We start from the raw sequence: 115,343 nt of genomic DNA, 5'->3' as shown, positions 1-115,343 counted from the left end.
GTCTCTGTTAGGGCGGCGTTGACCGTCACGAGGACCATGACCCATTTTGCCCCCTTTATCCCCACCCAAATGGGCGCCAATGGCTTCACCACCCACTTGGCTTGCTGCCAATTGCATGGCGCGCTCTAGGCTGACATTGGTGGCAGGCGGCGCAGGTGGTTGATTGTTGTTGGGGGTATTAGACGTATTAGGTTGTGGCGGACGCGCTGGGCGTGATGGCCGTGATGGCATAGTTGCTTGGGTCACTTGACCATTAGAGGCATTGACGATATACAGTTGTGGTTGACCATTCGCACTAAGGGTCATGACACGGTAGCCGACGATGTTGTTATTGGCGTTTTTGGCGATACGGGCAGGGTTTGGGTTGGGTCGGTTGCTATTGTCATGATATTTTACGCCAACAATGCGTGTGTTCGCGGTTTGTTTTTGTACCAAGGCGACTGCTTGAGAGGCACTGATGCTGGCATTGGCGGCTGCTTGGGCGTTGGCCTGCATGGCTTGTAAGTGTTGCTCAAAGTTCTTGGCATTGGCCGGATGGCGTTTTTGCATGTTTTGCGCTTGTGGTGCCGCTGAGGTGCTCGCACAGGCGGTGACTGTCGCACCTGTAACGATGCTAAGCAGAGCTACACTAAGTCCAGTGGCTAAAAATGAGGGGTTAAATTTTGCTAAGTTCATAGGTTTTCCTGCGGTTGTTAATATAGTTGTTGATAACCCTTGATTGGATAGTACTATCATACAGAAATTAAGACAGCAGAAACTTAGCGATAACGCAGAATCGGGCTAGGTAGGTTATAGCAATCGGATTAAAAAAATTTGTTTTGCATAAACGCCCACAGCAACGTTCAAAAATGTTTTTATCAATTTTTTTGTCTGTCAAATCAAACCTGACCCCTGACAGGTTAAATAAAAACACCAGGCTCAGGTAATTGCACGATATTAATTGGACACTCAGTTTGCCAAAGATGGTGGGTGACAATGATTAAAATGCCTTGCTGCTGATGCTGTACCAGCATTTGCCACAGTGCTTCACGGCTTTTTTTATCAAGTCCCGCAAACGGCTCATCTAGCAGCAAGATTTTTTTTGGGCTAAGTAATAGCCGTGCCAAGGCAATGCGTCTGGCTTGTCCACCGGAAATAGCTTGCCCGTATTCCCCTAGCGGGGTCTGTAATTGTAGCGGCTGACTGCGCGCCCAGTCTTTGAGTCCAACCTTACCCAGCACTTGCCAAAGCTGTTCATCACTGGCATCGGCGTTGCCCAATCTTAAATTGGTCGCCAAGGTCTGGTCAAAAATATCAATCTGTTGCCCCAAATAACCTGTGAGCGCGGGCGTATCGTGTAACGCTAACCAATCCATCCCATTGAGCTCGATGCTGCCTTGTTGTGGTGCTAGTTCATGAGCCAGCACTTGTAACAGTGTTGATTTTCCCGCGCCCGAGCGTCCCGTAATCAATACAGGGATGCCTTGGGTGGCAGTCAAGCTGATAGCTTTGAAACCGACAATCGCCTGCGGCATTTTGGCAGCTAGCTGATTAATGGTGAGTGTGAGTGGCGCATCTAGGCGCGTAACATCAATGGGTAAAGGGGCTAAATCAGGCGTTAAATGATGGCTAGGTTGTAGCGAAGGATTGAGTAATTCATTGAGTTGATGTTGTGCTGCCAAACTATTGCCAAGGGCTAGCGAATGGGTGACTAACGGCGCTAGCAAGTCAGTCATGCCCATGATACCGAGGAATAGCGCAAGCAGCATCGGCACACTGATGACAAGGGGCGTGTGATAAAAACCCACTAACAAGCCGACCAAAACCGCTGCCATCAGCCACTGCATGATGAGCATGACCAATGACTGGGCGCGCTGGATACGCTTTTGCTGATGCGTATGTTGAGTGTCGACGCTGTTAAAAGCAGTCAATTCGGATTGCCAGCGCTGCCAAATCAATAAATGGGTAAGTGCCGATAGCGGATTGAGCAAACTGACACGCCTAGACTCTGCCAATGCCTGATGAGCGCGGGCGTGCTTGATACTACGCCATGTCAGCATGGTAGGCAACATCAAACCGGCGATTAAAAATATGGCAATCAGCACGGGGCTAACCTCATACTGATAAAGTAAGGTGGCTACTAGCAAGCTCGCGGTTGTCGCGACTAGCCAAGGCGATACCACGCGCAGTGGCAACTCATTGAGCACATCAATATCATGGGTTAAACGGTGCATGGCATGGGTAGATTGTAAGGTAATTGATAAATTTGCCAGTGGCAGGCGTGAAAACTGGTTAAAAAAACGCACTCGCAGCCGCTGCAACAAACCAAACACCGCATGGTGGGACACCATCATTTCACCATAGCGTCCTGCGGTACGTACCATCGCCATCACACGGATAATCGCTGCCGGTACCAGATAATTAAAACTGTGTGAGCCCAGCGCCACCATCCCCGCCATTGCTGCCGCAGAAATAAACCATCCTGACGTCATCAATAGCCCAATCACCGATAACGCAGTCATTATGCCTAAACAGGCAGCAATGAGCCATTTATCTAGCTGCGTGCTAAACAGCTGGGTTAAACGAAAGGTTTGATGACTGTTTGATTCTTTTTGCCGGTGAGTGTTGACAAGGCTATTTTGACTAATAAGCCTATTTTTACTATTAGAGTCTGTCATACCGTTACGCCTTCGCCAAAGTAGATGCAATATCAAGGCTTATTTGCCGATCCAGCCAAGGTAGTTTTGTGGCATCGTGCGTCACCCATAACACGGTTTTACCGCTAGTCACTTGTTGTAATAGCGCATTAATCTCGGCTGCGGTATCACTATCTAAATGCTCAGTGGGTTCATCGAGCAGCCAAAGCTGCGCGTCTTGTAATAGTAACTGGGCTATTGCCAGTCGTCGCTGTTGTCCACCGGACAACCCGCTACCACGCTCACCTAACTGAGTATCTAGCTGATTTGGTAGGGCTTTTATCAAAGGTTTTAATCCTACTTGCGCAAGAATTTGCCATAGTTTGTCATCACTGGCGGTTGGGTTTGGCAGGCGCAAATTATCGGCGATACTCATCGGCAGTAGCATGGTTTGCTGTGACAAATAGGCGATTTGGTGGCGAAATTGCGTGGAATTGATGGTGTTAAAATTTTGGTTGTCAATAAAAATATCGCCTTGGTAGGCACAAAAACCCAAAAAAATTTGCAATAGGGTGGATTTGCCGCTGCCACTTTGACCGACAATCGCCAACCGTTCCCCTGCGGCAATAGCGAAACTTAACGGCGCGAGCCGTGTGCGCTGCTGATGATTGACCCAAATATTATCTGCGTCAATGGCAGGGGGCGCAGTTAATATAAAGGGGTTAGCTTTTGTTTTTTCCGCTGACTGAAAAGCTAACAACGGTGATAATTCAGCAATCGCACCTTCCGCTTGCGCTTTAACATGATAATCCGCGCCCAACTGACGTAGCGGGGCATAAAATTCGGGTGCCAACAGCAGCAAAAATAGCGCCGACTGGTAAGGCACAGGCACCGTGTTTTTTTGCCAGGGTAAAATACCGATTAAACCAAAACCCAAATACACGGCAAGTAGCGCAATCGACAGCGCGGCTAACAGTTCTAGCGCGGCGGTGTTTAAAAACGCAATTTTGAGCACCGACATGGTGCGCATACGGTAGGCTTCGGCTGAAGCATCGATATCTTGACTGGCGTGCCCAACAGCATCCAGCCGTTGCAGTGTCGCTGTACCACGTAACCAATCCAAAAATCGCCCGCTTAGCTGTGCCATCGCGGCAAATTGTTGCCGACTTTTACGGGCGGTGGCATGACCAATTAATACCATAAATACAGGGACTAGCGGTGCAGTTAGTAGTAAAATCAGCGTCGCTATCCAGCTTTGGGTCGCTGCCGCAACTAATAGCATGATAGGCGTGGTCACCACAATCAGTCGCTGCAGATAAAAACGGCTGACATAGCCCGTTAAGGCGTCACATTGCTCAATCACCATACTGGCAAGCCCACCATCACTGCCATACTGGTCGCGCGCTGCACCTACTTGTGCCAGTTTTTCAAGTAGCGTTTTTCGCAGGATGCTGGCTACTTGTAGCCCTGCGTCTAAGGCCAGCTGGTCTTTGCAAAAATGCAGTAAAGGACGTAGCAACAGACACCCTATGAGCCACGGCAGATAATCAAAAAATACGTCAGTGGCAGCGCGGTGATGGGTAATTTGTGTTAACCAATTTGCAAAGATAACCGCAATCAGCCAAGACTGCACGATCAATAACAGCGTGGAGACAACTGACAGTCCCCATGCCATATAAATCGGTCGTTTTGCCATAGCGGCATAGTGACGAAGGGTTTGGTTGACAGCAGAAGTTTCAGACATGGTTGGTTAATAGTAACGATAAAATCAATGGGCATATCATAGCGTATCAAACGCAGGTTAGGTATTACAAATCATGTTCATCAAGGCAATGAGACAAAAAAGTGTAAACACCGTGCCCACCAATGAGGGTTGATAAAACCTTGATAAAGGCATATAAAAAGCCATATAAAAGACAATTAAATAAGTAAAGCGATGAACGACTCCACTTTAAAATATTACCCTCAAGAGACCCATAAACTATCACTTATTCAATTATCACCATCTTTGACAGGGTATGAGAAGATGGTAGCAGCAACGTAATACTAATCATAGTATTTTGTAGTTAGGTGCGACATTATGCCGCATGACAAATAATTTATAGATTTATATAATGTTTGTAAATAAAAACATTACCCTTTTTTAACCACGCATAAGGGTAATTGACATCTGAATTGGTTGTCAAACCAAGGAGTCAACATGATAACAGAACATCTCGTCGATATCTCCCGTCTGCAATTTGCAGTCACGGCGTTATATCATTTTTTATTTGTACCACTCACACTGGGCATGGTGTGGCTGCTGGTCATCATGGAATCCATGTACGTGATGACAGGCAAAGAAGTGTGGAAAGACATGACGCGTTTTTGGGGCAAACTGTTTGGCATCAACTTTGCCTTGGGTGTCACCACCGGCATCACCATGGAATTCCAGTTTGGTACCAACTGGGCGTACTACTCACAATATGTCGGTGATGTTTTTGGTGCACCGCTTGCCATTGAAGGCTTGATGGCATTTTTTTTAGAATCGACCATGGTCGGACTGTTTTTCTTTGGTTGGGATAGACTGTCACGCGGACAGCATTTGCTGGTGACTATATTGATGGCACTGGGTACCAATCTATCCGCGTTGTGGATTTTGATTGCCAATGGGTGGATGCAAAATCCGGTTGGCGCAGAGTTTAGTTACCAAACCATGCGCATGGAAATGACCGATTTTGCGGCAGTATTATTTAACCCTGATGCGCAAAACAAATTTGTGCATACCGTCTCTGCCGGCTATACGGTGGGAGCGACCTTTGTGCTTGCCATCTCAGCGTGGTATCTGCTCAAAAAACGCGATGTCGAATTTGCCAAACGCAGCTTTCAAGTCGCGGCGGCATTTGGTTTTGCGTCGATTTGTAGCACCATCGTACTGGGTGATGAGTCGGGTTATTCCATTGGCTTGGCACAGCAAACCAAAATGGCAGCGATAGAGGCGATGTGGGAAACCGAGCCTGCGCCTGCCAGTTTTAATTTGATTGCAGATATCAACCAAGCCGAGCAAAAAAACAACTGGGCAGTGCAAATTCCGTATGTGATGGGCTTGATTGGGACGCGCTCACTAGATACCCCGATTTTGGGTATCCATGACATCAAAATCATCAATGAAAAACGCATCATCAATGGTCAAAAAGCGGTGTTGCTACTGGATCAATTACGCAGTGCGCCCCCAGGTTCAACCCCAAATCCTGTGACAGTGGCAGAATTTGAAAAGGTAAAAAAAGACTTGGGCTTTGGGTTATTGCTCAAACGCTATTCGCCAGATGTCAGCAAAGCCACGCCTGCCATGATTAAACAGGCCACCGATGCCACTATTCCACCTATTATTCCGATGTTTTGGTCATTTCGTGCCATGGTGGGCTTGGGTTTTTTATTGTTGGCATTGTTTACTATTAGTCTTTGGTCAAGTGTCAAAGATAACTTTATCCAAAAACCTTGGCTGTTACGTTGGGCATTATTGATGCTGCCTGCGCCTTGGCTTGCTGCTGAATTTGGTTGGTTTGTTGCTGAGTATGGGCGTCAACCTTGGACGATTTATGGCATGTTGCCGACCTATTTTTCAGTCTCCAACATTAGCGTGGCGAATGTGTATGCCTCGCTGGCGGGATTTGTTGGTTTTTATACGGTGCTGCTGATGATTGAAATGTACTTGATGGTGAAATATGCCCGTAAAGGACCCGCCAGTCTAGGAACGGGCAAATACTACGGCGAAGACACTCACAAGGTTCATGTGAGTCCTTCATTAAATTTGAGCCCTAAGACAGCCGAGGTGAATCATGTTGTTTGATTATGAAACACTCAAAATTATTTGGTGGTTATTGGTCGGTGCGCTGCTCATTGGGTTTGCTATCATGGATGGGCATGATATGGGCGTGTGTTCGTTACTGCCTTTTGTCGGCAAAGATGATGAAGAGCGCCGGGTGATTATCAATACCATAGGTCCGCACTGGGAAGGTAACCAAGTGTGGTTTATCACGGCAGGCGGCGCGATTTTTGCGGCATGGCCGATGGTGTACGCCACTGCCTTTAGCGGTTTTTATTGGGCGTTGATGGCAGTGTTGTGGGCGTTATTTTTCCGCCCGGTGGGGTTTAAATATCGCAGTATGATACACAATCCCACCTGGCGCAAAGCGTGGGACTGGGGGTTGTTTGTCGGCTCATTTATCCCGGCTGTAGTGTTTGGCGTGGCATTTGGTAATTTGTTTTTAGGCGTGCCATTTAGTTTTAATAACCATTTGGTATCGACTTACACAGGCTCATTTTGGGCATTGCTTAATCCATTTGCCCTACTGTGTGGCTTGATTAGTGCGTCTATGTTGATTATGCAAGGTGGGGCGTATTTGGCGCATCGCACCCTTGATGAGGTGCAACATCGTACCCTTAACTACGCTGCTATCAGTAGTCTGGTGATGGCGGTGCTGTTTGTGCTCGCGGGAGTATGGATACAATCGATTGACGGCTATCATATCACTAGCCACATTGACCCCCAAGCCTTGCCAAATGTGCTCAACAAAGAGGTGACGCGTCAAGCGGGCGCATGGATGGCAAATTATCATCAGTATCCGCTGGCATGGGCATTCCCTGCACTTGGTGTCATCATGCCGCTTGTCACGGCGATATTGCTAAAAGCGCGTAAAACCTTGAGCGCATTTATCGCCTCCAGTATTGCTGTGCTTAGTGTGATTATGACCGCAGGGGTGGCATTATTTCCGTTTGTCATGCCATCCTCTAGCGATCCACGTTCAAGCTTGACGATTTGGGACAGTGTATCGAGTCATCTTACCTTGATGATTATGTTGTTTGTCGTGGGGGTGTTATTACCGATGATTGTAGGCTACACCAGCTGGGCATATAGCGTGATGCGCGGTAAAGTGACCAAGGCTTATGTTCGAGAGCAAGAGCATTCACTTTACTGACCCAAATCAAGGCAACTTAATAGGAGAACACAATGTGGTATTTTGCGTGGATATTAGGATTGGGGTTTGCGGTATTATTGGCGATTTTAAACGCGCTGTGGCTTGAAAATGCCGATGCGCGTAATAAAGCCTTTAATCCAAAAGCTAAGGACGATAATCCCACCAATGATGGTACGGTGACAGAAGGCAATCCCACTGAAGATATCCATAAAACAGGTAAGACTTCAGATAACGAGTCCTTATAGCCATCAACCTCAACCATTAGCGCTTTAAGTCATCACGGCTTAAAGCGCTTTTTTATGCGTTTTCAAAACCCGCTATTTTTTAATTATTTTCTTATTTGGTACACAATTTGCATTCCCTGTCTTGGCAAAACTGATTAATACTTGAGCGATAATTTTTTATCGAGGGCATAAGGGCATAAGGGTAAAAGCTTCATGAGAAAGTTAAACAATACGGTTCAACGGCATACGGGTAAACGGCTTAATAAAGCCTATAAATGGCTATTATCCGTGATGGTTTTTTATCAACATTCCTCGGTGTACGCTGCGACGCCCACCAATGAGCAGCTATATGACTACCAAAATGTGATGTGGGTAGTTATTGGCGGTTTGCTGGTGTTCTTTATGCAGGCGGGCTTTGCGCTCATTGAATCAGGCTCAGTGCGCAGTAAAAATACCGTGAATGTGCTGATGAAAAACTATACCGATATGGCGATTGGCGGATTAATTTTTTATATCTTGGGCTATGGCTTGATGGCAGGCAACAACCCGACAGGTTACGTGGGTCAAAGCGAGTTTTTACCAGAGCAGCTTAGCAATATGCAATGGGCACATTTGTTTTTTCAGATGATGTTTGCTTCCACCGCCGCCACCATTGCCAGTGGTGCGATGGCGGAGCGTATTAAATTTTCAGGGTATCTGATTGGTACGTTGATGACTTGCGGACTGATTTATCCCGTCGTAGCAAGTTGGGCATGGGGTGGTTATTATGGCGGTCAAGGCTGGCTTACCCAGCTTGGATTTATTGATTTTGCCGGCTCTTCGGTGGTGCACTCTGTCGGTGGGTGGTTAGCGCTCGCGGGTATTATCGTCCTTGGACCGCGTATTGGTCGCTTTGCCCCTGATGGCACGCCGCGCTTGATTGCCGGTCATAATCTCACGCTGGTCACATTGGGCGGCTTTATCCTATGGTTGGCGTGGTTTGGATTTAACGCAGGTTCTACACTGACCAGCTCAGGCAACTTGGGCAAAATCATGCTAAATACCCATCTAGCAGGGGTGAGTGCGGTGACGGCTTATTTGCTGATTTCAGGGGTGATGCGTAAGGCAATTTTATTGAGTGATACGGTCAATATCAGCCTTGCAGGATTGGTCGCCATTACCGCAGGCTGTGCGACCATGTCGCCTGTGTATGCGATTGTTACCGGTGTTGGTGCATGTTTGGCGTATTTGGCGGTGAAGCGGTTATTGGATAATGTTCAAATGGATGATGCGGTGTATGCCGTTGCCGTGCATGTGGGCGGCGGTGTGTGGGGTACGCTGGCAGCAGGGCTGTTTTATGAAGGTGATTTATTCGACAGCCATCGTATTATCGTACAGCTGATGGGCATCGCGGCAATGTTTGTTTGGTCGTTTGGACTGGGTATGGTGGTGTATTTTGTGATAGAAAAAACAATCGGTCTTCGCGTACTTGCACAGCATGAGCAACGCGGGCTCGACTTTACCGAACATGCCGAAGGGGCTTACCCTGAATTCCAAGATAGCTTATTTAGTCAGCAAACGCTAACTGAGCGGCACTAGTTTTAAATTTTTGCGGTACCTGTCTGCTCTGTCGTCACAGGTACCCGACCCACCACAGTCATTTGCGTCCATTGTAATTTTATTAACTTTAAATATTTGGCACCGTCATGAACAAAGAAGCTACTATTAAATCTGCGTTAACACCGTTTTTAAAAGATGCTGATATCCGTAAAGCCATGGACATCTTTCATAAAAATTATGCCGATATTACGCCCTACCAAATCCAGCGTTTTGTCCATGAAATTACGCAAGACAACGAAACCAAAGAATATCGCTCAAATATCCGTCGAAGTTTGATGAAAGCGCTGAGTGATTACCAAATGGGTGCAGCCAACCCCCAACCGATAACCCATGATATCCCTAATTTGGGGCAAAATAGGCTAGTAATTCACCCATCACCCAGTCAAGTAGCTATCTCTAACCAAAAACCTGACGCAATATCTGACCCAATATCTAGCCAAACATCTAACCAAATAGCCGCCTTTGAGTTACTGATTGATAGTTTTACGGCGCAATTTTCACCATTATTGGGCAGCCAAATTTTAGACAGTGTCAGGCAGACGATTCATCAGCATCATAATTCATCAAAATCTCGTGGTTTTGGGCTATTAGCTCGCAAGGCAGAAACCAATCAGGCTTTAACCCTAACCATGATTCACTTTTTTGATCAGTTTTTTGGTGGCGATAAACAAAGCGCGTTGACAATGTCGTTGACCGATGCGGATACAGCAGGGTTTAGAACTATCTTATCGTTATTTTATCAGCAAGCGTGTCAATGGGCGGGACCTACTGATGCAGATATTGCCTTGGCGCAGGCAAACAAGATTACCAAAGCCAAGTTTGACGTATCTTTGGTTGAAAAATTTATGTAGAATGCCATTTATATAAAATACTACGGATTGACAGTAACATAGTACAATTTTTATGCAGACCTAAAGATGCTGAATGGCAAGTTCCCAGTTCATTTTATTTCCAGGTCCATTTTAGAGAGTTTAGCACTGCGCTTGATACTGTATTGTAGCTTAATTTTATGAGACCAATTCTAGGTGTCATAAGATTAAGTTTTTTTTAACCGATGAAAATTTATTGCAACTGGCTTCCCTCACAAATTTTCGGAAAATGTCATGAATCATCAAATTCAGTATTATGTTTACGCCAGTAAAATAAATTTGACCCAAATTTTTGACCACAATTTATTCACTGATATTCGCGAGCAAGCCCAGTCCAACAATCAACACCATCATATTACGGGGTTTTTATTGTTTAAGGATGGCAAATTTTTGCAGTATATTGAAGGTCAAAAAGCGGTATGTGAACAATTATTTAACACCATAAAGCAAGACCGACGACATAAAGAGATAGTGGTGTTAGACCAGGGACAGTTAGAAAAACGCTATTATCAGCAATGGCTGATGAATTGTTATAACATGGATGAAAAAACCCAAACCCTTGAACTGCTTAATCTTCCAGATATGGTGTACGACTTTGATATTTATCATTGGAGCCAAGCTCACGTACATGAGGTGATGTCACTAATGGCAAAAAACCATTTGCTTGGCATGACACCCCAAACAGGCAGTTTTTTCTCGGTGGTTTATCGCCGCTTTATGCGGCAGAATAAAAAATATTTAATCATTCAACTGCTGATATTAGGTATGTTTTTCATCAGTTTATTGTTCTTAAAAAGCAACCATTAAAATTAACCATTGATTAACGCGATAGGGTATAAGCCGAAAGTGACGATTACCAAACACTTAATAAAGACGTCGAAACAATTGAGCTTAAACCGCGTCGCTATCTTGCGCTTGCGTAAGCGTTTAATGGTTAGCCTTTTCGCCATCAGATTGGCAAAAATTTACAGGTCAATTAACAACATAAATATCACCAACCATGGAACCGTGATGATGGTGAACATGAAAAAAAGGTGTTTTTTGACATGGTGTTTGATGATGGCGCCGATGTAGCTTTCCGCTTTGACTTGGTAGGGCGCAATATCAGCCGCATCGCGCTCATAGAATGCGACCATCTCATTGAGTAATTGCTCGACTTGTTCGGTCTGCCATTGGTAGGTTTCAAACTGTGCTAACAGCTCGCTAATCACTGGGGTTGCATGGGATATGCTGGGTGTCACGCATAGCATATCGCATTGCTTAAAGCGTTTAGAATGGGTCGTACCTTGATGGATAAGATGAATTTTATGGTGGCGTTTATCATGGGTGATAGCGAGGTACAAATTCGCTATATACATTTCACTACCTTCCATAAAATGCAGAAAGCGACCATCTTTGAATAGGATAAAACCCATGATGCCGGTTTTTTGATTATTATCTCTCGCACTTTGATAAATTTGGGTAAATGTGCTGGGCTTTAAAGCGGCTGACCACGTAAGCGAACTGGTATAAGTCAGGTAATAAGTAGGGGGAGACATCATCGTAGAACTCCTCAGCCATACTCTTTATATGTTACTTTGAGTGTAGCATAATAATTTTTAATGTTATTATTAATTTAGCATCTTTTATTAAAACTAAAGTATAACCCTTAATTCATACAAAAATAAATTAAAGTTTATAAATCTTTTTAGGGTAAAAATTTAATTATTTTTATGATGCTGTGTTTGCATATCTGTGATTAGCTCATTCACCTCCGGTGACTGCCAATCGGTGGGGTTAAACGCTTGAAATAGTCGGCTAATGGATAAATTATTCACATCCTTATCAATGTCAATACAGTACATATCCCATTTTTTGAACCGCGGCTGTTCCCGATGACCCTCGGTAATTATTTTTAAATTTTTATGGCGATAATCTTTAAGTAAATCTTGGTACAGGTGAGTGACCAATGCCTTATCCCCTTCCAAATATTGAAAAAAATGCCCATGTTTGAATAGCAAAAATCCCGTGATATGTTGGGCATGATTGTTTTGCCTAGAAATCTGCTCGATAGTTTTGAAAGTAAAAGGATTAATCGCGCCCAGTAAGGTGATTTTACTGGTGTAAGTTAAATAATAAATAGCATCACACATAACGATATCCAACATAAGGTTACCGCTGTTACCAATTCACTACAGCAGGCATTTGATTAACGCTTATAAGCGATTATACTTAACAAAAAGCCATTTTCTTACATAAATATTTAATCATTTCAAATTTAACGTCCTGACTTAAAAACTTACTTATTTAAAAAAGCAAAAACCTTAAAAAAGAGAAACCTTTAAAAAAGAGAAACCTATGTCAAATTCATCGACCCACGCTACAAAACACCCGTCATCCGCCACCGTCCGCTTGAATAAATACAAACTTGGAACTGCTGCGGTTATAGCCCTTGTGGGGTTAAATTTGATAGGCTGTCAGGCCATGGCGACAAAAAACGCACCCATCGCAGCAAAAGCTGATAGCACTAGCACTGTGTCAAATGGTATTAAAACCATCAAAAATATTGCCTATGGCACAGATACCCGCCAACAACTCGATATTTATACCCCTGCAGATGGTCAGCGTCACCCTGTGTTGATATTTGTATATGGGGGCAGCTGGCAACATGGCAAACGCCAAACCTATGGCTTTGTCGGTAAGCAGTTTGCCAAGTCGGGCTACACCACAGTGGTGGTGGATTATCGCTTAGCCCCTGCAAACGTATTCCCAGATTATGTGCTTGATACAGCCAGCGCCATGGGTTGGGTGTATCGCAATATCGCTCAATATGGCGGCAATCCTAATCAGCTGTTTGTCATGGGGCATTCTGCAGGGGCGTTTAATGTGGTATCTGCGGTGGATGATAGCCGTTTTTGGAAAACCACCGGCATTCCCAACAAGGCAATATTAGGCGTGATTGGACTAGCAGGGCCGTATGATTACGATTTTCGTAGCGGTACTACCAAAGTTGCCTTTCCAGCTGATAGCACCCGCCAGCAAGTGATGCCTGTGTATCATATCCGCCAAGATGTACCCCCGCATTTGTTGGTCACAGGCAGTAAAGATATGCTTGTCTACCCACAAAATGCTGATAGCCTACAAAAAGCGCTCACCCAAGCAGGCGGCAACGTGGAGCGGGTGCAAGTCCCTGCCACTCATGCAGGTATCGTCATTGGACTGGCAACACCGTTACAGTCTTTTTATCCCACCTTTAACAAGGTCAATGATTTTATGCAGCGGCATTTGCTAACAGCGCGTTGAGAAGAATTTCCAACAAAAAGTATAAAGAGAAACTTTTAAGCAGCGGCAATTTTCACAGAATCATGCAGTCAAAGGCATACCACTGCTAAGACAGTAGCCTCAAATGCGATGAGAAAATCATAACCGAGTTGACGTAACCGACTCGGTTTGCATTTTTATGCAATTAATTATATTTATGCAACTTTCTATCCAATCTTTGCTGTAATTTTTACTTCATGAACAGCTGCTGCAACATAATGACGCTATTCCACACAGCTGCTATCCGCTTATAATAAGCGGCATTGACCTGCTTATCATAAAAAAATTTTCAATATCCTCATAACAACATAACGAACAGGAATTCCTGATGCTACCAATCAAAGACCCAACCTTACTTAAAACCCAATCACTCATTGACAACCAATGGACGGACGCCACGACAGGCGACACCATTGATGTCACCAATCCATTTGACAACCAAGTGATTGCCACCATACCGAGTCTAGAAAAATCCCAAGTCATCGACGCCGTTGCCATCGCCCACAAAGCGCAAATAGACTGGGCACAAAAAACCGCCAACGAGCGCGCAGCTATTTTAAACAACTGGGCGGATTTAATCGACCAAAATAAAGAAGATTTGGCAATAATCATGACAGCCGAGCAAGGCAAGCCAATGACCGAATCGCGCGGTGAAATCGGCTATGCCAATAGCTTTATTCGCTGGTTTGCCGAAGAAGGCAAGCGCATCTATGGCGACATCATCCCTAGCACCAACAAAGACCTACGCTACGTGGTGTTAAAACAACCGATTGGCGTATGCGCGGCGATTACCCCGTGGAATTTCCCCGCCGCCATGATTACACGTAAAGTGGCACCGGCATTAGCTGCTGGCTGTAGCATAATTGTCAAACCTGCCACTGAAACACCCTTGACCGCATTAGCACTGGGCGAACTTGCCATACGTGCAGGCTTACCTGCAGGCTTGCTACAAATCGTCACCGGTAAATCCTCAGTGATTGGTGAAGTGCTCACCCAAGATGAACGTATCCACAAATTGTCATTCACTGGCTCTACCGAAGTTGGTCGCGTGCTGATGTCACAATGCGCGTCCACGGTCAAAAAACTCTCGATGGAGCTTGGCGGCAATGCGCCCTTTATCGTCTTTGATGATGCCGACTTAGAGAAAGCAGCAACCGGTCTTATTGCTTCCAAATACCGTAACGCGGGGCAAACCTGTGTCTGTGCAAACCGCGTGTATGTGCAATCAAGTATTAAAGACAAATTTTTAGCCATCTTCAAACAAAAAGTAGAAGCCTTAAAAGTTGGTAACGGTATGACAGAGGGCGTGAATATCGGTCCGCTCATCAACCAAGATGCAATGGACAAAGTCGAGCAGTTACTTGAAGATGCGGTCAACAAAGGCGCGACCGTGGTCACCGGTGGAAAGAAACACAGCGCGTCAGATTTAAGTTTTGAGCCAACCATTATCACGGGTATCACCGATGACATGGACATCGCTAGCCAAGAGATTTTTGGTCCCGTCGCCCCGGTATTTATTTTTGATACCGATGACGAAGTGATTGCCCATGCCAACAATACGATTTATGGACTAGCGGCGTATTTTTATACCCAAAGCGTTGCGCGTTCGTGGAAAGTGTGTGAAGGACTCGAATATGGTATGGTTGCGCAAAACACAGGACTGTTATCAACTGAAGTTGCACCATTCGGCGGTGTGAAGCAATCCGGTTTCGGTCGTGAAGGCTCAAAATATGGGATTGAAGATTATGTGACTACCAAATATTGGTGTATTGATGTGCAATAATAGTTCAATCGTCCAAATTCATGGCATACATTGCCATGATTGGGCGTGAGATTGAACGCGCAGATTTAGTTTATTGGTTTTTTGCAATGAGCGCTTTAGAATTTTTACTCAGCGATATCAAATACTTGGCGCAGATATGCCAAAAAGGTATCGTTATCGGTCATGGTTTTGCCCGGGCTATCGGATATTTTGGCAACCGATTGCCCGTTACATTCAACCAGTTTTAGGACGATGTTGAGCGGTGTTTGACCCATATCATTGGTCAAGTGAGTCCCGATACCAAACCCTAGTTGAAAACGGTCGTTAAAATGCAAGTACAGTGCCCACGCCTTCTGCAGCGTCAACCCATCGCTAAAATTTAACATTTTGGTTTTTGGGTTGATTTTGAGTTGTTGGTAGTGCGCGTAGGCTTTTTCGCCCCATTCATACGGGTCACCACTGTCATGACGCAGTCCATCAAATAGCTTGGCAAAATACAAGTCAAAATCGCGCAAAAAGGCATCCATTCCGACCACGTCTGTCAATGCAATACCTAAGTCTCCTCGATATTCTTGAACCCAAGCTTCGAGTGCCGCTTTTTGGAAATTACGCAAGCGCACATCGAGCGCCTGAAAGGCTTGCAGAAATTCATGAGCCATTGTGCCAATTGGGGTGATATCGAACTGTTTGGCAAAATACACATTGCTCGTACCGCGAAATATTTCCGGCACTGCCATCAACCGCTCAATCACTTGTTCTTGCCAAGCGACACTATAACGTCGACGCGTACCAAAATCTGATACCAAAAACGGGACGTCATAAGCCGCCATTTGGCGACGATAATCTTGTAACAGTAGCAGTTTATCGTTTAGCCGTTGTTCACCGACTTGCCAAGCCGATTGCTGATCAAGGTGACTAAAATACAGTTCATTGACAATCGCCAACACAAAGATTTCAAACATCATCGCTTGAATCATCGGGCCTTCAATACGAATGTCTAACCGACCTTCGGCATCAAGGGTCGCTTTGATAAAACGCCGTTTGAGTTGAAATAATTCCAGATAATCAACAAAATCACTTTTGATAAAGCGCAGACCACGAAGGTATTGCAGCTCATCAGCTGTAAAGCGTAGTTCACAAAGCGCATCGAGCTCGGCATTGACTTCATCGAGTAGCGTTGATAGAGGATAGGCGGTGTCTTCAAGGTTGCGACAGCGAAACGCATATACGCTATGCGTCTGTGGAAACTTGTGTAGTACCACTTGTAGCATGGTAAATTTGTATAAATCCGTGTCCAACAAAGACTTAATAATCGCCATTACCCATCCTAAATTCTGTAACTATTGATAAGAGTGACTACTTTAGCATTAATTCGCTTGGATTGTACAAAATCTGACTCTGTGCTTGGCATTATGGTTGGTTGGGCGTTTCGACTTTAATTTTATTGACGGCATGGTATTCACGATTAAAATACACCAAGCCTGTCTGGTCTTTGCCTTGTTGTATGGCTTCGATACGACAAATAAAAATCCCGTGTGTGCCGACTTCCTGGATTTGCTCGATTTGGCAATCAAAGCTCGCCAAGGCATTGTCCAAAATCGGTGATTGGGTCATCAAGGTATGCCATGTGCCATGCTCAAAGCGCGCTTGCGCTTCGAGTTTGGAGGCAAAAACCGCAGATAATGGTGCATGATGATCGGCAAGCACATTCACCGCCAATACCTTGTTTTGCACGAAATATTCATACGAGCGTGAGGCGGTATTCATGCATACGAGCAAGGTCGGTGGGGTATCGGTTACACTGCACACCGCCGATGCAGTAAAGCCATGACGACCCGCAGGGCCATCAGTAGTGACCACATTGACCGCAGCCGATAACATCGACATGGCATTTCTAAAATCAGTAACGTCAACCATTATTTTTTCCAAAGTACTTTTTAAATTATGAGGTCGTCCAATTGATGCGTGGCTAAATAGTCATTTCGGACAAGCTTGGCGCCTTGTGCTAAGGCAGACAACTTGCCTTGTGCCACATGACGGGGGAGCGGCGCCATCCCGCAATTGGTACAAGGGTACAAATTTTTGGCATCCACAAACTGCAAGGCTTTATGTAGCGTTGCTGCCACTTGTTCAGGCGTTTCTATCTGATGCGTTGCCACATCAATCGCGCCCACCATCACTTTTTTGCCACGAATCAATTCGATAAGTTCCATTGGTACGCGCGAATTTTGACATTCTAGCGACACCATATCAATCGCCGATTGTTGTAGTTTGGGGAAGATGGCTTCATATTGTCGCCATTCACTGCCCAAGGTTTGTTTCCAATCGGTATTGGCTTTGATACCATAACCATAACAGATATGGACGGCAGTGTCACATTTCAACCCTTCGATAGCACGTTCGAGTGCCGCAATGCCCCAATCATTAACTTCATCAAAAAATACATTAAAGGCAGGCTCATCAAATTGAATAATATCAACCCCTGCCGCCTCGAGTTCTTTGGCTTCTTGGTTGAGTAGGGTGGCAAATTCCCAAGCCAGCTTTTCGCGGCTGCCGTAGTATTGGTCACTTAAGGTATCAATCATGGTCATGGGTCCAGGTAGCGCCCATTTGATAGGTTTGTCTGTGTGCTGACGTAAAAACTTGGCGTCCTCAGCAAATACCGATTGCGGGCGCGACACCGCACCCACCACAGTCGGCACACTAGCTTCATAGCGATTGCGAATTTTTACCGTAGCGCGATTGGCAAAATCAACCCCATCTAGATGCTCAATAAAGGTGGTGACAAAATGTTGGCGGGTCTGCTCGCCATCACTCACAATATCAATGCCTGCCGCTAGTTGCTGCTGCAATGATACCAATAACGCGTCTTGTTTGCCTTGGACAAGGGCGCTGTCTGTTAGCTTCCAAGGTGACCAAAGTTGTTCAGGTTCAGCAAGCCAGCTTGGTTTAGGCAGGCTACCTGCCGTTGATGTTGGAAAAAGTGTCGTCATTGTTTTCTCTTTAATTGTTTGGTGTCAGCAAAAACTGCTTAAGCGACTTACTAAGCTACTTGGGTTAAGTTACTTGGGTTAAGCGACTTGCGAATTTAACCAGTTTTGTAATAAGGTTTGGTAGGGTTTAATAAAGTGGGTTTCTGTGTATTGACCTTGTTGAATCGCTAGCTGGCTGCGCTCTTCACGGTCATACTCGATTTTGGTCAGTGAATAATCCTCATGATTTAAACTGGGCTGATAGCTTTGACCTGCCACGCTATTGGCATTATAAATCTCAGGACGATAGATTTTTTGGAACGTTTCCATCGTGCTAATCGTGCTAATAAGCTCAAGGTTGGTGTAGTCGTTGAGCAGATCACCTTTAAAATAAAACGCAAAAGGTGCCACTGATTTTGGCGGCATAAAATAACGCACCGATAATCCCATTTTGCTAAAGTACTCATCTGTTAGTGAATACGCGTCTTGTACATATTCAGTGCCCAAAATCGGATGACAATTGGCGGTTTGGGTATAAGTCTTGGTGGTTGACACACTGAGACAAATCACCGGTGGTTTGTTAAATTGCTCACGATAGGCAGGCGAGTTCAACACATACTCAAACAACTTGCCATGCAAATCCCCAAACCGCTCGGGCACGCTAAACGATGGCTGGTTTTTGTTATGCGCCAACAGCCATACACTAAAGTCATAATCGCGCACATAGGAAGAAAAACTGTTCCCCACAATGCCATCGATTCGCTGCTGGGTCTGGGTGTCAAAGATAACGGTTTTTAAAATCTCAATAGCCGGAAAGCTGTCTTTCGTACCAACAATCTCAAGATTGGCAGAGACAATCTCAAGCTCGACCTGATAGCGGTCGCCCGTCACATTGTCCCAATGTGCCAAGTCATTAAATCGACGGTTAATCATTTGCAGGGTATTGCGTAAGTTTTGCTCGCGGTGTTCCCCCCGTGCCAGATTGGCAAAGTTGGTAGTCAGCCTAGTATCTTTGGCAGGTTGGTAATTTTCATCAAATGCAATGGTTTTGATATGACAATCAATCGGTAAAGTCATGTCTATAATCTCCGTAACAGTAGCGCAAAAAAATTTTCTTTTAGCACCCTACGATTACTAAAAATCGTCACTGCTAAAAGTACAAAGACAGTTATACGCTAAAATTAAGATGAATAAAAACGAATTAAAATTTAAAAATGATGAATTTTATTCATTTAAGGTTTTTCCTTAAATAAAAAACGGCTAGAGAGTGTCTAAGCGTTTTTTGTTAAACATGACTATTCTTGCGGATGTTTTGGCAAAGCGCTGCTATTCACCAATGCTGTTTAACATAAGGTAAAGTATCACCAGTACCAATTTAGCATCAGTTAGCGAAACAGCATGCGTTGCTCGACTAATCGTTAATGTATCAATCCGTTAAACCACCCTTTGAACAATCAACGTGGTTTTTTTATAGTAATTATCACTATACAATAATCCAAAAAGCGCTGTTAAAAAGGAAAGTTATGCAACAACATATCAATGGCTTGTCTTATAAGGATATACTAATCAGCCCGATATACTATTACCAAGGCAAGCAGGTAAGACGCCAAACCATCGTATTACCAACGCCGCTGTCTGAGAGAAAAGGTGTGGTAGATTTCAACAAGATAGATAACTCCGCATCTGATTCATCTTTAACCCTGTTACTCGTAGGCGATAGTGCTGCGGCAGGCGTAGGGGTGGAAAGCCAAGAAGCAGCGCTCATGGGGCAGCTAATCAAAAATTTATCCTCTAATGAAATAATTGTAAAACGTTATTGCCACTTACAATGGCAAATGGCAGCTGTGTCTGGATTTACCAGTTTTGATGTGCTTCGACAACTTTATGTATTGGCAAGTGAAAAGATAGACATAGTCATCATCAATGTCGGGGTCAATGATGTCGTAACAAATACAAGGCCTAGAGACTGGCAAGCACATATAGAAGCTATTATTGAAATCGCAGGGCGTAAATTTACTGCTAAGTATGTTATTTTTGTTGGATTGCCACCCATGCAAAAAATGCCTGCCTTGCCAAGCCCGCTGAATCAATTGATAGGCAAAAAAGCGTCATTATTGGACAAGCGACTTTATCAGCTGATTTTAAACTATCAAAACACCAATAACCAATTAGATACCCAAATCCATTATTTAGCAGTGAGTTTTGCTGAGCAGGACGATAGTAAAAACTTATTTGCAAAAGATGGCTTTCACCCCAGTGCGAAAACTTACGCACTATGGGGTACACAATTAGCGGATTTTATCAGTCAGGCAATATCAACCAAGCCGTAATTTGTCAGCCATTCAATAAATAGTCAGCAATCAATAAGCTGTCTTGGTAGTCGATTTCATCATTGCGACACACTTGGCAATAGCAACTTTTTCAATCAACTGCTCGGCAACTGGGCATATCCGTTTTGCTCATTAACCGTATCAACTGACGCTCATACACACAAAGTTGATTATTGAGCTATCTTAGGGTATTGGTTTTTTAAACGCCTCAATCGCCATCGCCCGTGAGGCTTTTGTTGGGGTGTCAAGCTTTGGATAGGCGATGTGAGGATTTTGTGTTAGGTAGGTTTGCAGTTTTTGCTCATCGTTGATGATGTTAGCTGGCACTGTTGCAAGCTCGGGCACCCAGTGTTGGATATAGCTGGCGTCAGGGTCGTGTGTTGCCGCCTGGCTAAATGGATTCATCACCCGAAAATAAGGCTGAGCATCGGTACCGACGGAAGCTGACCATTGCCATCCGCCATTATTACTGGCAAAATCACCATCTGCCAAATGCTGCATAAAATATGCCTCACCCCAACGCCAATCGATTAATAGGTTTTTGCTCAGATACATCGCCACCACCATACGCAGCCGATTGTGCATAAAACCTGTGCTATTGAGACAGCGCATCGCTGCATCCACCAGCGGCACACCGGTCTTGCCTTGATACCAGCTTTTAAAGTCGGCTAGGTCATAACGCCAAGCCACAGATTCATCGAGTGGGGTCAAAAATGCCTTGCCTTTAACGATATCTGGACGGTTAACCATAACATCATAATAAAAATCGCGCCAAGCCAGTTCGCTAATCCAGCGCATGATGTCTTTCTCGCTTGCAAGTCCTTGCTGACCGTTCAGCCTTTGTCTGGCTTCAAGATAGCATAATCTGGGTGATAGCATACCGATTGCCAAATAGGGCGATAAACGACTGGTCGCACCCAAGTGATTATTCAAAGCGGGCATGTCTCTGGCGGTATTGTAATCAGCGATATGGTATTTTAAAAAATCATCCAGTCGTGATTGAGCAGCCGCTTCACCGGCAGGGTATAACAATTGAGCTAACTTACCCATGTGAGTGAGCTGTTTATCAAGCGCAGCGGTGGGGGTAAAATAAGCGCGATAAAATGCATCAATCGTTATATGGTCATTGGTATTGGGGCTGTCTTTGGCGAGTTGTATGGTATTTATAGCCATGGCAGCAGGGGTGGGCGATAGGGTTAAGCCGGCGGTTTCAACCATTGCAAGCCAACGCTTGTAAAAAGGGGTAAAGACTTTGTACGGCATACCTTTGTCGGTGACGATACGCTGAGGGGCAATCACCTGACTATCATCAAACCATTGGGTAACTATCCCCAACGACTGCGCCTGCTGGGCGATATACTGATCGCGGGCAACTTCATTCACCGGGTACTCCAGATTGGCAAATAAATGGCTTATAGAAAGCTGCTGGCAAAGCTCAAGTACATCCGTCGCCTGCAAGGCAAAATCATCCACCACTCTGATGATGATACCAATATTCAACTGAGATAAACTCTGCTCAAGTGCGCGGATTTGCCGCAGTATCAAGTCAATTTGCCACAGCGATTTGCGGTGTGATTGCCATTGCTTGGGTGTCAAATAAACCACGGCGATGACGCCAGCATGATTTTGCCGTGCATGCTCACAGCAAGCCGCAAAAGCGGTATTGTCAAAGGTGCGCAAATCTTGGCGAAACCACATCAAGTTCATTGTGCTGCTCATTATCTTTACCCCAATACAACAATTTATAGTTAGGGTATTATGTCAACAAAGGCTTGGTTTCCCAAGACATTTTTTCAGGTTTGTTGCGCCATCATAACGGTAAAAGCCAGTTATCCCGTTGCAAAAATGTGCAATGACCCACATAAAAAGTCAACTAAACTAGATAATAGATAATAGATTTACGTGCTTTAAATAGCCAGCGATTAAGTAAATCTATAGAAAGGTACGATGAAAAATTCTAATAAAACCGTTAAAAAATCTGATTTACCGAGCAAAATCTGCCCAATGTGTCAGCGTCCATTTACCTGGCGAAAAAAATGGGAAAAAGATTGGGTGAATGTCATTTATTGCTCAAAGCGCTGTCAAGGTAATAGCCGTAGCAGCAAATTAAAAAAATAACCCTAAAAACTCATTGACTTGTGATAGACCCAAAATCAAATAGCAAACTAACTATTTGATTTATGACATAATTATATTAAGATGGCAATGTCATCTCCCATCATTCAAGCGTGCATCAAGCGATTTCCCTGTTATGCTATCTACCCCATCATCCGATAACAAATCGTCAAAACTATATATTAGGGTAGTGGTGGTCGGAATCGTTACCGCGTTGCATGGGCTGCTGCTGTATCTATTTTTTCAGTACCAAACGCCATTAAAAATCAAACCGCAAACGACACAGCCGCTCGAAATTAGCTTTATCCAGCTGAAGCCTCAACACCCCTCGCAGACTTACCATTCACAACCGCCTGTGGTTATCCATCATGCAGACTCTGCTAAACAAGCTTATCTTAGCGATAACACACAAGCAGCTGATATTAAGGAAAAACCATTATTAACACCAAACCCTACACCCGCTAAACTGGTGAATCACCCAGCAAAAAATAATAGCCACCAGCCAATCGAAATCAGACCAACGATAGATAATTCGACTAACCAAAAAAAAGCCAGTCAACCTAAAACTTCGTTATCTAAAGCAAGTCAAAGTCAAAGCCAAAAAAAATCACAAGATATTTCTAGCGAGCCATTAATGAACGCGCGTGAAAATAACGCCCACTATGAACAACAGCAAGCGGCGCAAATAGAACGCAACATAAGTTCAAATAATAGCCAATCTCTTGCTCAACCCAAATCAGCTACTATCAAATCAGCTACTACCAAGCAAAGCCATACCAATACTGAATATGCTTTAAAACCTATAACTCACGATGAGCGTGCTGAATCATCTGCTAAATCATCTAAAGACTCGATGCGTCCTCAAATACAAAAAACGCCAAATCAGCCCGTTAGCCCAGTTATTTCAGCTATGCCCGCTGTCCCAGCTATTAATTCGTCACCAAAACCAGCAACACCCATCACCTTTGGCAATGCGGATGCAAGTTGGCAGAAAAAACCTAACACCCAGTTAGCACCCAATTTATCCCGTATTGTGACACTAAAGCAGCTATCAAGCCTGCAAGTAAAACTCAATGTCAATGCCCAAGGTGGCGTGGAAAAATGCAGAATTACGCAAACATCAGGTGATCAAGAGGTGGATAAATTTATTTGCCAACAAGTGCAAAAAGCCAAACTTTATCCAAAAAAAGTAAATGGCGTCACGGTACCAAGCATTGGTAATCTCACCATAGCCCTAACCAATCTTGCAAATTAAACCATACAATATGTCGTTGAAGCAGTATCTATGTGATAATCATTAAGGGCTTACTGTGTCAACAATTGATTAACTAGACACATAAAAAAAGCCAACCTGATGAACAGATTGGCTTTCATGTTATTGAAAGTTAGCTTATTTCTTTTGGTAGGATAAACGTACGCCGTATACCCAGCCATCATTGTCTTGGAAATCGCCAACAATGCTACCATCGGGTAGTTTTGCTTTGGCATCACCAAACATCAAGTATTTAACGCCGCCTGAGATAGCCCATTCAGGTGTCAAATTGTATTTTGCTCCCAAGCCCACATTCCAGTTGCCATCCACAGGTCCTAGAGAGGTGATGGGATTGCCTGCACCTGAGTCATAACCCACAGCGCCCGAAATAGCTAATTGTGGCGATAGTTTCTTACCTAAACCGACTTCAGCAGTCCAAGCGTCATCGTCATAAGAAACTAAATTTAAACCGCTTGCGCTACCATAGATTTTTGGTTTAATCGCAAAATCGCTCCAAGGTACCCAACGTGCTTTTGCGGTTAATAAGGTTGTTGGATTGAGACCTGTTTGGAAATCTAAGTTAACAGATTTTGGCGTGGTGATAGTAATTTCATTGGTACCGACACCCGCTGCACCAAGTGCAGGAAGATTTTCCGTCATATTGACGTCGTGGTCGATTTCAGAGCGATAAGTTAACGCGGCTTTGAGGGCAATTTCAGGTTTTAAATAAGCAATCCCAGCCATCCAGCCATAAGCCGTATCACGCGTAATATTTGCATCATACCCAGAGGCGGTTTTATAAGCGTTACCACGTAAGTGGACATCACCTTCTAAACGCTGAATCGTAGGACCGCCATAGATTTGAATGTTTTTCTTTTCACCCAGTTTTACCCCCAATAGCCCTGTAAAATTTTGGCTGCTGATAGAAACGTTGGTTGCACCTGTGACTTTAGATAAGTTTTGTGAAGCCGCTTGTGCAGTAGATAAAGTCTTAACTGCTTGTGTACCAGCCGCAACTTGGGTAGTACCTGCAGCAATCCCTTGTTGAAGTGCAGTAATTTGTGGCGTTAAAACAGGTGCTAATGCAGGGTTAGCAGCCAAAGCCGCTTGGGCTGTCGCTAATTGGGTATTTGCCGCATTTAATCGCGCTTGCCCTGCAGTAACTTGATTTTGGATGGTTGAGATAGCGGTTTGCAGTTCTGTCGCATTGGTAACAGGCAGTGCAATACCTGCATTTTGCAATCCTGCTGCTGCCTGAGCATAGATACCACCAATAACCGCAGTTGGCGTGCCAACAAAGTTGTTATCGCCAGAAAACTCAACATCTGCGCCCCAAGGTTGATCAAAAAATGCCCCTACGCTGATGGTGTCATTGACATCGGCTTTTGCGCCGAAGTTTAAAAACTGGTAGTCATCCGCCATATCAGGGACATTGCGACCAGCGGTAAAGTTTGCGTCAGTTGTCGCAACCTTTGCGTTATCTTTACCCTCGATTGTTGGATCGATGGTAATGTGCTCAACATAGGCAAAAGTACCTTGCTCGGTAAAAGCCCAGCTTGGTTGGGTAGAGCGGTCTAGACCGGCGGCATTTGCGATGGAAACAGTAGAAAGCGTAGCAACAGCTAGCGCAAGAGAAGAAATTTTAAATGACATGTGAAGCTCCCTGTTTGATTTTAATCATCACGTCTAACAGCTAATTTAATAAAAACTTATCAGTAAATTAGAATTGACGTAGTACCTTCCTTTGGTTAGGTAAAGAATAATCAAAATTTTAACAATTGACAACCGTAGAATCACATTTTTGTAAGAATTTATTGACCTGAGCAGTCACGAAAAAAAGAGGGTGTTAACTCAATGAGTTAACACCCTCTTTTTACTGACTATATCTAGCTAAACAACTATCGACCGCGATAAGTAATACGTCCTTTCGATAAGTCGTAAGGTGTCATTTCAACTTTAACTTTATCGCCCGTTAAGATACGAATATAGTTTTTACGCATTTTTCCAGAAATATGCGCAATAATTTCATGCCCATTTTCTAAACGCACTTTAAATAATGTGTTAGGTAAAGTATCGACCACTTCGCCTTCAAATTCAATTACATCGTCTTTTTTTGCCATAATACCTATATCTATGAGTCAAATGTATAAATGCAGATTATACGCTGATGCGTGTGTTATCGCAACTTTTAACCCCTAAATCAATCAATTGAAAAAAACAGCTAAAAGATTTGCGCGCATCGCGCCCTTATTCAGGCAAATTTAGCCAAATAGGGGATAGCCTTGTTGCCGGTAACAGTGATTGAAATTGGGGTGGATATAGCGCGTTGATAAAGTACAGCCCATCGGCAGAAGCCGTCGCTGCCGCAAGTGACCGATTTTTGCTAAGTAGCAATGTCTCAATCCATGCGACTGGCTTTTCACTGCGCCCAATTTCAAATAACGTACCCATAATATTTCGCACCATGTGATGCAAAAAACCATCGGCTTGGATATCCAGTACCAATAGCTCACCATGCTGAATTAATTTGGCAAAATGGACATGGCGCACAGGCTGGTTAGATTGACAGGAAGCGGCACGAAAACTGGTAAAATCATGGGTGCCTTCAAGGTAGGTCGCTGCCTGCTGCATCAGTTGGACATTAAGCGGGGCGTACTCATGAGTAATTTGCTGATTGAGTATCGCAGGTCGAAAGGGGTGGTTGAGGGTAATATAGCGGTAGCGTCGAGCAATGGCAGAAAAGCGCGCATGAAACTCAGCAGGCATCACTTGTATCCAGCGCACCGCGATATCATCAGGTAGTAGAGAGTTTGCGGCACGCAGCCAATTATAAGGCTGACGGGTGGCACTGGTTTGAAAATGGGCAATCATATTTGACGCATGGACGCCGGCATCAGTACGACCCGCAGCAATAACTTCTATGGGTTCATTGGCTATCTTTGATAACGCTGCTTCAACATGCTGCTGAATACTATCAACTTCTTGTTGTCGTTGCCAGCCGCGATAGCGAGTACCAATAAATTCGATGCTGATCGCATAAGTATTTACAGTCATAAAAAAGCCAAATTTGCCAAAACTTACGATAAAAAAGCCTAGTATAACAACTAATCAGTTATTAGGCGACGGTGTGGGTATCTTTTAGACAATGCGCCCAGCGCTGACGGCGGCGAGCAGGGGTATCATAACTGCCAATCAACCAAAGCAGACGAGCAAATATCGCAGGTAAGGTCAATCGTCCCGTCATCAAAACTTCACACTGAGCCAGCCATGCCCCCGCTTCATACGCTTGGCTGACGCCGCCATACGCGCATTGGGTGGTCACTGCAACCAGACAGCCTTGTTTTTTCGCCTGTAATAATTGGTTTTTGATGGATTCGGCATACGGCACATTGCCTGCACCAAATGCCAAAATAATGATGGCATCAGGTTTTTCAGACAATAAATTACCCAAGCGAGCAGCGAGCAAATGCGTATCCACGGGCGTCAAATAGAGTGTGGCAATGTTGGCATGGGACAAGCTGTCAAAGACTTGCGGCAATTCACTCAACCGATCTTCTAGCCAAAGTTGATGCTGAGCCTCGGTGATTTTTGAGGTATAGCTATTGGCGGGATAACCAGCACGGTGGTGCCCCACAAACGCCATTAAATCATGGCTATGAATTTTTTGCACAGTTTGGGCAGGCCAATCTTCACCAGAAAAACACACCCGCACCCCAGGCTCACCATGACGGGCTAGTTTACAGGCATCAAATAAATTCTGTGTGGCATCGCTCTGCGGGTCGATGCGGTAATCGGTTAACACATTGCTATCAAGCAAAGGTCTCATCGCCCCTGTCACCACAATACTGATATGACTACCCGCAAAACACTCTGCCAAAAAAGCCGCGAGGTAGCTGAGCGTATCGGTGCCTGTTAGCACCACAAATTGGCGAAGCCCTTGTCCAATGGCTTGTAGTATCAATTGATAAAAATGCGCAAAATCGGCAGGTGTTAACTGGCTACTGTCTTTAATGACATCATTATCCAATATCCGCCAATCCACAGGGTCGTGTGCATGGTTTGGGTAGGTGGCAAAATGGGTCTGTAGTATCTGTGATAACACAGGTAAAAAAATATCAGCATCTAAGCTAGCAAGCGGTTTGCCATAACTGCCAAAAGTGCCGCCCGCGTAGATGATGCCAATACCTGATTTGCTGATAGATTTACTCAATTGAAATTTTACTCATAAGGGTTGGCAATGGATAACTTATCAAGGACAGCGATTTCAATCGCTTCCATTTCATCTTGCTCAGCTTGCCCAAGTTCATGGTCAAAACCCAGCAAATGCAGCATACCATGCACCAGCAAATGGGTGAGATGCTGCTCTACTGTCTTGCCTTGCTCAGCGGCTTGACTGATCACCACCGCATGGCAAATCACTAGTTCACCTAACGGCAATGCGGGCAGTAATTCTAGCACAGCTTCAGGCAATTCACTGGCATAGGATAAAATATTGGTGGCGTAGTCTTTGCCACGCGCATCCAAATTGATGGCGCGAGCTTCCACAGGCTCCGTGACATAAATTTCTAATTCAACCGTTTTTTGAAAGATAAATTCACCCAGTTGACTAGGTATCTCAGTAGTGTCTTGATGGGTTTCAAAATACTGCAGAACTTGTTGCAAAATAGCGACAATCTTGTCTTGTTGGTACAAGGCTTCAAGTTCGCCAAAAGTTGGCAGTTCAAGTAAGTCTTCGGCAAAACTAATTATCACTTGACTCATCGGCACTTGACTAAGCGGCGCTTGCGGCAAAGCGCCTGCTAAATCACCTGTTAAATCAATTTGGGTTGGTAAAGCTGATGACATAAGCTACTCCGCGATACCTATATCAATGGGTGCATTATCAATCGGAGCTTTATCAATCGGGGCGTTGTTATCCGTTACCCCGATAGCCGAGCTTGCGGCTTGTGACTGTGCTTGGCTTTGTTCAAGTAGGCGCGATTGCTTTTTGGCTTCTTTAATGGCTTCTTGCGCTTCATCGTATTTATCGTAGGCTTGCACGATTTTTTGAACCAATTGATGGCGTACCACATCTTTGCTATCAAACCGCGTCACATGAATTTCTTCAATATCCGCCAAGATTTCTAGCGAATGCCGCAAGCCTGACTTGGTGCCGCGAGGTAAGTCCACCTGTGACATATCGCCCGTGATGACCGCCCGGGAGCCAAAACCCAAACGAGTCAAGAACATTTTCATCTGCTCAGGGGTGGTGTTTTGTGCTTCATCCAAAATCACAAACGAATTATTTAAGGTACGACCGCGCATGTAAGCGAGGGGTGCTACCTCAATGACTTGTTTTTCAATCAGTTTTGCCACTTTTTCAAAACCTAGCATTTCATATAAAGCATCATAAAGTGGGCGTAGGTAAGGGTCAATTTTTTGGGTCAAATCCCCCGGTAAAAAGCCCAGTTTTTCCCCTGCTTCTACCGCAGGGCGCACCAGCAAAATACGCTCAATCTCATTGCGCTCTAGCATATCTACCGCACAAGCCACCGCCAAGTAAGTCTTACCCGTCCCTGCAGGCCCTACGCCAAACGAGACATCAGAGAGTAAGATTTTTTTGACATATTGCTGTTGGTTGTAACCGCGTGGGATGATTTTTCCTTTACGGGTTCTCAAACTAATCGGGGTGAATTCAGTGCTATCTGCGCGCTCGCTGCCATTTTCGCTAACGGCTTCATTATCTAGCGCTAAATCTTGCTCACGGCTAAAACTCGTTTGCACGAGCAGGTGCAAATCTTCTGGCGAGATGACGTCGTTGCTTTGTGCTTCATCGGCAAGCTGTGCCAAAATACGCTCAGCACGCGCCACTGAATCAAGCTCACCTGAAATCACAAAATCGGTTTTGCGTTGGTGAATGTGGACTGACAGACGATGTTCAAGGTACTTAATATGGTTATTGTATTCGCCCAATAGGGTTTTGAGTTGGTGGGCTTTTAGAGATGATAAATCGACCGTTCTGCTGATGGTATCGCTCAAGAGTGCTTCCTTTTATGGGTTTTTATAGTTGTGATAAATCATAAGGTTGAGAGATTAGGGGAGTATCACAGTAACCAATATAATATTTTGGCACGTTGATACTATTATGGTAAATATATGCAAAAATTCAAGTGACGTTCACGGGTTTTTGTCATTTCAAGTGATTTTGAGGTCGACACGCAGCCAATACTCAGCCAATGCTCAGCCACGACAGGCAAAAAATTAAATTTTGAAAAAATGAAAAAAAATGTGACAAAATGCTTGACGACATAGGGTTAAATACGCATAATATGCACCCCATGACAGGCAAGAAATACTTTCAAAATTCTGCCTAAATCCTGCAAATTTGCCAAACATGGCGATGTAGCTCAGCTGGTTAGAGCGCACGACTCATAATCGTGAGGTCAAGAGTTCAAGTCTCTTCATCGCCACCATTTGCAAATAACTTAACGCCCAGTATTTTGATAAGTCCCGTATTTTGCTAAGCCAAGCATTTTGATGTTTGTGTAATTTGCGAATTTATTTTAGACTAATTTGTAATTTATTTTAGACTAGATTTTATAAGTTATTTTAGACTTAACCCGCCATTAAAAGCGGGTTTTTTAATTTATATTAGAGTAACTAAGCAATACGCTTCCAGACATTATAAACTTTAGAAGGCTGTACATTATTATGTGCTTTGTCGCCACCCACAGTATTGGTTCTTAAATTAGGTGGCGCATTACTTGAACTATCAGTGGCAGGGCTGCCAGTTCCTTCAATAGTTCCACTTACAAATTTGATTTCAAAATCATGTTTGGGTATCTCATCTATTTTTAGCTGGTGATCATATTCACCAAATATATTTCCGTTAGTTTTAGTCCACTCTGGGCTATCCGTTTTACTTGAGTAACCCACGATACTACGACCTTCTGCCTCACGTTCCCACGTGCCATAGCCTTTATGTATTGCAACTTGAGCAGACGTATCGAAATGAGTAGTGGTAACAAAGACATCACCAACTTTAGTATCTTCGTAAATTCGATTCTCCACAGCAAGGATTCGGCTACCTTGTTGTGCAAACTTATCAATATAGTCATCAACCGCATTTTGTAGAGCAGTGTTTTTGGCAAAGGTAGCCGTTAGAATATTTAATAATTGCTTATTATCTAGTTTATCTAACGCACCGCCAAAGCCTTCGATGACATTCGCAACTTCTTCCTGCACAGTATTACACCATGCAGGGGTAAGATAGGTTGCGTCTTGATTGGGTAAATCAGCATTATCATGAAAGCCATTTTTGCCAGCCCCGTTGAGGTTTTGGCGGGCGGTAGCAGAGTCAATACGGTGCATAGGTTATCCTTTAATCTTGTACAATGAGGTCAATGCGTAGTGCAGCTGGTAGATAGTGCCGCTCCAAGCAAGGCAATGAAACAGTGAGCGGCGCTTTAACAGTGACTGTGGCTTTTAACCTTAGTCTTTCAGTGTTAACTGGGTCAGTGCATTTGCCAGTCGATTGCATTGGTTTATATGTCTTAACTTTTAGAATTTGCTGATTATAACGAGCAAATAAGCTCTCTAATCCTTGGCGATTAAGCAGAACATGACCTTCATGCATGACGCGCTCAAGCTCTGTCAAACGTGTCTGTTCATTGAGTTGGGTGTTGTCAACACCACAACCCAAAGGCAGTCCATACTCACGTTCATACTCTGCTAATAGCTCAAGTGGTATGCGGTTGGTGCTACCTAAAATCACGTCTGCTTTTGCCAAAATGTCAGCAAAAGGCTTGGCATGAGCCATGATATCTTGGTGCAATAAAGTGTCTATTGCCATATCATAAGCACCGTGTGGTAGGTGGGCAATTAGAACATCGGCAATCTGTTCTTGGGTTGTTATCATTGCGTCACCTTAATCGTTCCTGCTCTTATCCACCCAACTTGCTCCATACTTACTGTAGGGTCAATGTTTTGGTTAGGATTGAGCACCACATCTGTCACCCCTGTTACGCCCAAAATCAATGCAGATAATACCGACTCACGGTAGCTTTCAGCTGGGGCAAGTGCGGTCAAATATCGCTCAATAATGTTATAGATTTCACCATTGTTAATGTTTACGCCTGTCACTTTGGCAGTCACATCTAAGCTAATAATAGTAGGCTTAAAGGCTTTAATATCTTCAAAAAATACCGCTGCCTGTTGCAAGGCATATTGGGCTTGGGTAAGCAACTCATCACTTGGCAACGTCGCGCCATTAGCCCCCACGGCTGTCACAGCGACATCGACAGAACCCACACCGCGTCTACGTGGATAGATATAGGCATTGGCAACACCTGCCACACCTAGCACCGCTTGGCGTAGGTCTTCGTAGCGTGATAGGCTCTTACCTAATTTCTTTGCTTCCCATAGGCGATTACGCCAGCGTTCTAAGTTTTCGCCGTCACTGCCACCCGATAATGTGGTAATTGATACAGTTGGCATAACACCAGTGATTGCACTCACCCACATCAGACTACCTTGGCGATTGTAGCTTGCGCCCACATTATCCGCCTGAATTTGTAGTGTGACCGCCTTACCTGCGGTTGTGATAGCGCTATTTGTGGTTTTCCAATAGTAGCCTTTACCATCGGTGAGACGGCTGCCCACAGGTATTTCAACTCCTGTAGTGGTAGCAATGGCTTGGATTTGACCTGTTGCCATACTACCACCAAGACGCGGTAGACCAATTTGGTCGGCATGGATATAAAGATATGGCTCATCTGCCGTTTGCACAAATAATTGACGTACAATGTAGTTTTGGTGTGCGTATAGCCCTTCGACTATTGCCGCTGTACCATCCGCTCGAATACTGGCATCGCTATCGTCAGGAATAACAAGTCCTGTTTGATTGAGATACTCATTGAGAATAGTTGCTCGTATTTGGTTGAAAGTGGGTATTGGGTACATTATCCTGCTACCTTGACTGTAAATGTGGTGGTATAAATTTGCCCACTTTGATGTTCAAGTTTTACTAGCAGCTGAATTTTGCCATTAGTAGTTGGTAAGGTTTGGCTCACATCAATATTGGCTAAAAAGTATCTTGGTTTGAGTGGTTTTAGGGCTTGTTTTGCCCATGCTACGGCTTGCAAACGGATTTGCGGTGTATCTTTACTGCGTCTAAGTCGATATAGCTCGCTACCAAAATCTTTATCCGTAAAATAACTACCTTTTTCAGTAGATAGCCTTAGATACGCCGCTTCAACCACGTCTTTGATAGGTGGTGCAGTCAGCCTACTTGCGATATAGTCATGGGTGACAGTGTTAATTTTCATGTTAACTCATCGTGTTAGTTGGTGTTGCACCATCACTTGGGTGTGCATGAGTATTGTAGATTTGGCGCATTTCAGCCAATGAGCCCTGTATATCACTGACTTGTCCTGTAGCAGTGACATTGCCATCAATATCAACATTGCCTATCATTTTGATACCATCTTTACCAAGGCGAATTTCATGTCCAAACTGGTCATAGATGACCGTTTCACCTTCACCTGCCTTGACTGCCACAGGGGCATCACCACTGGCGATAATGACCATATTGGTCGCACGTCCACCAATAGGCAACATCACCACTTGTGTATCAACAGGCAAATCACTGGCAAAGCCGACTTGCTGCATCAATCTAACGCCATCTAATATCTCATCGGATAAGCCACTAACTTGTAGTGGTTCGCCACGGCGTTTGACAAAGCCATACATGGCTTGGCGCACTTGTTTAAACGCATTCATCATTAAGACTTACTCCGCTTTGATTTGATGGTGGTCTGCTTCTTCGACTTCTTAGGTTTAGCATCTTTAATCAAATCAACATGTTGTACAGGTTGCATCCATTCTTGATATTTTTTAAGACGTAATTCGGTGGTTTTGCCCTCATTGCGAGTGAGCTTGAGCGTGCGACCATAGATAACCCAATCCCCGCTGGCTCTTGGCATGATAGTGCTGATTACTTTTACCCTCCAACCTGTTGCAAATACCTTAGACATCCATCCCCAATGGTTGGTCAAAATTGAGCATTCATAAGCATCAAGCCAACTATCTCTCAAGGCTTTTTGCGCATACTGCATGGCATCGCTTTGGTTTTCAGCACGAGAGTCACTCAAAATTTTGCGACGTTTGATAGTCATTCTGTCATCATTAGCCGCGCCCCTAAAGTTCTTGCCTTTATCATCCTGTCCAATGGCTTCGACAATACTATAAGCATTGGATAAATCCTCACTGTAGCTAAGATTTAAACAGTTATTATGAGCATTATCTTCATTTAAAATAAAAACAGGCGGCTCTTTCGGTTGTTCAACATCGAATGGATTACCAATACAGATAGCCCCATCCGATGACATCCAAACATATTGCCCAGATGCTTCAGCGGCTTTATTGATAGCATCCCAAACGCTTTCGCCATCTTCTACGCCTGTTTTGGCTTTTAATGAGTTTTCATTGGTTTTGACGTTCCAAGGCAATGACCCTAAGTCACCTCCTAGGATAAACTGCCCGATAATCTCTTCTAGCGTCATGTTTTGACCCTGTGCGATGGGTGCAGATGTATCCAGCAATTGCCCTGCTAAGTCTCGACCAGATATTACGACAGATATCTGCCCACGGCTTACAGTCTGCTGTATTTTATCGATAACACCCACTAATATGGTCTCACGTGCCTCTTTGTTTTCGATATCAATCTGGCACACCGCACCACTTTTGACGCTATCTGGCAAATTTGCGATAGTTTTATCTAACCATGCAAATGACCAGCCATCGGCAGGTATGCCAATATCACTATCAATAGTAATATCGTCCCATTGGCGGCATTCGACATCACCGACGGTCAAGATGATATTGCCAAGACGTTGCAATGTTTGGCTACTATCTGTGCTATCAGTCGTACTTGGCTGATTATCTGACATAAATATTTAACTCAGTACCTGCGGTAATGATGGCAGGGTTGACAATGTTTTTATTGAGTTTAAGTAGCTCATCAGTACGGGTGTGGTCAGCATAGAGACGATGAGCTAAAAGCCTTAAAGTCGTATTACGTTTTACTGTATATTGGATAAGTGGCGGCTTTTTATTGACAGCATCATTGGTAAGCTGCTGCAAGATTGCCGCTGCTTGTTTAAGGGCAGCAACCTGCTTACGTGTATCTAATATGATTTTTGGGACATTAATTGTCACGGATGGCTCTGGGTCAATTCGACGAATCAACGTGATAGCGTCATTGATACTTTGACGCACGACATTATTTGCCGTTATTAGCTCTAACGGTGTTAGCACGTTTTGTGCCATGTCTAGCTTGATAAGTTCAAGCACTGTTTGAGATTCTAGTGCCACAGGTAACACAGCACCGACAAAGCGTAGTGGCGCGATATCGGTATCACCAAACATATCACCAATGCTTTTGACTTTATTGATGACTCTGCGCCAGTTTGCCATTGGGTCGGCATCCAGCGGTATATCGTGCATGAGTCCAATCGTATCATTGACAATGCCATTTAGCCAATCAGGCGGGTTAAATAAATCATTGACCTGTTGACCATTGACTTGCAATATCTCTCTGGCACGTTTGATTTCTGCACGAATTCTCTCAGGTATTGTTCGCTTTATTTCAACGGCTTCAGACGTGCTCATTTGTTCAAGCTGCTCTTGATAAACTTCAAGCGTCTCCGCCGGTTTATCAAGTATGACAGCCGTTGGCTGTTCTTCTACCGCTGGGATAGGCGTAGGGATAAACAGCTCTTTGTTGTCACTTGCTGATACTGCAATCACAAAATTAATGTCAATCATGCAGCTATCAACAACATCAGGGTCATGCTTGACACTGTAGTCTAGCACTTGGACATCAAGCGACCCGTAAAGTGGGTGTACCAGTTCGCCTTTGCCTTGCATATCCAAGGCGATAATTAGATTATCTCGGTAAATCTCATAATCTACGCCTTCCAGAAACGCAGTTATCGAATAACGACGTGCGTCATTACCCATATCAGTGACAAAGGCACTGTCACTATAAGGTGACTGCATGATAGCTACAGACTTTGAGCGTGTTTCATTCATCGCCGTGCATTCAAACGGTATTTGTCTGAATGTTGCTTCAAAGAGTGTGTCTTTCCACGCCATGATTATCTCAATAAAAAACCTGCCAATGTTGCTAGATTGACAGGTTTTGAGTTTGATAGTTAGGTGGCGAGTTTCCGATATTAATTTACTTTTCTAATGAAAAACTTTTTAAATTATTTTAGACTTAAGCGTTAGAGCTTAATTTAAATGGATTGAAAATGAGTGTAGAAATTACCCTAGGTAAAGGCGGTCATCCACGTTACAAGGAAGTATCAGACTATGGCAAACTAGCTACGCAATATTCCAATACTAATATCAATTTAGCCATTACTTATCTTGAAAAAATATGGGAAATTAACAATACCACAGATTATGATACCGATTTAGCCCAACTGGTGCGATTGCCAAAATTCTTGCAACAAGCAGGGCGATTTGATGAAGCCTTAGTACGCTGTAACGAGTTGTTAAATTCATCAGTGGATAGAATGACTGCTAGATGGGGCTATCATGAGTTCGGACAAGTGAATATTGATTATAGCGTTGCACTTGATAAAGCAGGCATCTATAAATGCCTTGCTCTAATTTATAAACGTGAAAAAAATAAAGAAAAATCAGCTTATTATAAAGAATTAGAGAACCAACAATTTGCAATTGCCCAACCTTTAAGAGTAAAGATAGACCAACTGCATGAACAGCAAATGCGAGAATATCAAGAGTATATGGAAGCTAGGCGGAACGGCATTAAGGTTGATTATAAGAAATTAAAATAATCATACTACTTCAACCACAATGGTACAACCGCCCCGCGCTTCAAATCCGCAACAGGACGAGTAGGGGCAGGTAGGTTATAAAAAGGTACATTCGGTTGTGGATTGGTAATGTTTTGCACAATATTTTGGCTAAAATCAATCGACTTAATCGCATTTGTCTGTTGTTGAATTGCGGTGCGAGTTTGGCGTTGCTCTTGAATCATTTGGTCGTATTTCTGGCTATTTTGTTGAGTCTCATTAATCAAGCTATTAAAATGTTGGTCGAGTGCTTCTTTGCTACTTTGCACGCCCATATTAGCTAAAATTGTATGTATCGTGCCACCAATTCGGTCGGATAAAGTAGCATTATTCTCAACCAATGTTTTGTTGATGATAGTACCAATACCATAGCCAACTGCACCAGCACCTGCTACCATACCAGCAGAACCAGCCACGCCGCCAATTGCCGCTCGACCTGCCGTCATCAATCCACCTGCACGACTTGCCACCGTACCAGCGATACCGCCAGCTGCTGCGCCACCGCCCAATCTACTTAATACTGAACCTACCGTAGTCAATGCCCCGATACCAGCCAATACCACACCTGCTGAATAGGCAGCGGTGGCTAGCCCACTATGCTTTTCCATGAATCCAGCCATTTCAGTATTAAAGGTATTTAATGCCCCATTCACATTGAGATAGGCTTGATAGTTAATATTCATCTGCTCATTTTGACGAGTTTGATAATTTGCCCATTCATCCCCAGAGAATAATTTATGCAATCCGTCAACTGTACCATTAGCACCATTTAAGCCATTTAAAATGCGTTCCTTATCACTACTGCCGTTACGATAAGCCAATGCGGCTTGCAAAGCTTGGCGATCAACTAAGATATTACCGACTTTGGTACCCTGTAACATATCTGCCATTGCAGCAAATTTCATGGCAGCATCTTGAGGTGTTTTGGCAGATTGGGCATCGGATTTGAGTTTTTGGTACTTGCCATTATTTGCCATTTCACGATCAAGCAACTTCATAAAAGCATCAAGTTTGTTCACTCCTTTGGCGCGTTCACTAAGGGCATAAGTCTCCCAGTCAAACACTTCGGTTTTTTTCTTACCTTTGCCTTTTAGTCTAGTAGCATCCCCTTGTCGAATATCGATATTATCACCGATGGCATCAGCAAACTCTTTGGTACTAAGCTTTGCGAGTAAATTGACCACATTGTTCCCAGCCTCATCAGCCGTACCAGCCCCACGCCTTGCCAACTGATTCATGAGGACGATTTGTTTTAAGCCTTCTTCGCCAGCATAACCTGCATTTTTAGCAAGTGGCAACTGGCGACTCAGCCATTGCGCCATGTCACTATACTCAAAACCACCTAACTCACCGCCACGCACCGCCATATCTTGCCCACGTTTGATATCTTTAATACCAAACATCTGTAGTTGCATTGCTACGCTTGCTGCATCAGTAGCATTGGCTCCACTAGCAAAGGCGACCTTCGAAGTGTTAGGTAAAATCTGCCCTAATGTGCGAGTATCATACTGTCCACTGGCTAAAAGTGTATTTGCTGCCTCAAGTACTTGATCTCGTGTCGCACCACCATCTCTTGATGCCTGCATGACAATATGGTCAATCTGTGCTTTATTAGCAAGACGTTGTTGTATTGATAACCCCTGCCCAGCAGTTGCGGTAGCATTGGCACGAGAAATTTGCTCATCATAACTGCGAGCTGGCTTAATTGCCGTATTAGCCACAGCCGCACCAGCAGCAACACCCCCGACAATAGCGGTGCCAGTATTTAAACCATTTCTCGCCATTTGTCCCATTCTTTGGAGCAAGCCAATTGATTGATTTAAATTTTGATTGAGCCTTCCTGCATCGCCAACCGTTCTACGCAGATTGATATTATTAATCGCCTCTTGCATCCGTCTGGCATTAGCCGCATTTTGACGTAATAGATGTACCATTAACTCATTTTGTCGCCTTTGAGCCTGTAGGCTTTGAGTTGTTTGCTGTGTTAGACGGTTGATTTGCTCTTGACTGGTGCGTGCCGTATTGAGTCCACGGGCATACTGACCTTGCGTGGTACTCACTTGTCGCCAACCTTGATTGATTTGCTGTACACCACGGGTTTGTTGCTGTGTCAGCTGTTGTAGTTCACGCCCTGCATTGCCAGTGAGACGGATATTGAGATTGACAGTGTTATTATTGCTCATCTTTCACCTGCTTAGACTTGCGACGTGTAGCGATTAATTTGGTTGCCCCTGTTTCCGATGTTACTACATCGACTTGAGGCATGGTGGCATTATTTTGGTTGGATTTAGCGTTAGATTTCTGTCTTTCTGTTGCCACAGTCACAAATTCTAACGCCAATGGGATAGGCATATTCCATGCGTCAGTGTAGGGCACACCCAGACGCATGAGCGCTAAGACTAGACTGACTCGCTCGCTTGTGCCATCTCTTTTTTTTCGAGATCAAAACGTACATTAGCCAGATGGTCGCCATCGAGCTTGCTTGCTCCTGCCAACTCATCATAGGTAGGATTGCGACCTAAGTCATCGATGGTGGTCATTTGGGCAAGCTCTAAAAGCCCAATGTATTCGTCTTCTTTGGCGTTGGATAATGCCTTGTAGCTATCAGCCACTGTCAAGGTAGTGACAGTAACATTTTTATGACGTTTGCCATCAATCTCAATGCCGATAGGTAGGGTAGTTTGTTGTGATAATGCCATTATTATTCCTCAATTTTATTCAATGCAAACATTTCAAGGCTGCGGGTTGCCTCACCATCGATTTTATAGCTCTCTGACACATCAGTGACACTACAGTCGATATAGGTGGTGCGTTTGCCACCATCGATACTCTCTACCACAACACGCGCATCTTCGACGCTTTCCCAGTCAAAATCGTCCATTTCGTCCACAAAGACCTCCAGCGACAAGCCAATAGACTTGATAGTTTTGGTTTTTTTGCGGACACGTCCTTCTTTATTCATTGATGGCACAGGTTTGCGACCTGCCATGATTTTTGGGCTAACACTATTGCAGTCAAACTCACGCCCATTGACATACAGTACGATAGCGCCTACCAGTTGATTATCGCTCATGGTTTTTCCTTAGTTTATGGGTTAGTAAACATCAAGTGTCGCAGTGACAATATGCATACCACGTACCCAGTCAGCGGGTATACGAGCATTGGCACGCGTCTTGTCATTGGGGTCTTGCACCACAGTCAACTCTTTTTGTCGATTTGTGACATTTTGCAAAATTTCAGCAGTTTCAAGCTTGATACATCGTGACAACATCAGACTGCGTAAATCTTTACGAGTTGCCTCGGTGTTTTTACGCCGCGGGTTTGCCATGACGGCTGTGCGAATATCTTGACGGACATAACGTAGGACTAATGCCCCATTGATATCTAACAGTAAATCATCAGGCGAGCCGTTGGCATCCACTTGGTAGGTGCTAATCAGGCGTACAATCGCAGGGTCATCTTGTGCGTCCAAGCCAATTACTGCCACGCCCTTGTTGAGCGCTTGCTCAATGCGTGTACGCGTCAAACGCTTATCGGCTGTGACCACAGGCAGATTTGGCAATTTGATGCCATTAAATGGCACGGCAGGGTCTAGCTCTGCTGAGATAGCAGCGGCGATACCAGCGGCAATCTCCGGCTCAAAGCCTGTCGCACCGTGATAGCAGACAGTAACCACACGATATGAGGCTTTAACTTTGGCGAATTGTGCAAACGTCGTCGCTTGGTCGATGTCGCTAAATGGTACGATTAAAATAGCATCGTGCTGTTCAGTCGCCGAGCTGACAAAGTCAAGATGCTCAACCCATGCGTTAGCAGTCGCTTCATCGGTGATGGGGTAGGACAGAGCGATGATGCTGTGTCCAAGGGGTTGTAGTATGGTTTGGATAGTCACTAATTTCTCCTATTTTAGAATCATCGTGTCAAACAAAAAACGGTTAGCAGTACCCATGCCGATTTTGACAAGCTCGGTTTTGGGTGGTAATTGGTGTAATACATGCTCGATGCTGTAGCGTTCACGTTGATAACGACAACAAAGTTGGTCATTGTTGATATAGGCAAAAATCACATCAGAATTGGCGGTGTTAAAAGCACGCTTATCGTCTAACGACACACGTGGATTTTGGGCTTCTGGAAAGTCGGTGATAGTTTGAGATTGACTCACCGTATCGTACCAGTACAGTTTTGCGATACCACCTGACACATACGCCAAAACTGGTCGCATATTTTGGTCAAAGGTTAAGTCAATCTCGATGATGTTGGGCGCCGCTAACAGCGTTTTTGCGGTGTCTTTTGGCAAATCACTGCGCTGAATATAAATAGCCTTGCTATCTGTCCATGCGCGCCATGTATGTGAGCTTAAGCCTTGGCTGGTGTCGGATAAACCAACACCGCCTGATTCCCAAGACTCGGTGAGCGCATAGGTTTTATTACGGGGCGCTAGTAGGCTGCCGTTTTCGGTGGTCTCAACCGTTGCGAGGCCAGTGGCTTGGGGCAACATTATAATGCGCCCTCATAGCGACCCCATGAAAGTTCAATAGGGATGGTTAGCGTTTGGGTCTTGGTCTTGGTGATTGGGCTCCCATCAGCGACTGATGTGAAATTTATTTGATAACACCCGACTGATGTGGCAATGAGCATATCAATAACACCATTACCACTATTGACGTCATAAATAAAATTGATAATTTTTTTATAGCTTTTATCAATATAAGCGTTAGTGGTTTTCGTTGAGCCAGACGGTGAACTATCAGGGATTCCGTCATAAAATGAGGCGGATACATATTTTGGACTATAACCGATATATACACTCCACGCTGATTGATAAGCAACCCTAGTAGGAGTAACTTTATAATTGTATGCTGTATTATTTCCAACACCGTCAGAAACGTTAATAACGCCAGTCTTTGGTGTTAAGTCTGTAACCATCCACAACTTATAATAAATTTCAAGAATCTCACCTGATAAAACAGTGATAGTTGTCGGTTGCCCATTTCCACTCTTAATTAAAGCCCTTGAAAAAAGCACGTCTTCTGAACTTGTTAATCCAATTTCACTTATATTCACGTTATTCAAGTCATTGAATACAAATCTCACTACTTTATTCGTTTTATAAAAATTACCATCCTTAGTTTGGTCATAATCATTTTTTAGGGAATAGTAGGATTCCGCTCTATTTACTGTCTTAACAGGATAGTCTAATCTGGTCTGTGTAACTATCGGTGTGCTATTGCCACTACCGATTGCACATTTTGACGTTACATCTGTGTTTCCACCAAAGACATTTAGACCTTGGTCTAAAATCAGGTTTTTTTGATAACCCGTATCAATCTTTGTGCTACCATCGGCTCGTTTCACCACACAGCGAAATTCACCTGCCATACCCATATTTGCTTGCATAATAAATCCTTAAACTGTTTTCAATGTGATATCTAAAGGCTTAACTGTTGGTTGATAAGCATCGCCATCGACATTGCTACTAACCACTACCCGTTTTAACGTGATATCAAGCGGTTTAATCGCTGGTTGATAAGCGTCTTTATCATCAACATTCACCCTACTTACGATTGATTTAAGCGTGATATCTAAAGGTTTAATTGTCGGCTGATAAGCGTCTTTATCGTCAACCTGTTTACTTAGCACAATATCCCGCATGGTGATATCTAACGGTTTGATAGTCGGTTGATATGCATCATCACCATAGCCTTGCTTTAAGATATCTTGAAGTGTGATGTCTAGCGGCTTAACCGTTGGTTGATACGCATCCTCTTTTTCAATTAGTGTTGGATAAGGGCGGCTGGCATACAGAGTATGGACAGGCTCAGCTACTTTCCCAACCCTTCAACATTGACCCCCTGCGAGAGTTGCACCATTGCATCAATCATGCGACCAGCTTCACTATTTAATCCGAATTTACTGTTAGCGGTAGTCTTGTCATAAATGGCAACTGGTGTTGTGATTGGCGATGGCGGCACATCATTAGTGACAATCACAATTTTATGATTTTGACCTGCCAATCCAGTGCGCTGCGTGTTGGTATTAATCTCAGTATAAGTACCTGGGGTGCGGACTTTTCCAATGCTCATCACATTATCCTTCTAAGTTAAGTTGTTGATATCACGGGCTATTGCTTGATAGCCGTGTGCTTCATCCAAGATATAATCTATCGCCACCACATCTAGCCACGGCTCATCTGTTTCATCTGCCGCGCTCGATGTCGTTGCCGTCACAATCCAGTCATACGCTAGGACGCTGACGGTTTCGTTTTGGGTGCGAGTGTTAAATAAGGTAGTGATTGATCCATCTTCTAGCGGTTCAATTGGTAGCCCCAGTCGACTACGCTCTAACGCTTGCTCTACATCGCTAATAAGCTGATAACTCCCCACAGATAGCATTTTGCCAGTTTTATCAAATGCCCCTTGCCGCGCCGTCTCCTCCACCCGTTGTGAGCTTGCACCCACTAACACAGTAAATACATACTCACGAGCCTTGCGGCGGTTGGTGATTTTGACTGGGGGTTTGGCTTGCTTGAATGTCACCCAAATAGCAGGGAACTGACTGACGACTTGGGCAAACTCATCAGGATTTTGCATATCAAAGTCGCCACCATACGATTTAATCTGACGCACGTTATGACCGTGTACGTCATAATAAGCCTTAATCGTGTCTTTGATACCTTGCTCAATCGCCGTGAGAATAGGCGTAGCCATTACCAACCTCCTGAGAGGCGTTTAGAAAACGTCTGGGGGACGTTTTTAGCCTCGCAAGAGCCAAGCTGCGCTTGGCTGACCCAATACCGATTAGTCACCAACCACTACCTCCGAATACCGTATTGCGACCCGATGTCATCTGTGCCAAGTTAGTCGCTGCTACAGCATTGGTTGCAGTGGTGCTTGCCCCAATACCGATTTTGCCATCATTGACCTGTTTTAGGTTGCCAACCGCCAGTTGATAGCGTTTTTCGTCACGCTCACTGACACGACTCGCCCCTAGCACCACATGATAGCGAGCGATGTCGCACGCCATCATCTGCACAAAAGGTGATTGCAAAACCGTCGGTACGCTCATTTGCTTAGCAAGATACGCATCTACTTCCGCATTGGCGCTGTCAATTGCTGCTTGCAGTTTGATTTCATTGATTTGTCCCGTGTAGGGTGGTTCGTTGTCCGTGATTTCGGTCAAGTCTTGCACTCCAAAACGGGTAATCATGGCAGCGATGGTGGCGTAGGTAGTGGTCATGGGCTACTCGTTACGCTGTGCCTGTTGATTTATAAGCCAACTGCCAGAATGAGTAGCCAGCACCATAACGCGCTTCGATACCAAATTTATAGACACCACGGCTGAATACATCTGGGCTATTGATATCGGTCTGCTGCACAAACACTAGCTTTTTACGCTCTTGGATGATAAGTGGTTTGACAGGCATATGCTGGTCAAGTAAGTACCAAGCTTTGTCATCCTCAAGGTCATCTAACACGACCAGTTCAGCTGTACCTTTGTAGATGTTGATGCTGTTATCATCAAATTTGTCCGCAGTGAGCAGCGTTTTAGCCACGTCTTCTTGAGCAGGGGGCACGACAAGCACGGTTGGGCGTACTTTTAAGCCACGACCATCTTCATCTTTTAGGCTGCGCATGGCGGTACGGGCTTTACCATAGCTAGCTTCCGCTGCCGCACGACTGGCAACAGATAATTTAGCTGTACCGAGGTTACTAGCTTTGCCAACTTTACCGCTGACAGTCACAGGGTGATCAGAACTAAAGAAAGGCTTACCGTCATAGCACAGGTTGGTATCGCCATCATTGAGCAGGGCTGCGACCATTTCATCAGGTAGCTGTGCACCTGACCAAGTGGCTTGTTGCACCATGTTTGAGTATTGCCCGATATTGTCATCTTCGATGTCATCACGCAGGACTTCAACGGTGGATTCATACGATTTGTTGGGGATGGTATAGCCTTGGGCTTCGAGTTTATGGATGACTTTGTCACCAATCCACTCACGCATTTTGGGAAATTTACCCAGCCATGCATAAGTGTTTTGGGCAGAGCCAGATGATACCTTCATCGCCAGTTTTTGCCATTGGGTTTCGGTTTCTTTGAATGCCGTGTTGAAGGTCATGTTCAAACCAGCGGCAATGGCTTGTAGATTTTCACGAGTTAGTTGCATAAATTTATTCTCTTAGATTATGTCAATATTTACGAATTAAGCCATCACACCCGTCGGTGTACCCATCACTTCTACCCAAACGTGTGTGCCACCATCCAGCCCCATCATCGTACCTGCGATGAGTTTACCTTGCGTGGCTTTACCCACTGTACCATCGCCTGTGATAGCCACAGGCTTACCGATATCTGCTTGAGTCAGCGGAGCAGCGGCATCATTGGCGAGCATAAAGTGACGGTTACGCGTCACCGCGATATAAGCCGCACCGTCTGCGCCTTGCGTGTTGTCAACATCATGCTCAGCACGACCAAAAAACAGTTTGGCAGTCGCATCATGGGCAGGCACAGCAAAGCCTTTTGAGTTGGTGGCGACCATTTGGCTTTCAGTGATAGCGACAGCAGCAGCCACCAACATGGGGATACGAATACCGTCACGGTAAGGGGTCTGTTTCATGATTTTTCCTTAAAAAGTTATGAGAGGGAATGACGGTTTACGCCATTGAACTTGCTAGGTCTTTGGCATCAACACCCAATTGTGCCGCTACCAGTTTGACATCAGCAGTCAAGGCAACCGTTGTGGTGGCAGGTGAGACTGGTTTACCTGCGGTTTGACTTTGGGTCAGTGCAGCGATTTTTGGTTGGCGGCTCAAATAGTCTTTAAAACCTTGTAGGTCTTTTTGGGCATACAGCATTGCCCACGACTCTTGAGCAGGGAGTAATTGACCATTAGATAACGCTTCAGCCACTAGTTCTTCGGCAGGGTCTTTTTGATTACCTTGCAATTCTGCGATTTTTTCATTGAGAGCGGTGACGACTTCAATGGGTACATACTTGGCTGGGTCAGGCTCTTTTTGTTCCAACGTAGCAGGGATAGGCTCACCCACTTTGGCAATTTCAGCTGATAGACTTGCCAGTAGTTTGCCGTCATCAAGCATCAAGCCTTTTGCTGTTGCTTTGCTTTTGATGTCTGCAAAGTTTTGATTGAGCGCGGCAATCGCTTGCTCTTCGGTTGTGGTCTCAGCCAAGCCAAGACTGGCTAAAATTAAAGCTAACAATGGATTCATGCTGTTTTCCTGTTGTTGAGGTTTGGTTTGTGGAATGGTGATAGCTGCGGTCAGGAGTGCAGGCTTTAATTCATCAAGGATAGATAATGCAGGGTCATTGGTAATCGCCACACTATGTAGTCCTAGCACTACGCCAGCTTTGTTGTACAAAACCACAGGCGACTTAAAGCGGTATTCGCCATTGTCGATGTAGTCTTTGGCTTTAGCAGTGAACTCATAGTTATTGCTACACAAGCCCACACCATCGACATACAAAAAACTACCAGCCTTTAGCCAACCTGCCGCAGGCGCAGGCTGACCATTTTCTTTTGACAAGATAGTTTGGTGTTCATAATCAATCACCAAATCTTTGGCAGATTGATTAAGCGATGCCGCCAATGCCATGCCATTATCTTTTTTCATAATCCAAGCAGGCGCGTCAAATGGTCTACCGTCTTTGGCTTTGATCGCATCACCTTCAGGGAAAATCAAAAAATGATTGGCTGGTACACCTGTTTGAGTTAAGGCTAGGGATAATGCAGATAGTTTCATTTTCAATCTTAAAAACCTTCTGGTTGAGCAATTGCACGAACTAAGTGCATTATTCCAGTTTGCAATTCTGATTTAGCCAAAGCTGCAAACCGTTGTGGTTCGGCACGACATAAACGGTCATATTCATCTTGATTAGTGACTTCAATACACTGCTCAACGATGCAACATTCACTACATTGATTATCAATATGATTCTTGACTTCGCTAACCAATTCACTCAATTCATTACCTTTGGCTTTGACTTTGTTCATCAAGTCAATTTCATATTGACTTAACTCACGATAGCCTTTGATTTTCTTATGCTGATTTTCCATACGATTTTTCCATCATGGTTGATGTGGCAATCATGACAAAAACATAAAAGTGAAATCAGGTGGCAAGTTTCCGAGTTTTTGAATTAATTCGGCAAAATCCGATAAATGGTATTGATTTATATATTCATGTATATATAATTATATTCATGTATATAAACACTACCAACGAGGCACTTATGTGTGAATGTGACCTAATTAACTATCACGATAACCAATCAAAGTCATTAACACAGGGAGATACAATGAAGCCAAGATTTTTACAAGGCACTGGGCGCCCACGTGCTATGATTAACCCACCAAGCCAACCAATGACAGGAGGTAAGTATGCCGATAACCGAGGCGCAACATCGTGCGACAGGCAACTATCGCAAGAAGACAATAAAAAAGGAGGTGGTGATTAACCCAGATACCCACCCAAAGGAAGCAGACTTTGTCGAAAACAAAAAATTCGATGGGTCGTTTAATGCACTTATGATAAAATTAATCGGTCAGCATATCGACCAATTAGACAATGACAACTCACCCAAAAAATAACTAAAAATCGATTTCGCTTTATAACGCCTTTACAGGCGTTTTTTTATGTGTATAGTACAAAGACATAACCGCGCTATTAGAATAAAATCTAACGTCTGCCTAACGGGGTTTAAATGGATATTTGATAGCGTTAGCCAAAGCTACCTGCCAAATAACCATTGACCACCTCACGCACTGCCAAAAATCCGTCATAGCTGATATCACCATTTTTATCTATTGGGATAAAAGGACGCGCAGGGATATTCCCCCACGGTATGGGGGATTTAGCAGTATGCCCATATTGACCCATCTTAGCCCCAAATTGATGGGTTGGGGCATACACAAGGTTTGTTCCTATGGTTGCAGTATCATTGCTATGAGTAGCTTTGATACTGCGTTTGAGTTCGCCAGTATCTTGTAATATCGCACCTGCACCGCCACGACGTCTAGCAATGGTTAAAGGCGACAACCCAGCCCATGCAGGACGCCCCCCAAGCTGGAAATTCATCATGGTTTCAGATAGTAGCGCACGGCTAATATCTTCCATCAGTGGGGCAGTATGGGTCAGGTGATTGGCGGCATTGTGTAATACTCGCTCAAGTTCGCTGGTGTCAAGATTGATGGTCATATCATGCCTTGATTTTGTTAATAATAAGCCATACAATGCAAGTATGGCATTGTGTACTCAATAGGAAGGAGCTCGGTTAAGCTTGTCTTATCCGTGTAATGTGCGGTTCGAGTCCCACCCAATGCCACCTAATTTGTCGTCATTAACGCGTAATGACTGCCATTTTCGATATTCTCTATCGTATCTACCGTGATTGTCCGTATCACATTGCCTGTAAATTTCTGTTTTTCATTAAAGATATTGTGACCTTTGATGTTTTCATTCAAGCGCATGACTAACCGATATTTTGAGTTTGGCACATCAAAGATGAACACAGGATAATTTTTTTTGTTATCCCAATACAGGGCATATTTGCCTGTCAAATTCTCGACAATATTTTCTACCCAGTCTTGGCTATGGGTTTTATGCTCACGAGCCAGATGATGCAGACTAATACGGTCATGCAAGGTAATCACCGCTGTTTGTAGTTCAAAGTTTTTTTCACTTGCCAAAGCCTCAATGAATACACTGGGAATCACCCCTACATGGCGAAACTCACCTTTGGCATATTTGGCATCAATGCCTTGCACCCATGTTTTTACTTCTTGATTAACTTGAGTTTTTATACGTGGCTGTGCCAGCGCTTGGCTCACCACACGACTGGCAAATTTTGGCTCTGCCAATATTGCCTTATCAAATAGCGTCTGCATGGGCAGTATCTTTGGTGCGTGATTAAAGCCCACATCTGTTTTAAACACCGCCCCATTATCCAGCTCAAACAGCGTCCGCTGGGCTTCCTTGCCATTGGGCAGTTCTACCACTTGGGTAGATAGCTTGCCCTCACTTTTGCTCACTTTGTAGCCGTAGCGGTCAATCTGTCCCTGTGTCAGCTCCACGATAGTACAGCGACAGTTATAGCCGTTTGGTGGGCTGATAGATGACCATGCAGGGTCAGATTTTTCCATGACCTTGCCATGCAAGGCTTTATGCGTTGGACGAGTGCGGTTATCCATGATGGCGGAATACATCACATAGCCGAATGGATCATCGTCACGGTCATTAAAGATAACTTGTTGTCGCCCTGCCTCATACGCCGCTGCCACATTGGTGCGATAGAGGGTCTCAAGGCGGTGCTGTCCACCTGTGACGACTTTTTTGGCATTGCCTTGAGCATCCACATTGATTTGTCCATCGTACCAGCCAGATTTTGCCAGTACTTTATCAATATCCTTTGCCCACGCCTTATAGCCCTTACCCTCTTGCATGGCATCAATGATGCTACGCTGTACAGTGGTTGCCAAATCCACATCCACCATCTTAGCCACGACAAAGGCGCGGTCATGGGCATTGTCCAGCAAATCAGTATATGCCCAGCTGGCTTTTGGGAATTTTTGCTCAAGGTAGTGGATAGCATCTTGTGGCGGTGATTTAAAATCAAATCCAGTTTTAGCCATTGCTACCTCTAGCAGTCAATTGGTCATCTATGCCCATTGCGGTGCTGATAGCAATCATCTGGGTAAGCGATGCTAACAGCTCTGGATTATCTGGCATATTGTCAGATAGATACCCCAAGGCTTCTTCAAAACTATCAAAGCCTTGCAGTTTTTCGACCATACCAGCCGTTAGACGCTGCCCAATTTGCCCCAGCATATCGTTAGATAGCACAGCGTCAAGCCCATTTTCTAACGCCATACGTTGGCTTTCTGCGGTAGTTTCGGCAGGGATAGCCGTATCAGTCGCTTGATTTAGCATGGCAATCGCTGGCAGTTGAGCGGTGAGTGGTGCTTGGTTGGTTGGTTGGTTGGCTTGCGCCATTGACAATACAGGCTCATCACCGCTGACCATTGGAATGCCAAGGCGTTTATGCGCCCAAGGGGCAGGTATTTGCATACCAATACTGACCAGTTTTGGCAGGGCTTCAGAATACACCCCGATATCTTCCGTTTCTGCCAAGTCAAAAACAAACTTCGGATAGCGACGTGGCGATACATTCGGATAGTTAATCCGCATCAATGCCCCAATCACGTCACGACTGATACTACTAGCAAGCTGTTTGGCATCACTGTCACGGATTTCTAAGCGTGTTTCCTCATGTACTTTGCCAAGGGCATTAGTTGATGACTTGCCATCGGCTTGACTGGTCAGCGTACCGCCTAAGATGGCTTTAGACTGCGACATCTCACACCACTTAATCATATCCATAAATGGGTCACTGCTACCCTTAGCAGCCTCTTTAAAATCAATCATCATGCCTTGTGGAATTATCCCTGCTGCACGGTGTCCGATTTCCATCACTGCCCTGAGCAAGGTTAATTTCTCCCCATCCGTAGCCCCAGCAGGATAAGTACCCAAGCGTAGCGGCAGCCCATAAATCTCAAGAAATTCTGCCAAATCACGCACACTGTAGTTTTTAAACACATACGACCATACCAACGCTCGGTGTAGTCCACCACGCACCAAGTAGCCCGATTTGGCTTTGTGGGTATGCACCAGCCACGCATTTTCCCAGAGCGGCTCATCATCACCCAAGCCATTACCCGCCAAAAGCAGCTCACGTTGATTAAATGGGTCAATGATAAACCGCTGCGGCACGTGCCACTGCATGTCATTAATTAGCCATACGTTACCTTCACGCACCCAGTGTAGCTCATGACAGCTAAACCCTTTACCAATTGCATCTAGGCTATCTGTGATAATGTCTTCAAAGTTTTCGATAATACCGATTAACTCACTGATAACTTCGGTATATTTTTGCTCATTAGCATCGGCATTTTTGGGGGCTTTGATTGACCAATCCAGCTTGGCAACTGTGCGTTTACGCTTGCTCATCTCAGCGAGCAGGTGCAAGTCACGCTCTTCCATGTCTTCAAATAGGGCAAGCATGGCATTCATGTTTCCCGCTTCAGCTTGAGTGAGTAGGGCATGGACTTTAAGTGGGGTGAGTCCGATGGCAGGGTGTTCAAACTCTGCACCGTAGGCGGTCATGCTGCGGTTTTCGGTTTGGCTTTGGGTGAGTTGGTCTTTGTTAAAGAGTTTGGGGATGTTTTTTAGGGCAGCAATGGCGTTAAGGGGTTGGTTGTACCATGACATAGGGTAGTCCTCAAGATTTTAACTTTGAGTTTATTGGTTTGTCATGGATTCAGTAATGTGGCATTATTCCGATTTAAACCGTTAGAAGTTAGGGATTGATATGCTAATCATCTTGTTTTTGATTTGGATTATAGCTTTAGCTATTGGGATTATTTTGGCAAACGTGTTTAAGGCAAAACAATCTTTAGGCATAGGATTTATGCTGAGTATTTTATTTACCCTTGCTACACTGTTGGTTTTTCCTAAAATTTTAGTGTTTGGTAAAGATGAACCACTACCACCAGTTACGCAACAAATATCCCCAGTACATCCAGAACCCAACAAAAAATATTCACTCAATATGATTACTGCCATGCAAAGGGATGCTGAAAAAGTAAATCGCTACTCTAATAAATTTAGGGTAGAGGCAGAAAGAGCATTTGAAAATCATGATTTTGAAGGCATTGGTAATATCGAGAGACAAATCGTAAAATTTCAAAAAGATGTAGACACTCGCAGAGGTCAAACTGCTGATGTTTTCAAAGTCTGTGATGACAACATTTTTGTAGACTTGCCAAACTACACTTTTATGATGAGCGAGTTACTGACAGGCATGAAGGACTCTGCTAACGATTTTCAATTAACCAAAACAGACTATGAAAAAAGCTTTGAAGCTTGCAAAGATGTGGTATATCGCCAGACCACACAGCAAATTTTTGAAGCGCAATAATCAACAAAACCCCTGCATACCACCCATATGCCAATCATCAAACATATCTTGCATATTTTTTGGCACATCACTGGGGCTTGGTGCAGGCGTCCATGCCATCGTTGCCATTGGCATAGTACTGGCATAATCACATAGCAAATGCGCGATACCAGAGTCACCATGCCTTTTGTTACTACCATCTTCCGACTTGGTACGCTGCTCAGGGATTTTTGCCACCCCTTTGACCTTACGAAACAGCAAATGGTCATCACGGATGTCTTTGTTGGCTGGCATATTTTCAATCATGCCATCTTCAAGACTGGCTTTAAAGTGTGGCGTATGCTCACGGTACCACCCTTCAGACAACATCACTGCCTCGACACGCTCACCCCACTTGATTTGCATCTGCTCCGCCAGATAACCACCGTTACCTGTGGCATCATGTGCGCCTTTGGCAAAACGTGGCAGCTTATCAGTTACATGACTGAGTATCTGTTTTTGCTGATTATAAGGTACTTTAATCATCTCAAGCACAAACGGACAATAGCGTTTAAGATTCAGCCGTTGACCTTGTACCCACATCGATGACGCATCGCGCTTACGGGCAAAGTCTAGCCCATAAAAATGCGTATCCTGCGGTTGCAAGCCCACTAGCAGCGGCTCAACCGTTGCTTTTAGCCAAGTCTCTACTTCTGTAGTGCGTGCTTCTTCTGTCCACGTATCAAAGCCTTTGGGTGCAGTAAAGGTCACAACTTGCGACTGCTCATCCGCCAATTTTTCAAGTAGGGCGGTGGATAGCCAACGCCCAGAGCCTTGGGATGGGATAACATCAAGCTCCTCGTCGGCATCATCGCCATAGAAGTCATAGACTTCCTTGACCCACTTGGTTTCCTCATCCGCATCGTACTCGATACCACGCCGCAGACAAACGCGCTTGTACAGCCCATCTTTGACAGCTTCATGAAAGTCGCAGCGAAACACCGAGCCTTTGCGCTTGCCACTACGAATCTCATTGATAAGTTCGTTAAATAAATTCTCATCACCATTGTGCGTTGAGATAATACGGACTTTACCACCCCAAATCAGTAGTGCCAGTGCCGCCTTGATTAAGCCAGCAAGGTCTTCATGGAATGCCGCCTCATCGATGACCACCACGCCTTGCTTACCACGCAAGTTAGATGGGCGACTAGATAGGGCAGTGATACGGTGCTTTGAATTAGGAAAGCGGATGGTAAAGGTTTTAATTTGCTTGTCTTCATCTTCCCACAATCCTTCTTCGATTTCGCTTGCCACATAATCAAACGAGCGTGCCCACATCGCACAGGCTTCGATGAACTCCATTGTCATGTCTTGGTTATAGCCGACATAATAGACGTTTTGCCCACCACTTTTTTTATCACTGGCAGCGATTAGCACATCATCGGCAGCCTCTGCCCACGTCAGACCAATACGACGAGACTTCTCAGCGACTTTAAGCTGGCTTTTATCCGCCACCCATGCCTGCTGATACGGCAATAGCACCGCAGGCGCAACGATACTGGCGGTGCTATCTAGTAGTGGTGGATTTTTACTTGGCATTATTCCGCAATCCCCAAAATCTCTTTTCTAATCATCTGGACGGTATCACCCGATAATCCACCTTTTGACACGATATTTTCTACCGCATCTGCTGCCTTTTGCGCCTTGTCACGTACTTCAACTTGCCATTTTTTCTGATTGACAGATGCCGTGGTGACATTGGCAATGCCTTTACCTGCTTGACCAAACAGCTTGATACGGTCAGCAGGACTCATGGCGTTTTCATCATCTTCAACCACCGATTGAAAATCAACGAGCGCGTTAAACAGCTCGGTTTGTACCAACGACAACACCGCCTGACTACGCACATCCGCGTCATCAGGTGCTTGCTCGGCTATCATCATTGCCGCTTGTGTTGACGCTTGGACAGCCGCTAATTTGCGCTCTACCTTTTGTCCATAGCGATGAATTGACGACTTGCTAATCTCATAACCTTGCTCACGTAGCCATGTTTCAAGGTCAACATAGCCATTAAAGCCATTATCAAACAGCTTATCATCTAACAGTTTCTTGATATCTGGTGGCAATCTATCAATCGCGCTTTCACGTCCCATGTTTACCCCCTATCGCCACAAGGCTACAGCAGTCACATAACCAATCACAAAGCCAACAATTCCGCCAAGCAATACACCCACACCAAGCATTTCCATGATTTAGCCCACCCAATACTTAGCAGGACGAGCGATACCGCTTGGGCAATCACTGGTATATTCGACCACATCGACACCATCAGCCGTCAGGCAGCCATGCCAATGACCAGAGGGTTGACGTTGCACCTCAATCATGCCTTTTTGCTCCAAATAACCCATCTGAGTATGTAGCTCATTAGCGGTGGCGTCAGGATAAATTTCACGCATCACATCAAGCAGCAAAGTATCCAAAGCTCCGATAGGACGGGCTTTATCAAGGGCGTTAATTAAATGCCAACGCATACCTGCACGCCGAGTTTTCAGCAAATCTACACTCATGTTATTTCTCTTTAGCAAATTGGGTTAAGGTTGTCTGTACGGCATCAATCTTGGCTTCAACAACCGTAAATGAACGAATAAAATCTTCTTTGGCAACATATTCGCGGGGCAACTCAGCTTTTAGTTTTAAGATTTCACGGTCAAGCTGGCGGATGGCTTCCGATTCTTTGCTCACATTGTCATTAACCTTGGCGATTTCAGCCTTCAGACCATCATCACGATCTTTTAGTGAGGTTTCAATACGTCCAAAAAATGCTTTACCCGCCCCAAATATTGAGCCAACAATGGTGATAGCGAGCATTATCGCTTGGTATGCTTCAAGGCTAAATGTCATCGTTTTTCCTCTAGGGCAGTTTGGCATTTGATACAGCGTACTGCCCACGGTACTGCTTGTTTGCGCTTTTCGCCGATAGGTTCGTCACAGTCGATACACTCAGTTGCATTCGTTGGTGCCTGATGATTTTTTGCGATTTGCTCATCTAGCCAGCGCTGTGCCTCATCATTGGCGCGGTCGATGATGTCAGTCATCATCAACTGCCTTTTTTACAATGGCTTGTGATGTGCTAAGCCGCAATAGAGCGTTGATAACACCTACAATGGAGGTGAGTAGCCCATAGTTTTCTGGTGTCATATATTGCTCGAGAGCAGGGGTAGCATTGGTGATAAGGCTTGCACCAACCACAAATAAGTTGAACCAAATAACTTTTGACTGCCACCAAGGTTTGACTAGTTGGACAACCACAGCGTTTTCATCTTGTTTAGTAATATCTGCCATTGCCTATCCTATGCCAAAAACAATTGGCGTTCTTTTTGACGACGATTCAGCAAGCCTGATAAAAACTTACCACCCGAATATTTATAAGCCAAAAACGCATCAGCGGCGGCTTGTTTATCACCATTTTTGAGATGTTTAATCACACTTGATTTTGCCAGTGCGCCTGTACCGATGTTATAAGCAAGGCTTACCAGAGCATCAAACATATTTTGTGATATTTTCCCTTGAGCGATTTCGCCCCGTAGCATAAGATTAACCGCAGGGACAAAGTCACGATTAGTCACGTACTGCTTAAGCTCTGCTGCTTGTGGCTCACTAATCGGTGCATCACGAGAAGTAACCGAGCGACCATTAGGGTAATAAGTATTACCATACCCGATTGTCCATACGCCTTTACTATCACGGTAAGGACTTGCACGGTAGGCTTCAAATTGCTTAATAAGGCTTGTGCCACTGGCGGATAATGACATACTGTCTTGCCAGTTATTAATTTCCATCAGCCATTGTTTAAGGTGGTCAGCCGACATGGTTTTGAGCAGTTCATTTGCGACATCCACTTCATTTTGTGATAGTTTTTTGTCGTTTTGCATGGCACGTAGCCAGTCAAAAAATTCTTTTTCAGTCATCTCTTAAGCCCTCGTATGCGGTTGATAGCATCATAAGCACAATCAATACTTAGCAATACGTGGCACAGTTCCGATTTTCTGATTGCCAAATTTTAGGCATAAAAAAAACCGTTAGACGGATTCACTTCTAACGGTTTTGATGGCGATGATTAGTTAATCAAACAGCCTAAACTGACTTCTAGCATACACCGCATTGGCTCTATCTCTGATATCTTTTTCAATGATTTTGCGGATGGTTCGCACGTGCAGGGCAAACTTGGTTGCAAGGCGATTGGGACATTCACCAGATTTTGCCAAGGCAATGATTTGCTGATTGCGTTTGACTATTTCTGCTTTTTTGTTGAGGGGTACATTGAGTACTTGACCATGCCAATAGCGACATAGACGTTTTGCCGTATCGATGCCCAGTGACCCAATCAGTTTATGGTCATTTTTTAGGTTGTCGACATGGGGAATATAAAGTTCAGTACCACCAAACTCAGACACGATTATTTGAGCCGCCTCAATCCCGACTATCATAGCAATGTTTTCATAGGTGGTGGTGACTGACATAGATGCCTCTTGATTTTGTAAGATAAACCGTTAGAATTACTCAGTTTTTTAAGTTTTACGCTTTTTATTATACGCTAAAGCAGCAACAATACCACGCAATTCATCACCATTGCAGAAGCGCAAATCTTCTTTGTTATACATCTTTTTTGCCATACCTTTGGCATACGCCCAAGGGTAGCCACCATCAGCAAGTAATGCACCAATTTTATCCAGCATTGGCTGATTGTGGTTGACGACATCAGGCTGTGGCTCTTTGGGTGTAACGGTGAAACCTTTGGATTTTAGCGTGTCGAGTATTTTGCGTAGTTCTGGCATGGTGCAGTCTTTAGATGACGTTTTACTCACGGTGTTGTTGAGTACTTCACGGTAAGTACTGTCATCCAATGCCAACTCATTTTTGGCGACATGAATTAGAGTAATGAGCTTACCACGCTCAATCTGGGCTTTGGTTTTGGGTTTGGCTGCCATGATTAATTCTCCAATAGTCCAGTGTGATGTGATCCATTCATCGCATTGTGCAGTTGTGCATTTTTGCCTTCCATGCGACCGTTCAAGTAATCATTCACCGATGCAGTAGCTTTTGAGTTACTAACCCTATCCAAGGCTTTACCAGTGGCTAGGTTTTTAGATTTCATTTTTTGCTTAATCAAATCCTTGTTCACGCTAGGTGGTGCAAGATTTCTAATAATCTTTTCCACACTATCTACCCATCCAAGACAAAATTCATCCGCTCGAGCGTATTTATTTTTTGCCAGTCGAACACGATTGAGCTTGGTCTTGATATATTCACGTCGGGCGGTTTTAAGCTGACGATTGAGTACATCAAAAGCATAACTAGCAATTTCCGCATACATATCTAAACCAACAAATACCCAGCTATTTTCATACTTAACTTTATCCCAATAGAATCCATCCGACTTACTTTGAATATAAAAATCACAGCCAAAAATATGAGCAATCAAGTAAGCTAGATTTACTTGGTATTGGACAGGTTTTCGACTTGCTGAAGTATCAGCCTTTGACTCTTTTATATCGGCTAATTCAACATCATCCAAACTAATACTATGTTTTTGCATCATGGCATGAGCCTGACGCAATGCCGTTGCTGCTTCATTCTCATTGGATGATTTGCTCAGACCTAGGCAGTGTTTTATTTTTCGTAAAATACTATCTCTATCATTACCCATAACTTTTCCTTATTTTTGTTACAAAAAAGGCGTGTCACCAACGCAACACGCCTTTGGTTAGTAGTAGATTGTGATTAGTTCACAGCATCTTTTAACGCTTTACCTGCCTTAAAAGTAGGCGTCTTAGATGCAGCGATTTGGATAGGTTCGCCTGTTTGTGGATTGCGACCTGTACGTTCAGCGCGTTCTTTGATTGAGAAAGTACCAAAGCCTTTTAGTTCAACCTTGCCACCACTTGCTAATGTGTCGACAACACCTGTCTCTACGGCTTGTAAGGCAGCAGTAGCTTGTGTCTTATTGATACCAGCTTGTTCAGCGATACGGGCGATTAATTCAGATTTGTTCATGATATTTTCCTTGTGTAGGGTGCGTTCTACGCACCATTGATTGTTAAATTGCCAGTGACCGACTGGCGGCAGTTATTGAATTTTTGGCAATTGATTTCTCAATGGCTTGATAGATTTCACGAAAGAACTACAAACATTTTTAGCTTGTTCTTCTGTTAAGCCTTTTGATTCTATTACCAACATGGTTTTTTTGATAGACGCTTCTATTTCACTATCAGACAAACTTACTAAAATAGTAGCTAGTGCTATATCCAAATAAACGGCTGCACCATCATTTTTAAGCATTTTTACAAAGTCATTAGTTTTCATCACTTCACCTCAACTTCAAACGGTTTAATTTCAAAAAATTCTTGACCGCTTTTGATAGTCACACCTGCCACATCCTTTACTGCTAGTGGGTCAGCCAAGATGGCTTCTTTGTTGACTTCTTCTTTCACGCGGATAAACTGGGTAAGACCTTTTTCTTTCAGACTTGCAATCACATCTTCAATCTTACGCAGGCTCACACTCGGTGGGCTAAACCGCCAAGAGACTTCACCCGTGATTAGGTTTGCCGTTTTCAGTCCTTTTTCTAGGATTTTGGTACGATTGGCAGCGCACCAAATTTCCACTGCCCCTGTCATCTGCTCAATTTCTTGCTTTAGCCCATTGATAGATTCCGTGTAGCCGTTGGTAATGGCTGCCACTTCGTCATTCATCTTGGCTTGCAGTCGCAATACCTCACGATTTTTGTCGCCGATATGACGAATAAAGTCTTGTACTTGCTCAAGGCTCTGACAAGCGATGATAGTGGCGACTGCTTTGATTTTTGCTTTTTTAGCCATTTGGCTGCTCCTTGTTAGTAGTTGGATTTGATACGTTCATATGTTTCATCTAGGGACTCCCCAGGTTCTCGTGCTTGGTTTACGATATCCCAAGTTTCTTGCTGGGTACGCCCAGCAAATACAGGCTTTTTCACCCCGTTAAATGCCACTGTCTCGCCATGAGCTGCACTGGCATTGGTGGTTTTAGCAGGAGCATCTTTGCGTGGATCAAACTGCCGCATCACGGCATACAGCCAGTTATGGTTTTTCAGCGGTAAGCTCAAGCGACCTTCATCACGGGCTTTAATCGCTTGCTCAATCGCCCACACCCACGCAGGGATTGGGGTATCAAACGTGTGACGATCAAATGTTACTTTTCCAGCTTTTACTACTGGGTTTAGCTCAGCCAATAGCTTGGCAACACGGTCAAAACTCAAGTCACGACCCACCGAGCGGAACAGTCCAAGATACTGGATAATGGGTGTTTTTAGTTCTGGTGGTACATCAAACGCTTGCAAAAACGCATCCCCGCCTTTGTTAGCCATGACAAGGCTATCAAGCGAGTGGGTCGCACCACAGTTTGGGCATTTAGTTTTCATCTATCCCCCTTCGGACAACTAGCTTTTGGACAGTAATCACATTTCTGACACGCTTGCCAGTGCCGCAGCTTAGCAGGGTGATGCGTTGGCGCATCCCCGTTTGCATGGTCGATACAATATTGACGGCTCACTGTTTCCCCAACGTATGGGCATAACACTTGCTTGCGATACTCAATGTACGCATCACGGATTTTGTCAGTCTTGCCCACATAGTTGCCACTGATAGCCAGTGACAGACTAGGGCGGGCATAGCCGATTTTTTCAGCAATGAGCGTCAGGCTACAGCCATCTTGCTCTGCTTCTTCTTTGACCGCTTCCATCCAGTTATCGACAGTGACAGGGCTGATTCTTAAAGCACACATACCAACAGTCCCCCACAGCTAATCACCAAGCAAACCACCACAACTTCAAGCCAGCGCAAACGATTCATCACATGACGCATCTGAAATTCAAGCTTCATGATGTCGCTATCAAGCACTTCTTGATTGCGGTATAAGGACTCGTTAGTCATACGCTGTTTGCGTAGCCAGTCATCAATCAACTTACCATCCTTCGGCACACGTTTTTTGGGTGCTTGCAGGTGTGGAAATTCACTATCTTCATCGGTTGGCACTGGGTAGATGGCACAAGCTTGTATGGGCTTGTCATCAATTCTTTCCGTGTCGCCCACCCACTGAACCATTCTTGGGGTGGTATTTGGAGTTAAAGTATTAGTCACGGTCAGTTTCCTCTTGATTTTGATTTTGTGGTTTTGGGTCATACACGATGATGCCTAGATTTTGGTCAAATACTTTTTTACCACGCAGGATTTGTGGTGGCTTACAGCCCGTATCTTCGACTAGTCGGTAGGTTGTAAACTCATTAGCATTCACACTCACAGGTTGTAGATAACCAGCAATCATCAATAGACGCAGATAAGTAACAATTGCCCCAAGCTGATCGGCGCGTCCAATGACGGCGTTGATTTGACGAGAGTTAAATGTTTTTTGGATGCGCATGGCACGCCAAGCCGCTTCATTGAGCTGCTGTGGTACATATTCACCTTGTCGGTTTACACGCGGTGGCTCTTGACCGATATCTTTAATCAGAACAAAGGTCGGTATGGATTTTTTCCAAATCCCTTTATTTTTTTGCACATAACCCGTGGCTACCCAACCATTGATGAGATATTCGATTTGCTTGATGGTAAAAGGCAGCGTCAGCACCATATCTTGCACGCTTAGCTCTTTACCTGTGCGCAGCAAATCCCACACTTGTTCACGCATGTTGCGGACGGGTGCAGATGGCTTGAAGTCAAATGCAGGATTACGCTGCCATTTTTGTTTGATATCACGACGAGATGTACGTGATTTTTTGATGGTTTGATTTTGCTCCAACATAGCTACTCCAACGCTTGGAGTCAGCTCAGTATCGTTTTTAGTACAGCAACAACACATAACTACCTCCTAAAATGACCGTGGTTTTGGCGACTCGCCCGTGATAAAGCCATTGGGCAATAGACGACGCAAATCTTCCATCACCACGCTACGTTGCCCATTTTCTAAGGCACGCTGCGCTAGCATCTCAAGATTGGTACACACACGGCGAGTCGAGCCGCGCACTGCGCCAACAAGTTCAGCCAGCACATTTTCATCAATCGCCACTTTTGGGCTATACACTTGTGCCAGTAGCACCGCATCCGCCACGCTAGCAGGTTGCGCTTGCACCCAGTTCAGCACGCGCCCGTGGAATCGCTCCCATCGCTCAAGCTTACGTGGTAGCATTTCTTCACCAATGATGATGATTGTGCCTTGACTAGACTCATAAATATCCCGAATCATCTCAACTTTCCCAGAGGCAGTAGCTAGGTGGTCAAACTCATCTACGATGAGCGGCTTACCACTTTTTGCCAGTTCATCGGCGATTAGCTGTAGCATCCCAGTCGCGGTACCAACGGGTGCGATATTCATCTCACGCAGTACTTTTTCAAGAAATGACTTCTTGGTATCGATACTTGACGCTTGCACATAGTAGGCACGGGTATGTGTCGCAACGAAACTCGCTGCCACTGACTTGCCAAAGCCACTAGGCGCATAAAACACACAGATACCGGGCAAGTTATGATGACGGTCAGTGGTGCGAGCGATGGCATCATGCAGTACTGCTACATTGGTCACTTGAGCAATCCCACCCACCGCTTGCACATGCGTCTGGGGAGCAGAATTGACATTTTTTGCATTTTCTTTCATAATAAAAATTCCAAATTTACTGTATTTCGATAACAAAGGACGGCAATCCCCAGTTATCACCTAGTCATAGCGTCTATTCATTTATTTGGATAGACGTTTTGCTATTTCCTCCTCTCGTTCAAGTTGCTCTAAGTGCGCTTCATGTTGCGCCATCTTAATTCGCCAAGTTTTTGACAAAGCGAATAACTCATGAAAATCAAAATCGTTAGAATCCAGTGTTTCACCAGCTTTGTAGCGACTATCTAACGCCAACCACCGCTCAAACCGCTCATCATCCGTTTCATTCATGATTTTCATATCAGGTACATCATTGACGGCACTGGTCATCATTGGCTTTGGCATTGAGATTACTTCCACCGCTTCAGCTTCGATAGTTTTATTCAAGGTTGCAAACGCCTTATCAATCTGCTCTTGAGGTAGTCGCATGGTATCGATATGCTCAAGCACACGGCTTGGCGACATCGTTTCAAGAATTTCATTGCGCTTGACATCATTGCGTTTAAGCTGACCCAATGCCCGTTTCTCATGCGCCTGTTCGATGACAGGTTGAGCAAAATAAGCCCGCGTATTGGCTTCAAATTTCGCTACAGCGAGCAGTCGACCACTCACATCACGCACCCACACTTGGCTGGCGTCATGAATGTCATACCCCACGTGCACTGTTTCACCGTGGTACTGTTCAAGGTCACGGCTAAAGTACACATGGTTAAACATCTTGATTTCACCGCGCAGTACTTTTCTCTCAATGTATGGGCGGAACAAATCGACCATATCCGCCTCATGCACCTGTACCAGTGGCTTGCCTAGATTGACCATCATTGTCAATTTTTCATCCCATACTTGTTGCGGTGTCAAATGCTCCTTGCGACCTGTCAACTTGTTATGGCGTCTTGGATGCGCATGGTGTGGACGGTTGTTATATCGCTGCATCTCGTCATGGCATAGGGTCATAAAATCATCCCAAGCCAGTAGCAGCTTAGATTCGCCAAACGTAGCGATATCTTTACGCGTTTTCTTAAACACTTTTTGGCGGGCTTCCTTATCCATGTCCACGCCGATATAGGTTGGCAACCGTTTTGCTGCCTGTATCCAAATTGACTGGTGCGAGCGTTCCACCACGCCTTTAGCTTGACTGTTATAGGGTAGGGAATGGGTCAAGGTTGAGCCAAGTCTATCCATCAAGCCACTACCATCACGGCTCATCATGGCGTTTTTATAGCCACTACCATTGTCGACATAAAACAGTGCCATTACCCCATTGGTACACACAGCCGTCCGAATCGCATCCAGTACTGCCAAGCCACTTTCAGCTAAATCAATACTAAATCCGACCAATTTACGGCTTGCCACATCAATGATGGCGGTAATCTCTGGGCGAAATGGTCGCCCCGATATGGGATGAGCCACTTCTGCATCAAAGGTATGACCATCGGCGGTATACACGTCAGTGGGGAACAGCTCAGACGTATCACGGCGAATAAACGGCTGGATATTTTTAAGCTCACGCGCCCCCATGCGTCCACGTTCCAATTCGACATTGCCCACATGAGTACGCAAAAAATAACTGGCTTGAGCATAGCTAGGCACATTTTCACCGCCCATCACATTTACCAATTCACGCATGACCATCGATAGGCTAGGCTTAGTCGGCTGCCCCCATAGCTTGAGCAAGGTCGCACCCCACACTGGCATGGTTACATCACGGTGTTTTGGGGCAAGTACAGCTACTAGACTGTTATCACCTGCGTGTTCAGCGAGTTTTAGCCAGTTAAACAGCGTGGCACGGCTTACTTTGGCATTGCCATCTTTACCGGCTTTCGCATTGGCACGGCGCACGGTGTCAGCAAGGGTCGCGGTTAGCTGACCGTTTTTGCTATCCGTGGCGAATTTTTCCACAGCTTTGGTTTTGCCCAGTAGGTCAGCCATATCTAAGACATGGCGCACGATAGCAAGGCGAGCGGTACCGCAGTCACGTTGCCAGTCTGCCAATAGGGTAGGGTTGAGGGCTTCCACAGTGGCGACGGGTTTATTTTCAATGGTCGCAGGAAGCTCAACGCTGTCCGCCATTTGCTTAATTTGAATACTTTTAGCTACTTCTATATATTCAGTTGGCAATCGATAAGCCTTAGAAACACCACCTTTACCAACATTTCCTTTAACTTCAATATATTCCCAATCTTCTTTCTTAGCTTTATAATCTAAAGCTTGCCTTGAGTTTGGAAAGTCTGGAATATTCAAAGCCAGTATTTCTTGTAAAGTTAAATACTTTTTCATGACATCAACTCGGCGACTGTGGTATATTTAGCTGCATAACGTGGACGCACACGGTTGCCTTTAACATCCCAACGAGTAGGAAAAATATACTGTACGGGAATATTTAAAAAAGTAGCCAACGCAATTTCGCCTTTGGTATATGGTTTTTTAAAAGCTACGCTAACAGCAGAGCGACCAAGACCAGCATTCAGCGAAATTTGCTCAAGTGTAGAGCCTTGTTTCTCAATCAATGCCTTGATATCAGCAGGATGATAGCTACCATCTGGCTTTTTAGTTAAGCCTTTTAATAATGGATAATCATCAAATAAAGCCATTGTAAAAACCTTAAATCAGCTTCGGCTGATTTTTTAAAATAGGGTAATGTTAGAATTAATTAACCTTGTTTCTAACATTATAGTAAGCAAAAAAGTATGTGTAAATACTTTTTTGCTTACTAAACTGAAAAATAAATACTATTCTATTTATGTATATGATTTTAAAAGATAATTATTTTTGCTTAGATTAAAAATATTTTTGGTCGCTTTTGCTTAGTCTAAGCAAATCTAAGCAAAAAATAATAAAGGTATTTAAATTGGTATGAAAAAGAATAAAGAACAGTTGGGCTTAGAGTTTTGGGAAAGGATGAATACCCTTATTGGAGATGAACGCCCGTATAGTTGGGCAGTTAGACATGATATTCCAAAAGGCTCATTCCAAAGTGCCTATGAAAGAAAGGCAAAGCCCCTAGATAAAACGCTTGATAAATGGGCAGAATTGATAGGCGTCAATGCTCATTGGCTTAAGACAGGGCAGGGCAACCCACAAGTTCCTACTATTACCCTAGACCTGCCACCGGAATACAATGACCACCAGCAAGCTATACAGAACATTAGCATGGGCAGACTTATGGAAGCTCTCATCTTTGTCGATGAATTCCTAGAGGAAACCAATCGCACCATGACCGCAGAGCATAAAGCAGAACTCGTTATCAAAGTCTGCCACCTGCTTGCCATCATGCCAGAGCTAGACGATGACCAAAAACAAGCTCTCAAAGATACTTTAAAAATCGCTTAACGTTAGAAGTTAATAAAAAACATTCTAACGTTCATTAAAGCAAAACAATTTCGCAAAAATCATTTTTGCTTATTTTTGCAAATCATTGAAATATATACATATTATTTTTGTCCGTACTGCCTAATTCTTTGCAAAAATATGGAGTTAATTACAGCGTCATATATTGACGTTTACCGTGTTACTACCGTGTTTTCAATCCTTTTTTTAGCGTTAGAATCTGCTAACATGACACTCCAATACATAGCAAAGGAGCGTTAAAATGTCAGCACAATCTAATCCACTTCATGTAATAGCAGACAATGGCAGAACAACGCCAGACGGCTTAAAACGTGAGCTCGCTGGGTACTTAGCTGCCCATTCAACGCCTGCCTTTACCGCCACCATCGACCATGTCACAGGCTCACGCATCATCCTAACCGCGCCATCGACATCTGACTTGGTTCAACTCGTCCAAGCCACCCTAGTACCCATAAAAGTACACTAAATTAGTCTAAAATAACTTCTAAAAAAACCACCCCAAAAAAAGTTATCCACATTTAGTCTAAAATAAAATATAAAAAGCCCCATCACACGATGAGGCTCTTTTTTTCAAAAATTTTCTTATCAGTTATTCAATTACCCACTGCTCAATGCCTTACTACCACTACATTTAAAAAAACCAAATCCATCCCATCATATCCAACATCTTCCCATTTCTTCCCACTTTTTTCCAACCCTTCCAAGTCTAAAATAAAGTATCAAATCACAGTTTGGCTTTTTTGTTGCTTGTCATTTGGTTGTTTGTCATTTGACAATAAAAAAATGAAAAAGAAAAACAAAAAAAGGGCGATAGCTGTATCACCCTTTTTGTCATTTAAATGACTATTCACATTGTCATTCAATATTAACGAGCATCGTTATAGGCTTTATTGGCATCATCAAAACGTGCCATGACTTTATCAGATGCGGGCGTTAACAGCGACACCACATAGATGGCAATCATGCCTAAAACAAAGCCTGGTACGATTTCATAAAGACTGCTGCCGGTTAATGGTTTCCAAGCGATGACCGTCAATGCGCCTACGAGCATACCCGCCAACGCACCTGTCCCAGTCATACGTCGCCAAAATAATGACATCAACACCACAGGACCAAACGCCGCGCCAAAACCTGCCCATGCATAAGAGACCAATCCTAACACTTTGCTGTCTGGGTTTTGGGCGATGACAATGGCAATCGCTGAGACCAAAAGCACCATGAATCGACCAATCCAAACCAGCTCTTTTTGCGTGGCAGTAGGGCGAATAAACCCTTTATAAAAATCTTCTGTAATCGCGCTTGAGCATACCAATAATTGACAGCTAAGGGTACTCATGACCGCCGCCAAAATAGCCGACAACACCACACCGACAATCCAAGGGTTAAATAACAATTGTGCCAAACCAATAAAGATACGCTCGTTGTTATCTTTTAAGATGGCAGTTTGTTCAGGATGCACCGTCATATAGGCAAGCCCAAAATAACCGACCGCCACCGCACCTGCTAGGCATAAAATCATCCAAGTCATACCGATACGGCGGGCATTATTCAGTGATTTGACCGAATTTGCCGCCATAAAACGCGCCAAAATATGCGGCTGACCAAAATAACCCAAGCCCCACGCAGCCGCGCTGATGATACCGACCAATGACGTACCAAACAGCAAGTTAGCGTAGTTTTTGTTGTTTGCTTGTGCCGCCATACTGACCGCCGCATGAATTTCATCCATACCGCCTAAGTTTAAATAAACCATGATGGGCGCAAATACCAGCGCAAAAATCATCAAACTTGCTTGAATCGTATCCGTCCAGCTTACCGCCAAAAATCCCCCAATAAAGGTATAGATAATGGTGGCAAATGCCCCTAGCCACATAGCCGTGGTATAGTCAATTTCAAACAAGCTTTCAAATAGCCGCGCACCTGCGACAATGCCTGAGGCGCAATAAATGGTAAAGAAAAATAAAATAATCGCCGCTGAAACAATTTTAATCAATTGATTGTTGGCGCCAAAGCGGTGGTGAAAGTATTCAGGCAAAGTCAGTGCATTGTTATTAAACTCAGTATGCACCCGCAGTCGACCCGCCACCAAAAGCCAGTTAAAATACGCACCAATCACCAAGCCAATTGCAATCCAAGATTCACTCAGCCCCGATACATAAATCGCCCCAGGTAACCCCATCAGCAGCCATCCTGACATATCTGATGCACCCGCCGACATCGCGGTCACAAAACTGCCCAGACTACGGCCACCCAAAATATAGTCATCAAAGTTGCGCGTGGCAAAATATGCCGCAAACCCGATGCCCAATACCAAAATCAAATACAACGTAAATGTAATATAAACGGGTGTCATCCCATCACTCCTAAGGTCATCCCGATTCAAGGTAATAAAACCACTAAAAATTGATAGCAGTCATAGAGATTTTACGTGGCATCACACGCTAATCGACATCCTGATAGATACCATCTAATAACGAAAAGTCACATTGTAGAAAAATATCAGGCATAAAAAAAGGATAATCGCTTTGATTATCCTGTTTATGGCATAAAATTGTCAACGCGCTAAATTTTGCGATACATAATATCGTAAATAGCGCGACCTTCCTCCATACCGCGTTTTTCAAATTTAGTCAGGGGGCGAAAATCGGGACGTGGCAAAAAGTTACCTATACCTTCGCTGTTTTTGCCTTCGACATTTGCAAACGCGGTTAAACTATCCATGACTTCAATCATCCAGTGGGCATAATGTTCCCAATCGGTAGCAGCATGGAACATGCCGCCTTTTTTAAGCACCCGTTCCACCACCCTCATGCGATCAGCACTGACAAAACGGCGTTTGTAATGGCGCTTTTTTTGCCAAGGGTCGGGAAAATACAACTGCAGCGTGTCAATATGCGCCGCCGGTAATTGCTGCATCAGGGCAATGGCATCGCCACTGATGAGTTTGAGGTTATTGAGACCCAGTTCCCCTGCCAAAAATGCACAGTTACCCAGTCCTGCCTCATGCACTTCAATGCCGACAAAGTTTCGTGTTGGGTCATTTTTTGCCATTTCTACCAAGCTTGTGCCCATACCAAAGCCAATTTCCAGTGTCAAAGGCGCATCAGGGTTTGAAAATAGCTCACGCAAATTGGTTATGCCACCGATATCCATTGCTTGTATTGCATCCAAATTGGGCTGGACAAAAAAATGGGCAAAGTCTGACTGTAACCCAGCTTCTGCCTTTTTGCCCACATGGGTTTTACGCTTCATAAAAGTTTGAATGGCGCGATAGTGCGGGGATGAATCAGGGTTTTCATCATTCGGTTGTGGGCTAGTGGGGAGATTGGGAGAAAGCAATGGTGCATCGGGTTTAGCCGCATCGACTGTCTCAGAAGTTTGGGTATGTTGGGGTGTCATCATTTGCAAAAATCGTAGTTGGTGTGATAAAGGGTGGTTGTGATAAAATTCGGCTATTATAAGTGAAAACCCCAAAAAGTAAAAACCTCAACAAGTGAAAACAACCAATGGATAATCGCTAATCGCCATGTTATTTCTTGAAAAAACATCACCGCCGCCATTTTGGCAGCCACAGCTAACTGATAAACAGCGTCTGATGTATGACAAAGCCTTTATCGGCAATCGTTCTCAGGCCTATTATCTCAAGCGTTTTGCCCAGTTTGATCAGGCAGGGCGATTGACGGCAAAGTGGCATTGGGCAGGGTTTTTGATGACGTTTCCTTGGCTGTTATACCGTAAGCGATTCTTAGATAGCATTGTCTATTCGGTGGCGGGATGGTCATTTATTCAGCTCAATGTCACCATCATTTTGGTGGCGATAGAGTATTTATTGATACGCAATCTTGATGAAGCGATTCGTATGCCGCTACGTATTGGCATTGGGCTTGCGATTTGGCTGTTTTGGTCAGTGATGGTGGCACGTTGGAGCGATGCTTATTATTATCGGATGGCGCGCCGTGAAATTGCCGATGCGATTGAAATGTATCCGCGGGATGAGGAAAAACAGCTGGCTCATATCCGCAGGCACGGCGGGGTGAGTTTGGTGGGTTTGGCGCTGGCGTTTGGGTTTTATGCGTTTTCTTTGTTTGTAATACAAGTGCAGTTTTTGCCGATTTATGCCAAACAAAAAGCCAATGCCACGCTGTTTGAGGTGCTTGATATCGTAGAAAGCGCACAGGGGCGAGTCGATGCCATCTACAAAGCCACCGGTCAATGTCCTGTCAATACACCACTAAGCACAGATAACCAAAAAGTGGTGTTAAAAGTGCTGACCCAAGCAGAAAGCATTCCAACTGACAGTCATTGTATGATTCAAGCGACCGTACGAGGCGTGCCGTTTCCCAATCGCTGGCTCAATGGTCAGACGCTGACCATGTATCGTATTGGCGATAGTAAAGTCGATGGTAGTTGGGGCTGTATCACCTCACTCAATCGCAAGCAAATCCCCAAACAGTGTATGCTTGCCGAGCGCTGATAAAATAGTTGTCCTTACAACCACTAGCCGATGCGATGGCAGTGGTTTTCAAAAAAAAACCGAAGCCTAAGCAACAGCCTAGGCTTCGGTTTTTTTGTTTTTATTTATGGGTTTTATATTGAAGTCAGCAAAATAACTTACTTCATCAACAACGCATTGACGCGTTTTAGATAAGCGGCTGGGTCTTCAAGCTGACCGCCTTCGGCAAGTAGTGCTTGGTCAAAAATCACTTGCGCGAGGTCATCGAACTGCTCCGCGCTTTCCAATTTTCGAATGAGCGGATGGTTCGGGTTGACTTCTAAAATTGGCTTGCTCTCCGGCACAGGCTGACCCATTTGTTTGAGCATTTGCATCATCTGTGGTGATAGTTCACCATCAGCGGTAACGAGCAGAGCAGGGCTATCCACCAAACGATTTGACACGCGCACATCTTTAGCACGGCTACCTAACACGCCTTTGAGTTTTTCTACCACAGGCTTGAAGGTTTCTTCCGCCTTTTTGGCTTCTTCTTTTTCGGCTTCATCGGTCAAATCACCCAAGTCTACCGCGCCTTTGGCGATATTTTGTAGCGGTGTGCCATCGTACTCAAACATAAAGTTCATTGCCCATTCATCAACGGGGTTGGTCATCAAGATGACTTCAATGCCTTTTTTCTTGAACACTTCAAGTTGCGGACTGGCTTTGGCGGCGGCAAGGTTTTCAGCCGTCAGGTAATAAATCGCCTTTTGACCGTCTTTCATACGACCTTTATAGTCGTCAAAGCTGGTGACCACATTGTCATCAGTGGTAGTGGCATAGCGCAATAATTTGGCAATTTTATCCATATTGCTTTGGTCTTCACCCAAGCCTTCTTTTAAGACGTTGCCAAATTCAGCATAAAACTGTTTATATTTTTCTTGCTTTTCGGCTTCATCGCTATTGGCTAGGCTAGCTAGCACGGTCAATATACGGCGGGCGTTACCATCGCGGATGGATTTGACATCGCGAGACTCTTGCAGGATTTCACGGCTGACATTGAGCGGTAAATCCGCGGTATCAATAACCCCTTTGACAAAACGCAGATACATCGGCAACAACTGCTCGGCATCATCCATGATAAATACACGTTTGACGTACAGTTTTAGACCGTGTTTTTGCTCACGTTGGTACAGGTCAAACGGCGCTTTTTTAGGGATATATAGCAGCTGGGTATATTGTAAACGTCCTTCGACACGGTTGTGCGTCCAAGTTAGCGGCTCATCATAGTCATAGGTAAGATTTTTATAAAATTCTTGATACTCTTCGTCTGCAATTTCTGAAGGTGAGCGCGTCCATAGAGCATTGGCTTGGTTGATGGTTTCCCATTCATCGGTGGTTATCATTTGACCTTGGGGCATCTCGCCTTTGGTAGTTTCGCCCCCTGCTTCTGAATTAGCCGTTTTTTGCGCTTCGGTTAATTCTTCTTCTTGCCAAACTTCTTTGCGCATTTGAATTGGCAAGCTGATATGGTCAGAGTATTTATTGACTAAAGATTTGATTTTTTGGCGGTCAAGGTATTCGCTGTGTTCATCGGTGATATGTAAAATCACGGTCGTGCCACGGGTAGGCTTTTCGATGGTTTCGGTGGTAAATTCACCGGTACCGTCTGAAACCCAGCGCACGCCTTGGCTGGCAGGCTCACCGGCTTTACGCGATTCCACCGTGATGGTGTCCGCTACGATAAAACCTGAATAAAAACCCACCCCAAATTGACCAATCAAATTGCCGTCTTGTTTTTGTGCATCGGATAATTTTTCTAAGAAAGCTTTGGTGCCTGATTTGGCAATAGTACCCAAATGCTCGATGGCATCGGCTTCATTCATACCGATACCATTGTCGATAAAGCTGATGGTTTTGGCATCTTTATCAATATCGATGCGAATGCGTAGTTCACTGTCACCTTCATACAGCGCGTCGTTTTGATTGGCTTCAAAACGCAACTTGTCACAGGCATCAGACGCATTTGACACCAGCTCACGCACAAAGATATCCGCATTGGAGTAAAGCGAGTGGGTGACTAGATGTAATAGCTGCGCGACTTCCGCTTCAAAGCTATGTTTTTTTGGCTCAGGTTTGTTTTCATTTGACATAGTAAGTAACTCCTAAAAGTAAGAATAAAAATAATTAACCCAATTTATGATGGTTTGTTGTCATAGTTAGGGTGAATGCAAAACTATTTCAAGCACAAGCGGCACAATTTTTTAATTTTTAAATTGTTTTTATTGAAGTAGTGATAGCTTACTCAATAAGTATTATTATAGATACTTAGTTATATCCTTAAAACTCTCAATAGCGTTTTTTGGACTCTCACTATCCAAAATCCCATCCATACAATGGTCAATATGGTCAGTAATTAATACGCGTTTGGCACTATTAATGGATTTCTCAACCGCATGAAGTTGTTGAGCAATATCGTTACAAGAGCGATGTTGCTCAAGCATATCAATAACAGTTTCTAAATGCCCTTTAGCCCTTTTTAAACGATTAATAATCGCAGGATGGCTTTCATGTAAATGGTCATGTTCAGTGTGGTTGGTCGCTGTCATAATTTACTCCTTACATACATTATACTGTGTCTTATCATCAAATAGTGATTTAACATTAATATCCTATATGGGGGGATATAGGATATAATATAGTCAATGAAAATTTGATTAGGAAGTTATTATGTTTGAGATTTTAAAACATCGAACGTATCGGCATTTATTTTTAGCCCAAGTGATTGCTTTGATTGGTACAGGCTTAATTACCATTGGCTTATCTTTACTAGCGTATGACTTAGCCAAAGATAAAGCAGCACAAGTTCTAGGCATTGCTTTAGCCATTAAAATGATTGCTTACATTATGGTTGCCCCTGTCGCTTCGGCTTATGCGGAACGGTTGCCTAGAAAAAAGGTGTTAGTGACACTCGATATTATCCGAGCAGGTACAGCCCTTTTCTTACCCTTCGTAACAGAAATTTGGCAAATTTATTTACTCATTTTTATTTTACAATCGGCATCGGCTGCCTTTACCCCGACCTTTCAAGCGGTGATACCAGACGTATTACCCGATGAAAAAGAATATACCAATGCCTTATCACTATCTCGGTTGGCATCAGATTTAGAAAATATTATCAGCCCGATGTTAGCAGGTTTGTTACTCACAGTAATTAGCTATCACAACTTGTTTTTAGGTACGGTCTTAGGCTTTATTGGTTCAGCCTTGTTTGTGATAACGACCCAATTACCAACTACTAAACCATCTAAAGTGACTGGCGTATTGGCTCGCATTAAGCAAGGGGCAACTATATATTTTCATACGCCACGCTTAAAAGGCTTATTAGCATTAAATTTAGCGATTGCATCTGCTAGTGCAATGGTGATTGTCAATACCGTTGTGTTGGTACAATCTACCTTCAAATTGACCGAACACGCTACCACTTGGGCATTTGGGTTATTTGGTCTAGGGTCAATGTTGGCAGCCTTTACTTTGCCCAAAGTGCTTGATAAATTTAATGACCGTTTAGTGATGATAGGCGGTACAACCGTATTGGTAGTAGGTTTATTTGCAGGGGTGTTTTTAACAAGCTATAACTGGTTATTGGCATTATGGTTTATGTTAGGTATTGGCTACTCAGTTTCGCAAACGCCCACAGGTCGATTGATTCGTAAGTCAGCAAGTTCAGAGAACCGCACAGCGTTATTTGCTGCCCAATTTGCCTTTTCTCATGCGTGTTGGTTGATTACTTATCCTTTGGTAGGGTGGCTAAGTAGTCATTTAGGCACAATCAATGCGTTTTTACCGATGGCAATGTTAGCCTTAATAGCCTTAGTAACTGCCATAGTGGTTTGGAAAAAAGAAACCGATATCCCACATACCCATAGCCATGATGACTTACCTGCTGACCATGAACACTTTACCAATTTTGGTAAAGGTAACAACCATCGTCATGCGTTTATTTATGATGGATTGCATTAAGTTTTTAGGAAAGTTTTTCGTTAAAAACACTTGTTATTGTTGAAAAAAGAAAAGCCACTGCATGAGTGGCTTTTTTATTGGTTTTAGCTCACGATAAATATATAAAAAATCTAATTTTCATTATTGTTGGGTTTTTGGTTTTTTCGTGACTTAGGCGCAGGGGTGTCTTGTGGTTGGTCTAATAGTGATTGCTGTTTCTCGTCAACTTTTCTATAAAAATAATGAAAAAAATGATACAAGCAGGGTTTAAATAACCAATAATTAACTGACCAATAAAAAGCCGAGCAGACTTATACCCGGCTTTACTTGCTATCTATCCGATGCTATATCTCTTTTAAATCTTGGATTCACTAGGATTATGCAGTTGGGGTGAACGCAATGCTTTGGGCAAGCTAAAGGTCACGTTTTCCAAAATACCTGATAATTCTTCAGGTTTTTCGCCGCCCCAAGACTGTAAGGTATCTAATACTTCTTGAATCAATACTTCAGGCGCCGATGCACCTGCAGTCACACCCACCGTATCCACACCTGCAAACCAGTCTTTTTGCATTTCGCCGGCATTGTCAATTAAATGCGCTTTGGCGCCCAAACGCTCCGCGAGTTCACGCAAGCGATTGGAGTTCGATGAGTTGGGTGAGCCCACCACTAACACCACTTGACAACGCGCCGCAAGCTCCTTGACCGCATCTTGACGGTTTTGGGTGGCATAACAAATATCATCTTTACGCGGCGCATGGATTTTTGGGAATTTATTTTTTAGCGCATCAATCACTTCTGCGGTGTCATCCATCGATAGGGTGGTTTGGGTGACAAATGCCAAATCAGTATCGGTCGGTAAATCAAGATTGGCAACATCTACCACATCTTCAATTAAGTGAATACGCCCACCGTATTGTGGATCGAAGCGCCCCATCGTGCCTTCTACCTCTGGATGACCGGCATGACCAATCAACACCGCGTCTACGCCTGTTTTAGCAAATTTATTGACTTCGATATGGACTTTGGTAACCAGTGGGCAAGTGGCATCAAACACCGTCAAATCACGGCGTTCGGCTTCATCTTCCACGGCTTTGGAGACGCCATGTGCTGAAAAAATCACAATCGCCCCATCCGGCACTTCATCCAACTCTTCGACAAATACCGCACCGCGATTGGCAAGGTCTTCTACCACAAACTTGTTGTGTACCACTTCATGGCGCACATAAATAGGTGGTTCAAAGCGCTCAAGGCAGACATTGACGATTTCGATGGCTCTATCGACCCCAGCACAAAAACCACGGGGATTGGCGAGTAAAATTTTCATAACGCAGTTCTTCAGTCATTGATGATTCATGTGGCTAGTTTACCATGAGTTCATACACGCAAAATATGTTAAACGTAAAAAATCAGCGAATCGCTATTGAAAGGCTAAATTACGCAGAAATTGTTAGCAAAAATTGCTAAAATAGCCGATTCAAAAATGGCTACTACTCACTTCATCAAACCCCTAAGGATATGTCATGACCAAAGGCTCATTATTTATCATCACCGCAGCAAGCGGTACTGGCAAAACATCGCTGGTCAAACAGCTGGTTGCAACGACCAATGACTTGGCGGTTAGTATCTCGCATTCGACTCGCAAGCCACGTCCTGGTGAGATTGATGGGCAGCATTATCACTTTGTCAGCCGCGAGATATTTGCTGATATGATTAAGCAAGGTGAGTTTTTGGAGCATGCCGAAGTGTTTGAAAACTACTATGGCACCGCCCAGTCCACAGTAGAATTTATGCTGAGCAATGGCTTAGATGTCATCTTAGAAATCGACTGGCAGGGTGCGCTACAAGTGCAAAGATTGCGTCCCGATGCCACGACCATTTTTATCCTACCGCCGGACCGCCAATCACTGCGCCAGCGGCTTTCCAATCGCGGACAAGACAGTCAAGAAGTGATTGAAAAACGTCTGGCCGGTTCGGTCAATGAAATGTCGCAATACGTGAATTTTGATTATGTGGTGATTAATGACAATTTCGACGTGGCATTAGCGGAGTTAAAATCAATCATCATCGCCAATCGTTTGACTCTCGCTAAACAGCAAGAGCGTCACGCTGGCCGTATTGAGCAGCTATTGTCTGAATAGATCATCAATAGCCTATAAATAATTGAATAAGCGCAACGTGCTAATGAAACCAGCTAATAAAACGCACTAAAAATCTGCTGTCTTAGCCACCCATATAGCGGGTCAACCTGTTGCTGTTGGTGCCAATAGCCGTGTAACTCGATATGGGTCAATTCAATTGGCAAATCCAAAATCTGCCAGCCTTGGGCGGGTGGCAAAAATGTGGTGGCTAACTGGCGCGGCAAGGTAAGCAATAGCTTGTCTTGTTTTAGCAATTGAAAAGCAGTGGCATAATGTTGGCAACGGATTTTACTCTGCCGCTGCCAACCTGCTTTGGACAATAAACTATCTTCAATCGACAGACCTAGCCGCCTTGATGACACAGTTATATGTTGACTGGCAAAATACTGGGCTTGGGTGATAGTTGGTTCATTCGCCAATTCAGCCGCAAAATTTGGCGCATACAACACCAGCACAAACTCATCTCGCAACAAGGGTCGGTGCACAATCTCACTATCCACCACCCGCGCCACATCAATGGCAAAATCCAGCTGTCCAACTTTTAGTTCATGCGCGAGTTCTGAGCGATTGAGCCGGCTACTGGTGATTTGACAATTGGGCAGGACTTGATGAATTTGGCTGACCAATTTGTTAAACACAATCAATTCAATTTCATCATGCATGGCAATCGTCAACGTAGCAAAGCTCTGCTGCGCCATCTCGCCAAGTTTGTCCTCGCTCAATAAATGGTTAGTTTGAAATATTTGTTCGAGATTTTCAAAGCTTTGTTTGACGGTGGGATAAAGCCGTTTGGCATACAGGGTGGGGTGCAGTTCACCTTTTTCCCGATAAAAAAGTTCGTCCCCCAGCGCTTGGCGTAACCGACCTAACGCATGGCTAATGGCAGATTGGCTCAAATGCAAAGCTTCTGCGGTATGGGTAAGATTTTTAAGCTCAAAAATATAAATAAATAGCCTAAGTAGATTTAAATCAAGCTGCTTTAATGGGTTTTTACGCAACATATGGATAATACCTTACAAGTATAGGACAATTATTTGCTCAATAATTTGGCTAAGACCTTTCAATGGTATGAATTTTATTCATGGTATTATACTAATTAAAATCATTTTATTCATGATAATAAATCCGTTAAGCTCATTCAATAATTGTTTGAACCAAATAAGGACAACGCCCAATGGAATTCCAACTTAGCGATAAAGCAAAAGATTACATCGCCCGTACTAAAGCATTTATTCAAACCGAAATCGAACCGATTGAAGCAGAATTTTGGCAAGCCGCGCATAAGCTTAATCCCACAGGCGATTGGACGACTTGGCAATGGCCTGCCAAACTTGAAGAATTAAAAACCAAAGCCCGTGCACAAAATCTATGGAATATGTTTTTGCCAGATGAGCAACTCGGTCAAGGATTAAGCGTTCAAGAATATGCCCATATTGCTGAGTTGTCTGGCAGAAGCCTCATTGCCCCACATGTGTTTAACTGTAATGCGCCAGATAGTGGCAATATGGAATTGATTTGGCGCTACGGTAACGACGCCCAAAAAGCGCAATGGTTAACGCCGTTATTGGCAGGCGAGATTCGCTCCGTGTTTGGCATGACAGAGCCTGCAGTAGCCAGTAGTGATGCCACCAATATGCAAGCCACAGCGATTGTCGAAGGCGATGAAATTGTGCTCAACGGTCGCAAATGGTGGTCATCAGGTTTGGGCGATCCAAACGCTAAACTTATTATTTTTATGGCACACACCCCAGACGAGAGCAAAGATCGCCACCATCAGCACACCATGGTGTTGGTGCCAATTGATACCCAAGGCGTCAAGATTGAACGCATGCTCAAAGTGTTTAATGATTATGATGCACCGCATGGACATGGCGAAATGTGTTTTGACAACGTGCGTGTACCGCTTAGCAATGTCATCGGCGGGGCAGGCGAGGGATTTGCGATTGCCCAAGGGCGCTTAGGACCGGGTCGGATTCACCACTGTATGCGCTGTATTGGTGCTGCAGAAAAATCGCTAGAGCTTGCCATCGATCGCGGGCTAAGCCGTAGCGCATTTGGTAAACCGCTGCTTGATTTAGGGGGCAACCGTGAACGTATCGCTGACGCCCGTGTCAAAATTGACCAAGCGCGTCTGCTAACCCTGTATGCTGCCTATAAAATGGATAAACTCGGCACCAAAGCGGCGTTAACCGAAATCTCAGCGATTAAAGTGGTCGCCCCAACGGTACTACAAGAAGTCGTCGATATGGCGATTCAGCTGCATGGGGGTATGGGTGTGAGCCAAGATACGCTGTTGCCGATGTTCTTTAACCAAGCCCGTAGCCTACGCCTTGCCGATGGACCTGACGAAGTGCATAAAGGCATGATTGCCAAACTGGAAGTGAAAAAACGCCAACAAGCGACGACCAAATAACTACCAGATAACTAGCAAATAACTAATAGCTAGCTAACAAAAAAGACGTAATGTCAGGTTACGTCGTTTTGCTATTTGACCTAGTTAAAAATACAAGTTAAAAAACAAGATAAAAAACAAGGATGAAATTATGCTTGATACTGCGAACCCAGTACGCAAAGGCGAAGAGATTGACAGCAATGCGGTCACCGAGTATTTAATCAGCCAAGGCATCGCTTTGCAAGGTCAGCCAGAAGTCACCCAATTTTCAGGGGGTGCATCCAACTGGACATACCGCCTAAAATATGCCAACCGTGATTTGATTTTACGCCGGCCGCCCAAAGGTACCAAAGCCAAATCCGCCCATGATATGGTGCGTGAGTACAAAGTGCAAAAAGCACTGCAATCACAATACCCACGCGTCCCCAATATGGTCGCCCTGTGTACCGATGACCACGTGATTGGTTGTGATTTTTATGTCATGGATCGCATCGAAGGTATTATTCCCCGCGCCAATTTGCCCAATGCGTTGACGTTAAGCGAACAGCAAGTCAGCGAGCTGTGCCGGCAGGTGGTCGATGCGTTGATAGATTTACACAAGGTCGATTACACCCAAAATCCTGATTTGGTCGCACTTGGCAAAGGTGAAGGCTACTGCGAGCGCCAAGTCATGGGCTGGGATAAGCGCTATGAGCAAGCCCGCACGCCTGATGTGCCTGATTTTGCCGATGTGCGTCAGTGGTTAACAGCCAACACCCCAACCGATGTCAAAACTAGCGTGATTCATAATGACTGGCGTTTTGACAATGTGATTTTAGACCCAAGCAATCCAACCAACATCATTGGCGTGCTCGACTGGGAAATGGCAACGATAGGCGATCCCTTGATGGATTTGGGCTGTGCGTTAGCTTACTGGATTCAAGCCGATGACAATGCGGTGATGAAAGCTACGCGCCGTCAGCCGACCAATCTGCCAGGCATGATGACCCGTGCCGAAGTGGTCGAATATTACCTGCAAAAAACAGGGCTGAAAGTGGACAACTGGCGCTTTTACGAAGTGTTTGGGGTATTTCGTTTGGCAGCGATTGCGCAGCAGATTTATTACCGCTATTATCATGGGCAGACGGATAATCCGGCGTTCAAAGATTTTGGCGTGATTGTCAACGCCTTGCACGACCGCTGTATCGAACTTATCGAAAAAAATAACAATAAATCATAGGGATTTTCATGAAACTCATCAGCCTTGTCCGTCATGGGCAAGCGTCATTTGGCGCAGACAATTACGACCAACTGTCCCCAAAAGGTGTCGCTCAGACCCAATGGCTTGGTGATAGTTTTCGCCAGTCAGGTCGGCAAGTACACGCGCTGATGTCAGGCAGTATGGCGCGGCAAAAGGATAGTCTCAAGCATTTTTTGAGCCATTATTATGTCACCCGTGAAGGCATTGAACTGACCGAAATCACCCACCATGTGCAAAACGCTTTAAAAAATCAGGCAAATCCCAGTTTGACCATGCCGCTATTGTTGGGTGAAGATAGCAGTTTTAATGAGTTTAATCATGAGCAAATTCTTTATAAAGCGGGGTTGCCATTTGCGGATAAGGCCAGTTTTATGGCGTATTTGTCCAGTCAAACACACCCTGAAATTAGCTTTACTGAGATTTTTACCCAAGCCATGAGCCGTTGGCAAAGCGGTCAGTACGACAGTGATTATGATGAAAGTTGGCAACACTTTTTACAGCGCACTTGGAACGGTTTTGAGCGTTTGATGGCGCAAACTGGGGAGCATGAACATGCGATGGTATTTACCTCAGGTGGCGTGATTGCCAGTATCATGCAGCAAGTGATGAAACTATCAGATGTCCAAGCTTTTGATTTAAACTGGCATATCGCCAACGCCAGTGTTCACCAATTTCGCGTGAGTGACCAGGGTGTTTTTTTACAGACCTTTAATGAGTTTAGCTATTTGTATCAACAAGGCGAGCAGATGGTGACTTGGCGCTAAAATTTAGCTTATCATTTTAACGTTTAAAAAAATTTAATAAATAATTAAGGAAGAAATAATGCAAACACTACCGGAATTACTGCAGCAAGTTCAGGCCACAATGACAGCCCCAAACACGGACTTATCTGGTTTTATAAATAACCAAGTGGGCAAGGGTAAAACCATTTTGATTACTGGCGCAAGCTCAGGACTGGGGGCAGGCATGGCGACCCATTTTGCTCGCATGGGCTATAATCTGGCAATTTGTGCACGCCGCACCGAACGCCTGGAACAACTCAAAGCCAACCTGTTAGCGGACAATCCGACGATTAAAGTCAGTGTCAAGGCACTCGATGTGACTGATTATACGCAGGTTTTTAAAGTGTTTCATGAATTTGCCCAAGAGTTTGGCAAGCTTGATCGTATCATCATCAATGCAGGGGTCGGTGAGGGTCGCCGTATTGGCAAGGGTAATTTTGAGATTAATCGCAAAACTGCCGAAATTAACTTTATTTCAGGTCTTGCCCAGTGTGAAGCGGCAATGGAAATTTTCCGTGCCCAAAATAGTGGTCATTTGGTGGTTATCTCAAGTATGTCGGCTTTCCGTGGTCTGCCAAAACACATGTCAGTTTACGCGGCAAGTAAATCAGCGATTGCCCAGCTTGCTGAAGGGATTCGCGCCGATATGCTGCTCTCTGAGTTACCGATTAAAGTGTCAACGATATATCCAGGGTATATACGCACTGAGATCAACGAAGGTGCTAAACCGTTACCCTTTGAAGTGAGTGAAGAAATCGGCACCAAAGCATTGGCAATCGCGATTGAAGGCGAGCCTGATGAAGCGTGTGTCCCTGAACAACCGTGGACACTGATGAGTGACTGGATGAAAAACGCCCCACTGACATGGGTCAATGGTTTGGCATAACCCAAAAATTTCTAAAACAACCCAAATGAGACTTTGCGCTGATTTGGGTTTTTTATTGTCTTCACATTGGGTGTCTTGATATAGGGCGTCCTAATATAGAGTATCTTAATATAGCATTGCCAACCTGTATATTTGCCTTTGGCGACAGATTTGACATCACCGAGTAGAAGTCTGTTATAAAAAATAGCGAGTATGAAGGGTTAACCAGTATAGAGGGCTAAAGGGTGTCAGTCATCGTTAATCCTATCGCCATCCTTGTTTATATTATGTATTTAAAGCCTATAGTGATATTTGCAGTAGGCTAAACAAGGGTCGTAATGATAAAATCAGCGCCTCTTTGATGATTTTTTATTTATTGTTACGATAACTGAGTGGTACAGGCAACCAAACGATGAAAAAACTTGAAAACGCGCTACAAAAAATTGATAAATACGGTCAATTTGTGATGAAAAAACTGGTCAATCGACGCTCATTAGCTGAGCTACAAGGTATCGGTCAAGGCAAAACCGTATTGATTACCGGTGCCAGCTCAGGGATTGGCGCGATGATGGCACGCCGATTTGCTTATCTAGGCTATGATTTGGCAATTTGTGCCAGACGAGAAGAGCGATTAAATGCGTTAAAGCAAGACATTGAAAGCAAGTATCCTGTCAAAGTCTCTGTTAAAACTTTGGATGTCACCGATTATAAGCAGATTTTTACGGTATTTGATAGCTTTGTGAGTGACTGCAAAACCCGAGGGAAAACGATTGATAAAATTATCGTCAATGCAGGGGTGGGCGATAGCCGCGTCATTGGTCATGGACGCTTTGAGACCAATCGCCATACCGCTGAAGTCAATTTTATCGCAGCGATTGCCCAGTGTGAGGCGGCGATGAAGATTTTTCGCCAGCAAAACAGCGGTCAGTTGGTGGTCATCTCAAGTATGTCAGCGGTGCGCGGTTTGCCCCGTCATCTTACCACCTATGCCGCTGCCAAAGCGGGACTGGCAAATTTAGCCGAAGGCATTCGCGCTGATATGATGCAGGAAAAACGTCCGATTACCGTCACCACGATTTATCCCGGTTATATCCGTACTGAACTTAATATCGGTGCCAAATATTTGCCGTTTGAGAGTACAGAAGAAGAGGGCGTCGAGGCGATTGTCGAAGCGATTGAAGCCAAAGTGGATGAAGCCTTTGTCCCGGCATGGCCTTGGCTGCCGATTGGGATTGGTATGAAAATATTGCCGCTCAGGGTGATGACCAAATTTTTATAAGCGCATGTTTAAAAAATTTTAAAGTCTCGGCATAATCAAAAACGCCTTATTAAAAACGCATTGGCAGCTGATGGCTTGTCAAAGCGTTTTTGATATCGCTACTAGTCAACGTGCTGCCTAGTTGACTGGCTATTTTACCAAGGGCATAAGTGCACCATAGCCCGCCGCTTGCATATCTGCCAAAGCGATAAACTGTAGCGCATCGCCATTGATACAGTAGCGTAATCCGCCTTTATCCTTGGGACCATCATCAAACACATGCCCCAAATGTGAGTTGGCGACCCGCGAGCGCACTTCCGTTCGTGTCATGTTAAAACTGCTATCGGTTGAGGTGGTAATGACGTTTGCGCTAATGGGTTTGGTAAAACTCGGCCAGCCGCAACCCGAATCATATTTATCGGTGGATAAAAACAACGGCTCACCACTGACGATATCCACATATAAACCTTTAGCAAATAAATGGTCGTATTGATGGCTAAAGGCGCGCTCTGTAGCTGCGTTTTGGGTGACGTCATACTGTGCTTGGGTTAACCGACTTTTTACATTTTTATCGTAGTTTTGATAGCGGCTAGGATTGAGCGCCTCGGTGACTGTCGTGGCAGGCGCTAAGGATTTGATAACGGGGATTTTTTGATTGGCAAGGTTAATATCAATATGGCAGTAGCCATTGGGATTTTTGCTTAGATAATCTTGGTGATAATTTTCTGCGTCATAAAAATTCGCCAAGGGTTTATTTTCTACCACAATTTTTTGCGGATATTTTTTTGCCAAATCGGCAAGGGTTTTATCAATGATTGGCTTATCATTGGCATCGGTATAATAAATGCCGGTACGATATTGCGCCCCGCGATCATTGCCTTGTTTGTTGAGACTGGTCGGGTCAATCACTCGCACGTAGTATGCCAAGAGGGTCGCAAGATTGGTTTTATCGATATCATAGATAACTTTGACGGTTTCTGCGTGCCCTGAGCCTGCTATCACCTGCTCATAGCTCGGGTTCGCGCTATTGCCATTGGCATAACCTGATATCGCATCGACCACGCCATCCACGCGCTCCATATAGGCCTCTAGCCCCCAAAAACAGCCACCCGCCAGATAGATAGTATGCGTGCGAATCGGGGTTTTACCATCTGCTTGATAATACACACCGTTATGGTTAATCGGAGCTAAGGCTTTGATGCTAGCGGCTTGTTTGCTAGCTTGGTTATTAGCCTGCTCATGAGCTTGGGCAGTCTGGCTATACGGAGTTTTTGCTTGATTCAGGGCTTTGAGTTCTGCAAAGTCGTTGCTAGCATTGTCTGACAAGGCTTGTATTTGTGTTGGGGTAAGATTGCCTTTGACCAGTTTTAATAAATTGCCTTGTTTATCCAAAATCGCAAAACTGGGATAGACTTGCACGCCAAATTGTTTAATCAGCTTGCCATTGTTATCCATAAGCACCGCTAGGTTAGCATAGTCTTTGGCAAGCACTGTGTACCAAGTTTGAAAATCTTGGGAGGATTTTTCACTCAAATGACCTGGACTGACCACGCTGATGACATTCATATCGGGATACTGCTTTGCCCATGCGTCGCTTTCTTGGAGCGTTGCCAAACACAGCGGGCACCAGCTTGCCCAAAATTTCACCACAGTTGGCTTGTTGGGGTCAATCACATGACGACCCATTTTGCCTAATTTTGGGTTGATTTGGCTCAAACCTTGTAAGGTCGCTAACGTATCAGTCGGCAATACATCCGCTTTGCTAGCAGCACCCGCATAGGTAGCGTTTTCTTTGGCATTCATTTTTTGACAGCCAAGCAACAGCAGGCTGCTGATTAATAGGGTAGCGGTTAAATTCTTAGCACTTTGAGGAAAATTGACCATGGTACATTTCTCATCTATTTGTAAAGCGTCAAAGATAGCTGTAAGTTGGCACTCAAATAAATTTCTAATTACAAACATAAAGTGAGCCTTTATCTGATTGTAACTGAATCAGCAAATAAGCACACTTTAAAGTTTTAAAAATTAACATTAAAAAAATTATGTCATCATCCATAGGGTTTAAGGAGAAAACTTTTGGTGCATTTGTGGTTATCCTAGTATCGACTAGCCATTGATTTACTTTTGCCACGTTAATTCGCTCAAAGTTCGCTCAAAGTGCGGCTGCTTCATGCTAAAATCTTGTTTTATGGTTCGTCAAAAGTTTGCCCATGCATCAAGCCATCAACAACGTCGCAAAAGCCCCCATGATTGCTCGCTATACGTGGTTAGCTATTATGGTCGCGGCGATGATTTGTGCCGACCAATGGGGCGTTGCCAAACAGCAAATCACTCATCTGCTCACGATTACCATTATGTATGGGGTCAGCGTTGAGCTGACTAAACGCTTAATGGTTATTCGACAATTTAATCCCCAACACTCTTGGGTCACAATGGCGGGGTTTATCGGGGATTTACTGGCGTGGTCAGCCTTTATTTATTATTCAGGTGGGGCCGCCAATCCGTTGATTACCTTGTTTTTAACGGTGATTGCCGTGGCGTCTATGGTGATGAGCACCGTGCACATCATCGGCTTGTCAATGCTGTCAGTTGGGCTATATACGCTGTTATGGTATTGTTATGTGCCGCTGACCCTTAACCACCATGATCATGCGGTGGGTCAAAAACTCCATTTACTGGGTATGTTTGGGGTTTTTATTTTTGCGGCAATCATGTTAACCGCCTTAACGGTTTATTTTAAACAGGCGATGAGCCGCAGTTATCAGGCGCTTGAGCAAGCGCAGCAAGCCATTCACCAACAACGTCGGTTGCTTGCCATCAGTAGTCTTGCGGCCAATATCGCCCATGAGATGAGCACGCCGATTGCGTCGATGCAATTACTAAGCGATGATATTGCCCAGCAATTAGAGGAAGACGACGAACTGTTGGATGACATAAAACTGTTACAGTCACAAATCGACGTCTGCCGCCAATCGCTGCACAAGCTCAAATCCCATATCCAATCCAATGCGCTCCCGCCAGCGCAATCAGAGCCATTGGCATGGGTAACGTCATCAAATTTACAAACGCTATTGCCCAAAGTCGTCAATGATTGGCAATTTATCAACCCCCATGTTGAAGTAGCACTCAATGTACCACCACAACCGATCGATGTGCCCTTGAGTGAAGAACAGCTGTATTCTATTGTGATGAATATGCTCAATAATGCCATGCAGGCACAAGCCACAATGCTTAGTATTAGCGTACAGCTTGCTCAAAACGTGATGATTATAATTGAAGACAACGGACAGGGTATCGACAGTAGCATGGTACAGCGTATCCAACACCAAATCGCCATCGAATCTGATCATGGCTTAGGGCTTGGCTTGACGATTGCCAAAACAGTTATAGAATATGTTGGCGGACAACTTGAGCTGACCAATAAGCAAAATTCACCCCTGCAAAAAAGGTTAAATGATTCAGGTACGTGCGTGAAGATAACGTTACCAGTAATTCATGCGCCCGCCAGTTTGTTGTAGGAGACTAGGTTGCAACACCCACCCCTGTTAGCAGAGACATGGCTTATCATTGATGATGATGATGTGTTTTGCCGTATCTTAAAAAAGTCGTTGGAAAAACAGGGCAATCAGGTATTGACGGCCAGCAATGCCGATAGCGCGCTACAACTGGCAAAGAAGCAATTACCCAGGTTTATTATATTGGATCTCAACATCGGTGATGACAACGGCATTCATCTGATTGAGCCTTTGCTCGCTATTACCCCCAACGCCAAAATTCTAATGCTTACTGGCTATGCCAGCATTGCTACCGCCGTCAGTGCGGTCAAAATGGGCGCGTATCATTATTTGCCTAAGCCTTGTAGCCTGGATGACATCTATAAAGTATTGGACATCGTAGTAGCCCCTACAAAGTCAATCGGTAGTGCCACAGATGAACGTTTATCACTTGAACATCACGAATGGGAATACATCCACCAAGTATTAGATGAATGCCAAGGCAATATCAGTGAAGCGGCGAGGGTACTAAAAATGCACCGGCGCACACTACAGCGCAAACTACAAAAAAAACGTAAAGTGGATGCACAATAACCTTTTTTAACCGTACATAGCAGCCCATAAATGGTCAGTAGAGTCAGGCGAATAATTGGGTGAGCACAAAACACAAAAAAAGCGCTTATAATAAATAAGCGCTTTTTTGATATCTATTTTTTGCTATCTATGCAAATGGCTAATCAATCAATGACGCGTTATTCACGCAGTCGCGATATTGGACCATTTACGATAGTAGGCTTAGCTAACCTTAGATAGCAACGATATTGCTAGCTTGGTCGCCTTTTTGACCTTGGGTCACAACGAAAGATACGCGTTGACCTTCGCTCAATGTTTTGAAACCTGAGCTTGCGATTTGGCTATAATGTGCGAAAACGTCTTTGCCGCCATTGTCTTGTTCGATAAAGCCAAAGCCTTTTGATTCGTTAAACCATTTTACGGTACCGTTTACAGTATTTGACATAGGATTGTCCTTGATTAGATAGATTTTAAAAGTGGTCATCTGACCCTAAAGCTGGAACTAAGCCACAACACGATTCTATTCGGTATGAAAGAATTGCGGCAGTTTTGATACACGATTGACTTAAAATCTAGGACACAAGCGTAATGGAAACGAACTTAGAATAGACTTAATGTAATGCGATTGAAACTTCTGACTGCTTTCTAGCTGTTGTCCAGTATATAGTAATACCGGCAGATAGCAAGGAATATCACAATAGTTTTGTAAGTGAACTGTGTTAAACCCAACTTTTTACCTTTATTTAAGCCAAAGGCTGATTTTGATTTGAGCCAAAGGTTGGTTTTCATTTATGCTGAAGGTTGATTCTCTAAACCCCTTAAAAAATGGGCAAATCCTTCTTTAGCGCGGGCGTCAAGGCGACTGCTAGTCACCACGCGTACCAAATTACTCCAAATAATGGGTAAATTGGCTTGCTCAAATTTTTTCACCAAACCCACGTCTTCATGGCAAGTTAATTCATCAAAACCACCCACCGCCAAATAATCTTGACTGGCAAAGCTCAAATTTGCCCCATGAATATGGCGATGATTCATACAATCTTGATAATGGCCGAGGTATTGCTGTTTGGTACGCTCTGACAACGCATCCCAACAATCGATACTCACTACGCCACATATCATAGCTGTGGGTTCGGCTCTTAGGTGTTTGATTTGTGCCATTAACCAATCAGCTTCCACCATACTATCGGCATCGGTGCAAGCAATCCAATCAGCCCCTTGTTCAATCAAGTAGCGCACGCCCAAATCCCTGACTTTACCCACACAGCGAAACTCACAGCGCAGCCAATCTACGTGGGCGTTTTGTACTTTTGATAAGGTATCATCATCACAGCTATCTAGCACGACCACCGTTTGTACCGCTATATCTGTTGATAGCTGAGCAATCGCCTGTTTTATCGCATCCAAACACGCACTGATACTATCGGCTTCATTATGGGCAGGGATGACTATGCCGATTTTTTTGGGTAGCCGCTGTGAGATTGGAGTATTTGCCATGATGTTTTTCTCAGTTATTCCACTAGATTTTCTTGCTTGGCAAGGCTTTGGTGATTGGCTTGCCAAATGGTCAACAAAAAATCTTGGTCAATCACATGACTTTGCTGACGGTAGTGCAGCTGTTGTTGCAAACTGTCGTGGACTGTTTCGCCTGTCAGTTGAAACCCGTCAATCGGATAGCGCCAATGACAGGCTAAAATCACGCCATTGTCTGTCAATGCAGTGTTGAGCCAAGCGATGACTTCGGTCAATGCGTCAGGCGCCAAGTAATATAAAATCTCACTGACCACAATCAAATCAAATCGCTCACTGGGCAAATCCTGCGGTATCAAACCTTGCATAACTTGCACATGTGCCTGGTTGTGCAGACGCTCACTGGCAAGTTTGACTGCCTCAAGTTGCCCATCCACACACCGCAAATCATCGCAGCGCTGGGCTAACTGCTCACTAAATACACCATTGCTACAGCCCAGTTCAATCGCCTTGGCAAAATGCGGGTAGGGTAACAATGACAGGCAAATTGCGCGTTTTCGCACTTCATACCAGCGTTTTTCATATTGCCAAGGGTCGCTACTATCGGCATAAATTTGGGCAAAATACGCTGACACATCAGTCATGAAGATATACCTCAAATGGTTGGCTAAGCCTAGTTAACGTGGTATCTGACAAAATAGGCGCTGTTCCCGTTGTTGGGTCAACATAGATTTGACTGCTAAAACAGCGCATGGCATAACTTTTTCGCTGCGCCTGCAATTCGCTTAAATCAAATCGCCATGCCTTGTGCCAGGGAATACGGCTATCGCCAGGTTTTGCCCAATGCCATGCCCAGATCAGCACTTGATAGCAGGTCAAATTTAAGCGACTTTTAAATGCATGGGCAAAACGATGCACCACTTGCCCAGTGCCTTCATGGTCGGGATGACCATCGTACGCAAATGGGGTGATTAAAATATCAGCGGGCTGAATCAGCGATGTTAACTTGTCAAAAAAATCCACTTGCCGCCCAAAAACTTCGCCATCAGGAAAATTCAAGCTCGTCATCGACACATTGGGCAAATCCAAACTGCTATCGAGCGTTTCAAGTGCAAGCTGGCTTTCAAGTGCTCGGATTTTTGCCAGTTTATCGGTCGGATACAGCGGTGAGTTAGGGTGGCTTTTCTCGCCTTGGGTGACACTAACAATCAATACTTGATTACCTTGAGCCACCAACGCTTGCAGCAGCCCACCACAGCCTAAAATCTCATCATCTGGGTGCGGCGCAAAAATACACACGCGCCGATGTTTGGGAAAATGGGTCGATATATCCAGTCTGGTGAGACTGTCCAACCCTTGCCACGCTTGCCAATCTTGTGCAGATGTGCCGTCGCCTGCAATTAAACGGTCACCCACAATCGGATGCAGTGGGGCGGGCTTAGAATCTACAGTTGCCATAATCCCCCTTGTGAATCGCCTAGCTGTTCGGCAGTCAATTTGCCAATCGCTTCACTGTCAAATGCGCCATGGGTTTGACGGATAAATACCGATAAGTCTGCCGCTAGCCGTGCAAAATGGGCATTTTTGCAATAAGGCGTTGCGCCCAAAGCTTTACCAACTTTTTCAAGCACTAGCATGGCGGTAGTCTCCACTTGCGCTCTTAAGATACGGATGGGGAGTGCATGACTTTGGCTAGGCTCACTATCGATTAATTGCGCAACTTGATAAAAGTACGCTTGGGTGACACTGAGTGCTTGCGACACTTCGCCAAGATAAAATGCTTTAAAGGCTTGGGGTTTTTGCTGATAACTGTCCAATAAAAACTGTGCCAACTGGGCTGCCGCGCCATACCAACAAGCCGCTACCCCTGCCGCACCCTGCCAAAATCCTGGGCGGTCGAGATAAGGGCTGCTACCTTTGGCAATCGCATTTGATATGACTTGGGTGGCGTTAGCGCCTTTTAGATGGAGGGTGGCTGTCGCCGTGTAGGGCATACCTACCGCATACCAGCCGCTGTCATCAATGGTCACTTGCGGTTGGTTCATGGCTAACATCAGCAATTGGGCGTTATTATGGGTATCTCGGAAACTGACCAAGCCATGATCGACAAAGGTCGCACCCGAACACCACAGTTTTTGTCCCGTGCATGTTTCGCCATCAAAACGCAGTGGCTCATCACCGCCTTCTGCTGCCCATACGGCCCATAGGCCTTCAGCGATATCGTCCACGCCCAATTCTGCCAAAATCGCCAATGCATCAAGATGCGACTCAAAAAATTTGACCAAGTTCAAATCACAAGCGGCAACCTGTGCCAATACTTGCCAGCGCTGTAAAGTATGACCGTCAGCAGGCAAGGCAATTTGAGTGGACAAAAGCACCAACTGCGACAAAGTTTGCTTTAATTGTGTGACATAAGCGGCATCGCTTAGTTTAGGTGATGTATCAACCGTTCTACGAAAGTCTTGCAAAATAGCGGTGATTAATTTACTCAAGTCCGATTGGTGATAGTCGGTAGGTAAAGCATGATCCAACACTGGTGTCATTGTGAATTTCTCATTGGCTGTTTTGTTGTCTATTTTATTATCTGTTTTATTGACTTATTTGGTTTTGTCCATGTGGGTCAAATCTGCCAAAAAATGCGCTCGCCACGTGTCAATATTGGTCTCATAGATGCTCTTTAGTAGCGATTGGTGACGTTGTTCCCGTTGTTGTTTGGTGATGGTCAATGCTTGGTATAAGCCTTCTATCATGCTGTCGTTGTCAGTAGGGTCGACCAAGATAGCTTGCTGAAGTTGGTGCGCTGCCCCCGCATTTTTAGACAAAATCAAAACCCCTGCGTTTTGTTCATCCTGTGCGGCAATATATTCTTTTGCCACCAAATTCATGCCGTCTTTTAGCGAATTAACCCAACAAATTTGGCATTGCCTAAATAACGGCATTAAATTGTCATGACTGACTGGGTCTTCTTGATAGATAATCGGTTGCCAACTGGCAGTAGCAAATTGGCTATTAATTTGCTCAACGAGGGTGTGCACTTGTTGTCGTAACTGTTGATAAGTCTGAATATCAAGACGGGACGGGCAAGCAATTTGATACAGCTGAATCCGTTCAAGGTATTGGGGATAACGCTGCAAAAAGGCGGCAAAAGCTTGTAAGCGTTCGGGAATGCCTTTGGTGTAATCCAGTCGTTCCACCGCTAAAATCGTGGTGATGGTTGAAGTGAGATTTTTTAACACAGCTTGATCTGACAGCGGTTGTCTGGCAAGTTTATGAATATAGAGAGGATTGATACCAATTGGATAGGCTTGTATTAAGGTGGTATGATTGCCATGGGTAATCAGTGTACGTGCATTTGTTTGCGTAATCTGGATGGCGTGGGGGAGTAGCTGCTCAAGCACCGCGACACAATTTTGAGCGTCTTGTTGGGTTTGTAATCCAACCACATCATAATCAAGTAATTGATTAATTAAAGTTTGACCATAAGTCAAAAAATCCCATACCCATAACTGGGGAAATGGAATATGCAAAAAAAAGCCAATGCGCTGTTTCATGCCTAAGTCACGGCAATGCCTTGCTACTGCAAAAAAATGATAATCTTGTATCCAAATCATATCGTCAGGCTGCGCAATTTGCTGCAGCTGTTTGGCAAACATACGATTGACAGCTTGATAAACGCTAAAATCTTCACTACTTGATACAATCAAATCGGTGCGGTCATGCATCCCCGCCCAAAGTCGATTATTGGCGTAACCACAATAATATTTTTCATATTGCATGGGTGAAAAAGCCGTCGTGACATAGGTGACTTTGTCATGCTGCTCAGTCGCAAATTGGTTGACGGTATCGGGCATATCGCTGATATTTGTTACTACTTGACCGTTCCAACCGACCCAAATACCGCCATCTTTGGCAAGGGCTTCTTGAAGCGCTACTGCCAACCCTCCTGCCACGGCTTTAGGTGACTGTTTATTAGGTAAATTAACCCGATTCGATAACACAATCAACTTTGACATAGGGTCAATAATCCTTGAAGTAACGCGGTAACCGCTGAGATGTCGCTCACATAATAATGGGCATGGGTAGGTTCATAACCGACTTTGACACCAATTCCTTTGATATCACTACCTTTCTTATTGGGTGTATCACTATAACTTTGTACAGCAATAAATCCTGCTTCATCGGTCACATCATCGCCAATAAATATCGGACGGCAATGAGGGTGATAGTGGGTTAAAACATGGTTAATGGCACTGCCTTTATCGACCCCTTGCGGCAATAGCTCATACACACATTTGCCCGCTTTAAGCTGCCAATCATTAAAATCATGCCCAATACCTTGCATGATAGTTAAAGCGCTATCGGCAAGTTCGGGATGCTCACGAAAATGGAGTGCCACACCAAAAGGTTTTTGCTCAATGCGCCAGTGTGGACGATCACCAGTGGCGTTAATGACGCTTTGATTAATTTTTTGTAGCTGTGCTAAATTGATGTCCACCAAAGAATAGCTATCGATTAGCGTATCACATTGCAAACCGTGACTACCAATCACCGGCAGTTTCAGCGGCGCTGTCAAGCGTCTAGCATCAGCAACTGACCGCCCTGTCACCAGCCAAATGGGTAGATGATTTTGTAACTGCGCTAAAATTGTTAAATTATCATTGCTGATAAAACTTTGCTGGGGATCGGGGTGAAATTCACTAAGCGTCCCATCAATATCTAACAGTAGCAACAAATCAGAAACCCCTTGCACAACTTTGGCTAAATTATTAGCTAAAAGTTGTGAGGGGCTAGTGACTGAATGATTAATCATGGTATAAAGGTGACTAACACTCATCTTATATTTTTATCATTTTATCATTCTAAATTAACTATGCTAAATCTATCCATAATGAAATTAAATTATGGTGTCAAAATCACTTTTCGACACTCTTCTTCACGTTTTTCAAAGATTTCATAACCTTTCGCCGCATCCGATAGATTCATACGATGGGTAATAATCGCTTCAGGCGATAAATCCCCATTTTCAATATGTTCAAGCAGTTGTGGCAAGTATTTATGTACATGGGTTTGACCCATTTTAAAGGTTAATCCTTTATCAAAGGCATCACCCATCAAGAAACCATGAATCGGACCTGCATATACCCCAGGAATACTCACTGTACCACCACGGCGCACCGCTGCCATACACTGACGTAATGCCGCGCCACTTGAGCCTTCAAGCTTGAGAGTAGTTAAGACCGTTTCAACCACGCTGCCTTTTGATTCAAAACCAACGGCATCAATCACCGCATCGACACCACGGTGCCCCGCAGTTTGCTCAATAATGGCTTCTGCGGCATCAACTTTGTCAAAATTGACAGGAATTGCGCCATACGTATCTTGTGCGTATTGCAGACGATAGTCATTGTGGTCAACGATAAATATTTGTGCCGCGCCTAACATTTTGGCGCAGGCAGCTGATAGCAAGCCCACAGGTCCTGCACCATAGATAGCCAAAGTCGAACCTTTGGTAACATTGGCATTCGTCACCGCTTGCCAAGCAGTCGGCAAAATATCCGATAAGAACAACACTTTCTCATCAGGCAATGAACCTGGGACTTTAAAAGGACCAAAATTGGCTTTTGGAACGCGCACATATTCTGCTTGTCCACCAGGCACACCGCCGTATAAATGACTAAAACCGAACAACGCCGAAGGTGGTGGAATAAGCTTTTTGTTCATTGCCGCGCCTGGACCCTCATTGGTGGTCTCACAGGCTGCCATCAAATCATTTTGACAAAAAAAGCAGCTACCACAGGCAATTACAAAGGGTATCACCACGCGATCGCCTTTTTTTACCGCTGTGACGTCAGCGCCCACTTCTTCGACAACTCCCATAAATTCATGACCAAAAATATCGCCTTCTTCGGTCGCAGGGATTTTGCCACGGTATAAATGTAAGTCCGAGCCACAAATGGCGGTAGCGGTAACTTTTAAGATAATATCATCTTTGGCTTGTAATTGTGGGTCGGGAACATTGTCGACTCGAACATCTTTGGCACCGTGATAGGTTAATGCACGCATGGGTATTACTCCTGGTTGTTGTTTTGCTGTTATTGTTATTCGACCAAATAAAGCAGCGCCACTGAACTGATATGTTATGTGGCGTTATCATTTGATGTTGTGCAGAGTAACATGCGCCATGCACGGTTGTTGTCTATTCATGTAGTAGATAGGTTAATGTAATGTAAGCTGCCTTACAATAACCCATTGAAAATATTATATAATTTTAATTATCGTCCATAAAATTATAGTATCAATTTTTAGCTATGGCTTAAACTTTAGTTCGCGTAATTTTTTTAAAGATAATGCTCAAGGCGGCTGATAAAAAACCAAGGTGCTACTACGCTACTAATTTGCTACTAAAGTAAACGCATATCAGCCAACAAAAAAAACTCAGTCAGTAAAACTGATTAGGTGTATCCCCTTGGAAGTTATACGATAAGCCAAAATTTATTGGTTTATGACTTTATCTACATTTTTATTGTCAATTTTTGACAGGTAACACGATAAATTTTGCAAGCTATTGATCCAAGTGAGGATTGAAAACAAACCTACGTCCCATCATCAAGAAAATAACCATTGACAATTAAAAAATTTTAAAGGTGGATATTGAAACGATTTATCAAAACACCATATCAATTTTAGTTCGAAGCTAATTAGTTAAAAGCTAAAAGGAAAAATAATAATGCAATTTGATAAATTTACCAATGCCTTACAAAACGCGGTTCAGCAGGCACAAACGCTCGCTGTCACTCGTGATCATACCGCGATTGAGCCGATTCATTTATTGTCAGTGCTACTCAATGAACCGAGTAATGCCAATGTGTATGAACAGGCAGGCGCAAACTTGAATCAGTTAAAAACAGACGTGCAACAATCGCTCAACAACCAAGCGGTGATTGGTACACCCACAGGTGATGTCAATCTCAGCCCAAATACGGCTAAGATTTTAAATCTAGCCGAGCGCCACGCGCAAAAAGCGGGCGATCAGTTTTTATCTACCGACTGGGTGCTAGTTGCCCTAGCAGAGACGGGCGACACCGCAAAACTGCTCACAAAAGCAGGGGTCAATGAGCCAAAACTAAGACAAGTCATTAATTTTATTCGTGGGGGTGATAAAGTGGATACACAAAATAGCGAAGACCAACGTGATGCCTTAAATAAATATACCATCGATTTAACCGCACGTGCCGAATCGGGCAAACTTGACCCCGTGATTGGGCGTGATGACGAAATCCGCCGTACCATTCAAGTGTTGTCACGCCGTACCAAAAACAATCCGGTGCTCATCGGTGAGCCGGGTGTAGGTAAAACTGCGATTGTTGAAGGATTGGCACAAAAAATCGTAAACGGTGATGTGCCAGAAGGCTTGCGCAACAAACGTGTATTATCGCTTGATTTGGGGGCACTGATTGCGGGGGCAAAATTCCGTGGTGAGTTTGAAGAACGCCTAAAAGCGGTACTTAATGACCTAGCAAAAAGCGAAGGACAAGTTATTTTATTCATTGATGAAATTCATACCATGGTCGGTGCGGGTAAAGCCGATGGCGCGATGGATGCGGGTAATATGCTTAAACCTGCGTTAGCGCGTGGTGAGCTGCACTGCGTGGGCGCGACTACCCTTGATGAATACCGCCAATATATCGAAAAAGATGCCGCCCTTGAGCGTCGTTTTCAAAAAGTATTGGTTGATGAGCCTACGGTGGAAGATACCATTGCCATTTTGCGTGGCCTAAAAGAGCGTTATGAACTGCATCACGGGGTCGATATCCAAGACAGTGCGATTATTGCCGCCGCGCGTATGAGTAACCGTTATATCACCGACCGTATGCTACCTGACAAAGCCATTGACTTGGTGGATGAAGCGGCTAGCCGTCTAAAAATGGAACTTGATAGTAAACCAGAAGCCTTGGGCAAATTAGACAGCCGTTTGATTCAGCTCAAAATGCAACGTGAAACCTTAAAGCATGAAGATGACGAAGGCGCGAAATCACAGCTAAAACTGCTCGACACCCAAATCAGCGAGCTTGAAAAAGAATACGCAGATTTAAATGAAATTTGGCAAGCAGAAAAAGCCCTCGTTAAAGGTAGCCAACAGCTCAAAGATGAGCTTGATAAAGCACGTATCGCCTATGAAAAAGCCCAGCGTGAAGGTGACTACGAGACCATGTCAAAACTGCAATACGAAACCATTCCACAACTGGAAAAACGTATTAAAGATTCTGACTTGGCTGAGCAAAAAGAGCAAGCAGGGGAAGCGCCAAGCGTCAAACTGCTACGTAACAAAGTCACCGAAAACGAAATCGCTGAAGTCGTTGCTGCTGCAACAGGTATCCCTGTTACCAAAATGATGCAAGGCGAACGTGAAAAAATGCTGCACATGGAAGAAAAATTGCATGAGCGCGTAGTCGGTCAAGATGAAGCGGTACAAGCAGTCGCCAATGCGGTGCGCCGTAGTCGTGCAGGGCTATCTGACCCCAATCGTCCTAGCGGTTCGTTCTTGTTCCTAGGTCCGACAGGGGTGGGTAAAACTGAATTGACCAAATCATTGGCAAGTTTCTTGTTTGATGATGAAAATGCCATGATTCGTATTGATATGTCTGAATTTATGGAAAAACACAGTGTCAGCCGTCTTGTCGGTGCACCCCCAGGTTACGTGGGTTATGAAGAAGGTGGGGTATTGACCGAAGCGGTACGCCGCCGACCCTACAGTGTGGTATTGTTTGATGAAGTAGAAAAAGCGCATCCTGATGTGTTTAATATCTTACTGCAAGTGCTAGACGATGGTCGCTTGACCGACAGTCAAGGTCGCGTTGTGGACTTTAAAAACACCGTCATTATCATGACTTCAAACCTTGGTTCGCATAAAATCCAAGAGATGGCAGGCGATAGCTACGAAGAAATCAAAGCGGCAGTAATGAATTCAGTCAATCAGCATTTCCGCCCAGAGTTTGTCAACCGTATTGATGAAATCGTGGTATTCCATCCACTTGGGCAAGAGCAAATGGCAGGTATTGCAGATATTCAACTGTCACGCTTACGCAAACGTCTTCAAGAGCGTGACATGAATATTGTATTGTCAGATGAAGCCATGACCCAATTGGTCGCTGTGGGTTATGACCCTGTGTATGGTGCAAGACCGCTAAAACGCGCCATCCAGCAAGAAATCGAAAATCCGCTATCCGTCAAATTGTTATCGGGTGAGTTTGTGGCGGGTGACACCATCAAAGTGGATGTCGATGCCCAAGATAAATTGACCTTTGATAAATTACGTATGAGTTAATTTTCTCACCGAAAAAACGGCTTTCGAGTGAGAGCCGTTTTTTTTCGCCTATATGTAGTAAATTACAGTATAATTCTGCCTAAATTTAAAATTTGAGGAAACAAAATGTCGATCAAATCCGACCGCTGGATACGCCAAATGGCACAAGAGCATGGCATGATTGAGCCATTTGAAGCAGGTCAAGTACGTGTGGGCGAGCAGGGACAAAAATTGGTCAGCTACGGCACCTCAAGCTATGGTTATGATGTGCGCTGCGCGCGCGAATTTAAAGTGTTTACCAATGTACATTCTGCCATCGTTGACCCAAAAAACTTTGATGAGCGTAGCTTTATTGATATCGTGGGCGATGAGTGTATCATCCCGCCCAACTCATTTGCCTTGGCTCGTACTGTCGAGTATTTTCGTATTCCCCGCGATGTATTGACCATTTGTTTGGGAAAATCTACCTATGCGCGCTGCGGTATTATTGTCAATGTCACACCGCTTGAGCCAGAATGGGAAGGGCATGTGACGCTTGAATTTAGTAATACCACCAACTTGCCCGCGCGTATCTATGCCGGCGAGGGCGTGGCGCAAATGCTATTTTTCCAAAGTGATGCCGATGATGTGTGCGAAACTTCCTACAAAGACCGTGGCGGTAAGTACCAAGGTCAAATGGGCGTGACCTTACCCAAAGCCTAAAAGATAAGCAGTAAGCAGTCATATAGACCCACTTCGGTGGGTTTTATATTTTATGGCGTCAAATTGTTAAAAGTTCGAATTTTACACGAGCTTACAACTGCTTTAAGCTTTCTATTTTTGAATATGTCATACTAACGATGCGCTACTGCTATCGTCTTAAAATAATAATATCGAACATAAAAAGGATAACACCATGATTGAACTAAGTAATAACTATGTCGCGCTAAATTTGGCAAAATTCATCTATGAAGAAGAAGCCAAACTCACGCCAAATAAACACCAGCAAGAAAGTGATATCAAAGAATATATTTTTGAATTATATGAAGAGTGCGTTGCTGTCGTTGAAGAAAACGACTCAGCGGATTATGAATATGAAGACTTTGATTTTGATGAAGATGAATCGTTAGCAGATGAGGATGACGATATACTTCGCTAACCTATTAATCCATAAAAAAATCGGCTCAAGTGGCCGATTTTTTTTTATGTTTAAGTAGGGATTAAGCGATGGTTGCCGCAAAATAATCGCGGTCAAACGCTGTGATGGGTTGGCTCGTTGCTTTTACCATCGCAATATGCGCATCTAAGCGTGGCAACATACGACCGACATAGTAGTCTGCTAATTTTGCTTTATTGGCATAGAAATCGCCTTCTTTGCCATTCGCCGCTTCAACCATCAAGCCAAACATATAAGCAAAGCTGACATAACCAAAGGCTTGTAAATAATCAACCGCACAGCCATTGATTTCGTCTTTGTTGACCGCTGCCGCTGCCACAACCGCTTTGGTTACGTCTTCAAGTTTATCCGCTGATGTTAAAATTGCTTGTTTGATGGCATGGTCTGCGTTCATGTTATTGGCAAAATCACGCATTTCTTGCACATACGTTGTCACAAACGCACCGCCGTTTTTCACCACTTTACGACCTAATAAGTCAAGTGATTGGATACCATTGGTCCCTTCATAAATTTGCGAGATACGGGTGTCACGTACGATTTGTTCCATGCCCCATTCACGGATATAGCCATGACCACCAAAGCATTGCTGTGCATCAATTGACGCTTCAAGACCACGGTCGGTTAAGAATGCTTTAGCAACTGGCGTCAAAAGAGCAACACGGTCATCAGCGGCTTTTCTTGCTGCAGCATCATCGGTATATTTGTTGGTATCAAGCTCTTTGGCGACATACATCGCAAAACAGCGTGAGGCTTCACTGATGGTTTTCGCATTTAACAGCATACGGCGAACGTCGGCATGAAATACGATTGGGTCAGCGGCTTTATTTGGCTCTTGGATACCGCTATCGGCGCGACCTTGGATACGGTCAAGGGTATAAGCTGTGGCGTTTTGATAAGCTAACTCAGCGCCACCGATACCTTGTAACCCCATTGTCAAACGCTCATAGTTCATCATGATAAACATGGACGCAAGACCGGTATTTTCCGCGCCTACCATAAAGCCTTTGGCACCATCAAAGTTCATAACGCAAGTCGCTGACGCTTTGATACCCATTTTGTGCTCGATAGAGCCGCAGCTTACCGCGTTACGTTCGCCCAATGAGCCATCCGCATTCACATGGAATTTGGGTACGATAAACAATGAAATCCCTTTTGAGCCTGCTGGGGCATCTGGGGTTTTTGCCAATACCAAATGGATGATGTTGTCCGCTAAGTCATGTTCACCTGCGGTGATAAAGATTTTGGTACCTGTAATATTGTAGCTACCGTCTTCGTTTGGCACGGCTTTGGTTTTGATGATACCCAAATCCGTACCTGCGTGCGGCTCAGTCAAACACATCGTACCTGTCCATTCACCTGAGTAGATTTTTTCTAGGTAGGTTTGTTTTTGTTCTTCAGAGCCTGCGTTATAGATACACATGCACGCGCCACCCGATAGGTTGGGGTATAGTGCGAATGATTGGTTGGCGGTAAATACCATCTCTTCAGCGAGCATAGTAACCATTTTTGGCATGCCTTGACCGCCATGATTTGGATCGCCGCCCAAACCAATCCAGCCGCCTTGTGCGTATTCGTCAAACGCTGCTTTAAAACCCGTTGGGGTTTTTACTTTGCCTTCACCCAGATATTGCGCCCCTTCTTCATCACCCGAGCGGTTGATAGGCAGTAACGTGTTTTTAGCAAATTTTGACATTTCTTCTAAAATCATATTGACCGTATCACTGTCAACATGGGCTAACTGTTCATTTTTTTGCCAAAAATCGGCTGCATTGAATACATCATTTAAGATGAATTTCATGTCTTGAATTGGCGCATTATAAATAGGCATATTATTTCCTTTTCTTTTATGGGTTAGCTCGTCATTCGAAATGAGACAAATCCTTAGACAGCTTTTGCTACCTAAGGATTGAATAAAGAATTAAACTATCAATGATTCTATCATAATTTTATTACTAGGATAGCTTAGTAAAAAATTAGAATTGGAATTCGTCAACTTCCATAGTCATGTATGGCTCAAGCCCTGTATCAATACGTTTGACGTAAGTTAAGGTGCGAGGCAATAGTTTTGCAAAATAGAACTGAGCGGTTTTGATTTTCGCTTGATAGAATTTGGTCTCAGTGGTGTCGCCTTGGAGCGCTTGCTGAGCGACTAACGCCATACGAGCCCATAGGTAAGCTAGGGTGATGTAGCCACTATAGTACATGTAGTCAACAGCCGCTGCACCCACTGCATCAGGGTTTTCAGTGGCTTGCATGCCAATGCGAGCGGTCAAATCGCCCCATTCTTTATTCAGACGTGCCAGTGGACGAATGAATTCACCCATCGCATCGTTGTCTTTGTTTTCTTCACAGAATTGATAAATGACTTTGCTAAAGTTAGCTAGCATTTTACCTTGTGAACCCAATACTTTACGACCTAACAAGTCGAGTGACTGGATTTCAGTGGTACCTTCGTATATACAAGCAATACGCGTATCACGTACGTTTTGTTCCATGCCCCATTCACGGATAAAGCCGTGACCACCATACACTTGCACACCGTGATTGGCTGCTTCATAACCTGTTTCAGTTAAGAAGGCTTTAGCAATTGGGGTTAAAAAAGACAACATTTGGTCAGCGTAAGCTTGTGTTTCGCCTTCACCTTTAGTTACCACATCAGAGAATTGTGATAGATAGTAGACGAGGGCACGGCCACCTTCTGCAAACGCTTTACAAGTTAATACCATGTTACGCACTGCTGGATGGACGATGATTGGGTCAGCCACTTGTTCTGGGGCTTTTGCACCGCTTAATGCGCGCATCGCAAGACGATCTTTGGCGTAGCTTAAGCCACCTTGGAAAGCCAATTCCGCCGCAGTTAGACCTTGAATCGCAGTACCAATACGGGCGGTATTCATAAAGGTAAACATACAGTTTAGACCTTTGTTTTCAGGTCCAATCAAGTAACCTTTGGCTTTATCAAAGTTTAGTACCGCAGTTGCAGAGGCTTTAATACCCATTTTGTGTTCAATCGAACCACAGGTAACGGTGTTACGCTCACCGATAGAGCCATCTTCGTTGACATTGAATTTTGGTACGATGAACAATGAGATACCTTTGGTACCTGCTGGCGCACCCGGTAAACGCGCTAGTACGATATGGACAATGTTGTCTGCCATGTCGTGTTCGCCCGCTGAGATAAAGATTTTTTGACCGGTGATAGCGTATGAACCGTCTTCATTGGGTTCAGCTTTGGTGCGGATAATACCTAGGTCAGAACCTGCATGCGCTTCGGTCAGACACATGGTACCTGTCCACTCACCGCTGACGAGTTTTAATAAATATTTTTGTTTTTGTTCATCGGTACCGTGGTGTTCTAGCGTACGGATAGCACCTTCAGAGAGACCTGGATACATTGAAAAAGACCAGTTAGCGGTACCTACCATTTCATTGACCGCTGAACCCAATGACAATGGCATGCCTTGACCGCCAAATTCTTCATCGGCACATAAAGAAGGAAAGCCTAATTCACAGTATTGTTTATAGGCTTCTTTAAAGCCTTTTGGCGTATATACATTACCATTTTCAAAACGACAGCCTTCTTCATCGCCTGAACGGTTAAGGGGTGACAATTCTGCTTCAGAGAAGCTTGCACCTGCTTCTATGAAACTATCAATCGTTTCTTTATCCGTATGGGCATAGCTAGGAATGGTTTTGTAGTGATCTTCAAATTTTAATAATTCATGCATAACAAATTTCATATCACGAAGCGGTGCTTTATATTGCATACGATATCCTTGATTAGTGTTTTAAAAAGAAAAAAACCTACCCCAATACTAAGGTTTTATATCTCTAAGATAGGAAAATTTGACAAAGGTGACAAGGTACTAACATGACTATAGGGTCATAAAAAATCTAATTAGTCTAATTTAAACTTATAGCAAATAGTTTGGTTTATAGTTGGCTTTAAGCCACTCAGTAGTATCTTGACTAGACATGGGTACACCAAAACCAAAGCCTTGAATTAAATCACAACCCAGGCTACGCAGATATTCAATTTCTTCACGGTTAGAGACGCCCTCAGCCAATGCTTGCATGGATAACGAGTGCGCCATCTCAATCACTGATTTGACAATCACTTGTTTTTTTCGGTCCTGTAAAATATCCGTGATAAATAAGCGGTCAATTTTGAGCATATCAATCGGATATTTAATCAAATATTGCATCGCGGCAAAGCCTGTACCAAAGTCATCAATCGATATACTAAAACCATACTGGCGCAGTTTTGATAACATCGCTTGCGCTTTTACTTCATCTTGAATGTTGCAGACTTCTGTGATTTCAAAGCTAATCAATTGTGCAAGCCAACTATACTGATGTATTGTCCCTTCAATAAACTCAATAAATTTGTCACTAATCAATTGGCGAGTATCAATATTGATACAGATGAGGCAGTTATAGCCCATCTCACGCCATGTCAAAATCTGCTCAATACAAGCTAAAACAATTTTTTCAAATAGCGGCTGCGATGACTTATCGAGCACCTCCGCCAAAAAATCGTTGGGATAGAGAAGTCCAAGGGTGGGATGCTCCCAACGCACCAGCGCTTCAAACATCGGCAAGTCGGGCTGTGCAAACTCTAATTTAGGCTGAAAGTAGGGCAAAATTTGCTGTTTTAATAACGCATTTTTAAAGGCACTGAGCAAATGAATGTCCTTAAAATTGCCTTTTTGCTGGTTGGCATCATACCAAACACAATCTTCATCACTGATAAGCCGCGCATGTTTTAACGCCGTGTCTGCTTGCAATAGCAATGTCTGAGCATCTTGGGTATGGGTTGGGAAAACCGAAGCACCAATCGACAACCTTAGATAAATTGATTGGTCATCAATGCTAAAAGGTAAGTCAAATAACTGTTTGAGCGCTGCCACGTAGTGATGCGCGGCATCAAGGTGTTGTACCGAAATCATCGCCGCAAAACTATCACCCCCAAACCGCGAAAAAGTGACTAAACTGGCACCCGAAATTTTTAAGGATTTTACCCGTTTGACAAAACCTTGAATCAGCGTATTGGTATTTTCAATGCCAAGGCTGATGTTAAAAGGCTGCAATTTATCAATATTGATGCGTAGCAATACCCCCATACACTCGCGCTGATTATCGGCTGCCTGATAGTAGTCAATACAGCTTTTTAATTTGTCATAAAAAGTATCGTAATTGGGCAGACCCGTTAATTCATCATAATTGTAGAGATGTAAGGTGTGGCTAAGCTGCGCATCTTTTTTGGTTAAATTGGTAATTAGCCCTACATACACCACCCGATTATCATCGACTTCACACACGGAGATATCTAGCCAAACCGCCACTTCAGGTGAATTGTGATAAGAAAGCACTAAATTGGTCGAAATTGATTGTCGATTATCCAGTTTGGTAATGATGGTGGCAATCGCTTGCTGTAAGTGTGGGGCGTAGGTCTTATACGGATAAAAATAAAACGGGCTACCTATCACCTGATCGCGTGGCAAGGCGGTAATGTTTAAAAATTGCTGATTGACACAGATAAAACGTAGCTGTTCATCAAGCATAAAAATGCCATCATGGATTTTTGAAAAAACCGAGGCAAACACCGCATTTTGATGTTCAGGCGAAATTTGTTTGTCAAAAAAATGGCTATCGACAATAAACCCATACTCACTTAACTCATCATGACAAAACTTGTTAGCACCCGCAAAGCAATCACGATGGTCTATTGGCATGACTGGATCATTATTCGATGACATGATTATTCCTGTGCAAGGGTCAAAGTTTGATGTAGCGTCAACAATGAAGACAATGCGACAACAGGGGCTGTTTCAGTTCGTAGCACACGCTCGCCAATTTGCCAAGGCATAAAATCTTGCTCGATAGCTTGCGTTATTTCTTGCGCTGAAAACCCACCTTCGGCACCAATGAGTAACCAAAATTGGGCTAAAGTACATTGTCTAAACTGGTTTGTTATATGAGGTAGCGGGTTGGTATAGGGCGTGATGGGTTCAATATCGTGATGCTCAATGTCGTTACCTTCAATTTGATTACAAGGTGGCACTAAGCCCCTGTCATGAGGAGGAACGGCTAAAATTAATTTGGTCACGTTGCTAGAAGTGGGCACGCCTGCTGGCTCATCAATCCAGTCGCTAAAAGCTTTTGGCGCCAGTAAGTTTGGCACGATATTAAGCCCACATTGTTCACAAGCCGATACCGCAACCTGCTGCCAATGGGCGAGCTTTTTAGCGGCTTGGTCTGCTTTTAGGCGTACTTCGCCATGTTGGCTTGTGAGCAGTTGAATCGATGACACCCCAAGCTCTGTGGCTTTTTGAATGGCATAATCCATGCGCTCGCCACGGCTCATAACCAAGGCAATGTTGACAGTAAATGGCAAATCTCGATTGATCGGATTAAAGTCGTTGATGGTAACGAGCGCTTGTTTTTTAGTGATATCCGTTAAAGTAACGGTATATTCACCACCTTGACCATCAAAAAACAACGATTGCTCGCCCATACTTGCTCTTAACACTTTACACCAATGATGAAAAATCTCTTCGGTCAAAGGCACAGTGCTGCCAACTTGTAGCGAATTTGGTTGGTTGTAAAAAAATCTACGCATAAATCATCTAAGTAAGTTTCACGATTGAGTTAAGTTAAGTAGGTTAAAATGCCTACAAAAGTTAAATATTTTTTTTGACGATAATCTCATTGATTATACGTTAAATATTAGCAATGTAGACATAAGCTGTGAATTTTAATACAATTTTTTATAATACGGTAAGAATTGAACCTTTGTAACAAATCCTAACTTTTGAAGATAAATTATAATAACAAACATCTATTTATAATTAATTGGCTAATTAGTCAGTAAATCTCATAAGGCGTTAGTAAAGGCGTTAAGGCAGATCGATGGCTTGAGACGAGCCTTTCGGTATTTTTGGGAGATTGTCACAAAGCTTTTGCAAACAATGATTTAATATGCCAAAAATGTGCCCAATCTCTGCTGGGGTGGTGCAATAAGGCGGAATAAGATAAACATGGTTGCCAATCGGACGAATCATCACGCCTTGATCAAGGCATAACTGGGCAAAGGCTTTGCCCAAATTTTGAGAAAAATCCAAGGTAAAAGCTGCAATCATGCCGGTTTGACGTACAAACTTTATGGGTAAATTGGCATCAGCTAATTGCTGTAAGCCATGCGCCATCGCTTGGATAAGGGATTGGTTGTGTAGCAAGACATTATCGCGTTCAAACAGTTCAAGCGATGCCAAAGCTGCGCTACAAGCCAATGGGTTGCCAGTAAAACTATGCGAATGTAAAAAGCCTTTTTCCACTTTGTCATCATAAAACGCTTGATAAACATCATCGGTTGTCATGACGCAAGACATTGGCAGATAGCCTGCCGTTAGACCTTTTGACAGACAGATAAAGTCAGGGCAATAATCGTCTTGTTTATCCGCATCTGCCAAGGCTAGCATTTGTTCTACCGCAAACATAGTACCTGTACGACCAAAACCCACGGCAATCTCATCATATATCACATGGATGTGATAATGGTGCGCAAGTTTGGCAACGCCAAGCAAATAATTAGCAGAATACATCGCCATGCCCGCCGCCCCTTGTACCAAAGGTTCAAGGATAATCGCACAGATATCGCGGGATTTTTCTGCCAAGATGCGCTCTAGTGAATCCAAGCTTTTTTGCTCATGCAGCTGCGCTGCGATAGCGTCAGTATTGAAAATATGCGCGGGGGAAGGAATACGAATTTGACTGACAATCAAATCTTTGTATTGCTCACTAAACAGCGGGATATCTGTCACCGCAAGACTGCCAACGGTTTCACCGTGATAACCGTGTTCCAATGAGATAAATTTGGTTTTTTGCGTTTGCCCTGATTGCTGCCAGTACTGCAAACTCATTTTAAGTGCGACTTCCACCGCCCCTGAGCCACTGTCGGCAAAAAAAGCTTTGGTGAATGATTTGGGCGTGATGGCAACCAATTTTTCTGCAAGCGTCAAAATCGGCGGGTGAGTGACACTAGCGATTAAAGTATGCTCAAGCGTATCGAGCTGCTGTTTTATTTTTTCGTTGATAAAGGGATGGCAATGTCCATGTAAATTGACCCACCATGAGCTAATCATATCGTAATAGGCGTTACCGTCGTGGTCGTATAATTGATTGCCTTGAGCTTTGACGAGGTGGAGTGGGGGATTGTTTTCAAGGGCTTGCATCTGGGTGCAAGGAAGCCATAACGCGTTATTCATAAGGGTCTCAAAATTTTTTGTCACATTGTAGCACTTTTGACCCAAGAAAAAAGGCTTGAAAATGCCAGCCTTCTAATGCTATGAGTTATATGGTAATAATAGGAACGGTAATTATCACAGAATTTACGTACTATAAATTTTCGATAAAAAAGCGTCTAAAAAATGTCGTTTTTAGACGCCTGTATAAACAGTAAATTTATAATGGTTACTAAAATCGTATAATTAAAATACCCGATGATAGCCTGTCAAAGTGGCACACCACCCACCGTGAATATCGCTAAGGAAAATGCGACAAAAATACCAATCGCCCATTTGGCTGATTGAATCTGCCATTTACCCATCTCAACACCTGTAATATGCAGCAATAGATAGATAAATCCAACCAATGGACTTAATAAATGAAATGCTTGACCAGCGGTTGAAGCAATCGCAATATCCATTGAGCTAAAACCATATTTTATCCCAACTTGGTTTAATACTGGCAACACACCCAAATAAAAAGCATCATTACTTAGCAAAAACGTACCAGGTACAGAGATCAAGGCAACAATCAACGGCCAGTGATTACCAAATCGCTCAGGAATCCAAGTCGCTAGGGCTTCGCCCATGGCATGACTCATACCTGTGCCAGATAAAATCCCCATAAACACACCCGCTGCCAGCACCATGAAAATTACTTGTACAGCTGATGAGCCATATTTTTCAATAATTTCACGTTGATCGGCCTGTTTCGGGTAATTGGCCATTAAAGCAACGGCTAATGCAATCGCAAAAATTAATGCTGAATTTACCTTTGGTAGAAACCACATACCACCAAAAATAAGTTCAATCATGACAAGCAGCGTCAAGCCAAAATTAAACCAAATGAGGTGGGGTCTAGTAAATTTAGCATCGTCCTCATGTGGTGTATCGATTAGATGTACCATACCGTCTGTGTTTAGATTGGTGATACCCAGTCGTTTTCTCTCTGCTAAACCCCGTATGACAGCCACAGCAATGACCCATATGGCGGCGATAATCATCCCCGGCATGATTGCACGTAATAACTCCCCCTCATCAACATGCAGCGCTGTGATGATACGTGCGGTGGGTCCTCCCCAGGGTAATAAATTCATGATAGAGTTTGCTAAGACAATTAATACTGCTAAATCCATCATTTTCATATTCAATTTGCGATATACAGGTAGCATGGCTGAACAGACCACAAGAGTGGTCGTCGATCCATCGCCATCAACTGAGATGCCTAGTGCAAGAATCGCTGTGCCAACCAAGACTTTTAAAGGGTCGCCCTTGACTGCTCGGACAATAAAATTGACCAATGGCTGAAACAATCCAGCACTCAGCATTAAACCAAAGTATAAAATCGCAAATAACAGCATAAGTGCTGTACCTGCAACACCTTTAATTTTTAAATCGGCATCGCTGATCATCCCTGCAATAGCATATTTAGGAATATCAAGTGCAGAAAACCCCCACTGGTTTATGGCTCCGGCGATAACACCAATAATTAAAGGCACTAAAATAAGAGAGGTAAAAGGGGACGCTTTGCGGGTCATGATAAGTATCATAAACCCGATCACAATTAATAATCCAAACAGCGCTAACATAGTTGTAATCCTTTACATGGTCATTTACAAAGGTGGCAATATTAGCATAATAATTTGTGTTTTTTTGATAATTTCTATTTCAACGAAAAATTTATGATTAGGGGAAAATTGACGGTTAAGCAAAAATTGATGGTTACCGATTTGACAGTACCTCTAAATGTTGGTGAATTGAGAGGTTATCTGGCATTAATTCAATCAACCTTTCTATAGCATCGCTAGCATCAGGACAATTTGCCAAATGCATGAGTAATAAATCAACCTGATCTGAATGATATATGGCTTGGCTCAAGCGAGCTTCTAAACAAGTGCGCCAAGTGCATAAAAAAGGGCTCTCAGTTTTGCTAAAAAATATACCGGTATATAACTTGATGGCTGCTTCTAAATAACCAGCATTTAATGATTGTTCAACCCGTAAAAAATCACCATCAATAGGCATTAATAATCGGTAAGGACGAGAACCCAATAAACCAGTAAGTGTATCACGTAACTGCGACATTTCAGTCTTTAGCGTACCTTGTGACACTTTACGCTCACCATAAATCGCTTGGTGTAAGGCATCTAAGCTCATGCCTTGGGGACAAAGTGCTAACACTGTCAATATCTCGACTTGCCGAGGGGTCAGCCGCAAGGTTTTGCCATTGAATATGACGCTGGGTTCGTTAAATCCTTGAATATACAGATAGTGTCTTTGGCACTCATTCAAAGCGGATTGTAAAATACTGGCACAGCGTTCAGCAGCAAATATGCCAAAATTATTGTGATTCTGCCAAGTGGTCGATAAATCCAGTACGCCAATGACTTGCTTGGTGTGCGGTTCAATGATAGGCGTGGCGTAACAGACCCATTCATGAACCGAAGGCATATAGTGTTCATTGGAAAAAACGCAAGTTGATTGCTGCGTTTTTAGTGATAATGCAAGCGCATTTGTGCCAACTTGGCTTTCTCCCCAACATCCGCCTTCGATGAAGTTAACCGCTTCGGCCGCTTTTTGCATAGACTTGCTGGCAGTCGTCCAGATAATCGTACTACCGATATCAGCCACAGCCATCACCATGGAGGATTTCAACGTGATATGTTGTAATTGATTTTGACAATAGTCTAAGGCTTTTTTTAGATAATACGATTGATCGCTTTTGGTGGCGTTAATGGGTGCTTGTTGGCGCTCAGTTGGAATGTTGGCACTGTCTGAGCGATGCCATGACTGAACGATACTTTGTTGGATAAGATCTGCATTATTATCGGTAAAGGTAATGTTAAAACGCCTCTTATCAATCCGATGCCTTTGCTCTAACAGTCTATTTTTATTCATATTTTAAAATATCCTAATTCACTAACCAATCCTTGGTTTTTAAAATAAGCTATCCTCAATAGTATAATGTACATCCCTTATTGTAAAGGATAATTAAACACCTACCTTTTACCTACCGTTTCTGTAATAATATGAATGTGTAACCCCCAACTGCACGAAGCAGTTTATCTACCAACTGACAAAAGGAAATGTCATTATGCGTTATGCTGACCCTAATACTGACGGTGCTAAAATCAATTTTAAAGAAAAGTATGACAACTTTATTGGCGGCCAATGGGTTGCGCCTGTTAAAGGTGAGTACTTCGATAACATCTCACCCGTCAACGGCAAGCCCTTCGCCAAAGTCGCCAAATCAAGTCCAGAAGACATTGAACTTGCACTTGATGCTGCCCATACTGCTAAAACTAAGTGGAATGCGGCTTCACCCACAGAGCGCTCTAATCTATTATTAAAAATCGCAGATCGCCTTGAGCAAAATATTGAGTTATTGGCAGTAGCTGAAACATGGGAAAACGGTAAGCCCATCCGTGAAACTTTAGCTGCGGATATACCACTTGCCATTGACCATTTTCGCTACTTTGCCGGTGCAATCCGCGCGCAAGAAGGCGGTGTTTCACCCATTGATGATGACACCGTCGCTTATCACTTTCATGAACCTCTAGGTGTGGTTGGACAAATCATTCCTTGGAACTTCCCAATTTTAATGGCTACCTGGAAAATAGCGCCTGCACTAGCCGCGGGTAACTGCATCGTCTTAAAACCCGCCGAGCAGACGCCTGTGAGCTTATTGGTGCTTGTTGAATTGATTCAAGATTTGCTACCAGCAGGTATTTTAAATATCGTGAATGGGTATGGCGAAGAGGTGGGTAGTCATTTAGCTAGAAGCCCACGCATCTCAAAAATTGCCTTTACTGGCTCAACCCCTGTCGGTCAGCTTATTATGAAGTATGCGACAGAGAATATTATTCCAGTTACTTTAGAATTAGGCGGTAAATCACCCAATATTTTCTTTGCCGATGTCATGGATAAAGAAGATGATTACCTAGAAAAAGCGCTTGAAGGTTTTACTATGTTTGCGCTCAATCAAGGTGAAATATGTACCTGTCCTTCGAGAGCCTTAGTGCATGAAAGTATCGCCGATGCCTTTTTGGCGAAAGCCGTGGAACGGGTAAAACGTATTAAAACGGGTCATCCATTGGATACGGAAACGATGATTGGTGCGCAAGCCTCTCAGGAACAACAAGACAAAATCTTAGGCTGTATTGCTACAGGCAAACAAGAAGGCGCCGAGCTTTTAACCGGTGGAAATGCCAGACATGAGGTAGGTGAAGGCTATTATATCGAGCCGACGATTTTTAAAGGCAATAACCAAATGAAAATCTTCCAAGAAGAGATTTTTGGCCCAGTATTGTCTGTGACGACTTTCAAGGACTTTGATGATGCCATGCGTATTGCCAATGATACTATGTTTGGGCTGGGTGCTGGCGTGTGGGCACGTAGTGGTAATACTGCTTACCGTGCGGGGCGTGGCATTGAAGCTGGGCGAGTATGGACAAACTGTTACCACATTTATCCAGCCCATGCCGCATTTGGTGGTTACAAGAAATCAGGCATCGGGCGTGAAAACCACAAAATGATGTTAGAGCATTACCAAAATACCAAAAATTTACTGGTCAGCTATTCTGAAAAACCGATGGGCTTCTTCTAGAATTTGATAGGTCATAAACAACAAAAACCGCTCTCATAGAGCGGTTTTTTTATCGAAAATAAAAAATATCAATATTAAATTCATTTACCATCGCTCAATCAACCATTCATCATAAGCGGTTATTGCGCCATGAAGTTGATAAATTTAATGCACTTAGTGGCGCGGTGAACTTAGCTAAATCATAAAATCTTAGGATTTACCAGAATAAAAAAATCCCATAAAGATGCTAAGGTTGGCTATTTACTGTCAGTCTATCAAGTCAAAGTACTAAAATCTACTAAACAGTCTCGATTGATATCTTGAATTCGGTTTGCACTGGTCAATGTCATTGCCACGCGCATTTCTTTGTCTATCAAGTTGAGTAAATTGGTCACCCCAGCTTCACCATCGGCGGCTAACGCATAGATAAATGCACGTCCTAACATACATAAATCTGCCCCCAATGCCAACATTCTCACCACGTCTAAGCCATTACGGATACCCGAATCCACTAAGATTTTGATATCACCTTTAACAGCATCAGCAATTTTGGGTAGGGCAGTGGCGGTTGACATCACGCCATCAAGCTGACGTCCACCATGATTGGAAACCACGATACCATCAGCGCCAAAACGTACCGCATCTTTGGCGTCTTGTGGGTCAAGAATACCTTTGATGACCATAGCGCCATCCCAAAAATCACGAATCCATTCTAAGTCTTTCCAAGAAATCGAGGGATCAAAGTTATTACCGAGCCAGCCGATATAATCTTCTAAGCCAATCGCTTTACCAAGATATTTAGAGACATTACCCAAGTCATGGGGTCTTCCTAGCAATCCCACGTTCATTGCCCAGTGCGGATGGGTGCACGCTTGTAGATAGCGACGCATGGCGGCATTGGGTCCACTCATGCCCGAGTGCGCATCACGGTATCTCGCCCCAGGTACAGGCATATCGACGGTAAACACCAGCGTTGAACAGCCTGCTGCTTTGGCGCGCTCCAGCACATTTTGCATAAATTTACGGTCACGTAACACATACAGCTGAAACCACATAGGGCGATTGATTTTTGGAGTAACTTCTTCGATAGGGCAGACGGATACCGTTGACATGGTAAATGGAATGCCTTTTTTGTCAGCAGCCATGGCTGCTTGGACTTCACCACGGCGAGCATACATACCTGTCAAACCCACTGGCGAGAGTGCCACAGGCAAAGACAGCTGCTCACCAAAAATCTCAGTGGATAAATCAAGCTGCGTCATGTCTTTTAATACCCGCTGACGTAAGGCAATACTCGATAAGTCTTCAACATTACGTTTTAGGGTGTATTCTGCATACGCGCCACCATCAATGTAGTGGAATAAAAAAGGGGGTAAACGGCGGCGAGCCGCTTCTCGGTAATCATTGGCAGAAGAAATAATCATAATATCCCTATCTTAACTATATTATTAATGGTAGAAATAGCCACGTGCATTCAAAAATGTTTACACTAAAATACGTTTATCAAATGCGCCTGAATTAACAGGCATCAGTATTAAAAAGCATCAGTATTAAAAAGCATTAGTATTAAAAAACATCAGTGGCCAATCGGGAAACTCGCTGTCGGCGAGCCGTTGCCTCATCAATCTTGGCAACCTGTTTTATCACAAACTCAATATGCTCACCCACGGCTTTGCGAGCTAATTCACTATCACGCGCGATAATCGCATTCATCATTGCCATGTGCTGCGTATGTAGGGTTTCAAAGCCATAATGCTCGGTGTAAATTTTTCGCCGAGCTAATACCACGTTATGTCGCAGTAGGTGAAAAACATTTTTCATCATCTGCAACAATACCGCATTTTGGGAAGCTTCAGCAATCGCTAAATGAAAATTGGCATCGGCAATAGCGGCTTGTTCGGTATCGCCATGCGCCTGACTGTTTGCTAACTGCTCATAGTGAAAGCGGATTTTTTCAATGTCTTGTTTGCTGGCTCTTTGGGCAGCGTACCAAGCTGTGCCGCCTTCTAGTACAATTCTTGCTTCTTGCACATCAAGTCGATACAGGGGATCGGCATCTAATAACGGGGTTAAGGTTCGTAGTATCAAACTATCAGACAGCGCCACAAGGGGTTGGTTCTGTTTAATTTTTTGCACATCTTTGACAAACGTTCCCGACCCAATGCGACTTTCGGTAATACCGACACTATTCATCTGCTGTATCGCTTCACGCAGTGCGGTACGAGATACCCCTAGTCGCTCACACAAATGGCGCTCGGCAGGTAATCTATCGCCATTTTTTAACCCTTCACGGTCTATTAGCGAAATTAATTGTTCAATAACCTGCGTTGCAACCTTCATACCTTACCCATCATTACCCGTGTGGAATCATCCAAGGCACGACATACGCTTGTAGCGTGATGAGCACGCCCATCATAATGGTAAAAATAATACTATGTTTGACGGTAAATCTGAACAAATCTGACTCTTTACCGACCAAACCTGTGGCGGCACAGGCAATGGCAATGGATTGCGGAGAAATCATTTTACCAGTCACACCACCCGAGGTATTGGCTGCCACTAACAACACCTCAGGCACACCAATTTGCTGAGCAGTGGTGGCTTGAAGGGCGGCAAACAACGCATTGGCTGAAGTGTCTGAGCCTGTCAAAAACACCCCTAACCAACCCAAAAATGGTGAAAAGAAGGTAAAAGCTTTGCCCGTGTGTGCCAATGCTAATGCTAATGTAGCAGACAACCCCGAATAATTGGCGATAAACGCAAACGCCAACACCATACCAATAGAGTAAATCGGGGTGCGTAGTTCTTTGACGGTCTCGCCAAACGTCGATAACGCTTCTTTAGGACGCATTTTTAGCATCACGATAGAGATAATCGCCGCGAGCACGATGGCAGTACCTGTTGCCGAGAACCAATCAAATTTATAAATGGCCGCATAGTCGGTAATCTTGGTGACGACTGGGGGCAATTTTTGTACTGCATTGTGCAAATACGGCACATTGATACTCATCACCATATCGACTAATGCGCCATCAGGGTGACCATCTTTGCCTTTGACAAACAAATCTTTAAACGGCTTAATGCTCCACAACGACACCATCGCGGTCAAAATCGCAAACGGCATCCAAGCTTTGATGATTTGAGCGGGCGAGTAATGGGTGGTTGGCAACGGTGCTGATACGCTTGTGGTATCACCCATCTGATTTTTGCCATCGACTTGATTTTCAAAACGGAACACATGCTTGGGCTGCCACACTTTAAATAGCAACGTCAAACTGATTAACGAGGCAATAGCAGCGGTAATATCAGGCAACTCAGGTCCAATGTAGTTTGAGGTCAAAAACTGCGCAATAGCAAACGACCCACCACCGACCACAATCGCTGGGAAGGTTTCACGAACCCCGCGCCACCCATCCATAATCGCCATAATCCACACTAACACAATCGGCACAATAAAAGGCAACTGACGTCCGACCATTTGGCTGATGGCATGGGTTTCTACCCCAGATACTTGTCCTGCTACGATGATTGGAATCCCCATCGCGCCAAAAGCAACAGGGGCGGTATTGACAATGAGGCAAAGTCCAGCGGCATACAAAGGCTTAAACCCTAATCCGACCAATAACGCTGCTGTGATAGCCACAGGGGCACCAAAGCCTGCTGCGCCTTCTAAAAAAGTACCAAAGGCAAACCCGACCAGTAACATCTGTAAGCGTTGGTCTTGGGTGAGCGATAAAATACTGGAGCGGATAATATCAAATTGCCCTGTTTTTACCGTGACTTTATATAAAAATACCGCCCCGATAATAATCCAGGCGATAGGCCAAAGCCCGTAGAAGAATCCATAAATCGCGGATGATAACGCTAACGTCACCGGCATTTGATATAAAAATAGGGCAACAAGCAGCGCTAAAATAACGGTAATAGTGCCTGCGACACTACCTTTTAAGCGAAACACCGCTAAGGCTAGAAAAAAGAAGATAATTGGGATAAGGGCAATGGCACTTGAAAGCCAAATATTGCCCATGGGATCGTAAATCTGTTGCCAATGTTGCATCATTTCCTCCATGAAATAATTGGTATTACCAAAATAGTCTGAGTGTCAATAATTGGTCAAATAATAAAGAAAATTATGCTTTAATTCAATTGAATTTTAAAAAAACAGCGATATTTTTTAGGTTTTTTGTAAATTGGTAATACCAGTTTGTGGTAGTAATGTGATTTATTGTGTAGATAGATACAAAAAAGCTTGTTATTGAAGTCAGCAGAGTTTCAAGTTTTTACTGTCAGGGTGCGTGATGAAAGCTACCCAGTATTTTGCTGTATGGTTGACAGCACAAGCCATGAGGGACGCAAGTAGCGTGCTTTATTTTTTCAAAAGACATCAACTAGAATAACTTTTTGACTAAGGTAGGTTAATAGTAGGTAGAGCGCATTGGATGACTGAACTAAAATCAAGTCATAGTGATTTTATAAGAATATATTTTACCCCACTCTCAACTTGAAATAAGCAACTCAAACTGAAGTGGGGGGTTA

Annotated in this window: 116 protein-coding genes and 1 tRNA gene (1 of these 117 running past the window's edge); 31 read left to right on the top strand and 86 right to left on the bottom strand. The window is 44.0% G+C overall.

Annotation, left to right across the window (positions count from 1 at the left end):
• From RT084_RS00585 to cydD, 3 genes are all read right to left on the bottom strand, one after another.
• On the bottom strand, positions 1-675 hold the 5' portion of the coding sequence (locus RT084_RS00585; RefSeq protein ID WP_313097123.1) for a PepSY domain-containing protein. Its footprint begins 195 nt before the window's first position; 675 of the gene's 870 nt are visible here — the first part of the coding sequence; it begins with the start codon at positions 673-675; its stop codon lies beyond the left edge, outside the window.
• Positions 676-899: 224 nt separating this feature from the next.
• On the bottom strand, positions 900-2,657 hold the full coding sequence (locus RT084_RS00580; protein WP_313097120.1) for an amino acid ABC transporter ATP-binding/permease protein: 1,758 nt from the start codon (positions 2,655-2,657) through the stop codon (positions 900-902).
• A 4-nt stretch (positions 2,658-2,661) separates the two neighbouring features.
• Entirely contained in the window at positions 2,662-4,359 is a 1,698-nt protein-coding gene (cydD, locus tag RT084_RS00575) for a thiol reductant ABC exporter subunit CydD (RefSeq protein WP_313097116.1), read from the bottom strand.
• Positions 4,360-4,815: 456 nt separating this feature from the next.
• Here cydD and RT084_RS00570 point away from each other — a divergent pair, with 456 nt between their 5' ends.
• From RT084_RS00570 to RT084_RS00545, 6 genes are all read left to right on the top strand, one after another.
• Positions 4,816-6,444: a cytochrome ubiquinol oxidase subunit I gene (locus RT084_RS00570; protein WP_313097113.1), complete on the top strand. Its 1,629-nt coding sequence runs from the start codon at positions 4,816-4,818 to the stop codon at positions 6,442-6,444.
• The gene (gene cydB, locus RT084_RS00565; protein WP_313097363.1) at positions 6,437-7,573 is read left to right on the top strand and encodes a cytochrome d ubiquinol oxidase subunit II; all 1,137 of its coding nucleotides are present in this window, start codon (positions 6,437-6,439) and stop codon (positions 7,571-7,573) included. The genes RT084_RS00570 and cydB overlap by 8 nt, the downstream gene beginning before the upstream one ends.
• Before the next feature lie 32 nt (positions 7,574-7,605).
• Entirely contained in the window at positions 7,606-7,818 is a 213-nt protein-coding gene (cydX, locus tag RT084_RS12400; protein WP_007116301.1) for a cytochrome bd-I oxidase subunit CydX, read from the top strand.
• A 270-nt stretch (positions 7,819-8,088) separates the two neighbouring features.
• On the top strand, positions 8,089-9,375 hold the full coding sequence (locus RT084_RS00555) for an ammonium transporter (protein ID WP_409519587.1): 1,287 nt from the start codon (positions 8,089-8,091) through the stop codon (positions 9,373-9,375).
• 107 nt (positions 9,376-9,482) lie between these two features.
• Positions 9,483-10,247 carry a hypothetical protein gene (locus RT084_RS00550; RefSeq protein ID WP_312522604.1) on the top strand — a complete coding sequence of 255 codons (765 nt, stop codon included), beginning with the start codon at positions 9,483-9,485 and terminating at the stop codon, positions 10,245-10,247.
• A 252-nt stretch (positions 10,248-10,499) separates the two neighbouring features.
• Positions 10,500-11,072 (top strand): BLUF domain-containing protein, encoded by a 573-nt coding sequence (locus tag RT084_RS00545; RefSeq protein ID WP_076774297.1) that lies wholly within the window; start codon positions 10,500-10,502, stop codon positions 11,070-11,072.
• Positions 11,073-11,230: 158 nt separating this feature from the next.
• Here the strand turns inward: RT084_RS00545 and RT084_RS00540 are convergent, their stop codons facing one another.
• A complete protein-coding gene (locus tag RT084_RS00540; protein ID WP_313097105.1) occupies positions 11,231-11,806 on the bottom strand; it encodes a BLUF domain-containing protein in 576 nt (191 codons plus the stop codon).
• Positions 11,807-11,965: 159 nt separating this feature from the next.
• Positions 11,966-12,397 carry a BLUF domain-containing protein gene (locus RT084_RS00535; protein ID WP_062334532.1) on the bottom strand — a complete coding sequence of 144 codons (432 nt, stop codon included), beginning with the start codon at positions 12,395-12,397 and terminating at the stop codon, positions 11,966-11,968.
• 205 nt (positions 12,398-12,602) lie between these two features.
• On the opposite strand from RT084_RS00535, the gene RT084_RS00530 reads away from it, so the two are divergent.
• Both RT084_RS00530 and RT084_RS00525 read left to right on the top strand, forming a co-directional pair.
• Positions 12,603-13,547, top strand: a complete 945-nt coding sequence (locus RT084_RS00530) for an alpha/beta hydrolase (RefSeq protein WP_312384505.1) — start codon at positions 12,603-12,605, stop codon at positions 13,545-13,547.
• 346 nt (positions 13,548-13,893) lie between these two features.
• Positions 13,894-15,348, top strand: a complete 1,455-nt coding sequence (locus RT084_RS00525; protein ID WP_313097098.1) for an NAD-dependent succinate-semialdehyde dehydrogenase — start codon at positions 13,894-13,896, stop codon at positions 15,346-15,348.
• Between the two features lie 104 nt (positions 15,349-15,452).
• Here the strand turns inward: RT084_RS00525 and pncB are convergent, their stop codons facing one another.
• From pncB to RT084_RS00505, 4 genes are all read right to left on the bottom strand, one after another.
• Positions 15,453-16,646 (bottom strand): nicotinate phosphoribosyltransferase, encoded by a 1,194-nt coding sequence (pncB, locus tag RT084_RS00520; RefSeq protein WP_007116292.1) that lies wholly within the window; start codon positions 16,644-16,646, stop codon positions 15,453-15,455.
• Between the two features lie 91 nt (positions 16,647-16,737).
• Entirely contained in the window at positions 16,738-17,244 is a 507-nt protein-coding gene (locus tag RT084_RS00515; RefSeq protein ID WP_007116291.1) for a flavin reductase, read from the bottom strand.
• 20 nt (positions 17,245-17,264) lie between these two features.
• Entirely contained in the window at positions 17,265-18,320 is a 1,056-nt protein-coding gene (locus RT084_RS00510; protein WP_313097089.1) for a methionine synthase, read from the bottom strand.
• Positions 18,321-18,398: 78 nt separating this feature from the next.
• Positions 18,399-19,376: a DUF1852 domain-containing protein gene (locus tag RT084_RS00505; protein WP_313097084.1), complete on the bottom strand. Its 978-nt coding sequence runs from the start codon at positions 19,374-19,376 to the stop codon at positions 18,399-18,401.
• A gap of 446 nt (positions 19,377-19,822) precedes the next feature.
• Between RT084_RS00505 and RT084_RS00500 the strand changes: the two genes are divergently transcribed.
• Entirely contained in the window at positions 19,823-20,629 is an 807-nt protein-coding gene (locus tag RT084_RS00500) for an SGNH/GDSL hydrolase family protein (RefSeq protein ID WP_007116288.1), read from the top strand.
• Positions 20,630-20,812: 183 nt separating this feature from the next.
• On the opposite strand, the gene RT084_RS00495 is transcribed toward RT084_RS00500, so the two are convergent.
• On the bottom strand, positions 20,813-22,348 hold the full coding sequence (locus RT084_RS00495) for a cryptochrome/photolyase family protein (protein WP_313097079.1): 1,536 nt from the start codon (positions 22,346-22,348) through the stop codon (positions 20,813-20,815).
• A gap of 228 nt (positions 22,349-22,576) precedes the next feature.
• On the opposite strand from RT084_RS00495, the gene RT084_RS00490 reads away from it, so the two are divergent.
• Together RT084_RS00490 and RT084_RS00485 are read left to right on the top strand one after the other, a co-directional pair.
• Positions 22,577-22,747, top strand: a complete 171-nt coding sequence (locus RT084_RS00490; protein ID WP_312522617.1) for a DUF2256 domain-containing protein — start codon at positions 22,577-22,579, stop codon at positions 22,745-22,747.
• A gap of 133 nt (positions 22,748-22,880) precedes the next feature.
• Entirely contained in the window at positions 22,881-23,999 is a 1,119-nt protein-coding gene (locus tag RT084_RS00485; RefSeq protein ID WP_313097074.1) for an energy transducer TonB, read from the top strand.
• Between the two features lie 135 nt (positions 24,000-24,134).
• On the opposite strand, the gene RT084_RS00480 is transcribed toward RT084_RS00485, so the two are convergent.
• The 6 genes from RT084_RS00480 to RT084_RS00455 form a co-directional block, all read right to left on the bottom strand.
• Positions 24,135-25,649 (bottom strand): outer membrane protein transport protein, encoded by a 1,515-nt coding sequence (locus tag RT084_RS00480; protein WP_313097071.1) that lies wholly within the window; start codon positions 25,647-25,649, stop codon positions 24,135-24,137.
• A gap of 245 nt (positions 25,650-25,894) precedes the next feature.
• The gene (infA, locus tag RT084_RS00475; protein WP_007116282.1) at positions 25,895-26,116 is read right to left on the bottom strand and encodes a translation initiation factor IF-1; all 222 of its coding nucleotides are present in this window, start codon (positions 26,114-26,116) and stop codon (positions 25,895-25,897) included.
• 127 nt (positions 26,117-26,243) lie between these two features.
• Positions 26,244-27,050, bottom strand: a complete 807-nt coding sequence (gene truA / locus RT084_RS00470) for a tRNA pseudouridine(38-40) synthase TruA (RefSeq protein ID WP_219331033.1) — start codon at positions 27,048-27,050, stop codon at positions 26,244-26,246.
• A gap of 61 nt (positions 27,051-27,111) precedes the next feature.
• On the bottom strand, positions 27,112-28,206 hold the full coding sequence (locus tag RT084_RS00465; protein ID WP_312522622.1) for an asparaginase: 1,095 nt from the start codon (positions 28,204-28,206) through the stop codon (positions 27,112-27,114).
• Positions 28,207-28,214: 8 nt separating this feature from the next.
• Positions 28,215-28,841, bottom strand: a complete 627-nt coding sequence (gene ybeY, locus RT084_RS00460; protein ID WP_313097065.1) for an rRNA maturation RNase YbeY — start codon at positions 28,839-28,841, stop codon at positions 28,215-28,217.
• 3 nt (positions 28,842-28,844) lie between these two features.
• Complete coding sequence (locus RT084_RS00455; protein ID WP_313078714.1) at positions 28,845-30,014, bottom strand: PhoH family protein; 1,170 nt, start codon at positions 30,012-30,014, stop codon at positions 28,845-28,847.
• A gap of 357 nt (positions 30,015-30,371) precedes the next feature.
• Between RT084_RS00455 and RT084_RS00450 the strand changes: the two genes are divergently transcribed.
• A tRNA-Met gene (locus RT084_RS00450) sits at positions 30,372-30,448 on the top strand.
• 187 nt (positions 30,449-30,635) lie between these two features.
• On the opposite strand, the gene RT084_RS00445 is transcribed toward RT084_RS00450, so the two are convergent.
• The 7 genes from RT084_RS00445 to RT084_RS00415 are packed head-to-tail and all read right to left on the bottom strand — an operon-like array spanning position 30,636 to position 36,131.
• Positions 30,636-31,346 (bottom strand): phage baseplate protein, encoded by a 711-nt coding sequence (locus RT084_RS00445; protein ID WP_313097063.1) that lies wholly within the window; start codon positions 31,344-31,346, stop codon positions 30,636-30,638.
• 10 nt (positions 31,347-31,356) lie between these two features.
• Positions 31,357-31,893 carry a hypothetical protein gene (locus tag RT084_RS00440; RefSeq protein ID WP_313097060.1) on the bottom strand — a complete coding sequence of 179 codons (537 nt, stop codon included), beginning with the start codon at positions 31,891-31,893 and terminating at the stop codon, positions 31,357-31,359.
• Entirely contained in the window at positions 31,890-32,936 is a 1,047-nt protein-coding gene (locus RT084_RS00435; protein WP_313097057.1) for a baseplate J/gp47 family protein, read from the bottom strand. The genes RT084_RS00440 and RT084_RS00435 overlap by 4 nt, the downstream gene beginning before the upstream one ends.
• Positions 32,936-33,301, bottom strand: a complete 366-nt coding sequence (locus tag RT084_RS00430; RefSeq protein WP_313097054.1) for a phage GP46 family protein — start codon at positions 33,299-33,301, stop codon at positions 32,936-32,938. Before RT084_RS00430 ends, RT084_RS00435 begins: the two co-directional genes overlap by 1 nt.
• A 1-nt stretch (position 33,302) precedes the next feature.
• Positions 33,303-33,758, bottom strand: coding sequence for a phage baseplate assembly protein domain-containing protein (locus tag RT084_RS00425; protein ID WP_313097051.1), 456 nt, complete (start codon positions 33,756-33,758; stop codon positions 33,303-33,305).
• Entirely contained in the window at positions 33,758-34,924 is a 1,167-nt protein-coding gene (locus RT084_RS00420; protein ID WP_313097049.1) for a phage baseplate assembly protein, read from the bottom strand. Before RT084_RS00420 ends, RT084_RS00425 begins: the two co-directional genes overlap by 1 nt.
• Entirely contained in the window at positions 34,914-36,131 is a 1,218-nt protein-coding gene (locus RT084_RS00415; protein ID WP_313097047.1) for a DNA circularization N-terminal domain-containing protein, read from the bottom strand. Before RT084_RS00415 ends, RT084_RS00420 begins: the two co-directional genes overlap by 11 nt.
• Positions 36,132-36,289: 158 nt before the next feature.
• Here RT084_RS00415 and RT084_RS00410 point away from each other — a divergent pair, with 158 nt between their 5' ends.
• Positions 36,290-36,841 (top strand): hypothetical protein, encoded by a 552-nt coding sequence (locus RT084_RS00410; protein ID WP_313097044.1) that lies wholly within the window; start codon positions 36,290-36,292, stop codon positions 36,839-36,841.
• A gap of 5 nt (positions 36,842-36,846) precedes the next feature.
• Here the strand turns inward: RT084_RS00410 and RT084_RS00405 are convergent, their stop codons facing one another.
• The 15 genes from RT084_RS00405 to RT084_RS00335 form a co-directional block, all read right to left on the bottom strand.
• On the bottom strand, positions 36,847-39,042 hold the full coding sequence (locus tag RT084_RS00405) for a phage tail tape measure protein (protein ID WP_313097041.1): 2,196 nt from the start codon (positions 39,040-39,042) through the stop codon (positions 36,847-36,849).
• Complete coding sequence (locus RT084_RS00400) at positions 39,032-39,235, bottom strand: hypothetical protein (RefSeq protein WP_313097038.1); 204 nt, start codon at positions 39,233-39,235, stop codon at positions 39,032-39,034. Before RT084_RS00400 ends, RT084_RS00405 begins: the two co-directional genes overlap by 11 nt.
• Positions 39,236-39,258: 23 nt before the next feature.
• Entirely contained in the window at positions 39,259-39,558 is a 300-nt protein-coding gene (locus RT084_RS00395; RefSeq protein WP_313097034.1) for a hypothetical protein, read from the bottom strand.
• 2 nt (positions 39,559-39,560) lie between these two features.
• A complete protein-coding gene (locus RT084_RS00390; protein ID WP_313097031.1) occupies positions 39,561-39,932 on the bottom strand; it encodes a hypothetical protein in 372 nt (123 codons plus the stop codon).
• A 21-nt stretch (positions 39,933-39,953) separates the two neighbouring features.
• Positions 39,954-40,751 carry a phage tail sheath C-terminal domain-containing protein gene (locus RT084_RS00385; RefSeq protein WP_313097029.1) on the bottom strand — a complete coding sequence of 266 codons (798 nt, stop codon included), beginning with the start codon at positions 40,749-40,751 and terminating at the stop codon, positions 39,954-39,956.
• A gap of 9 nt (positions 40,752-40,760) precedes the next feature.
• Entirely contained in the window at positions 40,761-41,357 is a 597-nt protein-coding gene (locus RT084_RS00380) for a hypothetical protein (protein WP_313097027.1), read from the bottom strand.
• Positions 41,357-42,256, bottom strand: coding sequence for a hypothetical protein (locus RT084_RS00375; RefSeq protein ID WP_313097025.1), 900 nt, complete (start codon positions 42,254-42,256; stop codon positions 41,357-41,359). Before RT084_RS00375 ends, RT084_RS00380 begins: the two co-directional genes overlap by 1 nt.
• Positions 42,257-42,265: 9 nt before the next feature.
• Positions 42,266-42,511, bottom strand: coding sequence for a hypothetical protein (locus RT084_RS00370; protein ID WP_313097022.1), 246 nt, complete (start codon positions 42,509-42,511; stop codon positions 42,266-42,268).
• A 170-nt stretch (positions 42,512-42,681) separates the two neighbouring features.
• On the bottom strand, positions 42,682-42,942 hold the full coding sequence (locus RT084_RS00365) for a hypothetical protein (RefSeq protein ID WP_313078557.1): 261 nt from the start codon (positions 42,940-42,942) through the stop codon (positions 42,682-42,684).
• Positions 42,943-42,954: 12 nt separating this feature from the next.
• A complete protein-coding gene (locus RT084_RS00360; protein ID WP_313097017.1) occupies positions 42,955-43,566 on the bottom strand; it encodes a phage protein Gp37 in 612 nt (203 codons plus the stop codon).
• Positions 43,567-43,660: 94 nt separating this feature from the next.
• Entirely contained in the window at positions 43,661-44,095 is a 435-nt protein-coding gene (locus tag RT084_RS00355) for a DUF1320 domain-containing protein (protein WP_313097015.1), read from the bottom strand.
• 10 nt (positions 44,096-44,105) lie between these two features.
• A complete protein-coding gene (locus RT084_RS00350; protein ID WP_313097011.1) occupies positions 44,106-45,023 on the bottom strand; it encodes a Mu-like prophage major head subunit gpT family protein in 918 nt (305 codons plus the stop codon).
• A gap of 36 nt (positions 45,024-45,059) precedes the next feature.
• Positions 45,060-45,473 carry a hypothetical protein gene (locus RT084_RS00345; protein WP_313059948.1) on the bottom strand — a complete coding sequence of 138 codons (414 nt, stop codon included), beginning with the start codon at positions 45,471-45,473 and terminating at the stop codon, positions 45,060-45,062.
• Between the two features lie 37 nt (positions 45,474-45,510).
• A complete protein-coding gene (locus RT084_RS00340) occupies positions 45,511-46,614 on the bottom strand; it encodes a phage protease (protein WP_313097009.1) in 1,104 nt (367 codons plus the stop codon).
• A gap of 8 nt (positions 46,615-46,622) precedes the next feature.
• Positions 46,623-46,928 (bottom strand): Acb2/Tad1 domain-containing protein, encoded by a 306-nt coding sequence (locus RT084_RS00335; RefSeq protein ID WP_313097005.1) that lies wholly within the window; start codon positions 46,926-46,928, stop codon positions 46,623-46,625.
• A gap of 324 nt (positions 46,929-47,252) precedes the next feature.
• On the opposite strand from RT084_RS00335, the gene RT084_RS00330 reads away from it, so the two are divergent.
• A complete protein-coding gene (locus RT084_RS00330) occupies positions 47,253-47,462 on the top strand; it encodes a hypothetical protein (protein ID WP_309595065.1) in 210 nt (69 codons plus the stop codon).
• 130 nt (positions 47,463-47,592) lie between these two features.
• Here the strand turns inward: RT084_RS00330 and RT084_RS00325 are convergent, their stop codons facing one another.
• From RT084_RS00325 to RT084_RS00315, 3 genes are all read right to left on the bottom strand, one after another.
• The gene (locus tag RT084_RS00325; RefSeq protein ID WP_313097003.1) at positions 47,593-48,069 is read right to left on the bottom strand and encodes a phage virion morphogenesis protein; all 477 of its coding nucleotides are present in this window, start codon (positions 48,067-48,069) and stop codon (positions 47,593-47,595) included.
• A 128-nt stretch (positions 48,070-48,197) separates the two neighbouring features.
• Positions 48,198-49,502, bottom strand: coding sequence for a phage head morphogenesis protein (locus RT084_RS00320; RefSeq protein ID WP_313097000.1), 1,305 nt, complete (start codon positions 49,500-49,502; stop codon positions 48,198-48,200).
• Positions 49,495-51,138: a DUF935 domain-containing protein gene (locus RT084_RS00315; RefSeq protein ID WP_313096998.1), complete on the bottom strand. Its 1,644-nt coding sequence runs from the start codon at positions 51,136-51,138 to the stop codon at positions 49,495-49,497. Before RT084_RS00315 ends, RT084_RS00320 begins: the two co-directional genes overlap by 8 nt.
• A 100-nt stretch (positions 51,139-51,238) precedes the next feature.
• Between RT084_RS00315 and RT084_RS00310 the strand changes: the two genes are divergently transcribed.
• Positions 51,239-51,847 carry a hypothetical protein gene (locus RT084_RS00310; protein ID WP_313096994.1) on the top strand — a complete coding sequence of 203 codons (609 nt, stop codon included), beginning with the start codon at positions 51,239-51,241 and terminating at the stop codon, positions 51,845-51,847.
• On the opposite strand, the gene RT084_RS00305 is transcribed toward RT084_RS00310, so the two are convergent.
• The 20 genes from RT084_RS00305 to RT084_RS00210 form a co-directional block, all read right to left on the bottom strand.
• A complete protein-coding gene (locus tag RT084_RS00305; RefSeq protein ID WP_313096992.1) occupies positions 51,848-53,404 on the bottom strand; it encodes a hypothetical protein in 1,557 nt (518 codons plus the stop codon).
• Positions 53,404-53,958: a DUF3486 family protein gene (locus RT084_RS00300; protein ID WP_313059973.1), complete on the bottom strand. Its 555-nt coding sequence runs from the start codon at positions 53,956-53,958 to the stop codon at positions 53,404-53,406. The genes RT084_RS00305 and RT084_RS00300 overlap by 1 nt, the downstream gene beginning before the upstream one ends.
• Before the next feature lie 99 nt (positions 53,959-54,057).
• On the bottom strand, positions 54,058-54,372 hold the full coding sequence (locus tag RT084_RS00295) for a hypothetical protein (protein WP_313059976.1): 315 nt from the start codon (positions 54,370-54,372) through the stop codon (positions 54,058-54,060).
• Position 54,373: 1 nt separating this feature from the next.
• Positions 54,374-54,706, bottom strand: a complete 333-nt coding sequence (locus RT084_RS00290; protein ID WP_313096990.1) for a hypothetical protein — start codon at positions 54,704-54,706, stop codon at positions 54,374-54,376.
• Positions 54,703-54,903 (bottom strand): TraR/DksA C4-type zinc finger protein, encoded by a 201-nt coding sequence (locus tag RT084_RS00285; protein ID WP_313096988.1) that lies wholly within the window; start codon positions 54,901-54,903, stop codon positions 54,703-54,705. Before RT084_RS00285 ends, RT084_RS00290 begins: the two co-directional genes overlap by 4 nt.
• Positions 54,893-55,147 carry a hypothetical protein gene (locus RT084_RS00280; protein WP_313096986.1) on the bottom strand — a complete coding sequence of 85 codons (255 nt, stop codon included), beginning with the start codon at positions 55,145-55,147 and terminating at the stop codon, positions 54,893-54,895. The genes RT084_RS00285 and RT084_RS00280 overlap by 11 nt, the downstream gene beginning before the upstream one ends.
• 8 nt (positions 55,148-55,155) lie before the next feature.
• The gene (locus tag RT084_RS00275) at positions 55,156-55,773 is read right to left on the bottom strand and encodes a lysozyme (protein WP_309595054.1); all 618 of its coding nucleotides are present in this window, start codon (positions 55,771-55,773) and stop codon (positions 55,156-55,158) included.
• 153 nt (positions 55,774-55,926) lie between these two features.
• On the bottom strand, positions 55,927-56,325 hold the full coding sequence (locus RT084_RS00270) for a Mor transcription activator family protein (RefSeq protein WP_313059987.1): 399 nt from the start codon (positions 56,323-56,325) through the stop codon (positions 55,927-55,929).
• Positions 56,326-56,373: 48 nt separating this feature from the next.
• Positions 56,374-56,793: a gp16 family protein gene (locus tag RT084_RS00265; RefSeq protein ID WP_313096983.1), complete on the bottom strand. Its 420-nt coding sequence runs from the start codon at positions 56,791-56,793 to the stop codon at positions 56,374-56,376.
• 2 nt (positions 56,794-56,795) lie between these two features.
• On the bottom strand, positions 56,796-57,512 hold the full coding sequence (locus RT084_RS00260; RefSeq protein WP_313096980.1) for a DUF2786 domain-containing protein: 717 nt from the start codon (positions 57,510-57,512) through the stop codon (positions 56,796-56,798).
• Between the two features lie 74 nt (positions 57,513-57,586).
• The gene (locus RT084_RS00255; protein ID WP_409519586.1) at positions 57,587-57,862 is read right to left on the bottom strand and encodes an HU family DNA-binding protein; all 276 of its coding nucleotides are present in this window, start codon (positions 57,860-57,862) and stop codon (positions 57,587-57,589) included.
• Between the two features lie 69 nt (positions 57,863-57,931).
• Positions 57,932-58,168: a hypothetical protein gene (locus RT084_RS00250; RefSeq protein WP_313078538.1), complete on the bottom strand. Its 237-nt coding sequence runs from the start codon at positions 58,166-58,168 to the stop codon at positions 57,932-57,934.
• Positions 58,168-58,683, bottom strand: coding sequence for a host-nuclease inhibitor Gam family protein (locus tag RT084_RS00245; protein WP_313096971.1), 516 nt, complete (start codon positions 58,681-58,683; stop codon positions 58,168-58,170). Before RT084_RS00245 ends, RT084_RS00250 begins: the two co-directional genes overlap by 1 nt.
• 14 nt (positions 58,684-58,697) lie before the next feature.
• A complete protein-coding gene (locus RT084_RS00240; protein WP_313096968.1) occupies positions 58,698-59,261 on the bottom strand; it encodes a hypothetical protein in 564 nt (187 codons plus the stop codon).
• Positions 59,258-59,623 (bottom strand): LysR family transcriptional regulator, encoded by a 366-nt coding sequence (locus RT084_RS00235; RefSeq protein ID WP_313078535.1) that lies wholly within the window; start codon positions 59,621-59,623, stop codon positions 59,258-59,260. Before RT084_RS00235 ends, RT084_RS00240 begins: the two co-directional genes overlap by 4 nt.
• The gene (locus RT084_RS00230) at positions 59,611-59,979 is read right to left on the bottom strand and encodes a hypothetical protein (RefSeq protein WP_313096965.1); all 369 of its coding nucleotides are present in this window, start codon (positions 59,977-59,979) and stop codon (positions 59,611-59,613) included. The genes RT084_RS00235 and RT084_RS00230 overlap by 13 nt, the downstream gene beginning before the upstream one ends.
• A complete protein-coding gene (locus tag RT084_RS00225; protein ID WP_313096961.1) occupies positions 59,972-60,640 on the bottom strand; it encodes a hypothetical protein in 669 nt (222 codons plus the stop codon). Before RT084_RS00225 ends, RT084_RS00230 begins: the two co-directional genes overlap by 8 nt.
• A gap of 66 nt (positions 60,641-60,706) precedes the next feature.
• A complete protein-coding gene (locus tag RT084_RS00220; protein WP_313060006.1) occupies positions 60,707-61,489 on the bottom strand; it encodes an AAA family ATPase in 783 nt (260 codons plus the stop codon).
• Between the two features lie 81 nt (positions 61,490-61,570).
• Positions 61,571-63,763: a Mu transposase C-terminal domain-containing protein gene (locus RT084_RS00215; protein ID WP_313096958.1), complete on the bottom strand. Its 2,193-nt coding sequence runs from the start codon at positions 63,761-63,763 to the stop codon at positions 61,571-61,573.
• On the bottom strand, positions 63,760-64,077 hold the full coding sequence (locus tag RT084_RS00210; protein WP_313060009.1) for a helix-turn-helix domain-containing protein: 318 nt from the start codon (positions 64,075-64,077) through the stop codon (positions 63,760-63,762). Before RT084_RS00210 ends, RT084_RS00215 begins: the two co-directional genes overlap by 4 nt.
• A gap of 262 nt (positions 64,078-64,339) precedes the next feature.
• On the opposite strand from RT084_RS00210, the gene RT084_RS00205 reads away from it, so the two are divergent.
• Both RT084_RS00205 and RT084_RS00200 read left to right on the top strand, forming a co-directional pair.
• Positions 64,340-64,816, top strand: coding sequence for a hypothetical protein (locus tag RT084_RS00205; RefSeq protein WP_313096955.1), 477 nt, complete (start codon positions 64,340-64,342; stop codon positions 64,814-64,816).
• 259 nt (positions 64,817-65,075) lie between these two features.
• Positions 65,076-65,300, top strand: coding sequence for a hypothetical protein (locus RT084_RS00200; protein WP_313096952.1), 225 nt, complete (start codon positions 65,076-65,078; stop codon positions 65,298-65,300).
• Positions 65,301-65,699: 399 nt separating this feature from the next.
• Here the strand turns inward: RT084_RS00200 and putP are convergent, their stop codons facing one another.
• Both putP and trmB read right to left on the bottom strand, forming a co-directional pair.
• Positions 65,700-67,187: a sodium/proline symporter PutP gene (putP, locus tag RT084_RS00195; protein ID WP_313096949.1), complete on the bottom strand. Its 1,488-nt coding sequence runs from the start codon at positions 67,185-67,187 to the stop codon at positions 65,700-65,702.
• Positions 67,188-67,396: 209 nt separating this feature from the next.
• Positions 67,397-68,233 (bottom strand): tRNA (guanosine(46)-N7)-methyltransferase TrmB, encoded by an 837-nt coding sequence (gene trmB, locus RT084_RS00190; RefSeq protein WP_409418189.1) that lies wholly within the window; start codon positions 68,231-68,233, stop codon positions 67,397-67,399.
• A gap of 127 nt (positions 68,234-68,360) precedes the next feature.
• Here trmB and RT084_RS00185 point away from each other — a divergent pair, with 127 nt between their 5' ends.
• Positions 68,361-69,308, top strand: coding sequence for a pilin (locus RT084_RS00185; protein ID WP_050324205.1), 948 nt, complete (start codon positions 68,361-68,363; stop codon positions 69,306-69,308).
• A 137-nt stretch (positions 69,309-69,445) separates the two neighbouring features.
• Here RT084_RS00185 and htpG read toward each other — a convergent pair whose 3' ends face one another.
• Entirely contained in the window at positions 69,446-71,416 is a 1,971-nt protein-coding gene (gene htpG, locus RT084_RS00180) for a molecular chaperone HtpG (RefSeq protein ID WP_313096945.1), read from the bottom strand.
• A 165-nt stretch (positions 71,417-71,581) separates the two neighbouring features.
• Entirely contained in the window at positions 71,582-71,872 is a 291-nt protein-coding gene (locus RT084_RS00175; protein ID WP_204154920.1) for a metal-sensing transcriptional repressor, read from the bottom strand.
• A 121-nt stretch (positions 71,873-71,993) separates the two neighbouring features.
• Between RT084_RS00175 and RT084_RS00170 the strand changes: the two genes are divergently transcribed.
• The gene (locus RT084_RS00170; protein WP_313096939.1) at positions 71,994-73,286 is read left to right on the top strand and encodes an MFS transporter; all 1,293 of its coding nucleotides are present in this window, start codon (positions 71,994-71,996) and stop codon (positions 73,284-73,286) included.
• Between the two features lie 334 nt (positions 73,287-73,620).
• Here the strand turns inward: RT084_RS00170 and ispH are convergent, their stop codons facing one another.
• Complete coding sequence (ispH, locus tag RT084_RS00165) at positions 73,621-74,589, bottom strand: 4-hydroxy-3-methylbut-2-enyl diphosphate reductase (RefSeq protein WP_201664384.1); 969 nt, start codon at positions 74,587-74,589, stop codon at positions 73,621-73,623.
• Positions 74,590-74,785: 196 nt separating this feature from the next.
• On the opposite strand from ispH, the gene gmk reads away from it, so the two are divergent.
• Positions 74,786-75,403, top strand: coding sequence for a guanylate kinase (gene gmk, locus RT084_RS00160; RefSeq protein WP_313096936.1), 618 nt, complete (start codon positions 74,786-74,788; stop codon positions 75,401-75,403).
• A gap of 53 nt (positions 75,404-75,456) precedes the next feature.
• Here the strand turns inward: gmk and RT084_RS00155 are convergent, their stop codons facing one another.
• Positions 75,457-76,404: a LysR family transcriptional regulator gene (locus tag RT084_RS00155; protein ID WP_313096934.1), complete on the bottom strand. Its 948-nt coding sequence runs from the start codon at positions 76,402-76,404 to the stop codon at positions 75,457-75,459.
• 173 nt (positions 76,405-76,577) lie between these two features.
• On the opposite strand from RT084_RS00155, the gene RT084_RS00150 reads away from it, so the two are divergent.
• From RT084_RS00150 to RT084_RS00130, 5 genes are all read left to right on the top strand, one after another.
• Positions 76,578-77,816: an acyl-CoA dehydrogenase family protein gene (locus RT084_RS00150; RefSeq protein WP_313096931.1), complete on the top strand. Its 1,239-nt coding sequence runs from the start codon at positions 76,578-76,580 to the stop codon at positions 77,814-77,816.
• Positions 77,817-77,946: 130 nt separating this feature from the next.
• Positions 77,947-79,014: a phosphotransferase family protein gene (locus RT084_RS00145; RefSeq protein ID WP_313096929.1), complete on the top strand. Its 1,068-nt coding sequence runs from the start codon at positions 77,947-77,949 to the stop codon at positions 79,012-79,014.
• Between the two features lie 8 nt (positions 79,015-79,022).
• Positions 79,023-79,799 carry a histidine phosphatase family protein gene (locus tag RT084_RS00140; RefSeq protein ID WP_096488717.1) on the top strand — a complete coding sequence of 259 codons (777 nt, stop codon included), beginning with the start codon at positions 79,023-79,025 and terminating at the stop codon, positions 79,797-79,799.
• A 100-nt stretch (positions 79,800-79,899) separates the two neighbouring features.
• Entirely contained in the window at positions 79,900-80,703 is an 804-nt protein-coding gene (locus RT084_RS00135; protein ID WP_313097361.1) for an SDR family oxidoreductase, read from the top strand.
• A gap of 445 nt (positions 80,704-81,148) precedes the next feature.
• Positions 81,149-81,961 carry an SDR family oxidoreductase gene (locus RT084_RS00130; protein ID WP_227522695.1) on the top strand — a complete coding sequence of 271 codons (813 nt, stop codon included), beginning with the start codon at positions 81,149-81,151 and terminating at the stop codon, positions 81,959-81,961.
• A 129-nt stretch (positions 81,962-82,090) separates the two neighbouring features.
• On the opposite strand, the gene msrAB is transcribed toward RT084_RS00130, so the two are convergent.
• Positions 82,091-83,824, bottom strand: a complete 1,734-nt coding sequence (gene msrAB, locus RT084_RS00125) for a bifunctional peptide-methionine (S)-S-oxide reductase MsrA/peptide-methionine (R)-S-oxide reductase MsrB (protein WP_313096925.1) — start codon at positions 83,822-83,824, stop codon at positions 82,091-82,093.
• 326 nt (positions 83,825-84,150) lie between these two features.
• On the opposite strand from msrAB, the gene RT084_RS00120 reads away from it, so the two are divergent.
• Both RT084_RS00120 and RT084_RS00115 read left to right on the top strand, forming a co-directional pair.
• Entirely contained in the window at positions 84,151-85,458 is a 1,308-nt protein-coding gene (locus RT084_RS00120; RefSeq protein WP_313096923.1) for a sensor histidine kinase, read from the top strand.
• A gap of 9 nt (positions 85,459-85,467) precedes the next feature.
• On the top strand, positions 85,468-86,028 hold the full coding sequence (locus RT084_RS00115) for a response regulator transcription factor (RefSeq protein WP_313096920.1): 561 nt from the start codon (positions 85,468-85,470) through the stop codon (positions 86,026-86,028).
• A gap of 211 nt (positions 86,029-86,239) precedes the next feature.
• Here RT084_RS00115 and RT084_RS00110 read toward each other — a convergent pair whose 3' ends face one another.
• The 8 genes from RT084_RS00110 to RT084_RS00075 all read right to left on the bottom strand — a co-directional run bounded on the left by RT084_RS00110 (position 86,240) and on the right by RT084_RS00075 (position 93,540).
• Positions 86,240-86,452 carry a cold-shock protein gene (locus RT084_RS00110; RefSeq protein WP_007116258.1) on the bottom strand — a complete coding sequence of 71 codons (213 nt, stop codon included), beginning with the start codon at positions 86,450-86,452 and terminating at the stop codon, positions 86,240-86,242.
• Positions 86,453-86,796: 344 nt separating this feature from the next.
• The gene (locus tag RT084_RS00105; protein WP_313096917.1) at positions 86,797-87,504 is read right to left on the bottom strand and encodes a glycosyltransferase family 2 protein; all 708 of its coding nucleotides are present in this window, start codon (positions 87,502-87,504) and stop codon (positions 86,797-86,799) included.
• A 14-nt stretch (positions 87,505-87,518) separates the two neighbouring features.
• Positions 87,519-88,121 carry a class I SAM-dependent DNA methyltransferase gene (locus RT084_RS00100; RefSeq protein ID WP_312384554.1) on the bottom strand — a complete coding sequence of 201 codons (603 nt, stop codon included), beginning with the start codon at positions 88,119-88,121 and terminating at the stop codon, positions 87,519-87,521.
• Entirely contained in the window at positions 88,114-88,935 is an 822-nt protein-coding gene (locus RT084_RS00095; protein ID WP_313096912.1) for a PIG-L deacetylase family protein, read from the bottom strand. The genes RT084_RS00100 and RT084_RS00095 overlap by 8 nt, the downstream gene beginning before the upstream one ends.
• Positions 88,923-90,020 (bottom strand): acyl-CoA dehydrogenase, encoded by a 1,098-nt coding sequence (locus RT084_RS00090; protein ID WP_312384560.1) that lies wholly within the window; start codon positions 90,018-90,020, stop codon positions 88,923-88,925. The genes RT084_RS00095 and RT084_RS00090 overlap by 13 nt, the downstream gene beginning before the upstream one ends.
• Positions 90,021-90,074: 54 nt before the next feature.
• Positions 90,075-91,490: an alpha,alpha-trehalose-phosphate synthase (UDP-forming) gene (locus RT084_RS00085; protein ID WP_313096910.1), complete on the bottom strand. Its 1,416-nt coding sequence runs from the start codon at positions 91,488-91,490 to the stop codon at positions 90,075-90,077.
• Positions 91,478-92,311 (bottom strand): trehalose-phosphatase, encoded by an 834-nt coding sequence (otsB, locus tag RT084_RS00080; protein ID WP_313096905.1) that lies wholly within the window; start codon positions 92,309-92,311, stop codon positions 91,478-91,480. Before otsB ends, RT084_RS00085 begins: the two co-directional genes overlap by 13 nt.
• 65 nt (positions 92,312-92,376) lie before the next feature.
• Complete coding sequence (locus RT084_RS00075) at positions 92,377-93,540, bottom strand: zinc-dependent alcohol dehydrogenase (RefSeq protein WP_312384567.1); 1,164 nt, start codon at positions 93,538-93,540, stop codon at positions 92,377-92,379.
• A gap of 664 nt (positions 93,541-94,204) precedes the next feature.
• Between RT084_RS00075 and clpB the strand changes: the two genes are divergently transcribed.
• From clpB to RT084_RS00060, 3 genes are all read left to right on the top strand, one after another.
• Positions 94,205-96,802, top strand: coding sequence for an ATP-dependent chaperone ClpB (clpB, locus tag RT084_RS00070; RefSeq protein WP_312384569.1), 2,598 nt, complete (start codon positions 94,205-94,207; stop codon positions 96,800-96,802).
• A gap of 105 nt (positions 96,803-96,907) precedes the next feature.
• Complete coding sequence (gene dcd, locus RT084_RS00065) at positions 96,908-97,483, top strand: dCTP deaminase (protein WP_007116249.1); 576 nt, start codon at positions 96,908-96,910, stop codon at positions 97,481-97,483.
• 193 nt (positions 97,484-97,676) lie between these two features.
• Complete coding sequence (locus RT084_RS00060) at positions 97,677-97,919, top strand: hypothetical protein (RefSeq protein WP_312522451.1); 243 nt, start codon at positions 97,677-97,679, stop codon at positions 97,917-97,919.
• A 61-nt stretch (positions 97,920-97,980) separates the two neighbouring features.
• Here RT084_RS00060 and RT084_RS00055 read toward each other — a convergent pair whose 3' ends face one another.
• From RT084_RS00055 to RT084_RS00025, 7 genes are all read right to left on the bottom strand, one after another.
• Complete coding sequence (locus tag RT084_RS00055) at positions 97,981-99,765, bottom strand: acyl-CoA dehydrogenase C-terminal domain-containing protein (protein WP_313096896.1); 1,785 nt, start codon at positions 99,763-99,765, stop codon at positions 97,981-97,983.
• Positions 99,766-99,910: 145 nt separating this feature from the next.
• Complete coding sequence (locus RT084_RS00050) at positions 99,911-101,704, bottom strand: acyl-CoA dehydrogenase C-terminal domain-containing protein (RefSeq protein WP_313096893.1); 1,794 nt, start codon at positions 101,702-101,704, stop codon at positions 99,911-99,913.
• A gap of 147 nt (positions 101,705-101,851) precedes the next feature.
• The gene (locus RT084_RS00045) at positions 101,852-103,696 is read right to left on the bottom strand and encodes a putative bifunctional diguanylate cyclase/phosphodiesterase (RefSeq protein WP_313096890.1); all 1,845 of its coding nucleotides are present in this window, start codon (positions 103,694-103,696) and stop codon (positions 101,852-101,854) included.
• Positions 103,697-103,698: 2 nt separating this feature from the next.
• Positions 103,699-104,559 carry a 16S rRNA (uracil(1498)-N(3))-methyltransferase gene (locus RT084_RS00040; protein WP_313096887.1) on the bottom strand — a complete coding sequence of 287 codons (861 nt, stop codon included), beginning with the start codon at positions 104,557-104,559 and terminating at the stop codon, positions 103,699-103,701.
• Positions 104,560-104,836: 277 nt separating this feature from the next.
• The gene (bioA, locus tag RT084_RS00035) at positions 104,837-106,228 is read right to left on the bottom strand and encodes an adenosylmethionine--8-amino-7-oxononanoate transaminase (RefSeq protein ID WP_313096882.1); all 1,392 of its coding nucleotides are present in this window, start codon (positions 106,226-106,228) and stop codon (positions 104,837-104,839) included.
• A 221-nt stretch (positions 106,229-106,449) separates the two neighbouring features.
• Positions 106,450-107,811, bottom strand: coding sequence for a CitMHS family transporter (locus RT084_RS00030; protein ID WP_065252473.1), 1,362 nt, complete (start codon positions 107,809-107,811; stop codon positions 106,450-106,452).
• A 133-nt stretch (positions 107,812-107,944) separates the two neighbouring features.
• The gene (locus RT084_RS00025) at positions 107,945-109,120 is read right to left on the bottom strand and encodes a helix-turn-helix domain-containing protein (RefSeq protein ID WP_312384579.1); all 1,176 of its coding nucleotides are present in this window, start codon (positions 109,118-109,120) and stop codon (positions 107,945-107,947) included.
• Between the two features lie 196 nt (positions 109,121-109,316).
• On the opposite strand from RT084_RS00025, the gene exaC reads away from it, so the two are divergent.
• Positions 109,317-110,828 (top strand): acetaldehyde dehydrogenase ExaC, encoded by a 1,512-nt coding sequence (gene exaC, locus RT084_RS00020; protein ID WP_096488733.1) that lies wholly within the window; start codon positions 109,317-109,319, stop codon positions 110,826-110,828.
• A gap of 254 nt (positions 110,829-111,082) precedes the next feature.
• On the opposite strand, the gene lldD is transcribed toward exaC, so the two are convergent.
• From lldD to lldP, 3 genes are all read right to left on the bottom strand, one after another.
• A complete protein-coding gene (gene lldD, locus RT084_RS00015; protein WP_138019086.1) occupies positions 111,083-112,231 on the bottom strand; it encodes an FMN-dependent L-lactate dehydrogenase LldD in 1,149 nt (382 codons plus the stop codon).
• Between the two features lie 142 nt (positions 112,232-112,373).
• On the bottom strand, positions 112,374-113,147 hold the full coding sequence (locus tag RT084_RS00010) for an FCD domain-containing protein (RefSeq protein WP_219331073.1): 774 nt from the start codon (positions 113,145-113,147) through the stop codon (positions 112,374-112,376).
• Between the two features lie 13 nt (positions 113,148-113,160).
• On the bottom strand, positions 113,161-114,834 hold the full coding sequence (lldP, locus tag RT084_RS00005) for an L-lactate permease (RefSeq protein ID WP_409519585.1): 1,674 nt from the start codon (positions 114,832-114,834) through the stop codon (positions 113,161-113,163).
• Positions 114,835-115,343: the final 509 nt, after the last annotated feature.

The sequence above is a fragment of the Moraxella sp. CTOTU48717 genome, from assembly GCF_032057165.1.
In the GTDB taxonomy this organism is placed as follows: domain Bacteria; phylum Pseudomonadota; class Gammaproteobacteria; order Pseudomonadales; family Moraxellaceae; genus Faucicola; species Faucicola tetraodonis.
Note: the sequence above shows the minus strand (reverse complement) of the source record. Positions and strands in the feature narration are given on the sequence as shown.

Bases quoted from the DNA above. Each gene is read 5' to 3' on its own strand.
- RT084_RS00580 (WP_313097120.1), bottom strand. From the start codon at position 2,657: ATGACAGACTCTAATAGTAAAAATAGGCTTATTAGTCAAAATAGCCTT.
- cydD (WP_313097116.1), bottom strand. From the start codon at position 4,359: ATGTCTGAAACTTCTGCTGTCAACCAAACCCTTCGTCACTATGCCGCT.
- RT084_RS00570 (WP_313097113.1), top strand. From the start codon at position 4,816: ATGATAACAGAACATCTCGTCGATATCTCCCGTCTGCAATTTGCAGTC.
- cydX (WP_007116301.1), top strand. From the start codon at position 7,606: ATGTGGTATTTTGCGTGGATATTAGGATTGGGGTTTGCGGTATTATTG.
- RT084_RS00555 (WP_409519587.1), top strand. From the start codon at position 8,089: ATGGTTTTTTATCAACATTCCTCGGTGTACGCTGCGACGCCCACCAAT.
- RT084_RS00550 (WP_312522604.1), top strand. From the start codon at position 9,483: ATGAACAAAGAAGCTACTATTAAATCTGCGTTAACACCGTTTTTAAAA.
- RT084_RS00545 (WP_076774297.1), top strand. From the start codon at position 10,500: ATGAATCATCAAATTCAGTATTATGTTTACGCCAGTAAAATAAATTTG.
- RT084_RS00540 (WP_313097105.1), bottom strand. From the start codon at position 11,806: ATGATGTCTCCCCCTACTTATTACCTGACTTATACCAGTTCGCTTACG.
- RT084_RS00535 (WP_062334532.1), bottom strand. From the start codon at position 12,397: ATGTGTGATGCTATTTATTATTTAACTTACACCAGTAAAATCACCTTA.
- RT084_RS00530 (WP_312384505.1), top strand. From the start codon at position 12,603: ATGTCAAATTCATCGACCCACGCTACAAAACACCCGTCATCCGCCACC.
- RT084_RS00525 (WP_313097098.1), top strand. From the start codon at position 13,894: ATGCTACCAATCAAAGACCCAACCTTACTTAAAACCCAATCACTCATT.
- pncB (WP_007116292.1), bottom strand. From the start codon at position 16,646: ATGGCGATTATTAAGTCTTTGTTGGACACGGATTTATACAAATTTACC.
- RT084_RS00515 (WP_007116291.1), bottom strand. From the start codon at position 17,244: ATGGTTGACGTTACTGATTTTAGAAATGCCATGTCGATGTTATCGGCT.
- RT084_RS00510 (WP_313097089.1), bottom strand. From the start codon at position 18,320: ATGACGACACTTTTTCCAACATCAACGGCAGGTAGCCTGCCTAAACCA.
- RT084_RS00505 (WP_313097084.1), bottom strand. From the start codon at position 19,376: ATGACTTTACCGATTGATTGTCATATCAAAACCATTGCATTTGATGAA.
- RT084_RS00500 (WP_007116288.1), top strand. From the start codon at position 19,823: ATGCAACAACATATCAATGGCTTGTCTTATAAGGATATACTAATCAGC.
- RT084_RS00495 (WP_313097079.1), bottom strand. From the start codon at position 22,348: ATGAGCAGCACAATGAACTTGATGTGGTTTCGCCAAGATTTGCGCACC.
- RT084_RS00490 (WP_312522617.1), top strand. From the start codon at position 22,577: ATGAAAAATTCTAATAAAACCGTTAAAAAATCTGATTTACCGAGCAAA.
- RT084_RS00485 (WP_313097074.1), top strand. From the start codon at position 22,881: ATGCTATCTACCCCATCATCCGATAACAAATCGTCAAAACTATATATT.
- RT084_RS00480 (WP_313097071.1), bottom strand. From the start codon at position 25,649: ATGTCATTTAAAATTTCTTCTCTTGCGCTAGCTGTTGCTACGCTTTCT.
- infA (WP_007116282.1), bottom strand. From the start codon at position 26,116: ATGGCAAAAAAAGACGATGTAATTGAATTTGAAGGCGAAGTGGTCGAT.
- truA (WP_219331033.1), bottom strand. From the start codon at position 27,050: ATGACTGTAAATACTTATGCGATCAGCATCGAATTTATTGGTACTCGC.
- ybeY (WP_313097065.1), bottom strand. From the start codon at position 28,841: ATGTCATCAGCTTTACCAACCCAAATTGATTTAACAGGTGATTTAGCA.
- RT084_RS00445 (WP_313097063.1), bottom strand. From the start codon at position 31,346: ATGCACCGTATTGACTCTGCTACCGCCCGCCAAAACCTCAACGGGGCT.
- RT084_RS00440 (WP_313097060.1), bottom strand. From the start codon at position 31,893: ATGATAACAACCCAAGAACAGATTGCCGATGTTCTAATTGCCCACCTA.
- RT084_RS00435 (WP_313097057.1), bottom strand. From the start codon at position 32,936: ATGTACCCAATACCCACTTTCAACCAAATACGAGCAACTATTCTCAAT.
- RT084_RS00430 (WP_313097054.1), bottom strand. From the start codon at position 33,301: ATGAAAATTAACACTGTCACCCATGACTATATCGCAAGTAGGCTGACT.
- RT084_RS00425 (WP_313097051.1), bottom strand. From the start codon at position 33,758: ATGATGAATGCGTTTAAACAAGTGCGCCAAGCCATGTATGGCTTTGTC.
- RT084_RS00420 (WP_313097049.1), bottom strand. From the start codon at position 34,924: ATGTCAGATAATCAGCCAAGTACGACTGATAGCACAGATAGTAGCCAA.
- RT084_RS00415 (WP_313097047.1), bottom strand. From the start codon at position 36,131: ATGGCGTGGAAAGACACACTCTTTGAAGCAACATTCAGACAAATACCG.
- RT084_RS00410 (WP_313097044.1), top strand. From the start codon at position 36,290: ATGAGTGTAGAAATTACCCTAGGTAAAGGCGGTCATCCACGTTACAAG.
- RT084_RS00405 (WP_313097041.1), bottom strand. From the start codon at position 39,042: ATGAGCAATAATAACACTGTCAATCTCAATATCCGTCTCACTGGCAAT.
- RT084_RS00395 (WP_313097034.1), bottom strand. From the start codon at position 39,558: ATGGCATTATCACAACAAACTACCCTACCTATCGGCATTGAGATTGAT.
- RT084_RS00390 (WP_313097031.1), bottom strand. From the start codon at position 39,932: ATGAGCGATAATCAACTGGTAGGCGCTATCGTACTGTATGTCAATGGG.
- RT084_RS00380 (WP_313097027.1), bottom strand. From the start codon at position 41,357: ATGTTGCCCCAAGCCACTGGCCTCGCAACGGTTGAGACCACCGAAAAC.
- RT084_RS00375 (WP_313097025.1), bottom strand. From the start codon at position 42,256: ATGCAAGCAAATATGGGTATGGCAGGTGAATTTCGCTGTGTGGTGAAA.
- RT084_RS00370 (WP_313097022.1), bottom strand. From the start codon at position 42,511: ATGCGGGATATTGTGCTAAGTAAACAGGTTGACGATAAAGACGCTTAT.
- RT084_RS00365 (WP_313078557.1), bottom strand. From the start codon at position 42,942: ATGAGCATTGGAAAAGTCCGCACCCCAGGTACTTATACTGAGATTAAT.
- RT084_RS00360 (WP_313097017.1), bottom strand. From the start codon at position 43,566: ATGGCTACGCCTATTCTCACGGCGATTGAGCAAGGTATCAAAGACACG.
- RT084_RS00355 (WP_313097015.1), bottom strand. From the start codon at position 44,095: ATGACCACTACCTACGCCACCATCGCTGCCATGATTACCCGTTTTGGA.
- RT084_RS00350 (WP_313097011.1), bottom strand. From the start codon at position 45,023: ATGCAACTAACTCGTGAAAATCTACAAGCCATTGCCGCTGGTTTGAAC.
- RT084_RS00345 (WP_313059948.1), bottom strand. From the start codon at position 45,473: ATGAAACAGACCCCTTACCGTGACGGTATTCGTATCCCCATGTTGGTG.
- RT084_RS00340 (WP_313097009.1), bottom strand. From the start codon at position 46,614: ATGAAACTATCTGCATTATCCCTAGCCTTAACTCAAACAGGTGTACCA.
- RT084_RS00335 (WP_313097005.1), bottom strand. From the start codon at position 46,928: ATGGAAAATCAGCATAAGAAAATCAAAGGCTATCGTGAGTTAAGTCAA.
- RT084_RS00330 (WP_309595065.1), top strand. From the start codon at position 47,253: ATGCCGATAACCGAGGCGCAACATCGTGCGACAGGCAACTATCGCAAG.
- RT084_RS00325 (WP_313097003.1), bottom strand. From the start codon at position 48,069: ATGACCATCAATCTTGACACCAGCGAACTTGAGCGAGTATTACACAAT.
- RT084_RS00320 (WP_313097000.1), bottom strand. From the start codon at position 49,502: ATGGCTAAAACTGGATTTGATTTTAAATCACCGCCACAAGATGCTATC.
- RT084_RS00315 (WP_313096998.1), bottom strand. From the start codon at position 51,138: ATGTCATGGTACAACCAACCCCTTAACGCCATTGCTGCCCTAAAAAAC.
- RT084_RS00310 (WP_313096994.1), top strand. From the start codon at position 51,239: ATGCTAATCATCTTGTTTTTGATTTGGATTATAGCTTTAGCTATTGGG.
- RT084_RS00305 (WP_313096992.1), bottom strand. From the start codon at position 53,404: ATGCCAAGTAAAAATCCACCACTACTAGATAGCACCGCCAGTATCGTT.
- RT084_RS00300 (WP_313059973.1), bottom strand. From the start codon at position 53,958: ATGGGACGTGAAAGCGCGATTGATAGATTGCCACCAGATATCAAGAAA.
- RT084_RS00295 (WP_313059976.1), bottom strand. From the start codon at position 54,372: ATGAGTGTAGATTTGCTGAAAACTCGGCGTGCAGGTATGCGTTGGCAT.
- RT084_RS00290 (WP_313096990.1), bottom strand. From the start codon at position 54,706: ATGACATTTAGCCTTGAAGCATACCAAGCGATAATGCTCGCTATCACC.
- RT084_RS00285 (WP_313096988.1), bottom strand. From the start codon at position 54,903: ATGATGACTGACATCATCGACCGCGCCAATGATGAGGCACAGCGCTGG.
- RT084_RS00280 (WP_313096986.1), bottom strand. From the start codon at position 55,147: ATGGCAGATATTACTAAACAAGATGAAAACGCTGTGGTTGTCCAACTA.
- RT084_RS00275 (WP_309595054.1), bottom strand. From the start codon at position 55,773: ATGACTGAAAAAGAATTTTTTGACTGGCTACGTGCCATGCAAAACGAC.
- RT084_RS00270 (WP_313059987.1), bottom strand. From the start codon at position 56,325: ATGTCAGTCACCACCACCTATGAAAACATTGCTATGATAGTCGGGATT.
- RT084_RS00265 (WP_313096983.1), bottom strand. From the start codon at position 56,793: ATGGCAGCCAAACCCAAAACCAAAGCCCAGATTGAGCGTGGTAAGCTC.
- RT084_RS00260 (WP_313096980.1), bottom strand. From the start codon at position 57,512: ATGGGTAATGATAGAGATAGTATTTTACGAAAAATAAAACACTGCCTA.
- RT084_RS00250 (WP_313078538.1), bottom strand. From the start codon at position 58,168: ATGAAAACTAATGACTTTGTAAAAATGCTTAAAAATGATGGTGCAGCC.
- RT084_RS00245 (WP_313096971.1), bottom strand. From the start codon at position 58,683: ATGGCTAAAAAAGCAAAAATCAAAGCAGTCGCCACTATCATCGCTTGT.
- RT084_RS00240 (WP_313096968.1), bottom strand. From the start codon at position 59,261: ATGAAAACTAAATGCCCAAACTGTGGTGCGACCCACTCGCTTGATAGC.
- RT084_RS00235 (WP_313078535.1), bottom strand. From the start codon at position 59,623: ATGTGTGCTTTAAGAATCAGCCCTGTCACTGTCGATAACTGGATGGAA.
- RT084_RS00225 (WP_313096961.1), bottom strand. From the start codon at position 60,640: ATGTTGGAGCAAAATCAAACCATCAAAAAATCACGTACATCTCGTCGT.
- RT084_RS00220 (WP_313060006.1), bottom strand. From the start codon at position 61,489: ATGAAAGAAAATGCAAAAAATGTCAATTCTGCTCCCCAGACGCATGTG.
- RT084_RS00215 (WP_313096958.1), bottom strand. From the start codon at position 63,763: ATGAAAAAGTATTTAACTTTACAAGAAATACTGGCTTTGAATATTCCA.
- RT084_RS00210 (WP_313060009.1), bottom strand. From the start codon at position 64,077: ATGGCTTTATTTGATGATTATCCATTATTAAAAGGCTTAACTAAAAAG.
- RT084_RS00205 (WP_313096955.1), top strand. From the start codon at position 64,340: ATGAAAAAGAATAAAGAACAGTTGGGCTTAGAGTTTTGGGAAAGGATG.
- RT084_RS00200 (WP_313096952.1), top strand. From the start codon at position 65,076: ATGTCAGCACAATCTAATCCACTTCATGTAATAGCAGACAATGGCAGA.
- putP (WP_313096949.1), bottom strand. From the start codon at position 67,187: ATGACACCCGTTTATATTACATTTACGTTGTATTTGATTTTGGTATTG.
- trmB (WP_409418189.1), bottom strand. From the start codon at position 68,233: ATGACACCCCAACATACCCAAACTTCTGAGACAGTCGATGCGGCTAAA.
- RT084_RS00185 (WP_050324205.1), top strand. From the start codon at position 68,361: ATGTTATTTCTTGAAAAAACATCACCGCCGCCATTTTGGCAGCCACAG.
- htpG (WP_313096945.1), bottom strand. From the start codon at position 71,416: ATGTCAAATGAAAACAAACCTGAGCCAAAAAAACATAGCTTTGAAGCG.
- RT084_RS00175 (WP_204154920.1), bottom strand. From the start codon at position 71,872: ATGACAGCGACCAACCACACTGAACATGACCATTTACATGAAAGCCAT.
- RT084_RS00170 (WP_313096939.1), top strand. From the start codon at position 71,994: ATGTTTGAGATTTTAAAACATCGAACGTATCGGCATTTATTTTTAGCC.
- ispH (WP_201664384.1), bottom strand. From the start codon at position 74,589: ATGAAAATTTTACTCGCCAATCCCCGTGGTTTTTGTGCTGGGGTCGAT.
- gmk (WP_313096936.1), top strand. From the start codon at position 74,786: ATGACCAAAGGCTCATTATTTATCATCACCGCAGCAAGCGGTACTGGC.
- RT084_RS00155 (WP_313096934.1), bottom strand. From the start codon at position 76,404: ATGTTGCGTAAAAACCCATTAAAGCAGCTTGATTTAAATCTACTTAGG.
- RT084_RS00150 (WP_313096931.1), top strand. From the start codon at position 76,578: ATGGAATTCCAACTTAGCGATAAAGCAAAAGATTACATCGCCCGTACT.
- RT084_RS00145 (WP_313096929.1), top strand. From the start codon at position 77,947: ATGCTTGATACTGCGAACCCAGTACGCAAAGGCGAAGAGATTGACAGC.
- RT084_RS00140 (WP_096488717.1), top strand. From the start codon at position 79,023: ATGAAACTCATCAGCCTTGTCCGTCATGGGCAAGCGTCATTTGGCGCA.
- RT084_RS00135 (WP_313097361.1), top strand. From the start codon at position 79,900: ATGACAGCCCCAAACACGGACTTATCTGGTTTTATAAATAACCAAGTG.
- RT084_RS00130 (WP_227522695.1), top strand. From the start codon at position 81,149: ATGAAAAAACTGGTCAATCGACGCTCATTAGCTGAGCTACAAGGTATC.
- msrAB (WP_313096925.1), bottom strand. From the start codon at position 83,824: ATGGTCAATTTTCCTCAAAGTGCTAAGAATTTAACCGCTACCCTATTA.
- RT084_RS00120 (WP_313096923.1), top strand. From the start codon at position 84,151: ATGCATCAAGCCATCAACAACGTCGCAAAAGCCCCCATGATTGCTCGC.
- RT084_RS00110 (WP_007116258.1), bottom strand. From the start codon at position 86,452: ATGTCAAATACTGTAAACGGTACCGTAAAATGGTTTAACGAATCAAAA.
- RT084_RS00105 (WP_313096917.1), bottom strand. From the start codon at position 87,504: ATGGCAAATACTCCAATCTCACAGCGGCTACCCAAAAAAATCGGCATA.
- RT084_RS00100 (WP_312384554.1), bottom strand. From the start codon at position 88,121: ATGACTGATGTGTCAGCGTATTTTGCCCAAATTTATGCCGATAGTAGC.
- RT084_RS00095 (WP_313096912.1), bottom strand. From the start codon at position 88,935: ATGGCAACTGTAGATTCTAAGCCCGCCCCACTGCATCCGATTGTGGGT.
- RT084_RS00090 (WP_312384560.1), bottom strand. From the start codon at position 90,020: ATGACACCAGTGTTGGATCATGCTTTACCTACCGACTATCACCAATCG.
- RT084_RS00085 (WP_313096910.1), bottom strand. From the start codon at position 91,490: ATGTCAAAGTTGATTGTGTTATCGAATCGGGTTAATTTACCTAATAAA.
- otsB (WP_313096905.1), bottom strand. From the start codon at position 92,311: ATGAGTGTTAGTCACCTTTATACCATGATTAATCATTCAGTCACTAGC.
- RT084_RS00075 (WP_312384567.1), bottom strand. From the start codon at position 93,540: ATGCGTGCATTAACCTATCACGGTGCCAAAGATGTTCGAGTCGACAAT.
- clpB (WP_312384569.1), top strand. From the start codon at position 94,205: ATGCAATTTGATAAATTTACCAATGCCTTACAAAACGCGGTTCAGCAG.
- dcd (WP_007116249.1), top strand. From the start codon at position 96,908: ATGTCGATCAAATCCGACCGCTGGATACGCCAAATGGCACAAGAGCAT.
- RT084_RS00060 (WP_312522451.1), top strand. From the start codon at position 97,677: ATGATTGAACTAAGTAATAACTATGTCGCGCTAAATTTGGCAAAATTC.
- RT084_RS00055 (WP_313096896.1), bottom strand. From the start codon at position 99,765: ATGCCTATTTATAATGCGCCAATTCAAGACATGAAATTCATCTTAAAT.
- RT084_RS00050 (WP_313096893.1), bottom strand. From the start codon at position 101,704: ATGCAATATAAAGCACCGCTTCGTGATATGAAATTTGTTATGCATGAA.
- RT084_RS00045 (WP_313096890.1), bottom strand. From the start codon at position 103,696: ATGTCATCGAATAATGATCCAGTCATGCCAATAGACCATCGTGATTGC.
- RT084_RS00040 (WP_313096887.1), bottom strand. From the start codon at position 104,559: ATGCGTAGATTTTTTTACAACCAACCAAATTCGCTACAAGTTGGCAGC.
- RT084_RS00030 (WP_065252473.1), bottom strand. From the start codon at position 107,811: ATGTTAGCGCTGTTTGGATTATTAATTGTGATCGGGTTTATGATACTT.
- RT084_RS00025 (WP_312384579.1), bottom strand. From the start codon at position 109,120: ATGAATAAAAATAGACTGTTAGAGCAAAGGCATCGGATTGATAAGAGG.
- exaC (WP_096488733.1), top strand. From the start codon at position 109,317: ATGCGTTATGCTGACCCTAATACTGACGGTGCTAAAATCAATTTTAAA.
- lldD (WP_138019086.1), bottom strand. From the start codon at position 112,231: ATGATTATTTCTTCTGCCAATGATTACCGAGAAGCGGCTCGCCGCCGT.
- RT084_RS00010 (WP_219331073.1), bottom strand. From the start codon at position 113,147: ATGAAGGTTGCAACGCAGGTTATTGAACAATTAATTTCGCTAATAGAC.
- lldP (WP_409519585.1), bottom strand. From the start codon at position 114,834: ATGGGCAATATTTGGCTTTCAAGTGCCATTGCCCTTATCCCAATTATC.